The following is a 115343-nucleotide window of genomic DNA, read 5'->3' as shown; positions in this document are numbered from 1 at the left end:
ACGGCTTGACGCCCAACTCGCGAAGCATCGTCGCTTGACGAATTACATTGCCCCTTCCGGTTACGAGCTTGCCCTGTGCTGAATCGAATGCTGACTGCGCCTGCTTCAACCGTTTGCCCACGGTTTCGAAATCGTCGACAAATCCACAAAGCTTCTCATAAAGCTCCGCTCCCCGACGCGCGATGTCCTGCGCATTTCGATTTTGTGCTTCCTGCCTCCAAAGGTGCGCCACAGTGCGGACGACGAATAACAGAGTGGATGGACTCACCAGTAGAACGTTACGATTCAGGGCTTCCATGAAAATATCTTTGTCGTTCGTGATAGCCAACATGAATGCTGGCTCGATTGGCACGAACGCCAAGACAAAATCAAGCGATTTGCCGTAGAGCGCGTGGTATTTCTTGTCCGAAAGAGATTTAATATGGCCGCGTATCGACTCAACATGTTGCCGCAGGCTGATGGACCGTTGCGCTTCGGTATCCGCCGATGCATACGCCTCGTAGGCGACCAACGATACCTTCGAATCGACCACCAGCTTTCGTTCTTCCGGCAAAAGAATCACGACATCAGGCTGAGCGCGGCTGCCGTCTTCCCGAGTCTGACTATCCTGTACAAGGTATTCATGCCCCTTCCGCAAACCAGACGATTCAAGGACACGCTCGAGAATCAATTCTCCCCAGTTGCCTTGGGTCTTCGAGGACCCTTTCAGCGCCGAGGTTAAGTTCCTCGCATCGTCGCTCAGTGCCTGATTCAGCGCATGCAATTGCCTAACCTGTTCCGCAAGGGCGCTCCGGTCCTTGGTTTCCTGAACATAAACTTCCTCGACCTTACCCTGAAATTCCTTGAGTCGGACTTTCAGCGGTTCAAGCAATTGGCCCAGACTGGTCTGATTCTGTTCGGTGAATCGTTTGGACTTCTCTTCTAGAATCTCCGTCGCCAAAGCCTTGAACTGCGCGCTCAGTTCCTCCTTGGCCTGTGTCAGCAACTGGAGCTTCTCATCCGCATGCTTGCGTTCTGCGTCGTAGCTTGTACGGAGCTCAGTCAATTCGGAACTCAAGCGCGCTATCTCGCCTTCCGCTAGCACCCGCGCGTCAGCCTCGGCAGCACGCTGTTCGCGGGCTAATGCGTGCGCGCCCTGCTCAGCTGCAAGTTCTGCTGTCAACTTGCCGTTGGAGCGCCCGCTAGACTCTCTCAAGTCGCTGAGCTGCTTGCTCGTTTCCTCTAACTGGGTTTCTGTTGCTTCGAGCTTATCTTCAAGTGTCGGAATCAGTGCCGCTTGCTCTTCCAGTGCAGCCTTTCGCTCGTTAGCTTCATTCAACGCGCGCCTGCATTGAGATGCTTCTCTCCCCAGTCCTTCAACATCTTTAGCAAGTTCCGCGACTTTGGCTTCAAGGGAGGTTGCCAATTGCCGTTGCTGCGCCTCACTTGTAGCGAGAGCGCGGCTCTCGTCTTCGCCCTCTTGAATTTTTTCGAGTAATCGCTTCAAGTCTGCCTCAAGCTCAGGGACGCGAGATGACCTCTCGGATAAACGCGCCTGGTCATTTCGACTCTGGTCCAGTTCAGAGCGAAGCTCACTGAATTCCTTCGCTGCAAGGTCTCGCGCGACGCGTAGTTTCGCGATTTCTTCGAGCGTCGCCCTGAGCCGCTCCTCTTTTTGTGCGAAGTCTATTTGCGATGCACTTTGTGTCTGAGCCACTGCGGCTTGGACTTGAAGCTGAACGCGCCCACGCATCAGCAGCCATGAGACTACTGCGCCAGCCATAACCCCGATAACGAGGAAGCCGATATATACGAAAGAATCCATTCCATCCCCGCGAAACACGAAGCTTTCGAAGCTTGGTACAAGGGCGAGACATCTCGCGCCACCTCAAGGGGTCACTGGCTGACCGCCGGCGACTTAGCCATCGTTCCTATACCGGCCACGCAAATCAGAGACTCTCGCGTCAGAGGCGTTTGTCAGGCACGGCATATCCGAACAACCCTTCACGACCTGCTCAAGCCATTTCTCCTGTTCAATCCGCACACCGACGTCTTTCACTCCAATCCGGGCCTGCGCCGACTCATACTCCCTGACTTCGAGGTCATACGCGGCCGCCAGAGTACCGCTTCTGCAAACATTGGCACCAAAAAACGACCCATCATCTACACATCCCACGCTTGAACTACTCATTTGCAGTGCCGTGTCGCGGGACTGCGCGGAGGCCACGCTCTGAGGAGCACTCGCGACTATCGGCGTGTCGACCGAAGCCACCACACGTTCATTCGACCCGAGGGTCACGCCACTGTCGTTCTTTTGTGCCGCCGCAGGTGCGGGGTCCAATTGAACTAACTCGCTAGATGCGGGCAAAGCTTCGCTGGCGAGCGTCGGCCGGGACGGGGTGACTCCAACAGCGCTTGCTGACGACGCTGGTTGTTCGGACGGAGAAGACAAACTTAATACCGCTGACCCGACAATACAGATGCCAATGCCGTACAAGATGCGTTTCGCGGAGCGTCTGAAGTCACGGGTGTCACGCTCGTTGTTTCGGTATCCGGTCTTGAACCGACGGTCGACCTTTCTGGTGTCGAAGAATCCACCAAAACCCACCAAGCTCATCAAGATTCCAACCAGAAATAAGCCGCCCCCCAACATTCCCATATTTTTCGCAACGACAATTAAGTCGGCGCGCCCCGGTATTTGGTTATGATTGTTCGTATCGCCCGAGCTAGTTAGCCGAGGCCACGAATCGCTGTCCGCTTCGGCCGTTCGCGCTCGTCGCCGCAACATTCGGCTGCCTACACCTGACGACTCGTTTTGGCACTATCTTCCTTGACGTCACGAAGACAAGAAACTTTAGCCGTCCGGCGCAACTATTTCTCTTCGCCTACCGAAGGGATGACAGACGCGTCGCTGCGAAGCCTTCGAAACACTGAAAACGTTCTTGCGAAATCAATGGGTACTTTCCGCACTCGTCGCCTACAGATTGCTCGTAAGCCTGTTCCGAATTCGCAAGTTCAGGCGCAGCAGTTGGTCCGCCAGCAGCTTTAAGATGTTTCAGATAGAGGCCGTGCTCTGCCGCCTGCGCGCTTCCACGCTTGAATTCGCTCGAAGGGTTGAGCTTTGACAAAGAAGACACGATTTTTTGCGCCCCAGCGAGCGATTCGTCGTCGGTCGTCGCGCAGTAGAGCAGAGTCGTTGGACGGTTCGCCGCCAGAAGAAAGGCATACACACACGACCGCATTGTGGCCGACTGTGACTGAGATATCCCTGCCGCTGCGCCCCGGATAGCGAGTGCGCCGGAGAGCTGCATCGACGTGAGCAGCGCCGCGTTAGTGAATCCTGCTTTCGTGACCGAGTTGGCGTCGCCCCCTAATTGACGAATAACGTCGTCTGACTGCAACGCCCGGAGAGATTGAAGCGTGTTGTCAAACCACGACACCGGAACAAACCGGTCTCGTTGCGTAACGACGCGAATTTGCCACGCACTGTCGCCCTCAGCGACCGCAGATTGACAGATTCCGACTTCGTCATCGGCCGGCCCTGGCATCCTGCAAGACGCGCTGTCGCGCGCCAACGGAAGCATTGCTTTGAGATGCAACGGGCCGAAACCTAACGTTTGCGTCTTCCAAACCATCTCGGGTGTGGGTTTTGTCTCGGTCAATTGCGGTGCTGACGCGACTGGTGCGCTCGGACTCTCTAGAGACGAAGTTCCGCCTGACGGCGTGCTTCTGTTAGCCCCGGATATGAGAACGCCCGCCGCAACAGCGACCGCTAAGCTGAAATACGCTGGTGCTTTACTTGCGGACATGATTCTACGATTATTATCATCTTAAGATGAATACTAACGCGCGGTTCTGAGGTTAGCCAGCACCGCACAGCGAGAAGACCATGAGTGAACACAACGACTTCGCCGCCCAAGTGGCTTTTGGCACCGACAACTTCGCGGAGAACCCGGAACAAAGGTGTCCGTGCGTACTGGTACTCGACCGGTCCGGCTCGATGAGTGGCGAACCGATTTCTGCACTGAACGCAGGTCTCGTAACGTTCAAAGACGAGCTCGCGGCAGACTCGCTGGCGATGAAGCGCGTCGACACCGCAATCGTCACGTTCGGCCCGGCAACCCTCGAAATGCCGTTTCATACGGCCCCGAATTTTTATCCGCCGACGTTGACCCCTCAAGGTGACACGCCGATGGGCTCGGCCATCAACCTGGCACTCGACACTCTCGAAGCCCGCAAAGCCGAGTACAAAGCGAACGGCATCTCCTATTACCGGCCGTGGGTGTTCCTTATCACTGATGGAGGTCCGACGGACGCTTGGCAGTCCGCTGCCGCCCGCGTGCGTGAAGGTGAAGCGTCGAAGAAGTTCGCATTCTTCGCTGTCGGAGTAGAAGGTGCCAACATGGACACGTTGGCGCAAATTTCGACGAGACAGCCGCTCTCGTTGAAGGGCCTGAAATTTCGAGAACTCTTCCAGTGGCTCTCTGCGTCGATGGCTGCGGTCTCGCGCTCTACCCCTGGGACAGAGGTACCTCTCGCTGCTCCGACTGGCTGGGCGTCGGTGTGAGCTGGAAGTTCATTGGAGCGTCTGCAGTAGGCACCTCGCACACTTCGAACTCGTCGCCCTGCCAAGACAGCTGCTTCTATCACGTTGCGTCAGACGCGACGGGAGCGAGCCTTTTGGTTGCTCTTGTTTCTGATGGAGCGGGAAGCGCACAGTTCGGCGAGGTCGGTTCCGAGCTTGCGTGTGAGGCCGCCGGAAAAATGCTTCTCGAACTCGCCGAAACGACTGGAGAAGATGGGTTGAAAGCGCACGTCGCGAGCGAACTGCTCGAGGTCGTCAGAGCGCGGATAAGCGAGGCTGCGCAAGCGCGAAGTGTCACCATGCGCGCGCTTGCCTGTACCTTGCTCGGCGCGGTTATTGGGCCGACCCGGGCGTTCTACTTCCAAGTCGGCGACGGCGCAATCGTGGCGCGCGACGCAGGAGCACTTGCGCCAGTTTTTTGGCCTGAATCGGGCGAGTACGCCAACATGACGTATTTCGTCACAGATGCGAACGCCGCAGAACATCTGAGAGTCGAGATTCGCGACACGTCGGACGAAGTATCGCTTTTCAGCGATGGAATCCAGCGGTTGGCCTTAGTGTTTGCTACCGAGACCGCGTACGAGCCTTTCTTCGAACCAATGTTCAAGGCGTTACGTGCGTCGTCGGACGACCAGACGGACTCGCTTTGTGCAGCCCTTGAGCGCTTCCTAAATAGCGATGCAATCAATGAGCGAACCGACGACGACAAGACTTTGATTCTCGCAACGCGTTCGCTGGGGGAAAGCAGTGTCAGTAGCGTTTGATGAACTCGGAAATCGGCTCCAGCTGGGCAAGAAGCTAGGTGAAGGTGGTGAGGGTGCCGTATTCGATACAACGCACAACGGCGAAAACGTCGCCGCCAAAATTTACTCGCACGCTCTCCCACCTGAACGACAAGCGAAGCTACGGGCAATGGCGCAGGTAGGTGATACCTACCTCAAGCAAATAGCTGCATGGCCCATCAGTGTGTTACTGACAAAGCGACCAGGGCCCGTCGCCGGCTTCACCATGCCGAAGTTCTCTGGTTATCACGCGGTACACGAACTCTACGGTGTAGGCAGTCGTCGTCAGACTTTCCCGAAAGCGGATTTTGCCTTCTTGGTGGGAACCGCACGAAATATCGCAGCTGCATTTGATGCCATACATGCGCACGGCCACGCCATTGGTGACGTCAATGAGAACAACATCATTGTCAGTCATCAAGGAACGGTTAAGTTGCTTGACTGCGATTCATTCCATGTCAACACTTCGGCCGCCAGCTTTCCGTGCACGGTGGGTGTACCGCACTACACACCTCCCGAACTACAAGGACTGGGTTCTTTCCACGGCGTCACGCGGACGGCAAATCACGACAACTTTGGGCTGGCCGTTCTCGTCTTTCAATTGTTGTTCATGGCAAGGCACCCGTTCTCCGGAATCCCGAAGACCACCGGAGATTTGCCATTGGAGCGCTCTATCAAAGAGTTCCGATTCGCCTATGGAGCGGACCGCCTCGCGCGACTGATTGATATGCCGCCGAAGGCCTTGAGCCTGGATTATCTACCCGCCGGTTTCGGAGACCTGTTCTGGCGCGCGTTCACTGAAACGGGTGTAAAACACGGCCGCCCCAAGGCAAAGGAGTGGGTTGCCGCCCTAGACGGTCTCCTTCGTTCGTTGCGTTCGTGCAGCGCGGAACCACGACATAAATTTCCAGGTCAGCTACACACCTGTATTTGGTGCGAGCGCGACAAGCAAGGAACGCCCTACTTCACTCCAGCCTCCGCGACCGGACCAACCATAAACTTTCAGGCCGCGAGTGCGAATATCGCTGCGCTCTGGTCACAAATTCAGGCGCTCAGCGCAGTACCACAGTTGCCTGCGTTCGCGGCCCCGTCCTTAGCTTTGTCGGGACGCCCCGCCCCCGCGTCTACCGGCTTATCCGTAACCAAGATGCGCTTGATGTACGCCGGCATCTGCTTCGTCGCTTTCTTGTTGTCAATCAGTGAACCCAAACTCTGGTGGCTATGGCTAACTGTTGGGGGCTTTGCCACGCATGCCGTCAAGGCGGAATCGCCTGTCGAATTGAATACGCGCAAAAGCGCGGTTGCCGTCGCGCAGCGCGGCTACGATGCCGCACTGTCCGAATATGACAGGGTGCGCGGGGAGCGCCCAGTTTCCGATGCGTTCCGCAATCTTGGGCAAATCAAAGCCCAGCTGGACGACCTTCCTCAGGTCCTTGCGCTCGAGATGAAGCAACTGCAAGGCACGCTAGTCGCGCGTCAAATGCACGATTTCCTCGACCGGCACTTCATTCACGACGCGAAGATTTCTGGTGTCGGGGCGCAACGCAAACAGACCCTGGCGTCCTTCGGCGTCGAAACCGCCGCAGATATCACGTCCTCGGCCATCGGCGCCATCCCCGGTTTCGGTGAGGGTCTCACAAACAACCTTCTGGCTTGGAAGAGGTCTATCGAGCGAAAGTTCGTGCCGTCCGCCAACATTACCCCCTCCCCTCAAGACGTCAACTCGGTGAACGCGCTGGTCGCATCGATGCGAGCGAAACTTGAGCAGCAACTTCGGGATGGAGCGACATCTTTTCAGACCGTGAGAAACGAGTTTCTGCTCCGTCAGAACAATGCGAAGGGAGCACTGGAAGCTGCCCATCACCATCTGGCCCAAGCACAAGCCGACTTGGCCGCCATGCAGAGGAAGCCGTGACAAGACTTCCCCAAATTCTTTCAACAGCGGTCATCACGGGTTGCTTCGCTATTATCCTGGGCAGTCTCTCGATGTCAGGTCATGCGCAAGAAGCGCCGAATCCGGTGGGAGAATTTCTCAATGCCTTTCGAGGCAAACCTGTGGGGCCAGTAGCCCCCCCTCTGCCTAGCTCTATGCAAACTTCCGGCGGTCTATCTTCCGCCGCGACGGGTGCTCCGCTGACGCCAACGAAGGCTCCCCAAGCACCCGTGCCAGCGCGTGAGCCTTCGTGCCCTCCGGGTGTCGTCCGATTAGGTTGCCCACGGCCGCTTCGTCAGCAGTCGCAAAGCAATTGCCCAGCGGGCATGACCGCCGGTCCAACGGGCTGTGTTCCGATGGCGATGCCTCCAAATGCCCACCGAGTCTCCACAGACGGGCAATGGCAGTGCGACGATGGCTACATGAGGTTCGGTGCTGTCTGCATGGCACTTCAATCGACCCCCGCCAACGCACACCTAACTGGCACTGGTGGCGACTGGGAGTGTAATTCGGGATTCAGACGGGTTGGAAACACATGCGAAGCCGTAAGCCTTCCACCCAATGCTCATCTGGCCAATACGGGGGACGGGTGGGAATGCGACGCCGGATTCCGGATGGTCGGTAACTTCTGCGTAGGACACTGAAGAGAGTCTAGGGGACATGGGGCTGAGCTATAGGAAGTCGATTTCCGCAGGACCGTTTCGCTTCAATGTTTCAGGAAGCGGCATTGGAGTTTCAGTGGGTGTCCCGGGATTCCGTGTCGGAACCGGTCCACGCGGGAACTACGTCTCGATATCGAAAGCAGGGTTCACCTATCGTGCGACCTTACCGTCTCCCGGAAGCAAGCCACAGGCTTACTCGCAGCCTCGGTCCAATCCGCCGGCAGTTCGCCCTGTAATTACATCTTCCGGGAATGCCACGGTTGGCCCTATGACCAGCGTCGCATCAGCGACCGCTGCCCAGCTAGCCTCGTCCTCCGCCGACTCCCTGGTTGATGAAATCAATCGCAAGGCGGAGATGACTCCACTTTGGCCATGGTGCGCAACGCTCGCGCTCATTGGAGTCGTCTTCGCGGCACTCTTGTCAGATGGAGCGACACTAGTCGCCATCGTAAGTGGTGCCATCGCCGTGATTCTATCCACCGCCGCGCTGTGGGTGTACTACTGGGATACAGCTCGCCGGGCAACCGTGCTCCTCTATGACCTCGACCCGACGTCCGAACAAGCGTTCTCCTCGGTGGTCAACGGACTGACGCAACTTGCTGCTTCCGCTGGAAAGTGGAGAATTGATGCGACCGGCACAGTGCTGAACAGAAAATATCATGCTGGTGCTTCGAACGTCGTTCAACGCAAGCCATTACAGATGGGTGTCGGACGATTCTGGAAGGTGAGGTGCAATCTCGATGTTCCGTATATCGTCGCGGGGACGAGCGCTCTCTACTTCTGTCCTGACCGCCTTTTCGTTATCACTGGACGCAAGGTCGCGGCCGTGCGTTACGCCGACCTGCATATGAGCGATGGCTCGACCCAATTCATTGAAGAAGACTCCGTCCCGACTGATGCAGTCCGAATCGGCCGCACCTGGAAGTATGTCAACAAATCGGGCGGCCCTGACCGAAGATTCAAGGACAACCGAGAACTACCTATTGTGCGCTACGAGGAACTTTCGCTCACCTCTGCCTCTGGCTTGAATGAGTTCTTTCAGTTTTCCAAACCCGGCGCCGCAGCAGCGTTCCGCCAATCTGCCAAGAACCTAGTGACCTTTCGTCCTTCGGCAATGCCATAGCACCGCCACGAGCGTCGGGCTGGCATGCACCTACTCGACATCGAAAAAGCGGTCCCGACGAGCAAAGGTGGGCGTCAGCGACGGACCCTCGACGATTTCCCGTCGACTATCGGCAAATGCCTGACGGTGAGGCGAGACTCGAGTAGCGAAAGCCCGCCTTCGCGGGCGTCTAGAAGGGACAACAGTTAGGAGCAGTAGCCGCCATTGTGATGCGAACCGGTACCACCGTGGGGATGCTCACCCTTAGGACAAGCGTGGGCGACATTGACTATGCACAGCAGTGCAACGACGACAGCAGCGATTTTTTTCACGGAGTCCCCCAGTTTTCGTTCGCCGGCACCTTAGTTTCGACGGTCACGGTGTGACGAACCCGTTAACGGCAGACTCCGTTTTCGCTTGAATCGTGGCTGCGCTTGCGCGCCGCTCCACGCTTGTTGCGTCCGCCTCCATGCTCATATCGCGCGCAGGGCCATTTTTGCTCTTAATGAGATAGCAACTCCTCGGTTGCCCTTAAAGGAAGTCTTGCACTGACAAGCAACAAGGGAAATTCTCAACAGTTCCTGCGACCATGATGATGACGACCTGCGGATAGCTGGTTCGCCTCACCGCAGAGCGCTCTGCAGTCTAGGCTGAGACAACGCGGACATTCCCTCAAGTTTTCGAATTCGCTGCCGTTAGAGCCAACGTACGGGCTGCAGTGGGAAAACTGCTGGCATCGAGACACCGACTAAATAAAAGCAAAGCGAGGGCATTGATGAAGGTCATTCTGGCGTTGGTAGCAGTGGCGAGCTTGGCAGGTTGCTCTACGTACGCGGTTCCGCGATATTCCATTAACGCGGACAACGTGGTTGCGATGAAGACCACCGTCGTCAACGGGGTGGGGGTTGGCCAATTCACGCAGGCTCCAATCCCGAATGAAAGCCCCAATCAAATCATGTGCCGCGCGGTCGGTCCCATCAAGACTCCCGACGGTGAATCCTTCGCCGAATTTGTGAAAGCTGGTTTCATCTCCGAACTCAAAATCGCCGGTGTTTATGCACCAACTGCTCCCGTACAACTCACGGGTCAGCTTGAGAACATAGGTTTCTCGTCCATGAGCGGCACATGGAACCTCGGGCTCACCATCAAATCGTCGAACGGGCGTAGCATGAGTGTGGCCGAAGCTTACTCGTACACATCCAGCTATTTCGGTGAGACCGCTTGCAATCAGACCGCTCAAGCGCTGATGCCTGCAGTGCAGGACCTCATCGCGAAGGTCGTGCAGTCGCCTGAGTTTCCCACTTTGTTGAAGTGAGCGTCATCCTGTAGTCGCTCGTCAGTGTCATCGAATTTTGGCGGCGTGTCGCTGCCTGAAGCGACAACGAGGATTTCCGAACAACGACAAGAATGCGTCGTGGTCCATCATTTGGATGGACCCAGGTGCGCAGATTAAGCAGGTCACGCCGCCCAGTCTTTCACCTCCCAACCTGCTGCACGAAGAGCATTCATGCTCGCCACGTCAGCTCTGTCAGCGTGCATCGCAAATGCGAGCAGCCTTTTCGGCCGACTGGCGGCTACGAAGATATTCATAAGCGAACGGAGCTTATGCTCGTTCTTCTCGACTGCGGGATTGGAAGTGCCGCAGAGAAAAGGAAGCGTGCTCTTCAAGTCAAATACCTTTTGGCGGCAGCTTTCGAGCACCAAGGTTGCAAGATGGGTTTCTCCCTTGACGGAGGCTATCGTCGCCACCTGAACAGAGAACTCGGCCGTGTCGGTCGAAATGCTCACCGAGTTCACGCCTGCCGTGCGTGCAACATCTGACCCTGTATCGATGAGCCACTCCGGAGGGACGCCGTCTTCGTCGACGACAACATCGAGCATGTCACCAAGGCCCGCGAGCACCGACACCACAGAAGAGCGAGCGGTCGTCTCGGTGCAAACATCGCGTGGCACTGTGACAATCTGCAACGCCAAGCTCTTCACCCTGGACGCATGCTCAGGATTCGAAGCAGTCAACCGTGCGAACTCCTTCCAAGTTTTAGCGGTTTTATACGGATGAACACCATAGGTCTGCACCATGAGCAAAAGCACCGACCGCGCAGCACCAACCCTGTTGGGTGCTGTTGGATTCGATGCGAATCTCAAACATTGCCGGATGGACCGCCCTGAGTTCTGTGCCGTTACTGCTTCGTCGAAACTTGGGAAATAGTCGCTGATGTGGCGTCCGACCTTCTGGGCGGCATTCCCCTTCGTCTTGATAGCACAAACCGCCTTGACAGGATGCCGCGTCAGTTCTTCACTCGAGAACAGGCTGGCGACCCATTCGCCGAAGAGCTTAATTACCATCTGAACTGTCGCGTCCGAATACAGAATCATCGTGGGAGCAAACGCCGCCGCTGGACCCAGTCCATCGATTGCTCCTCCTACGGGCTTAACTGCATTCACGACCGCCGCAATCGCACTACCGAACCGCAGACTCGTGCGAACCTCAAAGTATTTAGGCCTTGGGAAGGAGTTGGGCGCCACCTTCGGCCCGCGACTGAGAATCGCTTGATTGACGTCGCCAAAGCGCTGAACGACCGCCGCCTCTCTAAACACTGCGTTCAGAACGCTGAGTTGAACGTCGCTGGTGTCTTGCATCTCATCGATAAACACGTTCGGAAAGCGATGTTCGACTGCGTCCGCCAGATTAGGTACCTTTACGAGCGCCTGCTCAGCGTATGCGAACATGTCTTCATGACGCAACCGCCCCTCGCGCGCCATCGCCGCCTTGACCCGACGGAGATGCTCGATAGTTACACCGCTAGCGGGAAGAGTGTGGCCATCGGTTGTTACGAGCGCTAGGTCCGCGCCTCGATATCGAACACCGCAGACCGCCCGCTTACGTTGTTGTTCACTTTGCGCTATCCAAGTCTTGGCGCCCGGATACGCGCGGCGATAGAACTCCCTCTCGAACCCCTGTTCATCAATCTCCCGCAGTTCAATTCCAAGCTCTCGTAGCCAAGGAATAGCAAGAAACTTATTTACGAAGCTCTGAATAGTCCCGATAAAGTGTGGATATCCGAGTAGGGACGCTCCATAGGGAACTGCCTTCAGACAACCTTCTATTTCCTGTCGCGCTACGTTTGTGTGAGTCAGTATGCAAATTCCTCTGTGCGCATATGGCCAGCGGGCAGCCATTAGAGACAGCTTTGCACCGAGCAGTGTGGTCTTTCCGCTGCCTGGTGCCGCCTGGAAGTCACCTGACGTTGCATGAAGCAGAGCGTCGATTTGTTCTTGACGAGAAAAATCCAACGCAGGAAACAGCGTTGCAATGTTTGCAAGGTCTGCTGGTGAGAGTGAGAACGTCTCATCCATCACACAAGCTCCGGCACAAGATGATTAAACGCCGCTCGAATGTATGACGGAAGCTTTTCGAGAAGCTCGGTTCCTGTGCCGAGGTAACCTTCTTTCGCGAGCTTTGCGAGGTATTGAGCAAGGATGGCCTTGGACACTTTTTTCTCGTGCAACAACTCATATACGTCCGCTGCGATAGCTGATTGCGTATGTGCCTTGGAAAGCTCTGCGTATTCTGCCTCGGCCTGCAAACGGGTAGCATCGAACTTCTCTTTGGTGAGAAATCCCTTGGTACCCTCTGCCTGTTCGAGCCTCACCGCGACGAACACCTGCTTGGCAATTCCTGACCGAAGTAGGTCGTACTCAAGCGTCCAATGGTCCGCGATGAATACTTCAGTGCTCCCGCCCTCGGCCCTGCTCTTCTTGCGCACCCGAAGTTCATCTATTTCCTCAGCCGTGTAATCCTTCGCTTTTCGCTTCTGATGCTCTTTCCCATTCTTCGTCTTAAGAATTCCTGCCTCTATCTTGTCTTGGCGCCCCTCGATATATTTGACATCGTCCGGGACGACGTCCAAGTCGCCGATGCAGGCGACGTTAATTGGCATCCTAGCTCCGTCCTTACGCTGCAGGATTCGAGCAAATCTGAAGAGGCCTACGCCGCCAACACTTACAATGGATACGCTATTCCGCTCGAACGACGACCCCGCTGCCTCCGCCAGAGCGGGCAACACGATAGCCTCCGCCGGCCCTTCCACTATCATCACACCGCGAGCGAAGAAAAGGTTGGCTTTGGTTGCATCTAGGAAGCGTTGGAGAAACTCATAGTCTGAGTCGTCTAGACAGGTCTGGTCGCGGTCAAGGCGGTAGGCTTTGCCGGCTACGACAATGGTGAGCGCGTCCACCGGAGCCGTCGAAGCGATGTTAGGACTGTGCGTAGTCACGACGACTTGCAGTCCGTTCGTATTTGCTTTTTCAGCCAACATCGATAGGACACGAGTCTGTAACTGTGGATGCAGATGAGCCTCTGGCTCTTCAATCAGCAGAAGCGCTAGCTCGTCTCCCCCACCATCGGCAAGGAGAAGAAGCTCGGCTGCCATGAAGAGGACGTTGTTGTATCCGAGGCCACGTTCACAAGCCATGTCTTGGCTAACGCCACCTGGTGGTCTCAGTGTGAGTTCGAGACGTTCCAGGATTTGAGCTAACGTAAGCTCGGCAGACACGCGAATCTCTGACGAGAGCGTCGCGTTCTCAAAGCTCAGATTCCTCAGGTAGTCGTCGTTAAGCCGGTCTCTGACCTCCTTAACAACCTGTTTATTCCCAATTCTGTGCTGTGCCTGCGCCATGATTTCAACGAGCGTAGACGGAGGGTCGTCTGGCTTTTGCTTATCGAAATTGTTTGTGCTTTCCTTCTTGACGTCTTTGTGCGCCCGGAGGACTTGAGAGAGCCGAGAACCCTTCTTGGGTCTTAGCTCTGCCACAGCATCTCTAAGCGGCTTCAGATAAGTAGCGCGAATCAGCTCTCGAGCGGTCGAGCCGATTTCGGGACCACCACCACCCTTGCCCGAGTTCACACTGATAACCGGGCTGCTTAAACGACTACCGGGATTACTCTCAATTCGACGCTTCGCCCGAAGATGTACGACGAGGTAGGGGTCGACCCCTTCTTCTAGCGTCAGCCAATCGAGTAATGCCGCTTGTTGCGCTTTGTTCAAGCCGCGCAGTTCGACTTCCAGCTGGAGCTCATCAGCTTGGGAATTGGCCAAGATGTGAAAGTCATCGTCTTCAATACGGAGCCAATCATTACTCGTCGTCAGAAGGACATACCGGATGACGTCGACAATACATGTCTTTCCAGCGTCGTTCTCGCCGACCAAAACATTCAGGCCTTTCCGAAGGTACATATCTAGGTGCTTGTCTCTACTTCTCGCACCGAACGCACGGAAGTTTTCCGCGAATACACGATGAACGTACATGGATGATTTTATCGTTTCTGTGTCGTCTGCAGACTTAAACTCGTTAATAGCTAACAAGGTGTCTTGTGTTTCCGGCCGGCCCGCCGCCGCGCGCTTCACGCGCGTAGGTATATTACGCGAAAATTCAGATGCTGAACGTAGTTGTGAAAGCCCAAGTCGCGACAAACTTATTCGTATCGCAGGCCAACACGTTGCGCGAAAGCCGAAATAGCAGCTCAGAGTAGCATTTTCAAAGGAGTTTCTGCTCGGGCCTGAGCAAGTTGCCCCCAAGACGAGAGCGAATGATTCGAAGACAACTCGACTAGCAGCATCTTAGACCATTTGATTACACATAAGTCATTCGCCGAGTTCTTGGGCGTACTTGAGGCCGGCGGCGAAATCCGTCACTCGCTGCAGGCCTTGCCAGATGGTTTTGACTCCGGGTTCGCCGTCGCCTTTGCGCGCCAGGAATCCGCCGAGCATGGCGACCAAGCGCACGACCTCATTCAGACGCGGTGAGTTCTTCGGCGGTTTCTTCTTGTTGAGAATGAATGCCGCGCGCCATTCATCTCGCTCGAACAAGAGCGCTGCATCCAGGTCCGGGCAAGTTCGACCGAGTCGCATCAACCGAGCAATGCGCCATGCCACCACCATGAACAGCGCCAAGGCACGTTCAAGCCGTGCCATCGATGCGAGTTGCAACGCCTCGACCCGACAGCCGTTCTTGAGCACATGAAAGAATAGTTCCACCTCCCAGCGCGCGCGGTACCAATCAATAAGCTGCGCTGCCGCCTCCAGGTCGTTCACATCGCGGTTACTCAGCAGGCGCCATTCGATCGGCTTGACGCCTGCCGGCGGGTCGACCTCGCGGGCGACGATGCAAGTAGCACTCACCACGCCGCCTGCAGCATCAGTCAACGCAACCCGCTGCGCCCACACCTGCTGCCGAACCGCGCGCGCAGGCTGAGCCTGACGGGCTGCCAGCGTAAAGTGAATCCTGCCCGCCGGCTCACCCGCAGTCACTTGGTCCCACAGCTTGCCGCCGTCAGGCAAGGTGCGATTGTGCTGCGAGCGCAGTAACCAATCCGCCGGGTGGCCCAACTCCTTTGCTTTGACCATCAGCGCCATGATGTCCGATTCCCGGTCAGCCACATAAACCAGTCGCGTGGCAGGCAGTGCGGCCGCTTGTTCGGCAACCCTCTCATATCCTTCGGTCCAACGGGTGCTTTCCTTGATGCCGGGGCGCACACCGTCCGCACCCTTCGGCTCGCGCGCCCACATGTACGCGTCAAGCACGCCCAGCGGTTCGCGCGATGGCGTCACCGCGTAAGTCGGGTGCAGATACAGCCCGCGTTGCGCCTCATACGACAGCGGTCCCAACCCTGTGATGGTCTGACCGTTAAAGTCCAACTGCGTGGTGTCCTGGATGCATAGCACTACTTCGCACGCCCGCATTCGTTCGGTCGAACTCTGCCAATGTGGCGCCATGATGTCGCGCCAGTCCAACTCATCTTGCGACAGGAAGCGGTACGCTGCTGCCGTTTCCGCCCAGCCGCCGCATGCGTTGGGTATGCTTGCCGTCGGCTTCTCCGCCAGCCGCTCAGCCAATAGCACGGCACGCTTGTTCAGGCGTTGGTCGCCCAAATCGATGCCCTTGAGTTCTGCCGCTGCCCAGCTCGATTTCTCTTGCGTCATGTGCCGCCCAAAATGCAAGAGTTAACGCCAGTCCGAAAGAGTTTACAACCCCACCCGCTATGTCATTGACCGTAAACGACTTTTCGCGGCGTGCCACCGTCGCGACTTATGTGTAATGAGGTGATCTTAGACTCGACCTTGCCAAGGCTTCGCGCCTATCATCAGCCATGGTCTGTAAGCGGCATACAGTGCTCAACATTCCGAGACGTCCTCCCTCAACCGACTTTTGCTTCTTCGAGTCACAGGTCAAGCCTGTGGGCTGCGCGACAAATGAGCAGCTGCCGGGTGCTCAAATCGAGCGAGAGCCTAGCCTCAGTACCTCGAGTCGCCGTGCCGACGGGCGCGACAGTTCTGTACAGACACGTTTCCGCCTGGACGTACTGCCTCGTTCAATGAATGGTAGCAGCGGCATTGGTGTGTGGCATCGCTACATGGTGGCTGGAAGCGGAGCTATTAAGGCGAATTGTCGAACAAGTCGCCCTAATCGCATATCAGTTCTTCGGAGAACTTCTCCGCAAGCGCGCTTCGGCAGAAGCCCGAGCCCGAGCACGGGCCCGCCCCAACTCAAGGGCCGCCCGAACATCCATCTCAATTGCCCCTTGGTCGTGTTCTGGTGATGCGAGATTGCCGAGTTCGCCGTCGCGCCGAATAAGCCATAGCGCGGTCGCTACGATACCAATGCCAACCGACGGGTCTCCGGACTCCAGCCGCTGCAACGTCGGGACGATAACCCCACGCGCTTTGCCCAGGTCTTCAGCGATTTCTTGCGCCATAGCCGTGCAACAGCCAAATCGGCGCCTAGCTTTTCGAGGGCGGCGGTCGCAGTAGGCAACTGGCGAAGGGCGCGACTAGTCTTTGGCATACAAACAGATATATGCGAACCTAGGGTAAAGTACAAATTTAATTGCTCTCCGACGGCGCAACGCAACATTACCTCGTCCGAGTCGGCGTGGATTGATGCGGCAGACGAACCTTGAAAGTTTCAGGTCGAAGGCAGGTGTAGACGGCCACATCAAAGGCGGTTCCGTGCGACGTCGTAGCGAGTAGTCGACGCCTCTCGTGCCATCGGTCGCGATGCCTCCAATTTCTTAACGGTTAGCGGCGTAGAATCGCGGAACGAGTCATGGACGTTCAGCAAAACGATTCTATTCGTCTGAACGAAAACGGTCTCAGAACGCACTCAAGATACGGATTGCAGAGCTTCGCGGCATATCGCAAAAAACTGCGTGGTCCGAACGGGACGAGCTTCGCGCGAAGTTGATTAGTGTTCGCAATTGCTTTCAAAGCAGTATCGAGCAGGAGAGAATCGTGGAAACCGATGAACAGACAATGGCATTGCTCGTAATTCTTGAACTCGGACGCGCGGAAATAGAATCCGGCCGTTTCCGAGACGTAGAGGATTTTCTCCGCGAGCTCGAGCAGGATAGCGGGCAAGCGGCAAACGAGTGAGGTGCAGAAAGCTCGACATACTGCGTCCTAGACTATCGTCCCTCAGCGCTGCGCGCTCATCATCGGCCACGGTTTGCGGTATGTAGACGGCGCTCACCATTCTGAGATATTTTCCTCGGCCGGCCTTCGCTCTTCAAGTCGCAGGTCGAGCCCGGGCACTGCGCACCAACTGAGAAGTTGCCGGACATTTATGTCCGTCGGATTTCTTTCCAGGTACGACTCTCGATTCTGACTCAAGCCGAGGCGATGTGCCAACTGCGTCTGTGTGAGCTTGAGGTGCTTTCGTTGGGTTACGAGGATGGGCCTCAGCTGAGGCGCGGTCAGGAGAAGACGAATGGCAACCAGCAGGCATGAACGTCCTCGATTTTCGGATATCGTCGATTCCGCCGAGACACGGATATTTTGAGGTTTATCTGCATAGCGCCTACATCATGTCCGACGATTCCGCAAAGACCGAGCTTTTTTGGACATGTGCCCCTTAGGAACGTCTTGCACGGTTCGCGTGGAAAGTTCACCGGAAACGTTGCCGTTGAATGCGTCCCGCAACTCATCGTCATAGAGGTTCATCCGTTCTGTGGCCGCAACCATCATATCCAGCCCGGCAGCCTGTAGCTTCTTCTTTAGCCTGCGCTTTGACTGAGTCATTTTGAAACTCCGTGTGAATAGTGACCGTCATCATCGCTCTATATCGCAACCCGGGTCGGGATTTACCACGCCGAATCGCGAGTATCGATACGACGCGCTATCGCGATTTGTGACCGAATGCACCGTTCGGGTCGATATAAGGGTTATCAGCCTTTCGCTCTACGCTCGTAGGTGTGGTTGACTGCCCCGTCTGCGCTTGCAGCGGCGCGGGCGCACCCTTCCTAGGCCTAGCATCTGGCTTGATGTCCTCAAGTCCTTGTGTCCAAATGTCAAGCATTCGCTGGCCGACGTCCCTGAACTCTGGGTAGCATTCCGTATATTCCCGGACCAAGGGAAGCACCTTCTGTACCGCGCTTACCACTTGCTCGATTGCCGCGTTCATGTCTGCTGCCGAGAGACTTAATCGCTCGCCACCGTACTCGAACAGCGCCTTACCGCAGCACCACACCTTTTTACCTTTCAGAGGCAACGCTGGTGTGTTATCCCGGTAGCGAGAGTAGGCAGTGACCGTGACGATGTCGTAGGTCGGGGAGAGTCGCGCATCCTGCCCATTCGTGTATGTCAGTGCGAAATTCTTCATGTGCGCGTCGGCGTTGCGCAGGGCATTGTTCAAGAGCAACAGCAGAAACAGCTTGCGCTTACTGTCGTCTCTGTTGTTAACGCCAACGTACCTGTGACAAAGTTTCGCGAGGTCCTCGACGCTACCATGATATTTCCGTGCTGGCTCAAGGCCATTCAAGGCGCAAAAATCTTCGACGCCAAGGCGCGTACCATTCGCCCTGACATCGAAACGCCGTATCGCGAGCACTTGTCCATCGGCAGAAAGTTGCGTCTCTGGAACCTCCAAGTCTGTGTTTCGCGCGACCTCTAGGCAGAGATATTCGTTGATGCTAAGCCCCGGCAAGTCAAGGGGACCGGTCTTCAAAATGTACTCGCCCGTCCCGACGGTTGAGTCTTCGGTCACGGATGCAAACCTCTTGGGCATCACGCCAGAAACCCCCTCGGAAATGCCGGCATCGAGATGTTTCAGCAGGTTGTCTCTCGAATTTGGAACGGCGAGAAGCGTCGCCAAGTCAACTTTATACCTTGAAGTGGTCGGCGGCGCTCCGCGAGAGATTGCTCGCACGCGCCCGATAGTGTTCGCGCCTGAAAGTGCGAGCAGTCCCATCTCACTTACATCCCCTTTGGGCCCAAGTTGTTCACGAATGAGGTCCTTCTTAAACCCTTCTGGTAGATTCATCTGAAACGATGGCATGATGCCTCGGGGCGAGATGTAAGAGTCGCCTCGTACCGGCATGCGAAGCGACACGGCGTCGGCCGCCCTCGTACCGGGGAGATACGTAAAGATGCCACTCTGCGCCCAGTACGCCAAGGTTCCAACTAAGGTGGTGTTGCAGTAGATGTCGAGTACGGTCATGAGGTGAAGGTTTTGGGAGACTAAGGTAATTGGCTTCGGATTGGACGGCGTTGGACCAAATGCACGGGTACGACAACGATGGTGACGCTAGCGAGGTCGCCCCTTGTCAATCCATTCCTGGGTGTTCTCCATCGAAAGCCGGTACCGAGCGCAGTTGTATATCTGAAGTTGCGTCAACTCTGACTGCAATAGACTCTTGAACAAATCGGCATCGACCTCTGGGAGCGCAACATGCTCGACAGCCTCGTTGAAAGTAAGACCAAACAAGACGACATCTCGAACCGCGTCGCCAAGGTGATAACGCAGCCTGAGCCGAGCTGAGATATTTGGCTGCGAGAATGCGTTCATCGCTTGCCTCTTTTGAGTTCAGCGAAAATCGTCGAGTCTCCTACCGGTCAACTTCAAAGCCTGACATTTCTGCACCGAAGAGTTTGCTGCCCCCCGTCATACTGTCCGCTGGTCATGCGGTCAACAATCCGGCAAAGCGTCGAGGTGTCGACTGTGCGCTCGTCCTTCACCACCACGATGACCGTTCTATCACGCATAGCCAAGTCTCTTCCTTCAAGACGGTCTTCAAGTCAGAACCAGAAAGCGATATTGCATACACAGGCACCACCTTCGTGGTGCGGGCCCGCCTCGTCTCAAGCCATTCAACGAATACCAAAAAAAAACTCGCGCAATATTCTCAAGACGATGTCCCACACACCATCCGATGTCTCCCAATGCACCAAGTCGATGAACGCGTATTGTTCTTCGGCCATGAATATCGACGCAGACCCACGTCCGTTGTGAAAATCGATGTGTAGCCGTGCTGCAAATTCTCTGTCTTCTCGTTCCGGGTGGACGAGCCGGTAGACGAACACCGTCATGACTGACTCCATACTCGCCCTAGGCTCGGCCGGGTAGTACCAACGAGCCAGAACGCTCATGTTTGTGAGCATTCCCGCAAGCAAGCAGCGACCTACCGACGGGTACACTCGATGCATGTCAGCGCTGAACATGCCGCGTGAGGTAGAGAGGGGTCCCGAAAGGTCGTCTAGGCTCCATCGCTTACCAGAGTACACGCTGGCTTCCCAGGCAATGTGCAAACCGTCGAAATTTCCTCGCATCGTGTCCTCTTGCGGCTTCCGTTCGATTCGACTGGCACCTAGACATTCACACAGCATCACTTGGCGCCCTTCTTCTCGCCCGCTGTGCCGAAGTGAGCAAGTCCGCCCGGTAAGGGCGACTTAACCCTCGCGGTAACGCTCTCGTCGTAGCTCACCGTCCACACCAGCGTCATGTCTTGCTGCAAGCGCAGTGCATGCCTGACCTTCTTGGGTACGGTTGTCGTGCGACCATTCGCATGTACTGTCGAGCGAGGCATTGCGGATTCCATGGAAAAATTCCTGAGACGTACTTCGACCCGTCGTCGGGGACTCGCCTCTTCCTTGCTGGGCTGGTACGTCACCGTGCACCTCGGTTCCATAACTCTCGAAATACGGCCCGCATCGAGTCCTCGATGGTTTCGGTGCCTGTAAGAGGAACTCGGAGGTATTGGCCTTCCTTAGACACAAATCGCTCGACGTTCACGCTCGCATAACTGCCGTCGATTGAGAGGCTCAACTTTGCCCCCTCGTCTGCTGTCGTCGAACCGCCCCTTGTCTGCGAAATGAAAATGGTCGCTTCGCGCAGTTGCTCGTATGGGGGGAATACGCCAGTGAACCCATGGTCCATTAAGGTCCGCAAGCCTCTTTTCCAGAATCCGACCCTCGGGTCAACGTCTGCGGCGACTGAGTACGACGGCGACGCATCGCTCGGCTCTGTGTCGTGCAAGCCAGCGTAGGCGCTAATAGACGTTCGGTACGAATCTACCGATTCTGCCCAGGCGGCCCCCCTGAGCATGCGATATCGTTTGTTATCTGCCAGACATTCCAACGGAGTCAGGCCGCCCAGATTTCCTCGCCTCGACGTCAGGAAATGCAGCCGAACGGTGGGATGCGCAGGCCAGATGATGCGGCAGATTGAGAAGAGCCTCTCTCTGTCGTAGCGTTCGTCAACTAGCAGCGAAGGAAAGTAAAATAGCCCGTCTACGTCAATAGCGAACACACTACCTTCGACAATCAGATGACGAAGCGCCTCACTCGAGGCCCCGAGGCGTCGCCGAAATTCGTCCATCGAGACAAGTTCGCCGCTTTGAATTCTTGCTCGCAAGTTCTCGAGTTCGCGTTGACGGAAGTCCTCGAAGAAGCTCTCATTGAGTAGAGAGTCGTCGGGTGCGGACGACGGCAAGGGCGGCAGCTCGACTTTTTTCACGAGTGGCGCCTGACGTTCGGGTTCTTCTTGCTTGCCCTCCAACCACTCTGTGCTCTCGGCGATTAACCCTATCATTCCTGGGTCCGGATAGTGCCGCAGCAAGCTTTGAGCTCGCGAGCGAAGCGTGGCGGCGTCGAACTTCGTGACAGTAGACAAAGTCAAAAGGAAGTCGCGCGCCTGCAGGAGCGCAGCTTTTCGTTCGGCTGGCGTCGTCATTGCTCGCTCACTAATCGGATTCAAGAATCGAGCGGGGTCTTCGTTACTTTCATCGTCACTGCTCGTCGCGAACAAAGCGCAAATTCGTGGGACCATTCGACAGTACGACAACCCGTTCGAATCGCTGCACGACATCCGTCCGTCCGGACTCAACCTCGCCTCGCTCCGATGCAGGAAGACGAATCTCATATCGGTCTCCGAAATAGGCGCCGGTTTCATGCACCCAAGGAGTCTGTGGAATCAGCACGTTGGAAATCTCATCGGACTCACCCATGTCTGCGTAGTTCTCAAGGAAAAGCACCACGCTTTCCGCGTCGGCGCCTCTCAACATCTCAATCAATTCTCGAACTCGCATCGATTACCCCTCGCGCATCAATGGATAAGACGGACGGACTCCTGGACCTATCGTCAAAGCCGTGATGCGCAGCCCGGGCCCGGGTGGTCTAAAGCATCAAGAATCGAACGCACAATGCTCTGCACGTTTTGTCCGTCGGCCAGTACAACGACGTCTTTTCCATGGAAGTGCACGATTCTCTCAGTGCGGACGTGGGCTTTGTTGTCCACAACTTCGACATAGACTTTCGCCTGCAATTCAGTACCATTGAAAATAGATGATTGACTGACGAAGAACGTAGCAGTCTGCGCGAGTTCGTTGGAGCCGTCCTCGTGTTCACCCCCCTCAATGTCGATGACCTTTCGTGCACGCGTCCAGACATGCTCCGATGGGTCGCAGTCGGACGCTGCACTCAGAACAGCAGAGCCGTCGTCGGGTTCGACGCTATGTAGGCCTTGATATCCCCGAACCGACGTCCGAAACTGACTCTCTATCCAAGCTTGTGCCAGTTCGGTTATACGGGAGTAACCGTCAGTGTCGGCAAGGCAATCCAGGGCGCGTCGGCCATTCAAGTCTTTTCGCGGCAACGTTAGGAATCGAAACCGGGCTTCAACTGGAGCCGGCGAGATGATTTGGCAGGTGTGGGCCAACGTAAGCGGCGACCCGAGCCGCTGTGCGAAGAAGACCGGATAAAACACTACGCCGTCAACGTCAATGGAGAAAATATTTTTGTGGTGCACGAAGCGGTAGAGCCGGGCCGGCCCGATGCGCAGTCGTTCGCATAGTGCTTCAGCCGAAATCAACTCGCCGGTCGCTACCATGGCCTTGCCATCTATTCGGTCGGCGCCGTCCAGCGTATCTCGAACTGTCATGCCTAAGACCTCTTTTTGATGCCCTTCTCGACGCCAAGGTCGACGTGACTCTCGTGGCAACTGATGCGCGACCTAACCCATTAACGGCTGTCGGTTAACCAACTTCGGACTTTGTCGATGCGTCGCCACCATGCATCTTCTGGTCCGCTCACTGCGAGAACTTCTCCGACCTCGACACCTTAGTTGGCGCTCTCAGTCAACGCCAACCCTTGAGTGCGCGCCCTTCCGTCAAAGGCATCGGTCGTCGAAACCCCACAGACGGGCGACACAAGCGTTCCTTCCTACAGAGTGTAGATGTATCGGCAGTAGAAGTAAACGCCTGAGATGTTTAAACGGTAGACGAATACATCGCCGTGAGCTTATCGTCGCGCATGGACGAAATTGATAACAAAATGGTGGAGCCGTGGCTTCGGCAGCGACTCGCAAAAAATCTGCGACGACAACGGCAAGAAAGAAAGATTTCGCAGGAAAAATTGAGTGACAGGTGCGGTTTTCATCGCAGCTACATATCGCAGGTAGAGCGTGGCGTAACAAACATCACAATCGACAACGTTCAACGCATTGCGGAGGCGCTCGAAACAGACCCGCAAAGCCTCTTTCAGGCCTAACCTGCCTTCGCGGAATCGCTCAACGATTGCGTCCGGCTTCTGGACGTTTGCGCTTCGGCATCCGGCACCAACTGCCAGCTCTACTGCCGAGTTTTTGACTCTAGAAGCTGCCGCATCGCCTGCTGTCGCTCGAAATCGAGATGGTAATGCACTGCTGTACTCTTTCTCTTTCAGCAGATAGCGCAGTAAGTACGACGGGTTTGGTGCGGATTACCTGCTGCTCCTGGCAGCGCATGGCGCAACGCGCCATCCCAAGGACACTCTTCCCGCCGAGACTGTCAGGCCTCTTTTCCTAAAGTGCTTGCTGCCACAAGCCTTCTCGACGGCTTGAAAGCTTTTCTAGAGGGTAGCGAACAGTTTTATCGCATCGCCGATTTAACTGATTTAACAATAGCGACAGCACCCTCACATTGGCCTCCTTGCGGAAAGCAGGCGCTGGATTCGTACATTGCATCGAGTCAAGCGGCCCGCTCCCAGTCGAGATGTAGGAACCGCTGCACGTCTGCGTTTGTGACTGGATATTGAGCGAGCCACGTGTCAACTTCCTTCTGCGTGGCGAGGGTGACGTTGTTGCGGCGGGCCTTTTCTCTGGCAGTCTCGTTAAAGAACTGATTCGTCGCCGCCCACTTCGAGAAGTTGACGCCCGGGTGCCGGAGCCGGTACTCGGCTTCAGCGGATACCACATCCTTGACTCCCTCGTCGTTCAGGCTGGCATTGATGACACCCGAGCTCTTGCACTGAATAAGGTCCCCGGCGTTGCCTGTAAATGCCACCACGTCGACGCCGCCGTCTCTCGCCGGCGTTCGGTAGACGGTCCGGAAGCCCTTCTTCTGCCAGACGGCGGCGACATAGGCCTCGAAATAGTCCCACTCCATGCGCAAGACGTCATCCAACGTGACCTCGTGGTTGAAGGTCTCGTCGTTCGCGCCGTCCGGAACGATATCTTGGATGTTCCAGTCGGTGGGCATTACCGTACCCGTCCCGTTGAGCATGTCGCCGGCGAGTTTGCGCTTCTCTTCCAACAGTTCGTCGAGCCGAACTTCGAAGGTCTTGAAATCTTCGGCGCTCACGATTGGCAAGTAGACGGATACCTCTCGTTTCTGACCAATGCGGTACGCGCGGTCGGTCGCCTGGTCTTCCTTCGCGGGATTCCAGTTTCGCGTGAAGTGGATGACGTGATTGGCTTCCTGCACGTTCACCCCGTAACCGACGGCGACCGGCGAAAGGATGATGACGCCAAATCCAGGCTTCTCCTGGAAAGCACGAATTTGCTTCTGTCGGCTCGCGACGTGTTTCGCGGAGGCGGTGACATCGCCATTGATGATGCGTGGCTCGAAGCCGAACGTTTCCTTGATGTAGTACGCGAGCATCTGCTGCGCTTCGCGAAACTCAGCAAAGACGATGACCTTCTCTTCCTTGCCTTGAATTTCGCGCAACGTGTCGAGAAGCCATCCGAGTTTCGGGGCTTCCGCGCGTGCCTGCGCAAGTGGTTGGGGCGAGAAACGACCGAGGCCGGGCGCGTGCGGCGCAGTGCAGATGGAGCGCAAATATTGCAGCACCCCGAGATGGTTCTTGAACGGGGACGCTGCTGCTTCTTTGTCGCTCTTCTTGAGGCCTTTGAACAGGTTGACTGCGCTCGTGTAGTAGGTGCGCTGCAGGTTCGACAAGGGGATACGCACTGGAATGATGTGCTTGGGGGGCAACTGTGCGACATCCGTCTTCATGCGGCGCAGTATCTGCGGTTCAATCAGGCCACGCAACTCCTTAACGCGCGCCTTCTCTTCATCCGTGTCGGCTTCAATCGGCTTGCGATAGCGCCGGCCGAACTCATTGAGTGCGCCAAGGAACCCGGCCTGGACCAGGTCGAAGAGGCACCACAGGTCAACGAGCGTATTTTCGACAGGCGTTCCTGTACAGGCCACCTTGAACATCACGTTCTGCTTCTTGGCCGCACGGGTGACCATCGAGTTCGGGTTCTTGATTTTCTGCGCTTCGTCGCAGGCCATAATCGACCACTTGACCGCAGCGAACGAGAACTCGAGGTCGCGAAGCGTCTCATAGGTCGTCAGCACGATGTTTGCGTCGCCGACCCATCCCGGTCGCAGGAACTTGACGAGGCCTTCCTGTTGCAGCTTCTCGTCAATAGCCGAGCGCGGCGCACGAAGCGACGCCAGATTGTCGCCGTATGCTACGAGAGGCCGGAACGTCCCTTCTTTAAAGAACTTGCCCATCTCCTCAGCCCAGTTTTCGAGCAGGGAGACCGGAGCCACGATGAGCGCCGGCGGAAGCGCCGGAGTGTCCTCAAATGCCCGCGCCATGAACGTTAGCAACTGGAGCGTCTTTCCCAGGCCCATGTCGTCCGCGATGATGCAGCCACGACAGTGGGCCGGCGCATGCTGAAAGAGGTGCTGGAGCCACGCGACGCCCTTTTCCTGGTGCTCCAGCAACTTCGTCTCTGGTCTGAAGCCTGAAGGCAGCGCGGGTACCGGCGCAAAGGTGGTTAGAATCTCTTTGCGCACCTCCTCGTAGTCCACCGCATCAACGTTGGGCTTCAACAGCAGTTGCTTCGCCTTCGGTCGAGCGGGCTTGTCCTTGCGGTCGCGGGTCTTCGGCGGCTTGTCGTAGCCCTCCCGAACATCCTTTCCAAAGTTGATGAACGCGTCGAGTATGTCGCGAGCTTCGGTGACGGGGATAGGTTGCGGGAACCCGGGCAATTCAACCGAGGGCTTGCCGGTGGCCTCCGCCTCCTTCAGTTTTGCGCCCAGCTCGTCCTTGACGTCATCCGTGATGGGCACCGCAACCGGCTCGTTGCTGCCGTCCGGCGTGTACACGATGACGTTGACCAGGTGTTCTGGCCACCATTCGTCGCCCTTCTTCGCGATGTACGGCGAGTAGTACGGCTGCTCGAGGCCGATGTCATTGACACGTGAGGTGTAGGCGCTCAGGTCATAGACGTCGGCGTGGCGAACCAGAATACGAGGAGCGTGTCGCTCTTCAAGAGCCGCCTTCAAGAGCGCAAGATGTTCCTCGCTGTCGCCGAGCAACTCGAAATCGTAGCCTTCCCACGCGTAAAGCTGACGTTCGGCAGCAATCGCTCGCTCGGCGCCCCGGATGAAGTGCTCCAGCTCGGCATCGTCTGAAAAGAGCCGCTCCTCCGCAGACACCCGGTCCGCGAGCGTCATCTCAATGGTCAGCCCGACCGCTTCCGGATATCCAAGCGCGTCGCGACGGATAATCGACGTGAAATGGTCGAAGAAGATTCCTGCCTCGACCTTGGCGCGCTCGAACTGCTCTTCATCGATGACCGCTTTCGCATCCTCGCCCAGTGCGGCGAAAGGATTCAGAAGGAACGCTTCGGCGCGACTGCCGGAAACAAGACGCCCTGGCATCTTCCGAATGCTGGAAAGCACGGTGTGCACTTCGGGCGTCACGATGACGTGAACCGAACCCTCGGGGGTGCTGATGTCGTAGTGACCTGGTACTGTCGGGTATGAATCGAACACCTCAAGCCAGTTGGCAGGCGCACCCTCGAAGGTCGGAACGATTTCAACCATCCGCGTGGTGTCCGCGCCCGTTTTCTTCGGGATGATGTCGATGGTGTCCGGTGTGACGACGATGCTCTTGTACAAGAACTGGTCCAAGCCCGCCTTCGCCGTGAGCGCGGAGCGTCGAATCTGGCCCCAGCGCATCCGATTCATGCCCTCGGTGCGCTCCGCATCTGGACGCACCTGAAACCGTGCGACCTGCTCTGCCGTCTCCCACGCCTGGCGCGAAAGCAGGTGTTGCTGCCCCTTGACCGTGACAAGCGCGCCATTGCGCGTCACTTCTTCAATAGAACGGCGATTGTCGTCGAGCCAACCCGCTACGCGGATGGAGAAATCCGGGTCAATGAGGGAATTGCGGCTTTGGAGTTCCGGTGCGAGGCCGGCAGCAGGCGGAAGCTCCAGTTGGTCCAGGCTACGAGAGAAAGCCGGCTCACCCAACAGGTTGTAAAGGTTCTCCCATGAGAGGTGAGCGGTCTCGTCCGTCCCAGTGGCGAAGCCCTCGTCGTGCAGTTGCATGATGAGCGCGGGGACGGTCGGCGTGGCAAGCGGCGCGGCACCCGCGCGGGAGCCCACGGTCTCAAACGTCCCGAGGTCGACCCCTTCTGGCCCGAATGCTCGCCACACTGGGGCGCTTTGCGACTGGCCTGCGCTGGTATCGGTCTTTCTCTTGAGCCACTTCAACATGCCTTGAATCCCTGTCTCTGTTTGTGCTTATTGGGCCATTAGGCCTGGCGCCACCAACCCTTGCCCGGGCGGTACTTGAAGCCGTATGCTTGCAGCAAAGGCGTCATTCGGTTGTCCTCGGGCTTGTCCAGGGCAACCCAAAGATAGCCCTCGCGCTCGCGCATGTCTCGGACGTAGATGTCGTACTTGCGACAGAGATTGAGCAGCTCTTTTTCCTGTTTCGCTCCGAAAGGCAGATGCACAATGGGAGCATCCGGGGCCGAGGTCGAGGCGGACATCGGCGCGGCTGCAGGGGCTGACCTGCTGTCTGTGCTGTTCGACGGCTTCAAAATCGACGGGTTGCGCCACGCGCTGGCGCCGGCGGTTTGCCCGGCGGTGGTCTGAGTCGCGGTGGACTGCGCGATTTGCTGGCGCGGCGTCACCTTCACCGTCGTCGAGCTACTCGCACCCGGCCTAGCGGGCGCCTGGTAGCTGGCTGCGGAATGCCCGGCAGCCCGCGACTGAACGGGTTGTTTGGCAGTTTGCGTCGAAACCTGGGGTTTCCACGTCGTCGCCGACGTTTTGCTGGCCCGTGTGACGACCGGCATCTTGGTGCCGCGATGGCTCAGCGCTTCTTCGAAGTGGTCTTCCCACGGATAGCCGCCCGTGTCGTGGTGCCGCAGTTTTGCCGGGCCGCTTCTTGTGTATTCGGTACTTGGAATGTGATGGCGAATCGCCTGTGCGGAAATCGTGGTGTCGCCATTCTCAAAGGGAACGTCCGATGCGCGGTAAATGAAGCACCGGTTGTTTTCATGCCCAAACTCTGCAACGACCCAATCGCCGAAGCGCATGATGAAGGCATTGTTCTGACCGTCTCCGGCCCCGTACAGGTCGAGGGTCATGCCGTCCATCAGCTTGATGACTTCAACCATGCGTGGTTCGCGGCTGTTCCGGGCGTTGGGCCCCAGGGCGAACTTCACATCGCCGACAACGTCGGCGTACTTTTCCCAGAAGTCTCGCCGCCGCTCACGCTTGAGACGAATGTCGTCGTCTTCGCGCTGGTCCTGCTTGGCGAGCACGTTGAAGAACTGCTGAATGACGTGCAGCTTGAACCACTTCTTGACCATATCGCGCGGCGCGCGTGGCACGGTGGCCCAGCCCGTGGTGCTTTCTCTGTGCAGGAGCAGCGGATTGCCCCAGAAGTGCAGGGAAAAGTCTCGCAGCGCCCCGTGCAGCGGCCCGCCACTGTGGCTGCAGTAGGCGCTTAGAACCTCCGAAAGCCCCTGATTGAACACAACCGGGTTTTGGTTGGCAAGCGATTCGAGCAGCGGTAACAGTTTCGGGATGTACGGCGTGATGCCCGCCGTTGCGGCCGCTCGCACTTGCGCGAGCACCACCTGCTCCATAAGCCACGACGTGCGGTCGATGCCGAGTGCTTGCTGGAAGTGCAGAAACGCCTCGTCCTTTCCTTCGAGCACTTGACGGGCAAATGCGTCAACCGGCGCGTCGGAGAAAAGCTCGCGGTGCGCCACGAGTTCAGGCACCCAGTTCTCGTCAAGACCCTCGGGGTCGCGCAGTCCGTTCGCACCAGAGTCAAGCCAGGCCCGAAGCATTTCCCAATTTGGGCGGCCGGCCTTCAATGCGCCCTTCATATCGGGGTGATAGCCGAGGTACGTGTCGAGCAGCCCCTTATAGCAGTCGCGGAAGATGGGCCGATGCTTACGGAATCGGTCCACGCCTGATAGGACGGCGGGAAACCGGGCGTTGTCCTCAATGAGCCGATAACGCATCTTCCCGATAGGCCGGTCGCAGCCGAGGCTCACGAGCAGCGCATCGTGGGAGTGCCTGAAACGCGGGTCTCTTTGGAAGCGCTCAACGGCGTTGACGATGGCGTCCGCCGGCGCCTTCGCCGAGTGGCCCTTAAGATTCTGCGTTAGAGCGTCGAACTGCGCTTCGAGAGCGTCCAGGGGAGATTGCAGGAAAACCGGCTGGTTTTGCGGCCGGTTGAGTCGGTTACGCAGGTCGTCGAGGAAGCTCATCAACTTGCTCCCAAGGCACAGGTGCCAAAGTTGCCGCGCGGCGCGCCGTTGGTCGACGGACGATGTTCAGCAATACCCAGAAACTCCAGTCGAAGCTCGACGCGCCGGCTGTCCTCATAGGACGCCTTGGCCGCGTTAAACGAATAGCCTCCGACGAGAAAGAGGTCGCGAATTTGCTCGAGCTCGTCGTTGCTCATGCCGGTCTCGCCGGCAGGCGGCTTTGCCAGCAGGACGCACAGCACGCGCTGACTGCGCTGGAGGCTCAAATTGAGGTTGTAGAGGTAGTCGCCCTCGGGGCTGGAGAACCCCTCCACTACAATCTGTTTAAGCCATTTCTGGCCGAGTGGGTCGCGCGCGATGGCGAGCACCTGAGGCACAAACGTGCGAAGCAGCCTTTGCTGTTCAGGCTTCAGTCCCGAGCTATTCTTGTCAAAGTGCGCCTTGTCTCCGAAGTCGATGACATTGCGGTCCATGTCGACTGAGATACCGGCGTTCTTCGCGGCGACCTGCACGCGGTGAAGTAGTTCCGCGATTTCCCGGTCGCGCTCGGCCTTTTGGCGCTCGGCCTCACTCACCTGCTTGGTGACCGCAAGCAGGGTCACCGACATTGTGACGAGGAACAGCACCATGAGCGCAGTCATCAGGTCCGCGTAGCTAATCCAGAACGGCTTTTCTGCCTCGCCCTTGCCGCCCCGTTTCAAAACGATGCGTGAGCTCAACATTTAAGCCTCCTCGTCCATCACAACCGGGCGCACCGCCATTGCCAGGTTCTCGATGGTGCGGCCAAGCAAGCCTGTCACCTTCCCAGTTGTGTCGACCAGTTTGCTGGCTGCGCGCTCCATAGCTTCGGTGAGGTTGGACTGGAATTTGTCGCTGGAGTCCTGGAGGACGTCGGTCACCCCATTCATGAACTCCTCGACTTGCAGCTGAGCGACCGTGAGGGCCTTGCTCGAGGCCTGAATCTGCTCGAGGACGTCATGGCTCAGGGAACCTTCCGCGAGCGACACGACCTTTTGGAGCTGCTCAAGCATCGACTGGAACTCGTCGCAGCGGGCGCGATAATCCGTGACGACAGATTGCATCGTCTGCGATGCCGTGCCCACATACCCCGCTGCGGCCGCGAGCTTATCGGTGAGACCGGTCGCTTGGTTAAGCGAGCCGGTCAGTGCGGTGCCGGCCTTCTCGAACTCGTGCGCCGCCGTGTAGAGCGTGTTCGCGCCCGCGTTCATCTGCGAAACGGTTTCGCCGGTCACCTTGCCCATTGCGTCGACACTCTCACGCATCTTGTCGACTGCAACCCCGGTCCCGGAGACAAGCCTGCGGACCTCCGTCGCGAGCGAGTCCACTGAAGACGACATTTGCGCGGCTGCCGCCCGCGCGTCGGCCGAAATTTGCGCAGCTGCGGCTTGCGCATCAGCGGCGAGTTGCTGCTGCCGCTTTTCCTGAGCAGCTTCCGCTTCTGTTGCTTGCTCCTTGAGACCGTCAACCATCGACATGACCGAGTCCTTCACGCTGGCCACCGATTGGGTCAGTTGCGCCCCGGTTTCCTTCTGCGTGTTGGCGACCGAGTCTGACAATCCATTGACCAGTTTTGCAACTGACGCGCTCACGTCATCAACGGTCTTCTGCAAGTGGGCGCTCGTCGTGGTCTGCGAGCTTTCGACATTGTTCGTCAACGACGCGACGAGACCACCAACGCGCTCTGTCACATCTGACAGTGCCTTCGTGAGCGCTTCACCTGTCGCAGTTTGCGAGGTTTCAACGTTAGTCGTCAACGACGCCACAAGGCTGCTCACACGTTCGGTCACCTCGGACAGGGCTTTCGCGAGTGCCTCGCCCGTTGCGGTTTGAGAAGTCTCGATTTTTTCGGTCAGTTGCTTAACGAGTGCGTCGACATTGGTGCTGACCTTTTCCAACGCGGCGAGCATCCCGTCGTTCGTCGCCGTCTGCGAACTGGTGACAATCCCCTTTATCGCGGTCGCAGCCTGCGTCATCTCGTTGGTCATGCGGGTCTGGCTGGCTTCCATGTTTTTGATAGCCTCGGCCAGCTGCTCACCCATCTTGCCCGTTGCATCTGTTCCGGCGCTCGTGAGCGTCGTGGACAGATGCTCCATCTTCGCCACAGCAGACTGCAACGCGGCGATGGTCTGCTGTTGCATCGTGTTGATACCCGCAATCTGGTCACCGAAAAGGTCGCGAAGGCTCTGATTGAGTTCTTTCACGACCTCCGAAAGCAGGTTGTGAACCGCTCCGGAGCGCTCCTTGGCAGCGTTTTCCACCGCTGCCTGCACTGCCTTCATCGGCTCCGCGAGCGCTTTTTCCAGACCGTCGCTGATGTGTTGCCCGATTTGCTTGCCGAGTTGCTCGGTGCTCTGCGTTTGAGCGTTAATCTGGGCGTCGATGATGCGTTTTTGCTCGGCAATCTGGGTTTCGGCGACCCGCTCCAGAATCCCCTTCAGGTCATTGACGAGCGCGTCCTTCAAGGTTTTGCTGTTAGACAGATAGTCCGACGAGGACTGAACCAGGTCTTGCAGCATCTCCTCGCCGGCGCCCGCCTTGTAGAGTTTGTCGATTTCAATGGCGAGCGCCTCACTCTTCTTGTAAAGGCTGGCGAGAAGCAATTTCTCGAACAAGGTGATGACCATCGCGCACAGGATGGCGCCGGCGGACACCGCAAACGCTTCGGACACGGAGCCCAGCAGCCCTTTCAGGCTGTCGCGAACCTGCGCGGCGTCTGCGCTTACGTTGAATGCGTCGAGGCCGTGCAGAATGCCAAAGAACGTTCCAATAATCCCGATACCTGTCAGGATGCCGGGAACGTGCTTAAAAAATTCAGCGCCGACATAAGAGTCCACGGTCGTCTGAGTGTTAAAAAACATCTCTGCTGGAACCGTTGAGCGGTTTTTGTCGAAGACATAACCGTGCTGCGCAGACTCAAAGCGCTCTTGCTTGAAGAGCGTCTCGTCGTATTCGCTCCAAAGGTGCGCCAAGTCTTCGTTCTTGGCGAAGAGCGGTGCGGGACTCTCGCCTTCTTTAAGGCGATTGAGACCGGCAATGACGCGCTTGAGCGCGAGACCGCGAATCACGGCTCGCGGAACAAACCAACAAAGAAAATAGCCGAAGAGCACAAGGATGGCGAACGCGCACAGCTTCGCAATGACCGGCGCGTGAACGAAGTTCTGGTACATGGCGGGTCTTCTTTTAGTCTTGTTGGTGAACTGGTTCTGCGGGCACCTCGATACCCTTTCGACGGCAGAACTCAAATATTTGAGTTTCTAGCAGGTTGGACTGGCTCCGATTCTCGTGCCCTGCGGCGAGCGTGAGCGCCGTCTCGAAGCGCGCCGAGGCCCGAAAGCTCATCGGCGTGTCCTTTCGTTCTCTCATGCAGCTTCCCCGATAGCCTCTTTATCTTTTTCGATGTTAGACGTACTGCGAAACGAAATGCAATGTCACCGGCCACCCAAGCATTGCGGTATGCGCGGTCGCCAACAAAGCCTGCTGCAGATTCCGCACGCCGCTGTCGGGCCCAATGGTGCTCACAAGGACACCTACCCGGAGCCATCTGGACGAGTCCGCTTAAGCATTGGCACATTCAGCGTTCCGTGCGCCCACAGGCCGGATATAGCGTATTCAGTAAATCATTTTGTCGTCCGGATATACGTAGTCGCGCAACTGCTCGACAGAGCTCTTCGCTACATCCTGGAATGAAAGCGCCTGTTCCTGGGCCACAAGGACCTGCTGAAGCGCGTCTCCCATTCTCCAGCACGTTTCTTTGAGGTCGGCCTGTTGCGCATGGATGCAGTTGACCAGCACTCGGAGCGATGAGAGGCCCGCTTCGGCCATCGCGTCGACCTGCCTAGAACATTCATCTGACGGCTTTGTGGCAGAGAGCGCCCGAATCTGGTCGAGCGCGTGAGCAACTGTAGAGAGAGCTCGCCCTAACTCCGTCTCATGGAAACCAAGAATTGACATTTTCTGAACCGCTAACCAGGCCAAGCCACCGACAACCCAGCGGAGCGTCCGACGCATTGAGCAGTCGAAGGTATCCGCCCTGCCGAGCTGCCTCCTGATTTTCTTAACGGCAGCGAAAGTGAAAAGTTGAGCAAGGTAAAACTCCACTTGCCCCTGTGATTTGTGCAACGACGCCCCATCGGCAGCGACGTTGGCAGTCTGCGCCGCTGGCACCGTCAGATTGCGTTCCGCAAATCATTAAATGGTGCTCAGCAGAGGAGTTGTTTGGTGTGCGTGTGGGGTTCGGACTGGATTGCCCGGCTATTCCATAAGGGAAGTAATCTCGTCCTGCAGGTTCTGCAAACCTACTGTTGCTGGATGAGCTTCCACGACGCCGCACATTTCCCGTCGAGTCGGCGACGGGTCTACAAGAAAGTTTCTAGGATGTATGTTCCAGCGGTTGGAAGGAAGCATGGTCTCTGGCGCTACGACTTCGAAGGCCGTGCCAACGCAGAGAAAGATGTCGCATGCCTGCATTTCCGCGCTCAGACGACGTAGATGGCGATATGCCGGTGCGCTTTCACCAAAAAATACGACACCTGGTTTGACTCCGTCATGGTTTCCGCATATCGGGCATGCGGCCGTGGGGTCCAAGTACAGCCCCTCCTTTGGCAGAACAAGGTCGCACGACGTACACAACAACGAGTTCAAGTCCCCGTGGAGGTGGACGACTGACGTTGCGCCTGCCTTCTCGAGCAAGTCGTCCACATTTTGCGTAAGCAGCCGCACGCGTTCGGCACCCCACCGCCGCTGCCACTGCGCGAGAAGCTTGTGAGCGACGTTGGGCGTGGCCTTGTCGTGCTCGCGAATGCGCTCGTTGTAGAACTTGAAGACAGTCGGCCTATTTTGCCGCCACGTGTGGATATTACAGACTTCGTCAACGCTATTTCGCGTCCAAATGCCATCTCCTGTCCGGAAGGTCGAAAGTCCGCTTTCTGCAGACAACCCTGCGCCGGAGAAGACATACAACCTAGCTTTGCTGGTTTTCATTTTGTTGAGCCAGTTAGTCTGGCCTAGTGACAGAAACAAAGTATAGGCGCACTGCAGTGTGCAGAGCGAGGCAGGACGAGTCACTTCTCGTCTCGATTATTCGTCATTGATTTGTAGCTTCGCCGTCCCGCGCCCATCGAACCGTGATTTATTTCAGGACACCGTCTGTTCATCTTGCTGGCAAGTTCCTGAAAACGGCCGAGCCTCGCTTTCCGCATACCACCTGCACTTTTTAGTCAATGGCGAACATATATCTCGATTGCCGCGATTGGTCTCGCTATACGGGATTTAACCTACTCCGGGTCGCCGTCGCCGCCAGCCACGAATAACGAATGCCAGAACACTGCCCTCATAAAGTAGCGTTCGGAGGGCACATGGGTTTTCTCAAAGGTTTCAAAGGCTTAGAGAATCTTCGTTATCGCGTAACGTACTCACATAACGTGACACAAGGCGGTTGGCAGCAGGGTCCGGAGCCTAGCGACGCCAACATGAACCTGACTGTCAAAGAACTGATAGAGCATCACAAGAACCGCCTATTCGAAAACATTCCGGCCTCCACGCCGATGCCACAGGCGCTCAAGAACCAGTTGTCCACGCTTCACTCTTTCTTGGCGTTCCAAGGAAAGACCGTGGAGTCTTGGGTCGGAACCGAGTTTTCCTCAGCGTTCCAAACACAGACCGAGCTGTATCTCGAATCCATCGTCGTGGCATCGAGAACCAAATCTGACCGGAGGAGTCACCTTAAGCTTTGGAAGCGTACGGCTGAATTGCTGAGGCTGTCCAAAAACCCGAAAACGCCCACAAAGGCTGGAAGCATTCCAGGCGACACGGAGTTCCATCGTGCCTTGCGTCAAGCAATAGCTTCGCGCGCAGAAAGTCCAACCGAAATCGCGCGGAAAGCCGGTGCGGATGTTCAAGCGGTCCGCAGATGGCTGAAAGGCGCCGTGCCGAACCGACGCGCCTTCCCGTCTCTGCGGCGCCTCGAAAGAGAACTTGGACTGGATAACGATTCCCTCAGAAACCTAGTACCGAATCAGCGGTCGGTTGAAATATCGGCGAATGTTCAGTCCTTGCCCCCTGCCATCGCCTACCGTTCTCGTCAGCGCAAACGTTCGGAGGAAGCGTATCGAATGAAAGAGCCAGAGCTTTCCGTCTCGTTCTCCGAGCAATGGCGAACCTTCTTCGACTACAAAACGACTCGGTTTCCAAAGCTCAAACGCTCAAAGAAGGGCGTGTGGAGGCTGCTGCATAAGAGCAAAATCGCCGTCAAAGTTTCGACTTTCGCAACGAAAGGCGAATTCGGATGCACGTCAGCTGACAAAATTCTTATGGAGATTCGGTGTTACTTCGGATACTTGATACGTCCGTCCGCAGAAGGCGGATTCGGTATTAACGTCGATGAAGCACAAACTCTGGCGTGGCTAGCCGTGCCGGATGCTGTCAACGGATACCTCGAATTTCTTACTCAGCGGTCAGACGGCATCATCCACGGAGGCCATGGTTCGTTCTGCAGCCTAGTAAAGAGCCTGACTCATCCACAGAGCGGCTATCTCGCGCTCCAACCGTCGATGCAAAGCACTCTCCCAGAACGGTTTATCGAGGGAGACTGGAGCGAGGCATGCGAAACTTCTCTCAAAATCGCCGGAGAATGGAAACAGCAAGTTGGAGACAAATCGAGAAACCCTTATGAGCCAATCCAACCTCTTCTAAACCTCTCTGAACCCTTGGCACCCATCATACGTGCGGTGCGCGACTTGGACAGGAGCGCGGCGGCCGCTCCGAACGGGAGCGTCACCGAGGCTTTGCACAAACGAGACGCGCTCTTGCTGTCTATGCTCATGGCGAATCCGCTGAGACGTCGCAATTACATTCAAATGACGTGGAACAACAGCAACACGGGCAATCTGTATCGTAGGGAAGATGGCCAATGGCGGCTGAGATTTGATAGGAATGATTTTAAGAATGTAACGCGTTCTCGCAAAACGCCGTACGATGCGCCCTTACCAACGGCACTCTGTGAACGGATTGATTCTTACGTGACCGAGTACCGCCCGAGACTCGTTCAAGAAAATCCAGAAAACTCACAAGTGTTTCCAAGTCGATTTGGCGAAAAATGGGAAGGGCTCAGTAGGCATGTCGAAAAATTAACTAAAAAACTTGTACCGGAGACGTTGGGGTTCGGCACCCACGCTTTCCGTCACCTGGTAGCAACCGATTATCTCCGAAAAAACCCAGGCGACTACCTCACCGTTGCCCTCTTACTGCACGATAAGTTGGAGACGGTTCTCGCTGAGTACGCGCACCTTAGGCAGGACGACTCGTTCGGACGATACGAGCAGCACCTCGCTGCAATTCAAAAATAATTGACGAGGCGTTACGAAAGGGGTACGCGCCTGATGAAAGGCGCGTACACACCGCAAGCCGTAATCCGGAGAGCATGAAGTAGAGTCTGCGCGGAGAGACACCAAAATGCCCCTTCGGAAATTCGAATCGATGGAGCTGCCTCTTATATTCTCCTTTAGAGAACTTCTCGATTATGAAGTATTTATATGCAGTTTTGGTGAGGAAGAGTGCTTGAAGAGCAAAGCACCCCCAACCCGCGTAAACGAGGTGAGTGTGCCGCTCTAGCGCTGCAGCTTCGGAGCCGTTGTCGCGCCATCAGAGCATGCGAGTCGAGATGATTCGCTCGCACATACCGAACTTAATACGCGAATCGTCTCGCGCCAGCCGCCCTTCGGTATAGCACCGGGCTGCACCCCTGGCTTCCCGCTCGGGTGCTTTGTCTGAACGGTCGCGGTGGTCTACCCCCCTCCTCCGTCGAGAATCGTATTTCGTAGGATTCGAGGAGTATTTGCACCGCGTTTTATCCAAATCCCCGCAGACGACGCGGGTATAAATCAAGCGAGACAGTCAAGAGCTCTGAAGCCGTCAAACAGACTGCGTTCACGTTCAAAGCCTCGGGCAGCCATACCGGTCAGCTTCATAAAGGCCGGCTACGCGGCTGACGGCTGCTCAATCACTCCTGCGGCTTTCAGAATGCCGGCAGAAACACTCTCGACTGCGACTCTGAATTCATCCTCTTCCACGCCGATATAATCGGTCGTCGTTCCCATCCTCAGGAAATCCGTCGCTTTCAGATTGTGCGTGAGAAGACGGCTGACCAGAAGAGTGTCTTTCGTAACACGTCGGGCGATAGTCGCGAAGGTGTCTCTAAAATCGTGGTCAGAAAGTGCGATGAAGATGTCGCGAGCGATGGCCGTAAACGCGCCGCGAGCATCTTTATATGGACGTCCCCGGCGTCGATACGACTCAATCACCCATTTGCCGAGCTTGCCGTCGTATTGGGAACGTTGCTCCTCAGCGCGTTTCTCGAACACGTTCTTTGCCAAATAGTCTGGAATCGGGAAATAGAAGGTCTCCTTCTTCTTATTCCCTTTGGCTTCCGCTCGAACCCGATATGTCTGTCTTTCGAAATCGTAGTCGTCCCAGTTCAATGAACCCGCAAGACTCTCCCGGAATCCGGTGAACAGCATCACGAGCATGTAGTCACGTGCACATGGGTGCAATCGAGTGTGGATGTATTGCCAGAACTTTGGCATATCGCGCTCTCTAATGAAGTGCGGGTCGGACCGGCTCTTCTCATATACTTTGTGCTCACCCGTTACAAAGGCGACAGCATTATGCTCCAAGCGGCGGGCGCGAACTTCGCGTTTTGAAATTGCATGCAATACAGCCACGAGCATTTTGGCCGTGCGGGGATGTTCCGCATGGACCTCCAAGTAGCGCTGAGTAAGCATATCTTCAGAGATATCTTTCAAGGGGATGTCGAGCCAATCTTCGACAAGCTCCATACGGGCTGCGTAACTCGTGACCGTATCGTCCGCGATGAGCCCTGCACGAACAGCCATGTACTCTTCGTATGCCTCTTTCAGGGTACGAGCGGTGGCTGGTAAAGACTTGCGCTTCTCCGACGCCGCGCCACGAAGTCTCAGAACTTCGTTCTTCGCGTCGTCGAACCCGGTCTTAGAGACGTCGCCGATGGGCTTCTTCGTGTCAGCTACAATGGTCTGGCCATCTTTATTCTTACGTTCCTTATATCGCGCTAGGTATGTCCGTCGTGTCTTGCCCGTCCTCTTATTGCGGCGCATTACCCGGACGCCGAACCCCTCGACTTCGTCGTGCCACACTTCGATGGACGGCTTGTCGGCAGGGCAGTCAGTTTTTAACACATCGTCTTTTGTATGAAACGTCACGCTCGCGCCCCTGGAAAATTTCCTTTTGTTTTCCACCTCAAAGGTGGTTGCAGCGAATATACCGGACATTTTCCACCTAAGCAAGTGTGGTCGGCGTATAAATAGTTACGCAAACACCGTTTAAAATCAATAAGTTAATCAATATGCGTAAACCCATATGAATGCGCCTGAACATACTCCGATGATGCAGCAGTATCTGCGCATCAAGGCGGAGCACCCTGGCACGCTCGTTTTCTACCGGATGGGCGATTTCTACGAGCTTTTCTTCGACGACGCCGAGAAGGCCGCGCGCCTGCTCGATCTCACGCTCACCCAGCGCGGCGCATCGGGCGGCAATCCGATCAGGATGGCGGGCGTGCCGCATCACGCATGCGAGCAATATCTCGCGAAGCTGGTGAAGCTCGGCGAGTCGGTTGCGATTTGCGAGCAGATCGGCGATCCGGCGACATCGAAGGGGCCGGTCGAGCGCAAGGTCGTGCGCGTCGTCACGCCGGGCACGCTGACCGACGCGGCCCTGCTCTCCGACAAAAGCGATGTCTATCTGCTCGCGCTCTGCCCCGCGCACAATCGTCGCGGCGTGGTGACGAGCGTCGGTCTCGCGTGGCTCAATCTCGCGAGCGGCGCTTTGCGCCTCGCGGAAGTCGCACCGGGACAAGTGAGCACCGCGCTCGAGCGCATTCGTCCGGCGGAAACGCTCATCGCGGATTCGATCATCGACGTCCCGTCATCGCTCGGCGTGACGAATCCCGGCGCGACCACGCGCGTTCCGGCATGGCATTTCGATGTCGGCTCGGGCACGCAGCGCCTGCGCGAGCAACTCGATGTCGCGAGCCTCGACGGCTTCGGCGCGCAAACCCTCACCTGCGCGTGCGGCGCGGCCGGCGCGCTGCTGCTCTACGCTGCCGCCACGCAGGGCCAGCAGTTGCGCCACGTGCGCAGCCTGAAGGTCGAATACGAATCGGAGTACATCGGGCTCGATCCCGCCACGCGGCGCAATCTCGAACTCACCGAGACGCTGCGCGGCACCGAATCGCCCACGCTCTTCTCGCTGCTCGACACCTGCTGCACGACGATGGGCAGCCGGCTTCTGCGCCACTGGCTGCATCATCCGCCGCGCGACGCAGCGATTGCGCAGGCGCGCCAGCAAGCGATCGGCGCATTGCTCGACGCGCCCGTCAGCGGCGGCCTCGACACCCTGCGCGGCGCGTTGCGCAAGATCTCCGACATCGAGCGCATCACGGGCCGCCTCGCGTTGCTGTCGGCGCGGCCGCGCGATTTGTCGAGCCTGCGCGACACGTTCGCCGCTCTGCCCGACCTGCGTACGCTCGTCGCGAACGTGGCCGCGCATACGCCGGCGCTGGAGCGCATCAGCGCCGCGCTGGAGCCGCCGCACGAGTGTCTCGATCTCCTGACGAACGCCATCGCGACCGAGCCCGCCGCGCTGATTCGCGACGGCGGCGTTATCGCGCGCGGCTACGATCCGGATCTAGACGAACTGCGCGATATTTCGGAGAACTGCGATCAGTTCCTGATCGATCTCGAAGCGCGCGAGCGCACGCGCACGGGCATCGCGAATCTGCGTGTCGAATACAACAAGGTGCACGGCTTCTATATCGAAGTCACGCGCGGGCAGACCGACAAGGTTCCCGACGACTATCGCCGCCGTCAGACGCTGAAGAACGCCGAGCGCTACATCACGCCAGAGCTGAAGACGTTCGAGGACAAGGCGCTGTCCGCACAGGAACGCGCCCTCGCCCGCGAACGCGCGCTCTACGATGCGCTGCTGCAGAATCTGCTGCCTTTCATCGCGGATTGCCAGCGCGTCGCAAGCGCGCTCGCGGAACTCGATCTCCTGTGCGGGTTCGCCGAACGCGCCCGCGCGCTCGACTGGGTCGCGCCGGAATTCACCCCCGACGCGGGCATCGATATCGAACAGGGACGGCATCCGGTCGTCGAGGCGCAGGTCGAGCAGTTCATCGCCAACGATTGCTGTCTGAGCCAGGACCGCAAGCTTCTGCTCATCACCGGCCCGAACATGGGCGGCAAGTCCACCTTCATGCGTCAGACCGCGCTGATCGCGCTGATGGCGTACGTCGGCAGTTACGTGCCCGCGAAACGCGCGCGTTTCGGCGCGCTCGACCGCATCTTCACGCGCATCGGCGCGGCCGACGATCTCGCGGGCGGCCGCTCGACCTTCATGGTCGAGATGACCGAAGCCGCGGCGATTCTCAACGACGCGAGCGCATCGAGCCTCGTGCTGATGGACGAGATCGGGCGCGGCACTTCGACCTTCGACGGCCTCGCGCTCGCGTGGGCCATCGCGCGGCATCTGCTCACGCACAACGGCTGCTACACGCTCTTCGCGACGCACTACTTCGAGCTCACGCAATTGCCCGCGGAGTTCGCGCAGGCGGCGAACGTGCACCTGTCGGCGGTCGAGCACGATCATGGCATCGTGTTCCTGCACGCGGTGAGCGAAGGTCCGGCGAATCAGAGCTACGGTCTGCAGGTCGCGCAACTCGCGGGCGTGCCGGCCGCGGTGATTCGCGCGGCGCGCAAGCATCTCGTGCATCTGGAGCAGCAGTCGGTCAGCCAGCCCGCCGCACAGTTCGATCTGTTCGCGAGCCAGCCGTATGCGCCCTATGAAGACGATCCGCCGCACGAAGATCAGGAGACCGCCGACGCGCCGGAACACCCGGTGATGGACAAGCTGCGCGCGCTCGATCCGAACGATCTGCGTCCGCGCGAAGCGCTCGATCTGCTCTACGAACTGCATGAACTGGCGAATCGTCCGCCGGATGCATCGCGTTGAGCGTGACGCGCCGCGCGTCGAGCGCGCTGTCGCCGCGCGCCTGACGAGCGCCGTGACGATCGCGGTCGCGCTCGTGTGCGGCGCGATCGCCCATGCGCGCGCCGAGGGCAACGCGCCGCTCACCTTCGCCGTGATCTCCGACGCCCTGACCCGCCCCGCCGACGAAGCGCCCGTGCGCCGCATGCTCGATGCGATCGCGCGCGACGGCAGCATCGCGTTCATTGTCTACGACGGCAATTTCAAGGGCGCCACCGAGCCGTGTCGCGACAGCATCTATCAGTCGCGTCACGACCTGCTCGACGCGTCGCGCACGCCGCTCGTGATGCTGCTCGGTCAGCACGACTGGGCCGATTGCACCCTCGCGCACGGGGGCACTTACGATCCCGTCGAACGGCTCGATTTCGTGCGTCAGCTCTTCTTCGCCGATGCCAGTTCGCTCGGACAAAATCCGCTCACACTCTCGCGCGAAAGCGACGTCGCGCGCTTTCGCACGTTCCGGGAAATCGTGCGCTGGCAGGCGCAAGGGATCGCGTTCATCGGGCTGAATGCGCCGAGCCCGAACAATCACTATCTGACCGCGGGCGGTCGCAACGGCGAGTTCGAAGACCGCGCCGTCGCGACCACCTTCTGGCTCGAACATGCGGCGGAATCGGCGCGACGCTCCGAGATGCGCGCGCTCGTGATCATGCTTCAGGCCGATCCCGACTTCTCTCGCTACGAGCGGCGCGATCGCTTCGCATGGCTGCATTTCTCGCGCTCGAACCAGCCGCGCGATGGCTTCCTCGAGTTGAAGAGCAGCCTCGTGAAGGCGGCGGAAATCTTTCGCGGTCCGGTCGTCGTGATTCACGGCACCGATGCGCCCGAGCCGAACGGCTTTCATATCGATCAGCCTTTGCGCAACGACAAGGGCTTGATCGTCACGAATCTCACGCGTGTGGCGATCGCGTTCAAAAAGCCGCAATCGCAATGGCTCGAAGTGCAAAGCGATGCACAATGGCATCCGCCGTTTCGACTGCGCGTGCGCGATGTGAAGGAATCCCATACGAAAGAATCGAGCGCGCCGCCGCCTGAAGCGCCTGCGCAGTCGAGCGAGCCTTATGCGCCTTATCCCGCACCGGCATCCACGCCGCCCGCGCTGCCGCGCAACGATCTGCCGGAGTCGCTGCCCCCGCCGCCTTCGATGCCCTCGCCCGCTTCCGAGCTGCCGCCTATCCTCACGCCGCCGCAGTCCTTGCCGCCGATCTATCCGGTGCCTGCATCGGGCGTGCAGAACGGCGTGAGCGGGCAATAAAAAAGCGCAGCCGAAGCTGCGCTTTCCTTATCTATCTGCCGACGCGTTCAATGCAGCGTCGGACCTGCGTCCTTGCGCGGTTCGTCGTCATCGTCTTCATCTTCGTCGACGACGTGCAGGCCGTCCGCGCCATGCGCGTGCTGATGCTGGATCTCGTCATCCGTGGCCGTGCGCACTTCCTGCACCGACAGCGCGAAACGCAGCGCCATGCCCGCGAGCGGATGATTGCCGTCGAGCACGACTTTGTCCTCGGCGACGTCGGTTACGGTGTAGATGAGCGAGTCGATGTCGTCATCGCCATCTTCGGGCGTGCCTTCGAACTGCATGCCGACTTCGAGCGGCTCGGGAAAACGGCTGCGCTCCTCGACCTTCACGAGTTCGGGATCGTATTCGCCGAACGCATCCTGCGGTTCGAGCTGAATGAGCGTTTCATAGCCCGCCTCCTGACCGTCGAGCGCTTCCTCGATCTTGGGGAACGTGCCATCATAGCCGCCGTGCAGATAGACCATCGGCTCGTCGCTCTCCTCGATCAGATTGCCTTGCGCATCCGATAGCTTGTAAGCGACCGAAACGACAGTGTCTTTCGCAATTTTCATTGGATCCTCCAAGATACAAGCCTCGATTATACGATGCCCAAGCGGCCCTCTGACGCAACCCCATCCCCGGTTTCCGGCCTTCTCGCGCATAGTGGCGCGCCTTTGCCGGACGAACCCACACCCTTGTTGGGCAACCGTACGCCGCGACAGTTCATGCGACGTTACTGGCAGAAAAAACCGCTGCTGATCCGGCAAGCCATTCCCGATATCGCGGCTCCGCTCTCGCGCGACGCGTTGTTCGAACTGGCCGATCTCGACGACGTCGAGTCGCGTCTCATCACACATTTTCGCAATACGTGGAATCTGGAGCACGGCCCGTTCGCGCCCGACGAATTGCCTTCGTCGAAGAAACGCGAATGGACGCTGCTCGTGCAGGGCGTGAATCTGCATGACGATCGCGCGCACGCGTTGATGAACCGGTTCCGCTTCATTCCGGACGCGCGTCTCGACGACCTGATGATCTCGTATGCGACCGATGGCGGCGGTGTCGGACCGCACTTCGACTCCTATGACGTGTTTCTGCTCCAGGTTCATGGAAAGCGCCGCTGGCGCTTTGGCGCACAGCGCGATCTTTCGCTAAAACCCGGACTGCCGTTGAAAGTTTTACAGCACTTCGAGCCCGCGGAAGAATGGGTGCTGGAGCCCGGCGACATGCTCTATCTGCCGCCGCATATCGCACACGACGGCATCGCGGAAGGCGAATGCATGACGGCGTCGATCGGCTTTCGCGCGCCCTCCGCGCACGAGCTCACGGCGCAGTTCCTCTATCATCTCGCCGAGCGCATGGGTGACGCATCCGATGGTCCCAAAGGCAACGCCCGCTATCGCGATCCGGCGCAGGAACCCGTGTCGAGTCCGGCGGCGCTGCCGCAGCTACTCATCGACCGTGTTGGCGCGATCCTTGCGAACGTCAACTGGAATGAAAAGGACATTGCGGCGTTTCTGGGCACGTATTTGAGCGAGCCGAAAGCGAACGTTGTATTCGACCCGCCCGAGCGCGTGTTGAATGAGCAAAAATTTGTAGAGCGAGCGAAAAAAACGGGCGTCAGGCTAGATAGAAAGACTATTTTGCTCTATGACGCGCGGTCATTTTTCGTAAATGGTGAAGCCGAACTGTTGTCGTCAAAGCTGAAAAAGTGGCTCCCTGAATTGGCGGATACTCGCTGTCTGGAGGCGAAACGCTTTGTAACACTTACAGACGAATCGTCAATGACAGCGCTGCTGCACGAATGGTATTGTGCGGGCTGGCTTCGGACGGGTGCTTTGCCTTGACAGGCTTGACTTTACGAGACTTCCTGACACGCGGCGGATGTTAGAATTTTGCTGTTCCGCAATATGAAAGTTTGTATGAGAAAGACAACGTATCGTCCCCCGATTTATCGACGGTCGTTACGAAAGTGCCTATAATTTCCGGCCAAGCCGTAGGAAGTCTCACACAAAAAAGAATTGTGAGTCTCCACAGCGGCCCAGGTCGGTGTTGGAGCACACATTACCGGTACTTTGCGCTGTTGCTTACCTTTAACCATAAAAGGACGTGATCATGAAGAAATCCCTCCTCGTAGCATCCCTGTTGGCTGCTGTTGCTCTGGCTGCATGCAACAAGTCTAGCGAAACGGCTGCTCCGAGCGCTGCAAGCGATACGTCGGCTGCTTCGGCTCCGGCTGCTGCTGCTTCGGACGCAAACGCTGCTGCATCGAGCGCTTCGGCCGCTGCAAGCGATGCAGCTTCGGCTGCTGGCGCAGCTTCGGACGCTGCCGCTTCGGCTGCTGCTCCGGCATCGGGCGCAAGCCAGTAAGGCTTTTAGCCTATCGGCGCTGCGTTGCAGGCCGCTCGATGCGGTCCTGCAAACGAAAAAACCGGCTCTTGAGCCGGTTTTTTTGTATCTGCATTCTGTGCTCGTTTTAGAGCGCGAGCCAGTCGAAACCTTCGGCCTGAGTCGCCACGACGACATCAACCGCCGACGCCCCCAGCACGGCCGCAAGCGCAGCCTGCGCGAGATGCGGAAGATTGTTTTGCTGGCTGAGATGAGCGGCCACGAGATGACGCAGCCTGGAGCGGTCGAGCGACGCGAGAATGGCCGCCGCCGCTTCGTTGTTCAGATGCCCGTGCGTCCCGCCGATACGCGCTTTCAGCGATGGCGGATAACGGCTCGCGGCGAGCATTTCGACATCGTGATTGGATTCGAGCACGAGCGCATCACAGCCGCTCAGCACGCTCGTGATATGCGGCGTGGACACGCCGACATCCGTCAGCACGCCGAGACGGCATGCGCCGTCCGAGAAGACGTATTGCAGCGGCTCGCGGGCGTCGTGAGGCACGGTGTACGGCATCACGCTGAGATCGCCGATGGCGACGCTCTCATCGCCCCACAGCACGTTCAATTCGACGTTGGCTTCATCGGCGCCGATCGCGCGCGCCGTGCCCCAGCTCATGTGCAACGGAATGGACCATCGGCGCGCGAGCGTCAATGCGCTGCCGATATGGTCCGTATGCTCGTGCGTGATGACAATGGCGTCCAGATCGTCGGCGCGGCAGTTCAGTCGCGCGAGACGGCGCTCGACTTCCTTCCCGGAGAATCCGCAATCGAGCAGCACGCGCGTCGTGGTCGTGCCGCTCGATGCCTCGACGAGCAACGCATTGCCCTCGCTGCCGCTGCCGAGACTGGCGAATCTCACAATGAACTCATCATCGGCTGACTAACGTGTTCGTCTAGTTCAACTGAGCATGCAGCAACGACACGATACGTTGCGCATCGGACGAATTATCCGGCTGGCCATTCGCATCGACGACGCCGACCTGCGTCACCGAGTCTGCCTTCGGCCGGACGTTCACGAGGAACTGGCGCGTGGGCTTCGGCGTGTTGCTCGAGAAGAGCTTGCCGAAGAGACCTTCCTTCTTCAGTTCCGCCATGGAGTCCGAAAAATGGACGTAGTAGATGCCCTTGTCGCGATCACGATTGTCGACCGTGAAGTTGGTGCGATCGAGCGCGAGGCCCACGCGCAGCCATGCACGATCGAATGGCTCGGCGAGATCGAGCGTCGAACCGCCCGCTGCCTGATCCACCGCCACCTTCGCGCCCGACGGACGCGCCTCGGCCATCAGCTTTTGCGATTGCGCTTCGGTCAGACCGAATTTCTGCATCAGCTTCGTGAGCACTGCCGCTTCGAGCTGCGGATTACGCGGACGCGCTTCCCAGCGCGACGAGGTCTTGTCCTGCCCCGTCAGCACTTCTTCCATCGCGCTATGCGTGACGGAGATGTCGGTCGAGCCGTCCGATGCGCGGTCCACCTGCGTGCGGAACATGTCGCGCGTGCCCGACGAGTACGCGAAGTCGAGCAGCTTGCCCACACTGTTTCTGAACCAGTCGTTCGGAATGTTCGCGCGGTTCTCGGCCCAGTCGGTCGCCATGATGCCGGTCTGCGGCGCATCGGTCTTGAGCGTGAAGCCGTTTTCTTCCCAGAACTCCTTGAGCGGCCCCCAGATCTGATCGGGCGAGCGGCCATCGACGACGAGCCAGCGGCGATCGCCGTCGCTTTCGATGTGCATGCCGAACGGATCCTGCGCGTTCGGCACGCCGAGCGTCGCGTTGCCGGCCGGCGTGACCGAGCGCTCCGCGGCGCCGCCGAGCGCGTTGATCTTCGGCGGCGCGGCATAGCGCTGGCTGATGTCGGCCGTGGTCAGATCGGACGGAACCGCGAGCGACGGCGCGGTTTCGGCAGCCTTGTAGTTGACGCGATCCGGCGCGAGCCAGTCGTTGAGCGTATCGCAACCCGCAAGCGAGATGAGCGCGCCGGCGCCGAGCGACACCACGCTCACGCGTTTGGCATGAGTAAGAAGAGCGGAAAGTTTCATGAGGTCCTTCTTTGCTGCTGATGACGCATTGCCTCGCGCCGAATCCGCTCTAGCCGAGCGGTTCAGCGAGGCCAATGTCGAAGCCAGTGAGCGGCGGTTGATGGCTGAAGGTGTGGTTCATTTCGATCACGTGCGGCGGCGCGGCCTTTCGATTCTTTGTGACTTGGCGCGCCGCCACGTGTGATCAGGCGAGAAGCCCGGAGTCGCGCAACGCGTCACGCACTACGTCGTGATAACGCGCGTCGAGCGGCGTGAGCGGCAGACGGATGCCGCCTTCCATGCGGCCGAGCGCCTGCAGCGCCCACTTGGCCGGAATCGGATTCGATTCGCAGAAGAGTTGCTTGTGCAGCGACAGCAGCTTCAGATGAATGCGGCGCGCGGTGATCGCATCGCCTTCGATCGCGGCGCGGCAGAGCTGGCTCATTTCCTTCGGCGCGACGTTGGCCGTCACCGAGATATTGCCGTGACCGCCCAGCAGCATCAACGCGATGGCCGTGGGATCGTCGCCGCTGAAGATCGCGAAGTTCGCCGGCGCGTGCTTGATGAGATGCGCCGCGCGATCGATATTGCCCGTTGCTTCCTTCACGCCGATGATGCCCGGCACGTCCGCCAGACGCAGGATCGTCTCGTTGCTCATGTCGGCAACGGTGCGGCCCGGCACGTTGTAAAGCAGCACCGGCAGATCGACCGCTTCCGCGATGGTGCGGAAATGGCGGTACATGCCTTCCTGCGTCGGCTTGTTGTAATACGGGACGACTTGCAGCGTGGCGTCGGCGCCGACTTTCTTCGCCTGCTTCGAGAGCTCGATGGCCTCTGCGGTCGAATTGCCGCCCGCGCCCGCGATGATCGGGAAGCGCTTGGCCGTGTGTTCGACGGCCGTCTGGATCATCAGGATGTGCTCTTCGACCGACAACGTGGCCGATTCGCCGCTGGTGCCGACAACGACGAGACCGTTCGAGCCTTGCTCGACATGCCAGTCGATCAGTTTTCGAAACGCCGGCAGATCAAGACTACCGTCCTCGTGCATCGGTGTGACGATGGCAGGGATGCTGCCGCGGATCTGGATGCCGCCGTGTGTTCCGTTTGTCATGAAACTCTATGAATTTAATCGTGAATTTAATCGCGAAAAGCGATATTACGCGATTGTAGCGGATTAGCCGGTCAGCGCGTAACGCGGCGGACCCGGGGGTATGTTACCAATGGTGAGCGCGTTTTCGGCTGACTGCGGTTCGCGAACGGCGCAAATCCGCTGCACATAGGCAGGACGCGGATCGTCGACGAATCCGTCCTCGTAAGCGATCACGCGCAGCCGCCCTCGCACCGCTTCGAGCAGTTCGCCGGGTTCGAGCAGAAACGCGGGATTCGACGGCTTGCCGATGCTGCCGTTGCCCGCGGCGAACGTCTCGTAGACCAGCACGCCGCCGGGCGCGAGCGCATCGATCAAGTGCCCGAACAGCGGTCGATGCAGATAGTTCGTGACCACGATTGCATCGAACGTTCGGTCGTCCGGCAGCGGCCAGGGCGCGTTTTCGATATCGGCGCTCAGCGTGTCGATGCCGGTTGTCGCGGACATCGATGCCAGCGCGTCTGCGTCGCGGTCGATGGCCAGAACCGGAAAACCGCGTGCCGCGAACCAGCGCGCGTGGCGCCCGCTACCCGCGGCGACGTCGAGCACCGCGCCGCCGGGCGCAACGAGATGCGCCCAGCGCGCGACCCACGGACTCGGCACCCCTTCCATCAGTTGTAGGACAGGCCCATGGCCTCGCGCACGTCGCGCATCGTTTCCGTGGCGAACTTGCGCGCCTTGTCGCAGCCATCCGCGACGATCGCGCGCAACAACGACGGGTCGTCCATGTACTTCTGGGCGCGCTCGAGCATCGGCTGCTGCTCGCGCAGGATGCCTTCGATCACCGGCTGCTTGCATTCCAGGCAACCGATGCCCGCGCTGCGGCAACCCTTCTGCACCCACTCATGCGTCTTTTCGTCCGTATAGACCTGATGCAGTTGCCAGACCGGGCATTTGTCGGGATCGCCCGGATCGTTGCGCCGCACGCGCGCCGGGTCGGTCGGCATCCTGCGGACCTTCTGTTCGATGGTCGCCGCGTCCTCGCGCAAGCCGATCGTATTGCCGTAGGACTTCGACATCTTTTGCCCGTCCAGCCCCGGCATGCGCGACGCTTCGGTCAAGAGCACCTGCGGCTCGACGAGGATGATCTTGCGCGAACCTTCCAGATAGCCGAAAAGCCGCTCGCGGTCGCTCATCGACAGGCTTTGCGACTCCTGCAGCATCGCGCGCGCTTGTTCAAGCGCTTCGTCGTCGCCTTCCTGCTGATACGCGACGCGCAACTCGTGATAGAGCTTCGCGCGCTTGCCGCCGAGCTTCTTCGCGGCTTCCATCGCCTTTTCCTCGAAGCCCGGCTCGCGGCCGTACAGGTAGTTGAAGCGGCGCGCGATCTCGCGCGTCATCTCGACGTGCGGCACCTGATCCTCGCCGACCGGCACGAGCGACGCGCGATACAGCAGAATGTCCGCCGCCATCAGCACCGGATAGCCAAGGAAGCCGTAAGTGGACAGATCCTTCTCGCGCAGCTTCTCGATCTGCTCCTTGTAGGTCGGCACGCGTTCGAGCCAGCCGAGCGGTGTGCCCATGCCGAGCAGCAGCGACAGCTCCGCGTGCTCGGGCACACGGCTCTGGATGAAGAGCGTCGCCTGCGCCGGATCGATGCCCGACGCCAGCCAGTCGATGAGCACCTCCCACACGTTTTTCTCGATGACCTCGGGCGTCTCGTAGTGCGTCGTGAGCGCGTGCCAGTCGACCACCGCGAAGAAGCACGGGTATTCGGACTGCAGCCGCACCCAGTTTTTCAGCACGCCGTGATAGTGGCCGAGGTGCAGCGACCCGGTGGGCCGCATGCCGGAGAAGATACGGTCAGGGAACATGATGTTATGGGAATAGTGAAGCGAGGGGATTCAGGATAGCCGACACCGCCGTATAGCCGACGTTCACGAGCGGCCCGAGCCAGTAGCGCGTCAGCACGCCGGTCACGACGAGCGCCATCACGATAAAGAAGCCGTACGGCTCGAGCTTCGAAAACGCGATCGACGCGCGCACCGGCAGGAGCGCCATGACGACGCGGCCGCCGTCGAGCGGCGGCAACGGGAAGAGATTCAGCACGCCGAGCACGAGATTCACGCCGACGCCCGCGGCCGCCATGCGCGTGAAGAACACTTCGTCGACGTGAAAGGCCGCGAGCAGCACCGCGATCACGCCCCAGACGATCGCCTGCACGAAGTTGCTGCCGGGGCCCGCCGCGGCGACCCACAGGCTGCCCCAGCGCGGATTGCGCAGATTGCCGAACGCCACCGGCACGGGCTTCGCGTAGCCGAACATGAACGCGCCGCTTGTCACGAAGTACAGGACGATCGGAATCACGATCGTGCCGATAGGATCGATATGGCGCATGGGGTTCATGGAAACGCGGCCGAGAACGTAGGCCGTGTTGTCGCCGAGCAGTCGCGCGGCATAGCCATGCGCGGCCTCGTGCAGCGTGATCGCGAAGATCACGGGGAGCGCGTAGACCGCGATGGTTTGTATCAGGGAAGAGTCCATGGGGCGGTATTGTAGCAAGCAGGCAGGTCGGATCAGACGCGCACGACGGCGCCGGGCGCGCACTATTTCGCCCATGATGTGCGATAACGCTCGATCGGGTCGTGTGCCCGTGTGCGCTACTGCGCGGCGCTTACGCCGTGAGCCCGAACGGTTCGAGACTGCCTCTCCCCGCGCGCACGAGCACTGGCTCCCCCGATGAAAGATCGATCACCGTCGACGGCTCCGCCGGGCACGCGCCCGAATCGATCACGAGCTCGACCTGCTTCTCCAGCCGCTCGCGAATCTCTTCGGGATCGTTGAGCGGCTCGGTGTCGGGCGGCAGGATCAGCGTCGACGCGAGCAGCGGCTCGCCGAGCGCCTCCAGCAGCGCGAGCGTGATCGCATGATCCGGCACGCGCAGCCCGATCGTCTTGCGCGACGGATGCGAGAGCCGGCGCGGCACTTCCTTGGTCGCCTGCAGCACGAATACGTAAGGCCCCGGCGTCACCGACTTGATCAGCCGGTACTGCTGGTTGTCGACCATCGCGAAGTTGGAAAGCTCGGAAAGATCGCGCACGAGCAGAGACAGCAGTTGCTTGTCGTCGATGCCGCGAATGCGCCGCAATCGCTCGACGGCGTCCTTGTCGTCGAGATGGCAGCCGAGCGCGTAGCTCGAATCCGTCGGCAACGCGACGACACCGCCGTCCTTGATGATCTGCACGGCCTGATTGATGAGCCGTGGCTGCGGATTGTCCGGATGAATGCGAAAAAATTGAGACATGGCGACGCCTTATTGTTTCGATCGTAATCGCGAAGGCGCGGCGCGTGCGAATCGCGCGCAGACGCCTCACGCGATGTGCGTGCGGAAAATCCCGGTGATGCAAAGACCGTGCGCGCATCGAAAGGGCGACGCGCGCCGAAAAGAACGCTAAAGCCAGCGCGCCCAGACGGGCGTGAGATCGTCGGGAAGCGGCGGAAGCCGGCCGAGATCGACCCGCCCTTCGCCCGCGCCGTGGAAGTCCGATCCGCGCGACGCCTCGAAGCCGTAGCGGCGCGCGACATCGGCGTATTCGCGGTATTGATCGGGCGTGTGACTGCCCGTCACGACCTCGATCGCACGGCCGCCGAGCTGGATGAATTCGTCGAAGAGCGCGGCGAATTCGACCGGCGTGTAATCGTAGCGTCCCGGATGCGCGATGATCGGCTCCCCGCCTGCATCCTTGATCCACTTGACGGCGTCCGCGAGCTTCGCCCAGCAATGCCCGACGAAACCCGGCTTGCCGTCGCCGAGATAGCGCGCGAACACGTCCGAGGTGGACTTCGCGTAACCCGCCTCCACCAGATACCGCGCGAAGTGCGTGCGCGAAATCATGTCGGGGTCGTCGGTGAAGCGCAGCGCGTTCTTGTAGCAATCCGGAATGCCGATCGCCGCGAGCGCCTCGCCGATCGCTTCGCCGCGCGCCGCGCGTCCATTGCGCGTGCACTCGAGGCCCTTGAGGAGCGCCGCGTTCTCCGGATCGACGTTCATGCCGACGATATGCACCGTGCGCGACGCCCACGTCACCGAAATCTCGACGCCCGGCAGATAATCCATCCCGAGCGCTTCGGCGGCCTTGCGCGCTTCGTGTTGCCCGCCGAGCTGATCGTGATCCGTGAGCGACCACAGCGTCACGCCGTTCGCATGCGCGCGCTCCGCGACTTCGGCGGGCGCGAACTGGCCGTCGGACACGGTGGAATGGCAATGCAGATCGGCGTTCATTTTCGACTCTGAGGTTTCACTTACATTCTAACTGTAATGGCATGACACGCCGATTATGTAGTTCCTTCGTACCGTGGCGCGCCGCTCACCGGCAGAACGATTCGATCAGCGCCGCGACACGCTCCGGCTGGTCGTGATGGATCATGTGCCCCGCGCCGTCGACGATTTCCTCGCGCCAGTCGGAGAAAGCGGCAAAGCGCGTCTTGAACTCGGCGATGGGCGTCTGTCCCGCGAAAGTGGCGAGCGTCGGCGAGTCCTTCGCCTCGACGTGCAGCACCGGCGCCGTGACGCGCGCCCAAGCCGCGCTCACTTCGTCCAGCCGATACAACGTCGGTCCACGCAACTTGTGCGCCGGATCGGCAAGCAGACGAAAGCGCCCGTCGCTTTCCTCGCGCGACCAGTGCTGCGCGAGATAGCGCGCGCGGGCGAGCGGCAGGCGCGGATTCGTGCGGATCAGCCGGTCGGCGACTTCATCGAGGCTCGCATAGCTGCGCAGCGTGGGCGGCGTGCGCAGATCGTCGAGCCATTGCGCGATGCGCCCCGGCGATTGCGATGCGCGCGCCGCCGGCAGCCCGAAGCCTTCGAGATCGACCACGCGGCGCACGCGCTCGGGCCGCACGCCCGCGTAAAGCAGCGCGACGTTCGCGCCCATGCTGTGGCCGACGAGATTCACCTGCGTGCCGCGCGAGAAGTGATCGAGCAGCACGTCGAGATCGGCGAGATAGTCGGGAAAGTAGTAATGCCCGCCGCCCTTTTCCGCGATCGGCCAGTCCGACAGCCCGAAGCCGCGCGCGTCGGGCGCGAGCACCTGCCAGTCTCCGGCGAGGGCATCGACGACGAACTGGAACGACGCGCTCATGTCCATCCAGCCGTGCAGCATGAAGAGCATCGGGGCGTCGGGCGAGCCCCAGCGGCGCACGTGCAGACGCACGCCGCGCGCATCGACGAATTCGGAGCGCGATTCTTTCATGATGTCGTTTCGGATGAAAAGGATGATCGTTCGATTATAGCGACGATGGCCGCGCGCTACTTCGCGTCGTCCAGCCCGGCGAGCGCGCGCAGTTCGGCTTCGTCGAAGCCGGCGTCGCGACGCGCCTCGAAGTTGAACGGGCCGCGCAGCTTCGGCGCGTGATACTGCGCGGCAAGGCGTTCGTAGGTCGTATGCGGATCGAGGCGCTGGCCGTCGCAGAAAAATCGGAACCAGCGATTGCCGATCAGCACGTGGCCGATTTCGTCGTGCAGGATGACGTCGAGAATCGCCGCGGACGCGTGATCGCCCGCCTGCGCGAGTCGCTTGCGAATCGGCGGCGATGCGTCGAGGCCCCGAGCCTCCAGCGTGCGCGGCACGAGCGCCATGCGCGCGAGCACGTCGCCGCGGGTGCGCTGCGCCATCTCCCAGAGGCCGTCGTGCGCGGGAAAATCGCCGTAGGCATGGCCGAATTCGGCGAGTCGCGCGCTCAGCAGCGAAAAATGATGCGCTTCCTCCGCCGCCACTTTCAACCAGTCGAGATAAAAATCATGCGGCATCGACGGGAATCGCCAGACGGCGTCGAGCGCGAGATTGATCGCATTGAATTCGATGTGCGCGAGCGCGTGCAGCAACACGGCGCGGCCCGCATCCGACTGCATGCCGCGACGCTTCAGCGACGACGGTTCCACGAGTTCCGGGCGTTCCGGCCGACCAGGCAGATCGCCGGGTTCATCGAGCGCGACGTTCGGATCGATGCGTGACGGCTCCGCGCGCGCCGACTCGAACAGCAGGCGGGCGCGCGTCGCCTTCGTCGCGGGCTCGCGCTCGCGCAGGATGGCGAGCGCCGCGCGGCGCGCGCAGGCGTTCGCTTCGGTGGTGGGAATGGCAGAGTCGTGCATCGAACTACCTCGAAAACAGGCGCGCAACGGAGCAGTCCAGCGGACGCTTACGGCAAACAGCTAAAATGGTAATCCCGGCGGACGCCGCACATCGCGTAACAATCGGCGCAACGACGGCATCGACCGTCAAGCCGCACCGGCAGGCGCGCATTTTAGCGCCCCCAGCGCCCCACTCTTACGACACCACGCCTCAGGAGACAATGTGGCCATCTACAAACTCGGCGACGACGCCCCGACCATCCACGAAAGCGTGTTCCTGGCGGACACCGCGACCATCATCGGCCGCGTGACGCTGGAGGAAAACACGAGCGTCTGGCCCGGCGCGTCGCTGCGCGGCGACAACGAGCCGATCGTCGTCGGACGCGGCAGCAACGTGCAGGAAGGCGCGGTGCTGCATGCGGACCCGGGCTTTCCTCTGACGATCGAGCAAGATGTCACCGTCGGCCATCAGGCGATGCTGCACGGCTGCACGGTCAAGGAAGGCTCGCTGATCGGGATTCAGGCCGTGGTCTTGAATGGTGCGGTGATCGGCCGCAATTGTCTGGTTGGCGCGGGCGCCGTCGTCACCGAAGGCAAGGTGTTTCCGGACAACACGCTGATTCTCGGCGCGCCCGCGAAAGCGGTCCGGGAAATCGGCGAGGCGGACATCGCCCGCATGCGCGCCGCCACGGCAAGCTACGCCGACCGGCGCGAATACTACAAGGCGCAGCTCGTGCGCATCGGCTGACCCGGCAGAACGGGCGAGCCTCAACACCCAAGGAAGAGTTGTGAACGACCAGTTGCAGAAATTCATGTTCAACGCGGCGCCCGTGCGCGGCGAGATCGTCTCATTGCGCCACACATGGCAGGAAGTGCTCGCGCGCCGCTCGTATCCCGCGGCCGTGCGCAACGTGCTCGGCGAGATGATGGCCGCATGCGCGCTCTTGTCCGCGAACCTCAAGTTCGACGGCACGCTCGTCATGCAGATCTACGGCGACGGCCCGGTGAAGATGCTGGTCGTGCAGTGCGATTCCCACCTCTCCCTGCGCGCCACCGCGAAGCTCGCCGAAGGGGCCGAGCGCGAGCTGGAAAACGAGATGTCGCTCGCCGAGCTGCTGAACCGTCACGGGCGCGGGCGCTGCGTCATCACGCTCGATCCGGCCGACAAGAAACCGGGACAGCAGCCGTATCAGGGCATCGTGCCGCTGTCGGGCGAGCACGGCCCGCTTGCGTCGATGGCCGAGGTGCTCGAGCACTACATGCATCACTCCGAGCAGCTCGACACGCGCCTGTGGCTCGCCGCCGATACGGATCGCGCCGTCGGCATGCTCCTGCAAAAGCTGCCGGGCGATGGCGGCATCGTTCCGCATCCGGGCGAGCACGATGCGGACACCTGGCAGCGCGTCTGCCATCTCGGCAGCACGCTTTCGAACGAAGAATTGCTGAAGGAAGAACCGGACACGGTCTTCAAGCGCCTCTTCTGGCAGGAAAACGTGCAGCATTTCGATCCCGCGCCGGCGCGCTTCCAGTGCACCTGCTCGCGCGAAAAAGTCGGCGGCATGCTCAAGATGCTGGGCCGCGAGGAAGTCGATGGCGTCATCGAGGAGCGCGGCAATGTCGAAGTGCATTGCGAGTTCTGCAATCAGCGTTACGACTTCGACGCCGTCGACGTGGCGCAACTTTTTGTCGCAAAAGAACTCTCACAAGGCGTGAGTCCGGCGTCGGACCGGCGGCACTGAAACGCCGCGAAAGCCTTGTCCAGCGGAGCCTGCGCCGCACGCGCCCGGGGTTTTTCAAGCCCGACGACCGTCCGGCGCGCCGCTTGCGAGCCAAGACTCACGACAGACTCCGCAAGCTATGATTGGGGCTCCTGTAAAGATGTCGGCCCGCTGGAGGTCGTAAATGAAAACCGCAACGCTCAACTGGAAATTGCTGCCGTGTCTTGCCGGCATCGTACTGTTCGCCGGCTGCATGATGGATCCGCCCGGCCCTTCACCGATCTATAGCCGTCTGCCCGACACGCCGCCCGCGCCCCAGCAGACGCTGACGTCGCAGCAGCAGATGGAACGCTACAACGCCATCGACAAGCAGGCGCTGAACGAATCGCAGCAGGCCGCCGCCGCCGGCAATGCGGCGAAGACGATGTCGCAGTTCTATTCGCCCGCGCCGGTCTCGGTCTACGGGGGCTATTCGAGTGGCGGCTGGGGCGGCCCGTACTGGGGCACCGGCGTCGGAGTCGGCACCTGGTGGTGATCGAAGCAGCGAGACGGTCAGCACAAACAAAAATAGCGCGGTCGATGACCGCGCTATTTTTTTGTTCCGATCGGCAGATCGGCAAGCCGCCGCGCTACTGCGCCGCGCCCTGCGGCTGTTTCTTTTTCGCTTCGGCCGCTTTTTCCTTCTGCGCCTTCTTGTCGAGATCGCGCAATTCCTGCTTCGAACGCGACACGGGATTCGGCACCACGCGCAGCGGCGCTGCCGAGACCTGACCGCGTGTCGAGCCGTTCATGCCCGGCACGTTCGCGGAATTGACGGGCGCATTCGAATTCGGCGCGACGAACTGCACGAACACCTCGCTGTCCTTCACCATGCCCATCTCGTAGCGCGCGCGCTCTTCCACGGCGGCAGTGCCGCTTTGCAGATCCTGCACTTCACCCTGCACGCGCTCGTTGCGCAATCTCAGGTTTGTGTTCTTCTCCGTCTGCTGCGCGAGCTGCTGCTGCAATTCATGCACGCGCAGCCAGCCGCCGTGGCCCCACCAGAGCGGGTATTGGATCAGCACCAGCAACAGAACCAGAACGACAGTTACGAGCCGCATTCACGTAGCCGAAATAAGCGCCGCCCTGCGGCGAAATGCCGTGGGCGGCGGGCTTCAAAAGATGACGCTTCAAAGACGATCAAACGTCTTATCGACTAAAGCGGCAAAAGCTTTAGCGCAAGTTGTAGAACGCCGACTTGCCCGGGTAGCTCGCGATATCGCCGAGGTCTTCCTCGATGCGCAGCAGCTGGTTGTACTTCGAGATGCGATCGCTGCGCGACAGCGAGCCGGTCTTGATCTGCCCGGCATTCAGGCCGACGGCGATATCGGCGATGGTCGAATCTTCCGTTTCGCCCGAGCGGTGCGAGATCACGGCCGTATAGCCCGCGCGCTTCGCCATTTCGATTGCCGCGAAGGTTTCCGTCAGCGTGCCGATCTGGTTGATCTTGATGAGGATCGAGTTGGCGATGCCCTTCTCGATGCCTTCCTTCAGGATGCGCGTGTTGGTGACGAAGAGATCGTCGCCGACGAGCTGGATCTTCTTGCCGAGCTTGTCGGTCAGGATCTTCCAGCCTTCCCAGTCGCTTTCGTGCATGCCGTCTTCGATCGACACGATCGGGAATTTATCCGCGAGCGTCGCCAGATAGTCCGCGAATTCGCTCGACGACAGTTGCAGGCCTTCGCCCGCGAGCTGGTACTTGCCGTCGTGGTAGAACTCGCTCGCCGCGCAATCGAGCGCGAGCAGCACGTCTTCACCGGCGCGATAACCGGCCTTCTCGATCGCCTGCAGAATCGTCGACAGGCATTCGTCGTTGCTGCCGAAGTTCGGCGCGAAGCCGCCTTCGTCGCCCACGGCGGTGCTCATGCCGCGATCGGCGAGAATCTTCTTGAGCGCGTGGAACACTTCCGCGCCGCAGCGAAGCGCTTCGCGGAAAGTCGGCTGGCTGACCGGGACGATCATGAATTCCTGGATGTCCAGGCTGTTGTTCGCGTGCGCGCCGCCGTTGACGATGTTCATCATCGGCACCGGCAGTTGCATCGCGCCCGAACCGCCGAAGTAACGGTACAGCGGCAGGCCGGCTTCTTCCGCAGCGGCCTTGGCAACGGCCATCGACACGGCGAGCATCGCGTTCGCGCCGAGGCGCGATTTATTCTCCGTACCGTCGAGCTCGAGCAGGGTCTTGTCGAGGAAAGCCTGTTCCGAGGCGTCGAGGCCCATGATGGCTTCGGAAATCTCGGTGTTGATGTGTTCGACGGCCTTCAGCACGCCCTTGCCGTTGTAGCGGCCGGCTTCGTCGTCACGCAGTTCGATGGCTTCGCGCGAACCGGTGGACGCGCCCGACGGAACCGCCGCGCGGCCCATCGTGCCCGATTCGAGCAACACGTCGCATTCGACGGTCGGATTGCCTCGCGAATCGAGAATCTCGCGGCCGATGATATCTACGATAGCACTCATGGTTTCCTCAAGAAATGACGATGAATTCTGTCAGTCACAACGAAGCGCGCCGCCTGTTTTTACACTTCGATACACGCGGCGGCACGCGCTTCACTGCTTCGCTCAGACCCTTTCGATGATCGCCGGTTCAGCGCCGGCGCAAAGAGCGGTCGTTTCGGGATAGCGATTCGATCCGCATCGCTTTCGTGGGGAGCGGGCGTGAGTCCCGCTGATCGGTGCGGGTACGCGCGTATCGCCCTGATGCGCGCCCTGATGCGTCGCACGCTCCTCCGTTGCTCCGGTCACTCCAGGTGACCTCTTATCGTGACACGGGCGCCGATGAAGACGCCCGCGCCGCACTTCTTTTTTGCCGCAGATGCTCAGTTGAAATCGTTCTCGAGGAACGAGCCGCTCTTCACCGCGCGATCGATGGTGATCAGCGTCTTGAGCAGCGCTTCCATGTGATGCAGCGGCACCGCATTCGGGCCGTCCGACTTCGCGCATGCCGGGTCTGGATGCGTCTCCATGAAGAGACCCGCGACGCCCGTCGCGACTGCTGCGCGCGCGAGCACCGGAACGAACTCGCGCTGACCGCCCGAACTCGTGCCCTGCCCGCCCGGCAACTGTACCGAATGCGTTGCGTCGAACACGACCGGCGCGTTGGTTTCGCGCATGATCGCGAGCGAGCGCATATCGGACACGAGGTTGTTATAGCCGAACGACACACCGCGCTCGCACGCCATGAAACGGTCTTCCGACAGACCCGCTTCACGCGCGGCGTCGCGCGCCTTGTCGATCACGTTCTTCATATCGTGCGGCGCGAGGAACTGGCCCTTCTTGATGTTCACCGGCTTGCCCGAGCGCGCGCACGCGTGGATGAAATCGGTCTGACGGCACAGGAACGCGGGCGTCTGCAGCACGTCCACGACCGATGCGACCGCTTCGATCTCGTGCTCCGCGTGCACGTCCGTGAGGACCGGCACGCCTAGTTGCTTCTTCACTTCGCCGAGAATGCGCAGCCCTTCGTCCATGCCGAGGCCGCGAAACGACTTGCCCGAGCTGCGGTTCGCCTTGTCGTAGGACGACTTGTAGATGAACGGCACGCCGAGCTTCTCGGTCATTTCCTTGAGGCGCCCGGCGACGTCGATCGTCATTTGCTCCGATTCGACGACACACGTGCCCGCGATCAGAAAAAACGGCTTATCGAGACCGGCTTCGAAGTGACACAGCTTCATGCTTGCGCTCCCGCGGTCGCCGCAGCCCTGGCCGGCGCCTTCGCATCGCCGGATTCGGCGTGCGCGCGCGCCGCTTCGACGAACGCCTTGAAGAGCGGATGCCCGTCGCGCGGTGTCGACGTGAATTCAGGGTGGAACTGCACGCCGACGAACCACGGGTGCAGCGACTGCGGCAACTCCATCATTTCGGGCAGATCCTCGCTCGGGGTACGGGCGCTGATGATAAGCCCGCCGGCCTCGAGCTGGGGCACGAAACGGTTATTGACTTCATAACGGTGACGATGACGCTCGTTCACATCGGTGCCATAGATGCGTCCGGCCATCGTGCCGGGCTTGATCGGGCACTTCTGCGAGCCGAGGCGCATGGTGCCGCCGAGATCCGACTCTTCGTTGCGCTTCTCGATACGGCCCGCGCGGTCGTACCACTCGGTGATGAGCGCGACGACCGGATTCTTCGTGTCCTGATCGAACTCGGTGCTGTTCGCATCGGCGAGACCGGCGACATCGCGAGCGAATTCGATCACCGCGAGCTGCATGCCGAGGCAGATGCCGAGATACGGCGTCTTCGATTCGCGTGCGTATTTGATCGCCTTGATCTTGCCTTCCGTGCCGCGCCGGCCGAAACCGCCCGGAACGAGCACGGCGTCGAGATGCTTGAGCGCATCGGTGCCTTCGGCGTCGATCTGCTCGGAATCGATGTACTCGATATTGACCTTAGTCGACGTGTGAATCGCGGCGTGACGCAGCGCTTCGATCAGCGACTTGTACGACTCGGTCAGCTCGACATACTTGCCGACCATGCCGATGGTCACTTCGCTCTTCGGGTTCTCGAGCTTCTCGACGAGGTTCGACCACATCGACAGATCGGCCGGCGGCGGCGAGAGCTTGAGCGCTTCGCAGATGATGTCGTCGAGGTGCTGGTCGTTCAGCATCTGCGGAATCTTGTAGATGCTGTCCGCGTCCCACACGGAAATGACCGCGTCTTCGGGCACGTTCGAGAACATCGAGATCTTGGCGCGCTCGTCGTCCGGAATCGGGCGGTCCGCGCGGCACAGCAGCACGTTCGGATAGATACCGATTTCGCGCAGCTTCTGCACGCTGTGCTGCGTGGGCTTGGTCTTCAGCTCGCCCGCGGTCGCGATGAAAGGCACGAGCGTGAGATGCACGAAACACGCGCTGTTGCGACCCATGCGCAGGCTCATCTGACGCGCGGCTTCGAGGAACGGCAGCGACTCGATGTCACCCACCGTGCCGCCGACTTCCACGATCGCGACATCCGGCTGACCGCATGTCGCCGCTGCGGCGCCACGCTCGACGAAAGCCTGGATTTCGTTGGTGATGTGCGGAATGACCTGCACCGTCTTGCCCAGATATTCGCCGCGGCGTTCCTTGCGGATCACCGATTCGTAAATCTGGCCCGTGGTGAAGTTATTGGCCTTGCGCATCTTCGTGCTGATGAAGCGCTCGTAGTGGCCGAGGTCGAGGTCGGTCTCCGCTCCGTCTTCCGTCACGAACACTTCGCCGTGCTGAAACGGGCTCATCGTGCCAGGGTCGACGTTGATGTAGGGATCGAGCTTGAGGAGAGTGACTTTCAGACCGCGCGATTCGAGGATCGCGGCGAGGGAGGCGGCGGCAATACCCTTGCCAAGGGACGAAACTACGCCGCCGGTGACGAATACATATTTGGTCATCGCTAGATGCTCGCGGGAAAAACGGATTATACCGTAAAGGCAGGTTCCCACGAAGCGCACCAGACGCGGAGATTGACTACAAAACCGCGCTTTTCCACGTCATTTTTGTGGAACGTCGCGCCGGCCGTTCGTCAAGGCCCGCATGCGTGCTCGTGCCCTTTTGAGCGCTTCGTCATGGCGATGGCTGCATCGCTTTAAGCAGGCGCTGCACTGCGCGCGCGGTGTCGATCGGGCGCTCCATCGGAAAGAGATGGCTGCCTTCCATCCATTCGATGCGCGCCCCCGCGATGCGCCGCGTCATGCCGAGCCCGACCTGCCGCACTTCGCGCGAACGCGTCCCCGCGATGAAGCCCACCGGCACCGGCACGCCGTGCGCGACGCGCGCGCCGAGCGTGTGCGGCAGCGTGCGATAGATCAGATATTCGATGTGACGATCGAACGCGAGCGAGCGCGCGCCGTTCGCATGCGTCTGCGGAATGCCGAAATCGATGTAGTCCGACAACATTCGCTCGTCCCAGCGCGCGAATGCGGGCTTCGACAGAAAGTGCCGCCATGCGGCGTCGCGGCTTTCCCACTGCGTGCGGCGTTTTCTGGTTGCGGCGGCGGGCGACAGGCGCTCGTCGAGTCCCGTCCATTGCGTGACGCGCAGGAGACTGCTCCGCCAGCCCGCGATCACGGGCGAATCGAGCATCACGACGCCCTTCACCCATTGCGGACGTTTCAGCGCGGCCATCAGCGACACATAGCCGCCCAGCGAATGCCCGACGAGCCATACCTTCGGATGCGCGTCGTCGGCTTCGCGTCGATAGCGGCTCATGTCATCGATGAGTTGATCGACGAGATACGGCCAGTCGCGTGTCACCGGAAAGCGCGCGTCATGCCCGATGCGCTCGATGCTGCGAACTTCGTAATCGTCGGAAAGCTCCGCGAAAATCGTGCGATAGACCGATGCCGGAAAACCGTTCGCGTGCGAGAAATGGATGATGTCTTTCAAGCGTGTCTCTGTTTTTTCAGCGCGCCATCCAGTAGCGCGCGTGGCTTTGCCGGTAGCGCTCGAACGTGATCTGCGAACCGATTTCGCTGCGTGCCGCGCCGTCTTCATCACTGCGCGAAAGCACGATATCGCGCATCTGGTAACGCGCGAACACGGTCGGATGCGGATGGTGAAAGCGGTTGCGATAGCCTACCTGAAATATCGCCACGAACGGCCCGACAGAATCGAGGAAAGGCTCGGTCGATGAAGTGCGGCTGCCGTGATGCGGAACGATCAGCACGTCGGCACGCAAGGCGTCGCGCTCGCGAGCAATCAGCGCGCGCTCGACATCCGCTTCGATATCGGCCGCGAACAGCGCCGCGCGCCCCGCCGCGTTCGTCACTCGAAGCACGCACGACTGATAGTTCGGCTTGCCCGAAAGCGGCCTCGGTTCGGGCCACAGCACGCGGAATTCGACGCCGTCCCAGGTCCAGCGCTGCCCCGCCGCACAGCGCAGCGTTTGCGCGCCGCGTGCGCGCGCGTTCGGCCACAACGCGTCCTTCGCGGGCAACGACGCCAGAAACTGGCGCACGGCGATCGACTGCAATACGGCGGGCGCGCCGCCTGCGTGATCCGAATCCGAATGGCTGATGACGAGCGCATCGAGCGCGCGAATGCCCGCGGCCTGCAGATAAGGCACGACGATGCGCTCGCCCGCGTGCGTCGATTCGGGGCCGGGACCGGCATCGAAGAGCAAGGTGTGCCGCGCCGTCTCGACGACGAGCGCCGAGCCCTGCCCGATATCGAGCGCGGTGACCCGAAATGCGCCTGCGGGCGTGGGATGCGCGGCGGGCGCGAGGAGCGGCAGCCAGGTCAGCGGCGCAGCGAAGCGCAGCGGCCAGCCGCGCGGCGCGAGCGCCCATGCGACGCCGATGCACGCCGCCGCGAGCGCGAACGCATCCGGCCGCGGCAGAACCCAGAGCGGCGACGGCACGGCATCGGCGAGGCGCGAGAGTCCATCGCAGAGCAGCGACAGCGCGGCATGCGCGGCTTGGAGCATCGGCGCATCGAGCGGCGCGGGCAGCACGAGGCCCGCGAGCGTCGCGGGCGTCACGAGCACGCTGATCCACGGTATCGCGAACGCGTTCGCGAGCGGGCCGAGCAACGGAATCTGCGAGAACCAGTAGACCGTGAGCGGCGCGATCGCGATCGTCACCGCGTACTGCACGCGCACGCTCGATGTGACGTGACGCCGGGCGCGGCGGCAAAATCGCGCGAAGGCCGGAAGCACTGTGCGTGTCGCCGAGTGCGCCGGGCGCTGCCCGACTTCGCTCGGATCGACGCGATCCCACTGATCGATGTCGTCGCGATCTTCTGGTTGCGCGCGCGACTCGACTCGTCCCGCCGACGCGATCGCGTGCAGAATCGCCGCCACGGCGCAGAACGACAGCCAGAATCCCGGCGATGTCACCGCCCACGGATCGGCGACGAGCACTATCGCGAGCGCCCACAAAAGCACCAGCGACGACGCGGGGCGCCGTCCGCAGAGAAACGCGACGGCGAGGATCAGCAGCATGCATAGCGTGCGTTGCGCCGGCACGTTGAATCCTGCGAGCGCGGCATAGCAGGCGGCGAAGACGGCCGCACCGGTCACGGCCACCTTGGGCGCGGCCGCGATCAATGGCGCCGGCACGCCCCGCAGCCTCAGGCGCTTCCACACGAAGCCGACGATCAACGCCGCCAGTCCCGCGACGAACCCGATGTGCAGCCCCGATATCGCGACGAGATGACTCGTGCCGGTCGCGCGCATGATGGCCCAGTCGGCATCGCTGACCGCGTCCTGCGCGCCCACCGCGAGCGCGACGATGATCCCGCGATGCGGCGCACGCCCGAGCACGGTTTCGATGCGATCGCGCATGCGCGCACGCAGCCGGTCGATCATCAGACGCGGACCGGTCGCATCGGGACTGAGGCGCCGCGGCACGTGCGCAGCCGACACATTGCCCGTCGCGCGAATGCCGCGTTCGAGCAGGCTCGCTTCGGCATCGCGCAGGCCGAAGTTCGCGGTGGCGTGCGCGCGTTTCAGACGCGCGGTCAGTGTCCATCGCTCGCCAGCGCGAAAAGTCGCGCGATCCGGCGACGGCCAGAGCAATCGCACGATGCTCGGAAAGTTGCGCAGACCCGCGCCGTTCGCCTCGACTTCGAAAAGAAAGCGCGTGCCGTCCGCCTGTTGCTCGGGAAGCCCGCGCACGAAACCCGTCAGCTCGATGTCGCGCTGCTCGTACGCGACGGGCAATTGCTCGCGCAGCCGGACTTCGGCACGCATCGCGGCGTACGCGAAGCCGAGCGCACAAGCGCCGATGACGAAGCTCGCGATTCGCACACGCGGCTTCATCGCGCCGAGCGTCATCGCGACGACGAACGTTGCGCAGACTGCGAACCACGCGATGCCATCCGGCAAGCGAGCCTGCTGCTGCAGGCCCCAGACGCCCAACGCAAATCCCAGCAGAATCGCCCGCACTTCTTCCTCTTCGTTTTCGTTGCCGCAGACGCACGCGCTTAGAGACGAACGTCGATCGGAACGATTATGAAGAGGCGGGCGCGAGCCGTGGGAGCGCGGCGTGCGCGTTAGCCGTTGTGCCTAGGGCGAGCGCGTTTTCGTCGATGCCTCGCAACTGCGCGAGCACCTTCGCGATTTGCGCGACCTGATCCGGCGTGTTGCGCTGCTTGTAGCGCCACGAAGGCGCGATGTCGGGCGCATCGGTTTCGAGCACGATCGCGTCGAGCGGAAGCTCCGTCGCGAGACGGCGAATCTGCCGCGCGCGTTCGAACGTGAGATTGCCGCCGAAGCCGAGACGCATGCCCTGCGCGATGAACGCCTCGGCCTGCTGGAAACTGCCGTTGAACGCGTGCGCGATGCCGCGATGAATGTCGTGCACGCGCAAGCCTTTCAGCACCTTGTCCTGCGACTTGCGCACGTGGCAAATCACGGGCAGATCGAACTCGCGCGCGAGCTTCAATTGTTCGTTGTAGAAGAATTGCTGGCGCGCGTCGTCGAGCGTCGGCACGAAATAATCCAGCCCGATCTCGCCGATGCCGACGAACAGCGGATCGTCGAGACTCGCTGCGATCTCGTCGCGCAGCACGCGCAGATCGTCTTCCCGCGCGCCCGGCGTGAAAAGCGGATGAATGCCGAGCGCATACGCGCCGCCCGCGATGCGATGCGCGAGCGCGCGCACCGTCGCGATGTTGCCGCGATCGACGCCCGGAATCACGATGCGCGTCACGCCCGCATCGAGCGCCGCGCCGGCGACGGCATCGCGGTCGGCATCGAACTCTCCGGCATCGAGATGACAGTGCGTATCGATCCACATGACGCCTCCCGCACAGGAAACGCGTTATACCGGCACGGGCGGCTCTTCGTGCAGCACGCCGTCGCGCAGGCGCATGATGCGGTCGCAGCGCGCGGCGAGATCGGGATCGTGCGTGACGATCACGAAGCTCGTTTCGAGCGTCTGCGACAGCTCCAGCATCAGGTTGAAGACGGTGTCGGCCGTGCCGCCGTCGAGATTGCCGGTGGGTTCATCGGCGAGCACACAGGCCGGACGCGTGACGAGCGCGCGCGCGATCGCCACACGCTGCCGCTCGCCGCCCGACAATTCGCCCGGCCGATGCTTCGCGCGGTGCCCGATGCCCACGCGTTCCAGCATCTCCTGCGCCTGCCGGCGCGCGTCGTCTTCGGCCATGCGGCGGATGCGCAACGGCATCGCGACGTTATCGAGCGCCGTGAATTCCGGCAGCAGATGATGGAACTGATACACGAAGCCGAGCGCACGGTTGCGCAGCTCGTTGCGCTCCTTCTCCTTCAGCTCGGTGAACGGCTTGCCGAGCAGCGAAACCTTGCCCGCGCTCGGCTCGTCGAGCCCGCCGAGCACGTGCAGCAGCGTGCTCTTGCCCGAGCCCGACGCGCCGACGATCGCGAGCTTCTCGCCCTTCATCACGTCGAGTTGCGCGTTGTTGAGCACGGGCACGTTGAAGCCGCCCTGCACGAACGTCTTCGAAATGGCCGATGCCTGCAGAACGAGATTGTTGGCCGGAATCAGGTCACTCATAGCGCAGCGCCTCCGCCGGACGAACCTTCGCGCCGCGCCAGCTCGGATAGAGCGTCGCGAGCGACGACAACACGAAAGCGATGACACCGATCTTGGCGACATCCCCCGGCACGAGCTCCGACGGCAGTTCGCTGATGAAGTACACCGAAGACGGCAGGAACTGGACGTTGAATAGATGCTCGATCATCGGCACGAGCCACGGAATGCTCCACGCGACGAGACAGCCGAAAGTCACGCCGAGCGCCGTGCCGATGAAGCCGATCGTCACGCCCTGCACGACGAAGATCTTCATGATCGAGCCGGGCTGCGCGCCGAGCGTGCGCAGGATGGCGATATCGGCCTGCTTGTCGGTGACGGTCATCACGAGCGAGGACACAAGATTGAACGCCGCCACCGCGATGATCAGCGTGAGAATGATGAACATCATGCGTTTTTCGATCTGCACGGCGGAGAACCACGTCTTGTTCTGCTGCGTCCAGTCGCGGATGTAGAGATCGCCCGACAGCGTGCGCGCGAGCTGACGCGCGACTTCGGGCGCGCGCTGCATGTCCTTCAGGCGCAGGCGCACGCCGGTGGGCGCGGGCAGGCGAAAGAGCGCTTCGGCGTCGTGGATTTCGATGAGCGCGAGCGTCGAGTCGTATTCATAGTGACCGGACTCGAAGACGCCGACCACGGTGAACTGCTTGAGCCGCGGCATCATCCCCGCCGGGGTGATGGTGCCTTCGGGCGCGACGAGCGTGATCTTGTCGCCGTCCGTCACGCCGAGATTCGCTGCGAGATCCTTGCCGAGCACGATGCCGAATTCGCCCGGCTTGAGGTCCGTGAGCTTGCCCGCGCGCATCTCCTTGCCGATGTCCGACACTTCCGGCTCGAGCGACGGCTCCACGCCGCGCAGCGCGACGCCGCTCACCGCCCCCTGGCGCGTGAGCAATGCCTGCGCTTCGACATAGGGCGCCGCGCCGACCACTTCCGGATTGCGGCGCGCTTCCTGCGCGGTCAGTTGCCAGTTGGGCATGGAGCCGGTCGGCGAGAAGATTTCGACGTGCGCGAGCACCGAAAGCATCCGGTCGCGCACTTCCTTCTGGAAGCCGTTCATGACCGACAGCACGACGATCAGCGCGGCGACGCCGAGCGCGATGCCCGCCATCGACACGAGCGCTATGAAGGAGATGAAGCCGTTGCCTGTGGTGCGTTTGCTGGCGCGCGTGTAACGCCAGCCGATCTGCCATTCGTACGGAAGTTTCAAGCGATTCCTTTCTGCTGCTGTCCAGCGTTGTCATGCCCCGATGGCGCGAATTTGCGAAAGTTTGCCATACATGACGCGAACGGTACGGCAGCGAACGCCGAACGCCGCGTGGCGTGCACGGCCGTGGTCATGTCAGCGCAGGCTCACGCGGCACCACTGATAGACGGTGACGCCCTTCCCGATTCCGGCGCGGTAGCGCGCGCACGACGCCGTGTCGAGCACGAAGCCGTAGCGCCCGAATGCCGACGCCGCGCGATCGGCGAGCGAGCGGTTCTCGGCGTCGCTGTCGCGGACATCGTCGGCGCGCAGGCCGAGGTGACAGCGCTTCGGGCCGGCCGGATCGTCGCGGTAGCTCGCGCGCAGGCGCAGACGATCCACCGTCCAGCGCAGTGCGCCGCAACCGCCCGCGCCCGACGTCAGGCCGACGCTGTCGAGAATGGCGTTCGTGCGCACCATGCTGTCGGCTCGCCAGTTGTAGCTTCCATCGATCAGGGCGAAGGCGGAGCCGCCGCGCGAGCGGACCATGTCGCGCACGCGTTCGTCGAAGGCCGGACCGCGCGGGAAACTGCTGTCGATCTGCGTGAACGCGACGTCGACCGGAAAGCGGGTCGCGAGCCAGGCCCACGCGGTGGTCTCGCTGTAGATGATCGCGGTCGTGCGCGCGGGTTCGGCAAGCGCCGGCAGTTCGGCGTGATAAAGCGGGTCCGCCCAGCCTTCATGCCCCCAGGTCCGCACGCCGCCCAGAACGGTCACCGCCACCGCCCCGCCGATGATCCATGCCGCCACGCGCCGCGCCAGCCGATCGTCGAGCAGCCGTTGCAGCAACACGAAGGTGACGATGGGCGTCAGCACTTCGACGGCGACGACGTATCGGTAGATGCTGAAGCCCTTCATCCACAGCACATACCCGAGCGCGACGAACACGATGACGAAGCGCGAGCGCGCATCGAGCCGCGCCATCCGGCGTCCGCGAAACCGCGCGATCGCGCATGCCGCGACCCAGATCCAGAACAGGGCATAGACGAGCGGCCAGACGATCTGACGGACCGGCGATTCGCCGACGCGCCTCGGATCGGCGGCGATCACGAACGGCCACAGCACGGTTTCGAGCAGGTCGCGCGGCAGCCAGCGCAGGTCGCCGTTGAGCGGCACCGTCAGCGAATTGGGAAACCACTTCGCGAAGAGCGGAAAAAACGGGTTGCCGAACAAGCGCCACATGTGGAAGAGCCAGTAACCGCCCGTCACCGCGAATCCGGCCAGCGAGCCGACGCCGAAAACGAACGCGAGCCGCACGCGCACCCCAGCCGACGCGGGATAAGCGAGCAGCGCCACGCACAGCGCCATGGCGAAGATTGCGTTGGTGAGCTTGAGGCCCACGCCGAGTCCGCACACGAAGCCGCAAGCCGCGACGACGAGCCAGCCGCGCAGCCGCACCGACGACAGCGATTCCCAGTTGGCGAGCAGGAGGAGCAGGCTCGCGAGGATGAGGAGCGCGGTCGTATCGTCGCCCATCGAGTTGCCGATGCCCGTCAGGAAACTCGGACTCAGCGCGCCCGCGAGCGCGAGCAGCAGCGGCACGCGATTCGCGTCTTCCGGCGCTCGTTGCGGCACCGCGAAGCGCGCGATATGGAACAGGAGCACGAACACGAGGCCGTGCAGCGCGCCCATTGAGAAGCCCACGACGCGCGACGGCAGATGCGTATTCAGCCAGTACACCCCGGTGTCGAGCATCGGGTTGAAGAACGATTGCATGCCCGCGGGCGCGAAATCGATCGACAGCTTGCCGTTGATCCACGCGAACGGGTTGTAGAGGTGATAGTTGAAAAGATCCCAGTTGGCGTCCGCGCCGAGCAAGAGCGAATACAGGCCGAAGAGCACGGGCGCCAGAACCAGCGTGCGGGCCCGCACGCGCGACGAATTCAGATCGAGCGCCTTCAGTTGCGCCCAACGCGAGGACGAAGCGGGACTATTGGTTGGCTGCATTGGACTGCTTGTTTCGATGTTTGAAGACCCACCATTTGACGGTGGCGAAATTGACGACCATGCCGGCCAGCGAGCCCACCCCAACCGCGACGGTCGGCAGCCACGCGGCCGGGCGGCAGTTGATCACGACCGCCGTGTAGGCGAGATAGTTGACGCTCCCGCCGACGGAAGCCGCGGCGAGATAGCGCCACCATTCCGCCCAGGTCGAACGCTTCACAACGCCAGGGAAGCTGAAGCGCCGGTTGATCCGCCAGGTGGCGAACACGGCGCATAGAAACGACACGGCGCGGCCCGCGAAATAACCGAGGCCGAGCGTGAGCCCGAGCATCAGCACGCCTGCATCGACGATGAAACCTACCGCGCCCGCGATCGCGAAGCGAATGAATTGACCGCCCACGTCAGGAGGCATCCGGATAGTCGGCGGGGCCGGGCTGATTGAGATAGGCGAAGCGTTTCGTCTCGCGGCGCCCGTGCGTCACGGTATCGAGGACGATTCCGCACGTGAGCAGCAACGCGCCGAGCAACATGAGCGCCGCGCACAACACCGCGGTGGGCAGCCGCGGCACCATGCCGGTCTTGAAAAAGTCTTCGAGGACGGGCAACGCGAGCAGCAGCGAGGTCAACGCGCATGCGGCGAAACCGATCGAGAAAAACATCAGCGGACGCTCGGTCTTGAAGAGCTTGAAGATCGTGAGCAGGATCCGCCAGCCATCGCGATAGGTGTTGAGCTTGCTTTCCGAACCGGCTGGCCGCGAACGGTAGCGCGTATCCATCTCCGCAACGGGCATGCGCAATTCGAGCGCGTGGACCGTCAACTCGGTTTCCGTTTCGAATCCGGCCGCATGTGCCGGAAACGATTTCACATATCTGCGCGAGAACACGCGATATCCCGAGAGCATGTCGGTGAAGGTCCGCCCGAAAAGCGTCGCCACGAAGCGCGTCAGCAGTTGATTGCCGAAGCGATGGCCCAGCCGGTACGCCTCGCGCTCCTCTGAACGGCGCGCCCCGACGATCATGTCCAGTCCATTCGCCAGCAATTTCTCGACGAGCGCCGGCGCGGCGCTCGCATCGTAGGTGTCGTCGCCATCGACGAGCACGTAGACGTCCGCTTCCACGTCGGCGAACATGCGGCGGATCACGTTGCCCTTGCCCTGATCGGCGACTTGCCGCACCACGGCGCCCGCGCGTCGCGCGGCCCCGGCGGTGTCATCCGAAGAGCAATTGTCGAAGACATACACCTTCGCGTCGGGCAGCGCCGCGAGAAAACCCTGCACCACCGACCCGACCGTGACGGCTTCGTTATAGCAAGGCACCAGTACGGCAATGCGCACGTGACCGAAACGCGCGGCGCGCGGCGCCGTGGCGTTGCGGTGCGAAGGATCGGCCAACGTCTGCTCCATATCGGGTGTTCGAATATAAAAGGGGACTGCGCAAACATGTGATTTTACCTATCCCCATGCGCCCGGCGCACCGCGCCACATTTTGCGACGCGACCCGACGCGCGCATCGCGAGGCGTCTTCGCACACTTCGAGGCGGTCCGTCGCCCTGCCCGCTTTGCCCTACAATGCCGAGCATCATGCCCGTTCACGACCTTCATCTCCTGCTGCCGTTCGCGCTGCCGTCGGCCGCGGATGCCGCCATCGCCCTGCACGGACTGGAGAGCGCGGCGCTCGACAAGCTGCTCGCCCGCGCGACGCTCGAAGAACGCGTCATCGGCGAAGACTTCCAGCGAACGCTGCCGCACGAACGTTGGATCGCGCGGCGCTTCAACGCCGTCACGCCCGCCGATCAACGCTATGCCGACGACGCCCCGCTCGCGCCCTTCATGCTGCTCGCCGACGGCGGCACGCCCGGCGATGCTTCCTGGGCCTGCATCGAGCCGGTTCACGTACGCATCGCGCACGATCATCTCGTCCTGATCGATCCCGACACGCTCGGCGTGCATACGGAAGAAGCGCGCGCGCTCTTTCAGACCGCGCGGCCGGTGATCGAAGACCTGGGCGTCACGCTGCAAGCGCCCACGCCGTTGCGCTGGTATGTGTCGGGCGAAGCGCTCGGCTCGCTCGCGGGCGCATCGCCGCTGCGCGCGACGGGCCGCAACATCGAAATCTGGCTGCCGCACGAAGCGCGCACCGGCGAGCGCTCGCGCGCGTGGATGAAGCTGCAGAACGAAGTGCAGATGGCGTGGTTCGAGCATCCGCTGAACGTGGAGCGCGAAGCGCGCGGCCTGCCCGCGATCAACTCGATCTGGCTTCACGGACAAGGCGCGATGCGGCCCGTGGCGACGCCTTTCGCCCGCGTGATGTCCGACGCCGCCGCAACGCGCGGTCTCGCGCTCGCGTCGGGCGTGAAGCCGTCGATGCCGCCGGAGTCGTTTGCATCGCTGTCGAAAGACGGCTCGCAAGGCGCGACGCTCGTCGAGCTGAATCCGTTCTCCGCGCCGTTCATCGAACAGGACTGGGCGCGCTGGAACGCGTCGCTCAAGGAACTCGAAGCCGCGTGGTTCGCGCCCGCGCTGCAAGCGCTCACCGATGGCTCGCTCGGCCGCCTGAGCCTCACGCTGTGCGGCGACACCGGCTCGGTCACGCTCTCCGTCACGCGCTCCGATCTGCGCAAGTTCTGGCGGCGCCGTCCGGTCGCGGCGCTCTTCATCGAATAAGGCACACCCTGCAATGACGCGAATCGTTACGCGCGCCTCCTCTCCCGCCGATGCCGAAGCGCTGATGCGCCACGGCCTGCATCCCGTCATCGCGCGTCTGTACGCGTCGCGCGGCGTGAGTTCGCCCGATGAAGTCGAAACCGAATTCAAGCGCCTGCACGCGCCCGCCGGCCTGAAAGGCTGCGACGACGCCGCCGTCGTGCTCGCCGATGCGCTCGCGCAAGGCAAACGCATGCTCGTCGTCGCGGATTACGACTGCGACGGCGCCACCGCCTGCGCGGTCGCCGTGCGCGGCCTGCGCATGTTCGGCGCGACCATCGACTATCTGGTGCCGAACCGCTTCGAGTACGGCTACGGGCTCACGCCGGAAATCGTCGAGCTGGCCTCGCGTTCGAAGAACGGCCTGCCCGATCTGCTGATCACGGTCGATAACGGTATCGCGAGCGTGGACGGCGTCGCCGCCGCGAACGCGCTCGGCATCGACGTGCTCGTCACCGATCACCACCTGCCCGGCGACGAACTGCCCGCCGCGCGCGCGATCGTCAATCCGAACCAGCCGGGCTGCGAGTTTCCGAGCAAGTGCATCGCGGGCGTGGGCGTGATGTTCTATGTGCTGCTTGCGTTGCGCGCCGAGTTGCGCCGTCGCGGCGCATATGAAAGCGCGCCCGAGCCGCGCCTCGACGGCCTGCTCGATCTCGTCGCGCTCGGCACCGTCGCCGATGTCGTGAAGCTCGATTGCAACAACCGGATTCTCGTCGCACAAGGTCTGAAGCGGATTCGCTCGGGCCGCATGCAGCCGGGCATCGCGGCTCTGTTCCGCGCCGCCGGCCGCGATGCGCGCGCGGCGTCGGGCTTCGATCTCGGCTTCGCGCTCGGCCCGCGTCTGAACGCGGCGGGACGGCTGTCGGACATGTCGCTCGGCATCGAATGCCTGACGACCGACGATATCGGCCGCGCGTGGGAGCTCGCGCAGCAACTCGATTCGATGAACCGCGAGCGTCGCGAAATCGAGGCGGGCATGCAGCAGCAGGCGCTCGCCGAACTGCAGACGATCGATCCCGGCGAGCGCGCGACGCTCACGCTCTACGATGCGAGCTGGCATCAGGGCGTGATCGGCATCGTCGCGGGGCGGCTGAAGGAGCGCTTCCACCGGCCGTCGTTCACTTTCGCCCACGCCGACGACAGCGGCACGCTCTGCAAGGGCTCCGGCCGCTCGATTCCGGGTTTTCATCTGCGCGACGCCGTCGATCTGATCAGCAAGCGCGAGCCCGGCCTGATCCACAAGTTCGGCGGCCACGCGATGGCCGCGGGCCTGACGATGTCCACCGCCGACATTCCGCGCTTCACCGAAGCCTTCGAAGCGATCGGGCGCGAATGGCTGACGGTCGAGGCGCTTTCGCGCACCGTCGAAACCGATGGCGAACTGGAGGACGCGTACTTCACGCCGCAATTCGTCGACATGCTCGATGCCGCGGTCTGGGGACAGGGCTTTCCCGCGCCTACTTTTTCCGGCGAATTCGAAGTCGCGTCGCAGGCGCTCGTGAAGGAGAAGCATCTGAAGCTGTCGCTGTTGCGCGGGCGGCAGCGTTTCAACGCGATCTGGTTCAATCACGTCGATCCGCTGCCGCCGCGCGCGACCGTCGCGTACCGGCTCGTCAGCGATTCGTGGAACGGCGTCGCGCGGGTGCAACTGATCGTCGAGCACGCGGGCTGAGAAGGCGGGCGAGGTGCCGGCCGAGCCGGGGAAACCCTGTCAATCGGCTATAATTTCATCTTTTTACGAAGCCGAAGATCGACAATGGAAGCGGAACGTCTCAACGCGATCGAAAGCCTTCTGGCCGACCTGCGCCGCCGCGCGGGCGAGCTACGGGGGTATCTTTGACTACGACGCCAAGTCCGCGCGTCTAGTCGAAGTCAACAAGGAACTCGAAGACCCGAACGTCTGGAACGACTCGAAGAACGCCCAGGCGCTCGGTCGTGAAAAGAAGCTGCTCGACGGCGTGGTCTCGACAATCAGCGCGCTCGACAACGACCTGCGCGACGCCAGCGACCTGTTCGAGATGGCGCACGAGGAAAACGACGAGGACACGCTCGTCGCGTGCGAATCCGACGCCGATGCGCTGCGCGTTCGCGTCGAAGACATGGAATTCCGCCGGATGTTCTCGAACCCGGCCGATCCGAACAACTGCTTCATCGACATTCAGGCGGGCGCGGGCGGCACCGAAGCGTGCGACTGGGCGTCCATGCTGCTGCGCCAGTATCTGCGCTACTGCGAGCGCAAGGGCTTCAAGACCGAAGTCCTCGAAGAATCCGAAGGCGATGTCGCCGGCATCAAGAGCGCGACGATCAAGGTCGAAGGCGAATACGCGTACGGCTATCTGCGCACCGAAACAGGCATTCACCGCCTCGTGCGCAAGTCGCCGTTCGATTCGTCGGGCGGCCGGCATACGTCGTTCTCGTCGGTGTTCGTGTATCCGGAAATCGACGATTCGATCGAGATCGAAATCAATCCCGCCGATATCCGCACGGACACGTATCGCGCATCGGGCGCGGGCGGCCAGCACATCAACAAGACCGATTCGGCGGTGCGTCTCACGCACGCGCCCACCGGCATCGTCGTGCAGTGCCAGAACGACCGCTCGCAGCACCGCAATCGCGCGGAAGCCATGCAGATGCTCAAGGCGCGTCTCTACGAATTCGAGATGCGCAAGCGCCAGGCCGAACAGGACAAGCTCGAATCGAGCAAGACCGATGTGGGCTGGGGCCATCAGATCCGCTCTTACGTGCTAGACCAGAGCCGCGTGAAGGATCTGCGCACCAACGTCGAAATGAGCAACACGCGCGCCGTGCTCGACGGCGACCTCGACGACTTCATCGGCGCGAGCCTGAAACAGGGCGTTTGATGCCTTGCAGCGGCGTGGCCTTCCGGTCGCGCCGCTTTCGTTTCATCCCGTCGCGCATTTGCCGCATTAAAAGCCAAGAATCATCATGACCGAACCGACTCAACCGGGCGCCGCTCCCGAACTGGAAGAGAACCAGATCATCGCCGAGCGACGCGACAAGCTGCGCTCGCTGCGCGAGCAAGGCGTCGCCTATCCGAACGATTTCCGCCCGACGCATCAGGCCGCGGCGCTCCAGAGCGAGTACGCCGAATCGGACAAAGACGCGCTCGAAGCAAATCCCCTGCCCGTCGCGATCGCCGGGCGCATGATGCTCAAGCGCGTGATGGGCAAGGCCAGCTTCGCGACGGTTCAGGACGGCAGCGGCCAGATCCAGTTCTTCGTGACGCCCGCCGATGTCGGCGCCGAAACCTACGATGCCTTCAAGAAGTGGGATCTGGGCGACATCGTCGCCGCGCAAGGCGTGCTGTTCCGCACGAACAAGGGCGAGCTGTCGGTGCGCTGCACGGAATTGCGACTGCTCTCGAAGGCGCTGCGCCCGCTGCCGGACAAATTCCACGGTCTCGCCGATCAGGAAATGCGCTATCGCCAGCGTTATGTCGATCTGATCGTCACGCCGGAGTCGCGCAAGACGTTCATGGCGCGCACGAAAGCCGTCACGTCGATCCGCAATTTCATGTCGCAGGCGAACTTCATGGAAGTCGAAACGCCGATGCTGCACCCGATTCCGGGCGGCGCGGCGGCCAAGCCTTTCACAACGCATCACAACGCGCTCGACATGCAGATGTTCCTGCGCATCGCGCCCGAGCTGTATCTGAAGCGGCTGATCGTCGGCGGCTTCGAGCGCGTGTTCGAGATCAACCGCAATTTCCGGAACGAAGGCGTGTCGCCGCGTCACAATCCGGAATTCACGATGATGGAGTTCTACGCCGCGTACACCGATTACCGCTGGCTGATGGACTTCACCGAGCAGCTGATCCGCCAGGCCGCGGTCGATGCGCTCGGCACCGCGACCATTACGTATCAAGGCCGTGAGCTCGATCTGAGCAAGCCGTTCCATCGCCTGACGATCAATCAGGCGATCCAGAAGTACGCGCCCCAGTACACCGACGCGCAGTTGACGGACGCCGCGTTCCTGCGCACGGAACTGAAGAAGTTCGGCGTCGATACGAACCAGCCCGCTTTCCTCAACGCCGGCGTCGGTTCGCTGCAACTCGCGCTGTTCGAAGAGACGGCGGAATCGCAATTGTGGGAACCGACGTATATCGTCGATTACCCGATCGAGGTGTCGCCGCTCGCGCGCGCATCGGATTCGGTGCCGGGCATCACCGAGCGCTTCGAGCTGTTCATCACGGGGCGCGAGATCGCCAACGGCTTCTCGGAGCTGAACGATCCGGAAGATCAGGCTGCGCGCTTCCAGAAGCAGGTCGATCAGAAAGACGCGGGCGACGAAGAAGCGATGTACTTCGACGCCGACTACATTCGCGCGCTCGAATACGGCATGCCGCCGACGGGCGGCTGCGGCATCGGCGTCGATCGTCTGGTGATGCTGCTGACCGACAGCCCGAGCATCCGAGATGTGATTCTGTTCCCGCATCTGCGTCGCGAAGATTGAGTTTCTGGCTCGATCGAATCGGCATAGGGGACGGCCACAAGGCCGTACCCCTGCCACACCACCCGGCATGCGGGTCCGCACCGGGCGGTTCGGGAAGTTGAGGTCAGCAGAGCCGGGGGACGCCAAGCCGGTCGAAGTAAGCGATGGTCATCACGCTCTTGAGCAGCCGGTCGCTGTTGCGCCACCAGCGACGACTGTTAGCCGCCACCTGTCGCGCCACATCGGCCGGCGCAGCCAGCGCGCGCAGTTTCCCGGTAGATGGTTGAGCCACGGCGCCAGTGCTTGAGCTGGATGGAGCGCAATCGATGGCGCAGCCACTCGTCCAATGAACGCCAGACCTTCGGTGTCTGCGCCAGCCGGAAGTAAGCCTTCCACCCCCGCACATAAACCCGCAGCCGTTCCACCACGTCCTTCATGCTGCGCCCGCCATTACGACGGGTCAGTTCACGAATGCGGTGCCTGAACGTCAGCAGCGCTTTGAGCGCCACCTTGCGTTTCACGACCCCGCCGGGCGCTACCCACAGGCTGTAGCCCAGAAACTTGCGACCAAATACACTCGCCACCGCGCTTTTGGGCTCGTTGACCTTCAGGCGCAGTCGACCATACAGGCGTCGCAGCAACGCCATCACCCGCTCGCCTGCGCGACGACTGCGAACATAGACGTTCGCATCGTCGGCATAACGTGCAAAGCAATGACCCCGCCGCTCCAGTTCCTTATCCACCTCGTCAAGCAGCACGTTGGCCAGCAACGGCGATAGCGGCCCGCCCTGCGGCGTGCCCTGATCCCGCTGCTGGAACATCCCGTCATCCATGATGCCGCTGTTCAGATACGCACGGATCAGCCGGATCACGCCCGCATCATCGATTCGTTTCTGTAGACGGTCGATCAGAATGTCGTGGTTGACCCGGTCGAAGAATTTCTCCAGATCAACGTCCACCACGACTCGCCGGCCCGACTGCACGTACGATTGCGCGGCTAACACCGCGTCGTGCGCACGCTTTCCAGGACGAAAGCCGTAGCTGTGCTCGCTGAAGGTGGGGTCCAGAATCGGTTGCAGTACTTGCAGCAGCGCCTGCTGGATCAACCGATCCATCACCGTCGGGATGCCAAGCTCGCGCTCGCCTCCGTCCGGTTTCGGTATCGTTACCCGTCGCACCGGACTGGGCCGGTACGTCCCCTTGAGCAACTGTTCGCGGATCGCAGGCCACGCGCTCACCAGATGACGCGACGTCTGATCAATGTCCAGACCATCCACGCCAGCGGCTCCCTTGTTGGCCCGCACCCGTTTGAACGCCTGCTTCAGGTTCTCTCTCGTCAGCGCCGCTTCCAGCAGCGCTGAGCCTATGTCCCCGGATTCATGTCGCGGGCAGCAGGCTTCGTCGCTCACGGGCATAGGCGCAGCTTCACCGCGCGTGGCTCCCGTTCGCCCCGCTTGCGCGGGCATCTGACGCAATACCTGTCGCATCGACATGACGCTGGACACTCCCTCCCGTTTGGCCCTTCGTCACTAGCTTCGGCCTCATCGACCTGTCCTGTGACTACTATGGCCGCTGCTGACTTCTCACTCCGGCTCGACGCCGTTGCCCTTTCAGGCATGAGGTGAGATCTCCCCAGGTAAGAGCGCACTCCTTCATCGCACAACCGCCGCATCTACGCCGCTTCGCCTTGGTCACGAGAGCTTCACGGTCCTTGGCCCGCTCGCCCTGCTCAGCAGCGCCTTCTATACGGTTCTTGTTCATCGGCTCGCGATTTATGCTCCACGCTTCCTCCCCACACTCGGTCGCCCTCATGCAGTTGCGCTTCGCTTCGTTCGCTGTGACCAGCTTACGGCGGGACTTACACCCACAGGAGTGCGCCCATGCTGGGCGCACAAAGCAAGAAAAGCGCGCCCACTGAGGCGCGCTTTTTTTCGCCTGGCAGATTCTGATGTAACCGATGGTAAATATTTCAAGGCCGACGCGGGAGCGGGTGGCGTGTCGGCATGTGCTGCCGGGGCTGGCATCGGACGTGCTTTTTTCGATGCACGTCACATCCGCGAAATTGTTACAAGCCGAAAAAGCGAAAAATTCGGGTTTCCCCCAGAATTAGCTGTAACGGCCGGCATCGGAAGCCGCAACTTGCCTCGAATCGGAGGTTCGACAATGGATAACGGAACCAACAAACTCAGTACGTCGCCCTCTTCCGGCGGCGCTCAGCCGCAGCAGCGGCGTCTGCATCCGCTCGTCGCGACGGCAGCGGGCGCGGTCATCGTCGCGAGCCTCGTGGCGACTGCCGCGATGACGGGATTGTTCCCGAAGGCATCGAGCAATTCGGCGCAGAATCCGCAGACGCAGACGGCACCGGTCGCGCAACAGCCAGTGGTCGATTCCGCCGCGCCGAGTCCGGCGCAGCAGGCCACGGCCGCGCAACAACAGGCGGCACAGCAACAGGCAGCGCAACAACAGGCAGCGCAGCAGCAAGCAGCTCAGCAACAGGCTGCTCAGCAGGCAGCCGCGCAACAAGCGGCCCAGCAGCAGGCGCAACAAGCACCGGCACAGCCGCAACCCGCACAGCCTTCGTATGCGCAGCAACAGCCGCAGCACCACGCGTATTGCTCGACGTGCGGCACCGTCGAGGCAATCTCCGCCGTCAAGCAGGAAGGCCACGGAACGGGTATCGGCGCGGTCGGTGGCGCGGTCGCGGGCGGCGTCGTCGGCAACCAGTTCGGCGGCGGCGGCGGCCGTACCGCGATGACGCTCCTCGGCGCGCTCGGCGGCGGTCTGGCGGGCAACTCCGTCGAAAAGCATCTGCGTAGCGAGACCGACTATTCGGTGCGCGTGCGGATGGAAAACGGCCATACGCGCACTTTCACGTACAAGAACCCGCCGCCGTTCCAGCAAGGCGAACGCGTGCATATTCAGAACGGGACGCTGGTCGCCGGTTGATCGACGACGCGCGTTGAAAAGCAAAAAGGCGGCAAACCTCTCGGTTGCCGCCTTTTTTCCGTCGTCTCGACTGATTCCGCTCAATGCTCCCGCTGCGAACTGCGCGCCGGATTCTGCCTGCCGCGTATCGCGAGATATCCCCACCAGATGTAGCCCGAAAAGCCGTACAGCACGAACAGGCAGAACAACATGACCGGCGGATCGGATGACACCAGCACGAACGCCACCACGATCAGCAGCACGCCCGCGAACGGCACGCGATAACGCACGTCGAGCGCCTTGCCGCTGTAGAACGGCGCGTTCGACACCATCGTCACGCCCGCGTACACGGTCAGCGCGAACGCGACCCACGGCAACCACACGAGCTTGAGCGGCACGCGATTATCCGTCGCGAGCCAGACGAAGCCGGCGATGAGCGCCGCCGCGGCCGGCGAAGGCAAACCCTGGAAATAACGCTTGTCGACCACGCCGATGTTCGAATTGAAGCGCGCGAGCCGGAGCGCCGCGCCCGAGCAATACACGAACGCCGCGAGCCAGCCCCAGCGCCCAAGGTCTTTCAAGACCCATTCGTACATCACGAGCGCGGGCGCGACGCCGAACGACACCATGTCCGACAGGCTGTCGAACTGCTCGCCGAACGCACTCTGCGTGTGCGTCATGCGCGCGACGCGCCCGTCCATCCCGTCGAGCACCATCGCGACGAAAATGGCGATGGCCGCGATCTCGAAACGGACGTTCATCGCCTGAACGACAGCGAAGAAGCCGCAGAACAAAGCCGCCGTGGTGAACGCGTTGGGCAGCAGATAAATGCCGCGCTTCCTCAGAAACTGCTGCCGCTTCGCGCGACGCGTCTCCACGGCGCCCACGTCCTGAGCGGCCTTGTTGCGGCGGAACGCGCGCGGAGTCGTCGCGTTCGCGCGGTTACGGCGCGGTTTGAATGCCGCCATCGAATCCCCCGCGTTATTCCGCGAACTCGGCGAGGATCGTCGACGAAGCCGAAACCTTCTCGCCGATCGACACGCGCGGGCGGCTGCCCACCGGCAGATACACGTCGACGCGCGAGCCGAAGCGGATGAAGCCGTAGCGCTGTCCGCGCGTGAGCGGCTCGCCGACGTGCACGTAGCACAGAATGCGTCGCGCGATCAGACCCGCGATCTGCACCGACGTGACGGTATGCCCGCTCGCCGTCTGCAGCACGACCGCGTTGCGCTCGTTCTCGGTCGAGGCTTTATCGACGGCCGCATTCAGATACGCGCCCGGAAAGTACTGAACCTTCGTGATCGCGCCGTCCACCGGCGAGCGCTGCGAGTGCACGTTGAACACGTTCATGAACACGCTGATCTTGAGCGCCTCGCGGCCCACGTACGGATCGTGCGCGGTTTCGACCGCGACGATCCGCCCGTCGGCCGGACACAGCACCGCGTTGGGCTGGGTCGGAATCGGGCGGGCCGGATCGCGGAAGAACTGGACGACGAAAATCACGATCAGCCAGAAGATCCAGGCGAAGCCGAAGCCGCCCATCGCTTGCACGAGGATGGCAACGACAGCCGCGATGGCGATGAACGGCCAGCCTTCGCGGGCAATGATCGGATGAGGATAGTTCATGAACGGGTTCTGTGTTTTATAAAAACCGTAGGATAGCAAAAGCCGCCCGGCGCACTGGGCTGCCGGACGGCTTTCGATAGAGCAAAAAACGTGACGCTTAGTTCTTCGACTGGTCGACGAGCTTGTTCTTCGCGATCCACGGCATCATCGCGCGCAGCTTTTCGCCGACTTGCTCGATCTGATGCTCGGAGGTCAGGCGGCGGCGCGATTGCAGCGTCGGCGCGCCGGCGCGGTTCTCGATGATGAAGCTCTTCGCGTATTCGCCGGTCTGGATGTCCTTCAGCACGGCCTTCATCGCCTTCTTCGTCTCTTCCGTGACGATGCGCGGACCCGTCACGTACTCGCCGTATTCGGCGTTGTTCGAGATCGAGTAGTTCATGTTGGCGATGCCGCCTTCATAGATCAGGTCGACGATCAGCTTCAGTTCGTGCAGGCACTCGAAGTACGCCATTTCCGGCGCGTAGCCCGCTTCCACCAGCGTTTCGAAGCCGGCCTTGATCAGGTCGACGGTGCCGCCGCACAGAACCGCTTGCTCGCCAAACAGGTCAGTTTCCGTTTCTTCACGGAAGTTCGTCTCGATGATGCCGGCACGGCCGCCGCCGTTCGCCACAGCGTACGACAATGCGACATCGCGTGCCGAACCCGACTTGTCTTGTGCAACGGCGACCAGGTGCGGCACGCCGCCGCCCTGGCTGTACGTGTTGCGCACGGTGTGGCCCGGCGCTTTCGGCGCGATCATGATGACGTCCAGATCCGCACGCGGGATCACCTGGCCGTAATGGATGTTGAAGCCGTGCGCGAAGGCCAGCGCCGCGCCCTGCTTGGCGTTGTCGTGCACTTCGTTCTTGTAGACTTCGGCGATCTGCTCGTCGGGCAGAAGCATCATGACGACGTCGGCGCCCTTCACGGCTTCGGCCACTTCCTTCACCTTGAGGCCCGCGTTCTCGGCCTTGCTCCACGATGCGCCGCCACGGCGCAGACCCACCGTCACGTTCACGCCGCTGTCCTTCAGGTTGAGCGCGTGCGCATGGCCTTGCGAGCCATAACCGATGATGGTGACTTGCTTGCCCTTGATAAGGGAGAGGTCGGCGTCCTTGTCGTAGAAAACTTTCATGGTGGTTCCTTGAGTCCTGATGCGTTGAATGGTTGCGCTACTTTGCTGCAAATGAATGGGTGAGACGCCGTTACACCTTGAGAATCCGCTCGCCCCGGCCGATGCCGGAGCTGCCCGTGCGAACCGTTTCGAGGATCGCGGTGGCGTCGAGCGCCTGAATGAACGCGTCGAGCTTGTCGGACGCGCCGGTCAGTTCCATCGTGTAGGTTTTCTCGGTCACGTCGATGATGCGGCCGCGGAAAATGTCCGCCATGCGCTTCATCTCTTCGCGTTCCTTGCCGACCGCCCTTACCTTGATGAGCATCAGCTCGCGCTCGATGTGGGCGCCCTCTGTCAGGTCGACCACTTTCACCACCTCGATCAGGCGGTTCAGGTGCTTCGTGATCTGTTCGATCACGTCGTCCGAGCCAATCGAGACGATGGTCAGCCGCGACAGCGAACTGTCTTCGGTCGGCGCCACCGTCAGCGTTTCGATGTTATAGCCGCGCGCCGAAAAGAGCCCGACGACGCGCGATAACGCGCCCGGTTCGTTTTCCAGCAAAACGGAGATGATGTGTTTCATGTGCGTGATTCCCGAATATGTCCAGAAGTGGCGTTCGTTCGAAAAACCCGCGCGCAGCGCATGTCCTTTGTGAAGACAGGCGCGCGCGAGCCTCGCGAGACAAAGCCGCGTTATAGATCCTCAGAGCCGAGCAGCATTTCCGTGATGCCTTTGCCTGCCTGCACCATCGGGAATACGTTTTCGGTCGGATCGGTCTGGAAGTCGAGAAATACGGTGCGATCCTTCAAACGCAGCGCTTCCTTCAGCGCCGGTTCGACGTCCGCGGTCTTTTCGACACGAATGCCGACATGGCCATACGCTTCGGCCAGCTTCACGAAGTCCGGCAGCGCGTCCATGTACGAACTGGAATAGCGCTTCTTGTACTCGATCTGCTGCCACTGGCGCACCATGCCCAGATAGCGGTTGTTCAGCGAAATGATCTTGACGGGCGTGTTGTACTGCTTGCACGTCGAAAGCTCCTGAATGCACATCTGGATGGAGCCTTCGCCCGTGATGCAGACCACTTCGTCGTCCGGAAAGGCCATCTTCACGCCCATCGCCGCCGGCAGGCCGAAGCCCATCGTGCCGAGGCCGCCCGAATTGATCCAGCGGCGCGGCTTGTTGAACGGATAGAACTGCGCCGCCCACATCTGGTGCTGGCCGACGTCCGAGCACACGAACGCGTTGCCGTCGGTCAGCTCCCAGAGCTTTTCGACGACGTACTGCGGCTTGATGATCTCGCTCTTGCGGTCGTAAGCGAGGCAGTCCTTCGAGCGCCAGCCTTCGATCTCGTCCCACCACGTGTTGAGCGCCTGCGTGTCCGGGCCGTGCTCGGCGTGCTGAAGCTGCTCGATGAGCTCCTTCAGCACTTCCTTCACGTCGCCGACGATGGGGATATCCACCTTCACGCGCTTGGAGATGGACGACGGATCGACGTCGATATGAATGATCTTGCGCGGCGACGACGCGAAGTGCTTCGGATCGCCGATCACGCGGTCGTCGAAGCGCGCGCCGATCGCGATCAGCACGTCGCAGTTCTGCATCGCCATGTTGGCTTCGTACGTGCCGTGCATGCCGAGCATGCCGAGGAACTTCTTGTCCGACGCGCGATAGCCGCCGAGGCCCATCAGCGTGTTGGTGACGGGATAGCCGAGCAGATCGGCGAACTGGTTCAGCTCGCGCGACGCATCCGCGAGGATGATGCCGCCGCCCGTGTAGATATACGGACGCTTCGCCGACAGGAGCAGTTGCACCGCCTTGCGGATCTGGCCCGAATGGCCTTTCGTGACTGGGTTGTACGAACGCAGCGACACGCTCTTGATCGGCTCGTACTTGCACGGGGCCTTCGACACGTCCTTCGGAATGTCGATCAGCACCGGGCCGGGACGGCCGGTACGCGCGATGTAGAACGCCTTCTTGACGGTCGCGGCGAGGTCGCGCACGTCCTTCACGAGGAAGTTGTGCTTCACGCACGGCCGCGTGATGCCGACGGTGTCGCATTCCTGGAATGCGTCGAGGCCGATGGCCGCGGTGGGCACCTGGCCGCTGATGACGACGAGCGGAATCGAATCCATGTAAGCCGTGGCGATGCCGGTGACGGCATTGGTGACGCCCGGTCCCGAGGTCACGAGGCACACGCCTACGTTGCCTGTCGAGCGCGCGTAGGCGTCGGCGGCATGCACGGCGGCCTGTTCGTGGCGCACGAGGATATGCTGGATCTGGTCCTGCTTGTACAGCTCGTCGTAGATGTAGAGTACCGAGCCGCCGGGATAGCCCCAGATGAATTCGACGTTCTCGTCAGCGAGCGCGCGCATGAGCACGGTGCCGCCGATGGAGTCAGCTTCGTGAGGGGGTGTGGTATCCGACGTGGAGAATTCCGCGCTAGGCATGTTCATTCATCACCTTTCGAATTTTCGGCAAAAAATTGATCGGGTGCTCTCTGCCGGGCTTGTGGCTCGGGTTCAAGCGGCGCGTCTAGGTTTGACAGGCGAACTTCTTGGGCTCGCCTCAAAGCAGACATTTCACTGATGATGCGAGTCAGAAAATGTAACAGCGCCGCGCGAGGCGGGTCAAGTAAAAAGTTTCCGAATGCGCCGATGGCGGCGTTTGCGCGCGGTTTCCGTGGCAAAAGCGGCATGCAGGCGCAGCTTGTCGAATTCATGGCCAATCGTCTGATGCATGTCGCAAGTGGCAATAAAACCTCTCAATTTCTCCGGATGCGGCGAAACTTTGCTAGGATTCGCAGGTTTTCCTAGAACTCCACGATCCTTTCGACGCAAGCTCTTGCGCCGGGTCCCCAACGGATGGCATCAGACAAGGAACTCGCCGACTTCCTGGCGGGCGTCGAAAGACGCGCGTTCAAGCAGACCGTGTATACCGTTCGCGACGACGACGCGGCGCTCGACATCGTGCAGGACGCGATGATCAAGCTGGCGGAGAAATACGGCGACCGTCCATCATCCGAGCTTCCGCTTTTATTCCAGCGTATCCTTCAGAACGCGACGCACGATTATTTCCGTCGCCAGAAGGTGCGCAACACCTGGGTCAGCCTCTTCTCGTCCTTCGGCAACGCCGACGACGACGAATTCGACCCGCTCGAAACCTTCGAATCCGAGGACAGCGCGGTCGGCAGCGAGAGCAGCGAGAACCGTCTGGAGCGCGAACAGGTGCTGAATCTGATCGACGCCGAAATCCAGAAACTGCCGGCACGTCAACGGGAAGCGTTTCTCATGCGTTACTGGGAAGACATGGATGTCGCTGAGACGGCCGCCGCGATGGGGTGCTCCGAGGGCAGCGTGAAGACGCATTGCTCACGCGCCACGCACACTCTCGCACAAGCCCTGAAAGCCAAAGGGATCACGCTATGAGTTCCGCTCTTGAAACGAAGGAAAACGAGTTCGCGCTGAAGGTCGTGCGCGCACTGGACGAAAGCACGTCGAATATTCCGGCTGCCGCCGTCGACCGGCTGCGCGAGGCGCGCCGAGCGGCGATCGCGCGCAAGAAGCCGGAGAAAGTCGCCGTCACGATGACAGCGCCCGCGTTCACGCCGGCGCTGGCCGGCGCGGGCGCCACGCTCACGACCGGCGATGCTGGAGACGATCATCGTCCGAAGGGACTGCTCGCGCGGCTCGGCGGGCTCGGCCTCGCGTGGCCGCTCGCGGCGCTCATCATCGGGCTGGCGGGCATCGCGTATTGGGAAGATCAGCAGCGCAAGGCGGAACTCGCCGACATCGACGCAGCCATGATGAGCGACAGCCTGCCGATCGACGCTTATCTGGATCACGGTTTCAACGCGTACCTGACGCGCAATCATTAAACACTGAATACAGCGGGGGAATTTTCGGGTGAGTTACAAGCGCGGTCTCGCGATTGTCTTTGGTTGCGCGATTGCGGGTCTGGTTGCGTTCGCCGCGACTTATCCGCGCTTTTATTCCACCGCCGGCGCTCCGTCTTCACCGCGCGCGAATCCGGGCGGCGGCTCGGGCACGAGCGCGGATTCGAACGCTTCCACGCTCTCCGCGCTGGGCGCCGAAGGACCGCTCTCCTGGAGCCGTCTCACCGAAGCGCAGCATGCCGCGCTCGCGCCCTTCGCCACGCAATGGGATACGTTTTCCGACGAGCGAAAGCAAAAGTGGCTCAAGATCGCGTCCCGGTTTCATCGGATGTCGCCTGAGGCGCAGAAGCATCTGCATCAGCGCATGGAGGAATGGGTGCGCCTCACGCCCGACCAGCGCAAGGTCGCGCGCGAGAACTATCAGGTTTCCAAATCGGTGCCGCTCGACAAGCGCGAAAAGGCGTGGGACGCCTATCAGAAGCTTTCCGAAGAGCAGAAGAAGAAGCTCGCCGCGAGCGAGCACGTGCGTCGTCCGACGATCGTCTCCGCCCCGCCCACGGGCAAGACCGAAGTGAAGGACATCAACCGCCTCGTCACCGCGCGCGAACAGGGGCACGTTCCCGGCCACGCGGAAGGCGGATCGGGCGCGGCGGCCGCTCCGGCTGCCCCCATCTCCGGCACGCCGATGCAACCGGCCATTCCGAACGCCGCGAGCATCGTGCCGGCCACGCCGATTCCGGTCTCGCCGCAGCAGGCGCCTTCGATGTACAACGGCTCGTGAGCGCTCAGCCCGCCGCACTCGCCATCGATCCGATGCGCGCGCCCACGCTGCGCCGCCGCCTCGCGACGATGCTCTACGAAAGCGTGATCCTCTTCGGCGTGGTGTTCCTGGCGGGCTATCTCTTCAGCACGCTCACGCAGCAACGCAACGGCCTCACGCATCACAACTGGCTGATGTCGTGGATCGGCATCGTGCTCGCGGCGTACTTCGTGTATTTCTGGACACACGGCGGCCAGACCCTGCCGATGAAAACGTGGCGCCTCAAGGTCGTCGACGCGCAAGGCCAGCCCGTCAAACCTGCGCGCGCGTTTGCACGCTATGTGTTCGCGTGGCTGTGGTTTCTTCCGCCGCTCGCGCTTCATCGTCTCTTCTCCCTCGCCGTGCCGCAGACGCTCGCCGTCTTCGCGGCGTGGGTCGCGCTGTGGGCCGCCGCCGTGTGGCTCGATCCGGCACGTCAATTTCTTCACGATCGCCTCGCGGGCACCCGCATCGTTACGGCTCAGCGCACTGCCAAGTAATAAGAACTTCTCGTGACTGTCACGGCTCGGTCACAGCCGCATGGCGCAATGCGCATACCGAAACCCGATGCGCGAGCCAATGGCCTTCAACTCGTCAGTTCACCCGGCGATCGACCCGCCCTCTCCGTTCAGCTTCAACAATAGCGAGCTGCGTACCGGTCCCTTCGCACTGCGATCGGAGTCCACCGAATCATCCGAGTCCGCTTCGGCGGGTGCGCCAGGCTTGTCCGATTCGCGCGCCGCCGCGCCCGTCCATCACGACGAACTCCCCGATCCGGCCGACGAGCCGCATCGGTATCGCACGATCTGGCTCTCGGACATCCATCTCGGTTCGGGTGGCTGCCAGGCGCAATATCTCCTCGATTTCCTGCGGCATCACGAGTCGGAATATCTGTATCTTGTCGGCGACATCATCGACGGATGGCAGTTGCGCAAAGGCTGGTTCTGGCCGCAGGCGCACAACGACGTCGTGCAGAAAATCCTGCGCAAGGCGCGCAAGGGCACGCAGGTCGTCTTCATCCCCGGCAATCACGATGAAGCCGCGCGGCAGTTCTGCGATCTCGCGTTCGGCGATATCCACGTGCGCGGCGAAGCGTTCCACACGACGCTCGCGGGCAAGCGCCTGTGGATCGTGCACGGCGATCTCTTCGACGGCGTGATCCAGCACGCGAAGTGGCTCGCCTATCTCGGCGACACCGCCTACACGATGATCCTGCTGCTCAACCGCTGGTTCAATCGCGTGCGCTCGAAGCTCGGCTTCAATTACTGGTCGCTCTCGCAGTACCTGAAGCATCAGGTGAAGAACGCGGTGAACTTCATCTCGCAGTTCGAGCGCGTGATGACCGACGAAGCGCGCCGCCGCGGCTGCGACGGCGTCGTGTGCGGGCACATCCACAAGGCGGAGATCCGCGACATCGACGGCGTTCTGTACTGCAACGACGGCGACTGGGTCGAAAGTCTCTCGGCGCTCGTCGAGACCTACGAAGGTGAACTGAAGATCGTCTACTGGACCGTGATGCGCTCGCCGGAAGCGCGCACGACGCGCGCACGCGCGACCGTCTAGCCATCGCACCAAGCCATAACAAGCAACACCAACTCTGGGCCGAATCGATGAAAATCATGATCGTTACCGATGCATGGGAGCCGCAGGTCAACGGCGTCGTGCGCACACTCACGCAAACGACGAAGGAACTCACCGCGCTCGGTCATCGCGTCGAGTTGCTCACGCCGCTCGAATTCAGAACGATCCCCTGCCCGACCTATCCCGAGATTCGCCTGTCGCTCCTGCCGGGACAGCGCGTCGCCCAGCGCATCGACGCGTTCGCGCCGGACGCGCTGCATATCGCCACCGAAGGACCGCTCGGGCTCGCCGCGCGCTCGTATGCGCTGCGTCACAAGCTGCCGTTCACGACCGCCTATCACACGCGCTTCCCTGAGTACGTGAACGCGCGCTTCGGCATTCCGGTCACGCTGACATATCGCTTCCTGCACTGGTTCCACAAGAACTCGCAGGCGGTGATGGCGCCGACGCCCGTCGTCAAGGCCGATCTCGAGCGCTTCGGCTTCACCAATGTCGTGCTATGGACGCGCGGCGTCGATCTCGATATTTTTCGTCCGATGGAGTCGAAGGTGCTCAACACCGCGCGGCCGATCTTTCTGTATGTCGGACGCGTCGCGGTCGAGAAGAACGTCGAGGCATTTCTGAAGCTCGATCTGCCCGGTTCGAAGTGGGTCGCGGGCGAAGGCCCGGCGCTCGCGGAGCTCAAGTCGCGCTACACGAACGTCAACTATCTCGGAGTGCTGTCGCAGCCGGAACTGGCGAAGGTCTACGCGGCGGCGGACGTATTCGTGTTTCCGAGCCGCACCGATACCTTCGGCCTGGTGCTGCTCGAAGCGATGGCCTGCGGCACGCCGGTCGCGGCGTATCCGGTGACGGGCCCGATCGACGTGCTCGGCGAACACGGCCCCGGCGCGCTCCACGACGATCTTCACGAAGCCTGCCTGCAAGCACTGAAGATCGAGCGCGCCGATGCGCGTGCGTGGGCCGAGCGCTTCTCGTGGCGCGCGGCGTCGGAGCAGTTCGCATCGCATCTGCGGAAGTTTGGGCCGCGCAACGCCAGCTCGGACCGGGCGGCCGCATGACGCGACGCGCCGTGGCGCAGGAGAAGGCCGAAGCGAACGCGCGGGCCGGGACCTTCGCGGCGGCCCGCGCGCGCGATCCGTTCGACGACGACATCGACGACATCGACGGTAAGCCGGCTCCACCGGCCGAGCCGCTCGGCCCCGACGATCTGCCCTTCAATCCGTATAAGGGCAATCGCGGCTTCACGCGCGCGTGGCACGCGATGAAGAATTCGCTTTACGGCTTTCGCGTCGCGATCCGCGAGGAAAGCGCGTTCCGCCAGGAACTGACGCTCGCCGCGATCCTGTTGCCGTGCAGCCTCTTCGTGCCCGTCTCGCCCGTCGAGCGCGCGGCGCTGATCGTGTCGGTGCTGCTCGTGCTCATCGTCGAATTGCTCAATTCGAGCGTCGAGGCGGCGATCGACCGCATTTCGCTCGAACGTCACGAACTGTCGAAGCGGGCGAAGGATTTCGGCAGTGCGGCGGTGATGGTGGCGCTCGGCGTCTGCGTCATCACGTGGGGCCTGATTCTATGGCCGTTTGCATCCGCGTGGCTCGGGCGTATCTTATAAAAGAGAACACCCGCGCGCGAAGCCAGCATCCGTGCGGCCGAACGACCGGTTTATAATCGTCCGATATTCTCAAAAATAGCAACGGAAGCGGCCGCGCGAACGCTCATCCCGAGCCGACGCGGCCCGATCCCAAGGTCGGACGACATGGAAGCCAAACCACCCCGCCGCACCCGCGAACGGATACTCGAGCTGTCGCTGAAGTTGTTCAACGATATCGGCGAGCCGAACGTCACCACGACGACGATCGCCGAAGAGATGGAAATCAGTCCAGGGAACCTGTACTACCATTTCCGCAACAAAGACGACATCATCAACAGCATCTTCGCGCAGTTCGAGCAGCAGATTCAGAAGCGTCTGCGCTTTCCTGACGATCATCGCCCGACGATCGACGAGATGTGGTCGTATCTGCAATACATGGCGGATTTCCTCTGGGCCTACCGCTTCCTGTATCGCGACCTGAACGACCTGCTCGCGCGCAACCGCACGCTCGAGACGCACTTCAAGCAGATCATCACGCACAAGGTGCATTTCGCGAGCCAGTTGTGCGAGGCGCTCGTCGCCGATCAGGAAATGGTCGCGACGCCCGAAGAGATCAAGGTGATCGCAACCAACATCGGCGTGATCGCCACGTACTGGCTTTCGTATCAGTACGTGATGAATCCGCGCAAGTACAACGATCAGGAAGCGATCCGCGCCGAGCTGCATCAGGCGAGCCTGCATATCATCTCGATCATGGCGCCGTATCTGCGCGGACGCTCGCGCCAGTTATTCGACGACCTCGTATCCGGTAAGCTGCCGAAGCGCGAGTACGCGGACTTCCTGCCGCCCCGCGACGATGCAAAGACCGAAACAAAGGATTCCAGATAAATGAAGGCAGTGTGTGTTTATTGCGGCTCCTCGAACGGAGCCCGCCCCGTCTATGCGGAAGCGGCCAAGGCGTTCGGCCGCGCGCTGGTTCAGAACGATCTTTCGCTCGTGTACGGCGGCGGCCGCGTCGGCCTGATGGGTCTCATCGCCGATGAAGTGCTCGCCGCGGGCGGGCGCGCGGTCGGCGTGATTCCCGAATTGCTGCTCGCGAAGGAAGTCGGCCATACCGATCTCACCGAACTGCACGTCGTGCCCGACATGCACGAGCGCAAGAAAAAAATGGCCGATCTCTCCGATGCGTTCGTCGCGATGCCCGGCGGCGTCGGCACGTTCGAGGAGTTTTTCGAGGTCTACACGTGGGCGCAGCTCGGCTATCACCAGAAGCCGGTCGGCCTGCTCGACGTGAACGGCTACTTCGATCCGCTCCTCGCGATGCTGCGGCATACCGTCGAGGAAGGTTTCATGCGCGCGCCGTATCTGGACATCATCCAGGTCGCCGCCGAGCCCGCCGAAATGATCGACAAGCTCGCGCGCTACATTCCGCCTGCGAACGACAAGTGGTCCGAAAAACGTAACGCCGTCTGAGGAACAGCGCATGTCCAAAGTCATCCTGATTACGGGCGGGAGCCGCGGCATCGGCCGTTCGGCTGCGGTGCTCGCGGGCGCGCGCGGCTGGTCTGTCGGCGTGAACTATGCGTCGAACGCGGCCGCCGCCGATGAAACTGTCGCGGCCGTGCAGGCGGCGGGCGGCAAAGCGATCGCCATCCACGGCGACGTGAGTGACGAAGCCGCGATCATCGCGATGTTCGATGCGACCGAGAAAGCCTTCGGCAAGATCGACGGCGTCGTGAACAACGCGGGCATCGTCGCGCCCGGATCGGCGCTCGCGGACATGGATATCGCGCGCATGAAGCGGATCTTCGACATCAACGTGCTCGGCGCGTATCTCGTCGCGCGCGAGGCGGCGCGCCGGATGTCGAGCTCGCGCGGCGGCAACGGCGGATCGCTCGTGAACGTGTCGTCGGCGGCGGCGCGGCTGGGCGGTCCCGGCGAGTATGTCGACTACGCGGGGTCCAAGGGCGCGATCGACACGCTGACCATCGGTTTGTCGAAGGAACTCGGGCGCGAGGGCGTGCGCGTGAACGCGATCCGCCCCGGCCTCATCGATACCGACATTCACGCGAGCGGCGGCAAGCCCGACCGCGCGCATGTGCTCGGCGTGCAGACGCCGATCGGGCGCGCCGGCACGGCCGATGAAGTTGGCGAATCGATCGTGTGGCTGCTTTCGGATGCGTCGTCGTATGTGACGGGGGCGATTCTGGATGTGACGGGCGGACGGTGAGGCTCGGACGGCGAATTCAAAACCCGCCGTGCCTCGCGAGCCACGCTTCTTCATCGGCCGACATCTCACGCCCGAGAATCCGGTTGCGATGCGGAAAGCGTCCGAAGCGTCCAATCACCTCCGCATGCTCGATCGCCGATTCGTGGAAGCTCGAAACGCCCGTCTCGTCTTTTAGTTTTCCGAAGAGCCGCAGCGACTCGCGCTGGCTTTCGGGCGTTTCGTCGTGTTCGAACGGCATATAGGCGAACGCGCGGTGATACGCGCTCGGCAGGAGCAGATCGTCGCCACGCGCGACCAGCGTCCTCGCCAGCGCAAGCGCGCGGCGATCGCCCGCAAACGCGCGCGGCGTGTTCCGATAGCAATTGCGCGACAGTTGATCGAGCAGAACGATCAGCGCAAGCATGCCGCCTGGTGTGCGCTCCCACTCCTGCAAACCACCCGTCTGGGCCTCTTCGACGAGCGCGCCGAAACGTTCGGTGAGCATCGAATCGAAAGCGCGCTTCTTTTTCCACCAGAGCTTGCGATCCTGGCCGAAATCCGGCGAGCCGGGCTCACCGAACCAGAGATCGAGCACGGCCTGCGCACTCGGGTCCACGCTCACACGAGTTCCAGCACGAGCCGCCGCGTGCGCGCGCTCTTCTTCTCCAGCTTCGCGATGCGCAGCGCGCCGATCTCCCCGGTATTGCGCACGTGCGTCCCGCCGCACGGTTGCAGATCCACGTTCTCGATGCGCAGCAGACGCACGCGGCCGAGGCCCATCGGCGGCTTCACGCTCATCGTGCGCACGAGTTCGGGACGCGCGGCCATCTCGTCGTCGGTGATCCATTCGGTATGCACGCCGTGCGCGCCGCCAATCAGCGCGTTCAGCTTCGCTTCGACGGCCTCGCGCTCGATCGGCTCGACCGTCGCCAGATCGAGGCGCGCGTAATCGGTCGTGATGCTGCAGCCATCGACCGGAAACGGCAGCACCGCGCAGATCAGATGGCTCGCCGTATGCAGCCGCATCCGCCGATAACGCTGCTCCCAGTCAATCTCCGCGCTCACCTTGCCGCCGACCGCGATTTTTGCCAGCGCGTCTTCCTGACCCGGCGCGGGCACATGCACGGCGTCATCGGGTGTCGCGCCTTCGAACTTCGCCTTGCGTGTCTCGGCGATCGCGATGACCGTGCCGTCCGCGAGCGTCAGCGTGCCCGCATCGCCGGCCTGACCGCCGCCGAGCGGATAGAACACGGTCTGATCGAGGTGGATGCCCTGCTCGTCGATGGCGGTGACGGTCGCGTCGCAACGCGTCAGATAGGCGTCCTCGCGAAAGAGTGCGCGTGTGCTCATGTCTTCCATTCCTTGTCTTGCGGGAAAGTTGAAACCATTCGCATTCGATGATGCACCACGCGCGCCACGCCTGAACCGATACAAAACGGCGCGAATCAACCGGGACGGTTGCGCATCCAGTCGGCGGTGTCGAAAAACGACGTGAGCAGGCGCTCGCGCAAGGTTTCGTCGACGCCGATGTCCTCCATCGCCCACGCCATGCAGCGCAGCCACTGATCGCGCTCGTCCGATGCAATCGCGAACGGCAGATGCCGCGCCCGCAGACGCGGATGCCCGAAGCGGTCGATGTAGTGATCCGGCCCGCCCATCCAGCCGCACAGGAACCAGAAGGTCTTGTTGCGCGAATTGTCGAGCGTCGGCGGATGCAGCGCGCGAATGCCCGCGAATTCGGGCTCCAGATCCATCAGGTCATAGAAACGGTCGACGAGCGCGCGCACGCGCTCCTCGCCGCCGATCAGCTCGAAAGCGGTCGGCTTTTGTACTTCGTCTTGAGGATTTACGTCGGTCATTGCTTTGATTCAGAAAACTAGGCATCGCGCAGGGATTGCAGTGCCGGGCGCGCCAGCACGCGCCGCAGGCTCAGCCAGCCGCCGAGCCCCGCGCACGCGACGCCCGCGACGATGCCCGTCGGCACGAGCCACGGATTGAAATCGATATGAAACTCGAACACGCGCGCCGCGAGCACATAGCCGATCGCCTGCGCGCCGATCGCGGCCATCAGCCCAGAAAGCGCGCCGACGGCCACGAACTCGGCCACCTGCACCGAGCGCACCTGCTTGTGCGATGCGCCGAGCGCGCGCAGGAGCGCCGACTCGCGCACGCGTTCGTCGCGCGTGCCGGCGAGCGCCGCGTACAGCACGAGCACGCCCGCAGCGAGCGTGAAGATGAACAGGAACTGCACCGCGCCGATCACCTGCGCGAGCGTGCGATGGATCTGCGCGAGAATCGGCGCGATGTCGATGGCCGTCACGTTCGGATAGCGCGCGACGAGGCCGTCGATCACGCGCTGTTCCTCCGCCGGCAGATGGAAGCTCGTGATGAAGGTTGCCGGAAGGTCGGCGAGCGCATCGGGCGGCATCAGCACGAAGAAATTGACCTTGAACGAGTTCCAGTCGACCTTGCGCACGCTCGTCACGGGCGCTTCGACCGGCAGGCCGGCGACGTCGAAACGCAGCGTGTCGCCCATCTTCACGCGGATCGTCTTCGCGATGCCCTCTTCGATCGACACCTGCGGCTTGCCGTCCCTGCCGAACCACGCGCCTTGCGTCACGCGGTTGTCGCCGGGCAGATCGGTCGTGTAAGAGAGGTTGAATTCACGATCGACGAGGCGCTTCGCATCGGCCTTGTCGTAATTGTCCGGATTCACCGGCTTGCCGTTGATCGCGACGAGGCGCGCGCGGACCATCGGCGAGAGCGTGGCATCGGCCTGGCCGTGCGTGTGCAGGTAGTCGAGCACGCCCGGGCGCTGGTCGGGCTGAATGTCGATGAGAAACTGGTTCGGCGCGTCGGGGGGCGTCGCGTCGCGCCAGCCCTTGATGAGATCGTTGCGCGTCATGCCGATGAGCAGCAGACACATCAAGCCGATGCCGAGCGCGGTAATCTGCAGCGCGCTCGATCCGCTGCGCCGCTCCAGCGACGCGAGCGCATAACGCCAGCCGACGCCCGCGCTGCTCTTCTCGCGGCGTACGAAGCGCGCCGCCGCCCAGAGCGCCGCGCGCGCGATCGCGCCGAACACGAGCAGACCGGCCGCGAAACCGCCCGCGACGATGCCGCCCAGCTTCAGCTCGCCCGCCGCGACGATCAGGAGCGCCGCGAACAGCAGTACGCCGACGCCATACGCGGCATGGGCGACGCGTTGCGCATCGCCGAGCTCGCGGCGGATCACATGCACCGGCGGCACCCGCGTGATCGGCAGGAGCGGCGGCAGCGCGAAGCCGAGCAGAAGCACGAGGCCCATCGCGATGCCTTGCAGCGCCGGCCACACGCTGGGCTGCGGCAACTCGACATCGACGAGCGAACCGAGCCAGTTCAGCAGCACGAGATGGCCGCCGAAACCCAGCACGACGCCGAGCACGCTGCCGATCAGGCCGATCGCGAGGAACTCGTTCAGAAAGAGCGCGCGCAGCGTGCGCTGGCTGACGCCGAGACAGCGCATCGCGGCGCAACCGTCGAGATGCCGCCGCGCGAAACGATGCGCCGCCATCGCGATCGCGACCGCCGCGAGCAGCGCCGTCAGAAGCGAGACGAGCGTGAGAAAGTGGCTCGCGCGATCGATCGTCTGGCGCACCTGCGGCTGGCCGTCGGACAACGATTCCAGGCCGACGCCGCGCAGCTTGCCGCCATCGACCTGCTCGCGCGCGAACTTCGCGAAGCGCTCGACTTGCGGGTCTGAACCGGCGACGAGCAATCGATACGTCACGCGACTGCCATAGCCGACGAGCCCCGTGCCCGCAATCTCGTCGGCGCGCATCATGAGGCGCGGCGAGAAGTTGACGAATGAGAAGCCGCGATCCAGCTCGCGGGTGATGACGCCCGCGACCGTGAACGTGCGCGTGCCGACCTTGACTGTGCCACCGACCCGGGTCTTGAGCGCATCGAGCATGGCGGCATCGACCCAGACGGTGCCGGGCGCGGGAATGCCGTGCGCGGGGGCATCGGGGGCATCGGTGCCGGGCGCGATGCGCAGCGCTCCGCGCAACGGGTAGCCTTGCGTCACGCCCTTGATCGCCGCGAGCCTGGAAAGCGGCTCCGCGGCCGTCGAACTGATCATGCTCGGGAAGATCGTCGTGCCGGCGGTCTCAAGTCCGAGCGACTTCGCTTCTGTCGCGAACATCGGATCGACGGGATGATCCGCGCGCACGACGAAATCGGCGGCGATCATCTGACGCCCGTCGCGAGCGAGCCCCTGACGCATGCGATCCGCGAGAAACCCGACGCTCGACAGCGCCGCCACCGCGAGCACCAGCGCGAGCAGGAGCATCGTGAGCTCGCCCGCGCGCCAGTCGCGCCCGGTCATGCGCCATGCCTGGCGCACCGTCTGCGTGAAGCCGAGTTTGATGGCCGGATGCGAATGCCCTGCCTTGCGTGCAGCCTGATCGTTCGGGAATGCGGCGCTCAATCGTGCTTGCTCCGCAGCCGGTTCATGCGATCCGAGCTCGGCAACATGTGCTTGGCCATACGTGACACGCCGCCGTGTACGCCTCGCGCGAGCCGCGGCAGCGCCCAGCCTGCGAGCACCAGAAATGCGATCAGGAGCACGAGAAACAGGAACGGCACGAAGAGCGCGAGCGTGATGCCCGCGAGCGCGCCGACGTCCTCGGTCGTCGATGCCGCCCAGTTCGATACGGGCTCCGGCGACAGATTGATGAGCGCGCGTGTGCCCGCCTTCGCGAAATGCGATGCCCCGGCGAGCGTGCCGCCCGCGAGCGCCGCGATCGTGAGCATGGCGGGATCGGCGTGGCCGAGCGAACCGGCCGCGAGCACGGCGCCCGCCGGAATGCGGATGAACGTGTGGACGGCGTCCCACAGGGAATCGACGGCGGGAATCTTGTCGGCGAGAAATTCGACGAGCGCGAGCACCGCCGCGACGCCGATCACCCACGGCGAGCCGAGCACCGCGAGCGTATCCGGCAGATGAACGAGCCCCATGCGCTGGAACATGCCGGCGATGAAAACGGTGAGGTACAGGCGCAACCCGCTCGCCCATGACAGACCCGCTGCGAGCGAAAGTGACTCAAGCATTGCCGCCTCCCTAGTGCTGCCTGCTGCCGGCGTTCGCCGCCACGGGACGATCAGCCGGCTGAAAAATGCGGTCTGCCCGGTAAATATCGAAAGAAGCCGCCTACATCCAGGAAGATACAACGAAAAAGCAGGACATAGGAATCGGACGAAAACCGGATGACTCAGACCATTATATCCACGCCGATAAGCGCGGTGCAGCAACGGTTCGAGCGAATGGCGTTCCAGGTGCGCCAGCGCACTGCGGGGTGGCGCGGGCGCAACGGATGAGCGCTCAGTGCCCCGACGAGAGCTTGAGTCCGACCAGCCCCGCGACGATGAGCATCGCGCTCACGATACGCGCCGCCGACAAGGCCTCGCCCATGTACACGATGCCGAACACGAACGCGCCGACCGCGCCGATGCCCGTCCAGACGGCGTAGGCCGTGCCGAGCGGCAACTGGCGCATGGCCATGGCGAGCAGCACGAAACTGCCGATTGCGGTGATGAGCGTAAAGATCGACGGTCCGAGCCGGGTAAAGCCTTCGGACGATTTGAGACCCGCGGCCCACGCGACTTCGAGCAGACCGGCGATGAAGAGAAGAATCCAGGACATCGGGCGACTCCCTTGAAAAATGGGGCCGTCCCCGATGAAACGAGGCGCATGCGGTCGTCCACATGGCCTAAGACCAAAGCTAGATTGTATCAAATTGGTGCATTCGCGGCCCGGCGTATGCGGTATCTCGTCGTGCGGTGCGTGGCCGCGTTCATGAAAACCGTGTATTAAGTAAAACGCGTGCGCGCTGCGCGCGTCCTCGACATAGCCGCTGCAAAAGCCTGAACAAAGGAGCGTTCATGGATGTCGATTCCGTCCTGCTCTCCCGCTTCCAGTTCGCGTGGGTCGTCGCGTTTCATATTCTGCTGCCGGCGTTCACGGTCGGCCTGTCGTGCTACATCGCGACGCTCGAATTCAACTGGTGGATCACGAAACGCGACGTCTACCGGCGGCTCTCGGCGTTCTGGCTGAAGATCTTCGCGGTGTCGTTCGGCATGGGTGTGGTGTCGGGCATCGTGATGCCGTTTCAGTTCGGCACCAACTGGAGCCGCTTTTCGGACGCGACCGCCAACGTCGTCGGCCCGCTGATGGGCTACGAAGTGCTGACGGCGTTCTTCCTCGAATCGGCGTTTCTCGGCGTGCTGCTGTTCGGGCGCAAGCTCGTGCCGCAATGGGCACATGTGATGTCCGCGATTTTCGTCGCCGCCGGCACGGTGATCTCGTCGTTCTGGATACTCGCGGTCAATAGCTGGATGCAGACGCCGCAGGGCCATCGCATGCTGCCCGATGGCCGCTTCGAAGTGGTGAGCTTCTTCGACGTGATCTTCACTCCGTCGTTTCCGTACCGGCTCGGACATACGGTGAGCGCGTTTCTCGTGACGGCGGGCTTCGTCATTCTCGGCATCGGCGCAATGTATCTGCGCCAGGGACGCGCGCTCGAGGAAAGCCGCGTGATGGTGAAGATGTCGCTGATCTTTCTGATCATCATGGTGCCGATCCAGATGGTGATCGGCGACGCACACGGCCTCAACACACTCAAACATCAGCCCGCCAAGCTCGCGGCGATGGAAGGTCTGTGGGAATCCGGCACGCGCGTCCCGGCCAATCTCTTTTCGATCCCGGATCAGGAAGAAGAACGCAATCGCTTCGAGATCTCGATTCCGGTGCTCGGCAGCCTGTATCTGACGCACGATCCGAACGGCTTCGTGCGCGGGCTGAAGGACTTTCCGCGCGAGGACCGGCCGCCCGTGGCCGTCGTGTTCTTCGCCTTTCACATCATGGTGGGCGTCGCGCTTCTGATGTTCGCGCTGGTGCTGTGGGGCATCGTGCAGTTCGCGCGCGGCCGGATCGAGACCAGCTCGCGCTGGCTGCGCGCGGCCACCTGGGCGATGCCGCTCGGCTTCATCGCGGTGATCGCCGGCTGGACGACGACCGAGGCGGGCCGCCAGCCGTGGACCGTGTACGGCATTTTGCGCACGAAGGATTCGGTGACGCCATCGCTCACCGCGGCCGATGTCGGCCTCTCGTGGCTGCTCTACGTGGTGGCTTACGTCGTCATCTTCGGCGCGGGATTCTTCCTGCTGCGGCGGCTCGTGCGCGTCGGGCCGGCGGAAGTCGCGCATGCGCACGAGAAGGACGAACTGGATGCGAAAACACGTGCGGCGCGTCCGCTCTCCGCGGTATCGGCGAGTGCGGGCGGCACGGCGCGGCCCGTCAGCGACGACGATATCGTGCCGCCGGGCCGCGGGCGCATTTAACGTCGATAACGGAGAACGCGATGCTCGATCTCGTGCCACTGTGGGCCGCCATTCTCGCGCTGGCGGTATTCATGTATGTGCTGCTCGACGGCTTCGATCTCGGCGTCGGCATGATGTTTCTGCTGCGTCGCGATTCCGAATCGCGCAACCTCATGATCAACTCCGTCGCGCCTGTCTGGGACTTCAACGAGACCTGGCTGGTCCTCGGCGGCGGCGGGCTGTTCGCGGTGTTTCCGCTTGCGTTCGCGATCATCGTGCCGGCGGTTTATTTTCCGATTCTCTTCATGCTGCTCGGGCTGATTTTCCGCGGCGTCGCGTTCGAGTTCCGCGAGGTGATCGGTGCGCGCAAGTGGCTGTGGGACGGCGCGTTTGGCTGCGGCTCGCTGGTCGCGACGTTTTCGCAGGGCATCGTGCTCGGCATGTTCATTCAGGGCTTTCCGATCGAAGGGCGCGTCTATGTGGGTACGAGCTGGAACTGGGTCGCGCCGTTTCCGCTGCTGGTCGGTGTGGGGCTGATCTTTGGTTATGCGCTGCAAGGCACGACCTGGCTCGTCCTCAAGACCGAAGGCGAGCTTCAGCACTGGAGCCGCAACATGGCGCGCTATGCGCTCTTCGGCGTGATCGTGTTCATTCTGCTCATCAGCATCTGGACTCCGCTCAAGGATGCGCGCATCGCGGCGCGCTGGTTTGGCTTTCCTCAGAGCTTCGTGTTCGCGCCGGTGCCGGTGCTCACCGTGCTGCTCGCGTGGACGCTGTGGTCGAGTCTTGCCAAGGGCCGCGAAGTGATGCCGTTCCTGTGCTCGATCGGGCTCTTCTTTCTCGCTTTCACGGGGCTCGTGATCAGCTTGTGGCCGTTCATCGCGCCGCCTTCCGTCACGCTCTGGGATGCGTCCGCCGCGCCGTTATCGCATCAGTTTCTGCTGATCGGCACGATGTTTTTGCTGCCTGTGCTCATGATCTATGTGATCTGGTCGTATTGGGTGTTTCGCGGGAAGGTGCGGGGGGATTTGGGTTACCACGCGTGAGGGACTTTGGGCTTTCGCCGGATCCCGGTTTCTTTTTGGTCTATTAGCTCTGCCCCTGTGCGGGGCGGCAGTCACTTTCTTTGCTGCTGCAAAGAAAGTAACCAAAGAAAGCAGCTTCTCACCGCCCGCGGTCACACGCACGTTGGCCATGCTTGCCAGCCGGAAGTGGCACTCGCCTAAGTGTCACCCTCACAGGCCCATTCGGGCTTGGCTCGCGCACGGTCTGCCGCACCAAATGTTTTGGCGTGCTGGTTCAGCACCAAATAGCTTCGGCACAGCGCTACGCGCTGCCGTTGGGTATGCAAAGGAAACCATCGGAGAAGAAGCACACGCAAACCCGATTGACCCGTCGGCCGCGAAGCGGGCCGGAGCCATTTGGTGCTGAACCAATAACGCAAGCGGAGCGATGTGGCAGACCGTGCGCGAGCCAAGCCCGATTGGGCCTGTGAGGACGACACTTAGGCGAGTGCCACCGCGGGCTGGCAAGCATGGCCAAACTGCGTGTGACCGCGGGCCTGAACGAGCTGCTTTCTTTGGTTACTTTCTTTGCAGCAGCAAAGAAAGTGACCCCCGCCCCGCACAGGGGCAGTGCTAATAAACCAATAAGAAACCGGGATCCGGCGAATCAAAGCCTCTGCTGCGTCGCAAGCGACAAAATACGCGCCCACTTGCGCGCCTCTTCGCGATCACGCATCGGCAGATTCCACGCACCGTGCTTCGCATCCTGCACATCGAGCACGACGTGCCAAACACCGCTCCCACCACCCGGCTCCTGCATCCGCGCCCCGCGCAAGTCCGCGAAGATATAACTACCGCGCTCGTCACCGACGCGCACATCGCACAGACGCTTGCCCGCCGCGACCCGCACGCCGCCCCAGTCGGTCCTGAGCTCGTGCGTCCAGTCGCCGCTCTCGCCTTTGCGAAGGTTCGGCGCGATCTCGCGGCGGCTCGCGAGCCAGCGCATCACGCCCGCGGCGATCGCGAGCAACACGACGATCGCCACAGCAACGGCCACGCCCAGCCCGAAATGCGCATGAAGCGCGTTGAACGACCATATCGCGCCGTAAATCAGCAACCCTAAGGCGATCAATCCGACAACGATGGGCATGGCGTCTCCCGCGCGCTCAACCGCTAAAACCGAAACCTATCACTGCGCCTTGTGCTTCGCGTTCCAGTCACGCAGCGCCTGCAGCGTGTTCGCGACATGCTGGTCCGGCGACAGGCTCGTGTACTCGTAGATGACCTTGCCGTCCGGCGCGATCACGTAGGACACGCGATTGGCCATCGTGCTTTTCATCGGCATGGAGGCGTCGTAGGAGCGGATGATCTTCGAGTCCGCGTCCGCCGCGACCGGGAACTTGCTGCGGCATTCGCTCACGGAGAACTTCTTCAACGTATCGATGTTGTCATGCGACACGCCGATCACCGTCGCGCCCTCGGCCTTGTACTGATCGACCGCTTCGGCGAATTCATGCGCCTCGATCGTGCAGCCCTTCGTGAATGCCGCCGGGTAGAAGTACAGCACGACCGGGCCCTTCCTGAGCGCGTCGGCGAGCGAGTAGTCGTAGACGTTGCCGCCGAGCGATGCCTGCGCGGTGAAGTCGGGCGCGGCATCGCCGGGCTTGAGCGTCGCGCCCGCCGTGAGCGAATGCATCGCCGCCACGATCACCAGGGCGCTACCCGCCGTAAAGCTGAGAATCCTGCTCTTCATGCCCGCTCCTTTAGATGATCTCGTTCTACGCGTCGTCCGCGCCCTGATCCATGCGATGTCCGGCGAACCACGCCGCCGCGTCGAACTGCAATTTCGCGAGCACGGCGGGCGTGAGCACGTCGAGCGATGGCTGCGCGTGCCGGCTCGCGTCGATGGCGGAACCGTCGCCCTGCTCCGCCGCCCGCGCAATGCCGAGCAGCGCGCCGAGCGGCCCGTCGCCCGCCAGAATCGCGGTGCGGATTTCCGCCGCCAGATGCAGCTTATCGAGAATTTCCGCCGGCTGCATGTCGAGCACGACATGCACGAGCGAGAAGATGCCCGTCATGAACGCGGCATCGGAGAAGGCTTCGTCGGCGGGACGCAGCGTTTCGGCTGCGAGCTCCAGAAAGCGCGCACGCGTGCCGACGAGTTGCAGAAGCGGATCCGAGCGCCACGGCAGGCCGCTGCCGTCCGCGTACAAAAGCAACTGCGTCCAGCGCATCAGCTGGCGCGTGCCGGTCGCCGCGATCGCCTCGCGCAACGACGACACGCGCCGCCCGCGCGTCTGCGCACTCGAATTGGCGAGGCGCATCAACTGCACGACGATGTCCGGATTGCGCTTCAACTCCGCTTCCAGTTCGCGCAGGCCCGGCTCGCCGGCGAGCACGGCCATGAGCCGCAGCAGCGAGCCGCGCGCGGGACTGGCGCGACGTGCCGAGAGCACCTGAGGCCGCGCGAAGAAATAGCCCTGGAAGAAGTCGAAGCCGAGCTTCCTCGCCTGCGTGAAATCGTCGGGCGTCTCGACCTTTTCCGCCACCAGCAGCTTGCCGCGCCGTTTCACCGCCGCCGCGAGTTCCGGCAGATGTTCATGATCCGCCGCCAGAAAATCGACCTTGACGATATCCACCGAGGGCAGCGCGGCGAGCAGCGCATCGTCGAGCCGCACGACGTCGTCGAGGGCGAAGCGAAAGCCCGCGTTGCGCAGTTGCGCGCAGCGCTTGAAGAGCGAGTCGTCGAAGGTGATGTTTTCCAGCAGCTCCAGCACGAAGCGCTCGGGCTGCATGATGTGGACGATGTCGTCGAAAAGCAGCTCGCGGCTCATGTTCACGTAGCCCGGATGCGGCCCGAGCACGGCCGGCACGCCGATCTCGCCGATAGTGCGCGCGACGACATGCGCGGTCGCCTGCACGTCGTCGTGAACGCGCGCGCGATTGTCGGGGCTGTCGCGAAAGAGCAGTTCGTAAGCGACGAGCACGCCGTCGCCGTCGAGGATCGGCTGACGTCCGACATAGACGCTCTGTCCGCGCCGCGCCGGCGCCGTGCGCTTCAGGGATGAATCGGGCATGACGAAGACCGCTCAAGGACGCGCCGCGGCGCTGTGAAGCTCTGCATGAAGGCCGGCTCGGAGGTTCGGGCCATGACGCAGGCCGGCAGCATAGTGGATTCGATCATGGGGCGAACGAGTCGAACGGAATTCTGGTGGTCAACAGCGCGCCGAAGACCCGGCATCGATCGCAACTCGCGGGAAACCGTTGTTGCAGGAAACGCGCCACTGTACCCGAATTCGCCTGACGAGATAATATGAAACCTCATATCGACAATCCCTGGACAATCTTGATCCCGAAACGGAATTGTTGCACCTGCGTGGCCCGTTAAAGAAATCCCCTGCAAGGCCGATAACTCGCCTGATAGAGCGTGGCGCGCGCGTCGCGGCACGTCCCGGCCGGAAGCCGCGAGACGCGGCGTTTCGCGCGCCGCCGTTCGCCCGACGCGGGCGAGCGCAGCCGCCAGAACCCTACGAGACCATGCAAGCGAACCGGATCAACGTCTCCCGCCGCACACCGTGGCGCATCGCGCTCGATGTGCTCGCGCGCGCATGGGGAAGCGCCGCGCGCGAGCGGCACGACAGCGCGCCCGACTCGCATCCCGAGGCGAGCCCGCCGTCATTGCACGGCGATGCCATCGACAACACGGCATCAACCGCAACCGTCGCGCCCGCCTTGGCCGGCGCGAGCGAAGCCATGCTCGGCGCGGTCGATTTCCTCGCGCAGCTCGACGACGCGCTGCGCTTTCAGTATGTATCGGATGCGAGCATCGAGTTCATCGGCTATCACCGTGACTATCTGCTCATGCTGACGCTGCACGATCTCGTCGCGTCCGAAGAGGCCGACGAGCTGCACGCGCTCGTCGCACGGGCGCGCGCGAGCGGCAAGCTCGAATCGGCGACGCTGACCGTCGTGAAGTCGCTCACCTATCCGATCTGCGTCGAGCTGCGGCTCGTATCGACGGCCGCGCGCGGCACGCCCGGCTTCGCGCTCGCCGCGTTCGACGTGACGCACTGGCAAGAACGCGAGGCGTCGCTCACGCACACGCTCAACCACGACGCGCTCACGGGCCTCGACAACCTCGTCGCGCTCAAGACGGCCATCAGCGCGGCGCAGGACGAAGCCGAGCTGATGCGCACGCACGCCGGGCTCGTGCTGCTCGACATCGACGATTATCAGCGCATCAACCGCGCGCTCGGCTACGACGCCGGCGACGAACTCCTGCGCGAGACCGCGCGGCGCATCCAGCACACGGCCGGGCATGGTGAACGCGTTGCCCGCGTGGCCGGCGACGAATTCGCCGTGCTCCTGCCGGCGGGCACCACGGCGGAACTCGCCGAAAGTCTCGGCCGACGCCTGCTCACCGCGATCGCGCAGCCGTATCGGCATCGCGGGCAGCACACGCATTTGTCGGCGAGCGTGGGCGTCGCGCTGTATCCGGATCAGAGCGGCAAGAGCGCGAAGAACGGCGCGCAGACGAGTCTCTTGCGCATGGCCGATAACGCGCTCGCGCAGGCGAAGGAATCGGGCGGCAACGCGCTCGTCTTCCACACGATCGACGACAACCCCGCCGACGCCGAGCGCCTGAAGCTCGAAGCGGATCTGTACGAAGCCGTGCGCAACGGCGAGTTCTCGCTCTACTTCCAGCCGATCACGAAGATCCGCACCGGCGCGGTGGTCGGCGTGGAGGCGCTGATGCGCTGGAATCATCCGGTGCACGGGCTCGTGCCGCCGTCGACATTCATTCCGCTCGCGGAATCGATCGGCCTCATCAACTATCTGGGCAACTGGGTGCTGAAGGCCGCGTGCATGCAGATCACGCAGTGGGATGCAATCGGCATCCGGCTCGATTACGTGTCGGTGAACGTGTCGCCGCAGCAGTTCCGCGACAAGCGCTTCACCGCGGCAGTGAAGGAAGCGCTCGCGCTCACCGGCATCGACGCGCGCCGGCTCGTCTTCGAGATCACCGAGAGCCTCCTGATGCACGATCCGGAAGAAGCGACGCGCCTTCTGGAAGCGCTGACGTCGATCGGCATTCGTTTCGCCGTCGACGATTTCGGCACCGGCTATTCGAGCCTCGCCTATTTACAACGTTTTCCGCTCTCGAAGCTCAAGATCGACCGCAGCTTTGTCGAGAACCTGATTACGTCCCGCAACAACCGCGCGATCGTGAGCGCGGTCGTCGGGCTCGCGCAGTCGCTCGGGCTGGAACTGGTTGCCGAAGGGGTCGAAACGGAGGCGCAGCGCGACTTGCTCGCGGACCTCGGCTGCGATCATATTCAGGGCTGGCTCATCAGCCACGCGTTGCCGTCGGACGAGCTGGCGCGCTCGTTCCAGTCGAATTCGCTCGTGTTGCACGAGTCGTGACGAGCGGGCGATGTTCGCGTTCTGATCGAAGGACGCGCCGTAACTCCCTAATAACGTGTACATTTCGTTGTCAGGGCGGATTGAACTTGCAGGGCCGCCTCGGGTTAGCCGTCGCGTAACGAACAGGCTTTTAACTTTTAGCAATGGCACGCACCAAGGCCGAACTACTGGACAAGCTGTGGGCGCGCATGAGCGAGCGCGGGGACTTCCCCATGCTGTCTCAGGCGCTGCGCACCACTGTGTCCGCGATGAACGACAACGACCTCGACTTCACGTCGCTCGTGCATGTCGTGCTGTCGGACGTCGGCCTCACGCAGAAGGTGCTGCGCCTCGCCAATTCGGCGATGTACATCGCGTTCGGTGGCAACATCACCACCGTCACGCGCGCGCTGATGGTGCTCGGCATGGACGCGGTCGGCCATCTCGTCGTGGGACTGAAGCTCGTCGATCACTTCCATCAGAGCGCGCCGCGCCGTATCGACGCGAAGCTCGAACTGAACCGCACCCTGCTCTCGGGCGCGGTCGCGCGGCAACTCACCGAGCACAAGGATCTGCGCTCCGCCGAGGAAGCGGTCGTCTGTACGCTGATGCGGCAGATCGGCAAGCTGCTCGTCGCGTTCTATCTCGAACACGAGTGGGATCAGTTGCGGCGCAAGGCGGCGTCGGAAAACATCCCGGACAGCGACGCGTGCGCCGCGCTTCTGGGCGTCACCTTCGACGAAATCGGTCTTGAAGCCGCGGATCGCTGGCGGCTGCCGGAAACGATCCGCGAAGGCATGCGCGCGACCGATCCGAACGCGCCCGTCGATGAAACCGTGCCGAAGCACGTGCGCTGGCTGCGCGCCATCTCCAACTATTCGACCGAAGTCGCCGACGCGCTCACCGCGCAGAACACCGCCGTGGAAGGCCGCGAATCGGTGCTGCTCGATATCGCCAGCCGCTACAGCGGCCCGCTCAAGACCGACGCGGACACCCTCACCGCGATGAGCCTTGCGCTCGCGAACGAGGAAGCGAGCGACGGCGTGATCCGCGAAATCTCCGAACTGCAGGCGAACGCCGATGCAATGGCGCGCGCGAAGGTATCGGCGGAGGCGCGCATCGGCGCGAGCGTGGAGGACTTGCGCTCGTTGCCGACGAAAAATGCGCTCGCGCCGGCGCTCGCGCTGGCATCGGAATCGATTCTCGGGAGTCTGCATCTGTCGCGCACCGTGGTGTTCGTGCGCCAGGCCAACAACGAGTTCCAGGCGCGTCTCGCGCTCGGTGGCGGTGTCGAGCCGATGCTGCCGCAACTGCACTTTTCCGCGGAGTTCCGGCCCGACGTGTTCCATCTCGCGATCACGAATCCGGTCGGCATCTTCATCGAGAACGCACACGATGCGCGTATCGACGCACGCCTGCCGCGCTGGTACAAGGACACGCTCGGCGAGGCGCAGGCTTTCGTGCTGCTGCCGGTGAAATCGAACGATTCGACCGTCGCGCTCATCTACGGCGACTGGACGTCCCCGCAGCACGTGCGCAAGATCTCGGCGCCCGAGATGAGCGCGCTGAACGAGCTCACGAAGGAGCTCAGCCGTTTTTTCCTTAGCGCGAACTGGAAGGAAGTCGAGCTGATCTGACCGGCCTCCCTCCTGCGCGCATCAGCCTTTCTGCCTTATTCCCGCTTCAGGATCGCCACAGCCTGCTCGCCGTATCGCACGATATAGCCGCCGTGCGCGCGCTGCCATTCGAGCGCGTCCGCCTCGTTCGCAAACCAGTTCTTTTCGTAGTCGTTGAACGCACCCGCGTCGAGCCGATAACGGTCGATCGCCGCGCCGGGCTGCCCGTCGATATCGAGCTTGCAGGCGTCCCAGCTCGCGTAGCCGAGTTCGGCGGCGAGCATCGCAAGAAGATGCTTCAGTTGCAGATCGTCGCGGATCGCGTGCAGGTCGGCGAGACGTTCCGCGCGCGTGACGCTTGCCGCGAGCAGGCGTCGCAAGACGGGCATGGATGCGCTCGTGTCGCCGTCGCGCGCATGACGAAGCAGACGCCGCGCGTGTTCGCGCAGAAAGTCGCTATTGGAAACGGAAGAAGAGATCGGACAGGATGTTGACCACATGACGTTGTTCCTTTGTTGCGCCGTTCTCGCTGCGGCTATAAAGGTTCGACGTTGCGGTTCGATCCAGAATTGATGTGTTGCGTGGCAAGTGCCCAAGACTTTCGCGAGACCGGGCGCCCTGCCGCGCCCGTCCGCGATTCTATATCGATGTCTCGCGTCAGGCCAACTGGAATTTGCCGACCAGCGACTTCAGCGCGCGCGCCTGATCGTCGAGCGATTGCGCCGCCGCGGCCGCTTCTTCGACGAGCGCGGCGTTCTGCTGCGTGTTCGCGTCCATCTTCGTGACCGCTTCGCCGATCGACTCGATGCCCGTCTTCTGCTCCGCCGATGCCGCCGAAATCTCGCCCATGATGTCGGTGACGCGGCGCACCGCCTTCACGACTTCCTCCATCGTGGCACCGGCTTCCTGCGCGTAGGTCGAGCCGTCCGACACGCGCGACACCGATGTACCGATCAGCCCTTTGATCTCCTTCGCCGCCGACGACGAGCGCTGCGCGAGACTGCGCACCTCGCCCGCGACGACCGCGAAGCCGCGTCCCTGCTCGCCCGCGCGCGCGGCTTCCACCGCCGCATTCAACGCGAGGATGTTGGTCTGAAACGCGATGCCCTCGATCACGCCGATGATGTCGCCGATGCTCTTCGCGCTCGCATCGATACGCTGCATCGTCTCGACGACGCGGCCGACGACCGCGCCGCCTTTCTCCGCGATCGCCGATGCGTTCGCGGCGAGCGTGCTCGCCTGCTTCGCGTTGTCCGCGTTCTGACGAACCGTCGACGTGAGCTGCTCCATGCTGGCCGCGGTCTTTTCCAGCGCGACCGCCTGCTCTTCGGTACGGCGCGACAAGTCGACGTTGCCCGTGGAAATTTCGCTCGACGCCGATGCGATCGCCTCCGCGCTCGCGGCGATATCGCCGACGGTCGACGAAAGGCCCGCCTGCATTTCCGCGAGCGCGTGCAGCATCGAGGCATCGTCGCGGCGCTTGAGCCTGACCGGATACGCGAGATCGCCCGACGCGATGCGCCGCGCGATGTCCTTCGCATAACCAGGCTCGCCGCCGAGCTGTCCGGCGAGACGCCGCACGACCCATTCGGAGACGACGATCGCGAGCACGAACAACGCGAGCGTCAGCCCGAGCACCATCACGAACGACGAGTGGAAGATGAACGCGGCGGAATCGATCGTCGCCTTGGCAGCAGCGCCGCGGCGCGCGACGAGATCGTCGACCATCTTTTCGAGCTTGCCCGTTTCGACGAGCAGCGACACGTCCTGCGTGCCGACTTGCCAGTTCATCTGCGAGAGATCGAGCGGCTGCTCTTTCACGAGCTTGACGAAGGTGCGCAGGTTCTCGCTCCATTTCGAAAGCGCGCTGGAGAAGCTCTTTTGCTGCGCGAGCGCGTCCTTGTCGGCGTGATCGATATATTGCGCGAGCTGCGCCTGCTCACGGCCGATGTCCGCGAGCGACTGTTCGATCTGCGCGCCGAGATCGTCGCGCTCTTTCGCCGTCGATGCGGTCAACAGCATCTTCTGCGAGCGGCTCGCGCGCAGCAGATAGCCGCGCGTTTCCTCGGCCGCGCGGCTCGCGACATAGCCTTGCGTGTAGATGGATTCGGTCGCGCCGTTCAGACGGCTGATCTGCGTGAGCGAAATCGCGCCGATGGCGAGCGTCCCCGCGAGCACGAGCCCGAAAGCGAGCCTGAGCGATGCCTTGACGGACAGCGCGCGCTTGGTCGTGCGCTCGCGCGTGTGTTCTTCGGTTGCCGCGGCGTCGGTGTGCGCCACGAAGCCCGCGTCTTTTGCGGCGCGTAGCGAAAGCAGTTTCATCGATCGTTTCCCCGATTTGATCTGCGGACTGAGCCGTCGTGCGGCAAGCCCTGGCCTGGTCTGGTCTCCCCACCGGAGTACGGCAGGTTTGTCGGCTTTCTTGAGCCTTTTTAATCGGAAAGCGAACATGCGTTCGCCCGCCGTGCTTGTTATAACCGGCCAAAAATGGTTGCGTAAGACGAAACATCGGGGATGCCAGCGGTTATCCTGTCCGATTCGCGACAAAGCTTGGCAGGACAACGTAACGGGGACATCCTAAACTTGTCAGAAATTCAGCCTGCGCATAAATGCCGCACTGAAATGGACCAAAAACCGGGACTTTTTCGCTTTCATCAGCCATTCACCATGCAAACGAGCATCGACAAGGGCGCTTTGTCGCCTTCCGGCGCATCGGCCGGCGCAACGGCCGCGGGTTCCGCGACCACGGGCACGCAACGCACCGTTTATTCCGTTCTGGGCGCGATCAGCTTCTCGCACCTTCTGAACGACATGATCCAGTCGCTGATTCTGGCGATCTATCCGATGTTCAAGGCCGAGTTCGCGCTCTCGTTCGGCCAGATCGGCCTCATCACGCTGGTGTATCAGGTCACGGCTTCGCTGCTGCAACCGCTCGTCGGCTTGTACACGGACAAGCACCCGAAGCCCTATTCGCTGCCTGTCGGCATGGGCTTCACGCTGTCGGGTCTCTTGCTGATGTCGATCGCGGGCAGTTTCGGCACGCTCCTGATTGCGGCGGCGCTGGTCGGCTGCGGATCGTCGGTGTTTCATCCGGAGTCGTCGCGGGTTGCGCGCATGGCGTCGGGCGGCAGACATGGTCTCGCGCAGTCGCTGTTTCAGGTCGGCGGCAATGCGGGCTCGTCGCTCGGGCCGCTGCTCGCCGCGCTGATCGTCATTCCGCACGGACAGAAGAGCATCGCGTGGTTCTCGGCGGCGGCGCTCGTCGCGATGTTCGTGCTGGCGAATATCGGCCGCTGGTACAAGCGTCATCCGGCGACGAAGAAGGGCCGCGCGCAGGTCGCGCACGCGACGCTGCCGCGCAACAAGGTCATCATGGCAATGAGCGTGCTCGTGCTGCTCGTGTTCTCCAAGTATTTCTATCTCGCGAGCATCACCAGTTACTTCACGTTCTATCTGATCAGCAAGTTCGGGTTGTCGGTGCAGGCCGCGCAGATCCACCTGTTCGTGTTCCTCGCGGCGGTGGCGGCGGGCACGATCATCGGCGGGCCGGTCGGCGACAAGGTCGGGCGCAAGGTGGTGATCTGGGTGTCGATTCTCGGAGTTGCGCCGTTCACGCTGTTGATGCCTTATGCGAATCTGTTCTGGACGGGCGTGTTGTCGGTGATCATCGGGCTCGTGCTGGCTTCGGCGTTCTCGGCGATTCTCGTCTATGCGCAGGAGCTGATTCCGGGCAAGGTCGGGATGGTCGCGGGCCTGTTCTTCGGCTTCGCGTTCGGGATGGGAGGCGTCGGCGCGGCGGTGCTCGGGCATCTCGCCGACGCCACCAGCATCGACTATGTGTACAAGGTCTGTGCGTTCTTGCCGTTGCTCGGTGTGCTGACGGTGTTGCTGCCGAAGACGCACGAGGTACACGCGAAGGGCTGATCGCGATACGTTGTGATGCGTCGCGGCGGGCGCGCCGGTCCTTGAGCGGACCGCGCGCCCGTCGCGTTTTCGGCGCTCAGTTTCCCAGCGCTTCCCTCACCTGCATCAGCGCGCCCGGATCCTCGATCGTCGGCAGTTCGCCCGGATCGCGCCCTTCGGCCAGCGCGGCAATCGCTCTTCGCAGCAACTTCCCCGAGCGCGTCTTCGGCAGCATCGTCACGAAATGCACTCTGGCCGGACGCGCGATCGCGCCGAGTTGCGAATCTACCGCGTGGCAAAGCTCCGCCTCCATGCCCTCGCGCGCGCCCGGCGCATTGATGCGATCCGCATCGCGCAGCACGACGAACGCCGCGGCAGCCTGTCCCTTCACCGAATCCGCGATACCGACGACCGCCACTTCGGCCACCGCCGGATGCGCCGACAACGCCTCCTCGATCTCGCGCGTCCCGAGCCGATGCCCCGCGACATTGATCACGTCATCGGTGCGCCCGAGAATCGACACGTAGCCGTCTTCGTCCTGCACGCCCCAGTCGAAGGTCGAATAGACGATCTGGTTCGGCACGCTCTCCCAGTAGGTATCGATGAAACGCTTGTCGTCGCCCCAGACGGTCTGCATGCAGCCCGGCGGCAACGGATACGACAGCGTGACGACGCCCTTCTCGCCCGGCGCGCACTCATCGCCCGTCGCTTCGTTGCGCAGCTTGAGGTTGAAGCCCATCGACGGCACGCCCGGCGAGCCGAGCTTGGTCGGCAGTTCCTCGATACCGCGCGGAATCGCGATCATCGGCCAGCCGGTTTCCGTCTGCCAGTAATTGTCGATGACGGGCTTCTTCAACGCGCTCTGGATCCATTGCGCGGTCGGTTCGTCGAGCGGTTCGCCCGCGAGAAACAGCGCGCGCAGACTCGACAGATCGTATTTCTCCATCAACGCCGGGTCCTGCTTCTTGAGCACGCGGATCGCGGTCGGCGCGGTGAACATCAGGTTGATTTTGTACTGCTCGACGAGGCGCCACCAGATGCCGCCGTCGGGGCGGATCGGCGTGCCTTCGTACATCACGGTCGTCAAGCCGGCGATGAGCGGCGCATAGATGATGTAGCTGTGCCCGACGACCCAGCCGACATCCGATGCGGTGAACATCGTGTCGCCCGGCGCGCCCCGAAAGATGTGCTCCATCGATGCGGCGAGCGCCACCGCATAACCGCCGACATCGCGCTGAACGCCTTTCGGCCTGCCTGTCGTGCCGGACGTGTAGAGCACGTATGAAGGCTCGTTGGATTCGAGCCATTCGCAGGGCACGTGGGCATCGAAGAACTGTTCGCGCAGCGGCTCGTAGGAGACGAGATAGCTCGCCTGCAAACGCTCGGGCGCGAGCTGCCGGTCGATCAGCAGCACCTGCGGCACCTTGTATTCGGCGCGCGACAGGGCTTCGTCGACGAGCGGCGTGTAGTCGATCACCTTGCCTGCGCGCGCGCCGGCATCGGCGGTGACGATGAGCGCGGGCTCGGCGTCATCGATGCGCGCCGCGAGATTCGGCGCCGCGAAGCCGCCGAACACGACCGAATGAACCGCGCCGATACGCGCGCACGCGAGCATCGCGAAGAGCGCTTCGGGGATCATCGGCAGATAGATGAGCACGCGGTCGCCCTTCTTCACATGCAGCGAACGCATGACGGCGGCCATGCGGTTCACTTCGGCATGGAGTTCGGCGTAGGTGTAGCGGCGCTCGATGCCCGTTTCCGTCGACACATAGACGAGCGCGTCCTGTTGCGCGCGCGACGCCAGATGCCGATCCACCGCGTTGTGACAAAGATTGGTCTTGCCGCCGACGAACCAGCGCGCGAACGGCGGCTTGCTGCGGTCGAGCACCTGATCGAACGGAGTCTGCCAATGAATGCGTCGGGCCTGTTCGGCCCAGAACGCTTCGGGCTCGTCGATGGACCGTCGATACGCTTCCTGGTAAGTCGGCATGCGCGTCCTCTGCAAAACGGCGTTGGCTGGCCTCACAGAATAGAGCAGCCAACAAACCCGTGCTAGACAGGGCGCGCCCTGATCGATCGGATCGTTCAGATCGCCCGGCTTCGCGTAGCGGGAACGGGCGCGGCCTCGGACGCCGAATGCTTCAGCAGCACCGGCGCAAGCTCGCCCGCGACCCGGATGCTCGACACGACGACCGTGCGCACGCCGCAGCCTTCGGTGAGCGCGCGCAACGCCTCACGCGTGGTGGCGCGCGCCGCGATGCGCGGCTCGATCACGATCAGGCCACGGCAGTACGCGGCGAGCATCGCGCGATGCGTGCGCATCCAGGCGGCGCGCAGGCGCGCGTCGTCGGCGGTTTCGTTTTCGTCGTGCTCGGCCACCAGCACGAAGGGCGTCGAGAGCGCCACGAGGCGCCGCATCTGCGTGCTCCACGCGAACGCGTAACCCGGTTTCACGGCGCGCGGACGCAGGCGCACGAGTGGGAAACGGCTCGCGTCGAAAAAGCGCGCGTCGAGCGCGAGCGAGGAAGGCGTCATGGATTTCGAAGTGGAATCGGCGGCGTTCACAGCGGTTTCGGGCTCCAGTAGTTCAGCGCGGCGACGAGCGACGACCAGCGCGAACGCCGCGCACCACGCGTTTCTT

At 61.7% G+C, this 115343-nt stretch carries 100 protein-coding genes and 2 pseudogenes (2 of these 102 running past the window's edge); 37 read left to right on the top strand and 65 right to left on the bottom strand.

What is annotated here, in order from left to right:
• The 3 genes from rmuC to ACEN42_RS05885 all read right to left on the bottom strand — a co-directional run.
• Positions 1-1804: the 5' portion of a DNA recombination protein RmuC gene (gene rmuC, locus ACEN42_RS05895; RefSeq protein ID WP_371880879.1), read on the bottom strand. 128 nt of this gene lie to the left of the window's left edge; the window shows 1804 of its 1932 coding nt (coding positions 1-1804); the start codon lies at positions 1802-1804; its stop codon lies beyond the left edge, outside the window.
• A gap of 93 nt (positions 1805-1897) precedes the next feature.
• Positions 1898-2596 carry a hypothetical protein gene (locus tag ACEN42_RS05890; RefSeq protein WP_371880878.1) on the bottom strand — a complete coding sequence of 233 codons (699 nt, stop codon included), beginning with the start codon at positions 2594-2596 and terminating at the stop codon, positions 1898-1900.
• 268 nt (positions 2597-2864) lie between these two features.
• Positions 2865-3641, bottom strand: coding sequence for a hypothetical protein (locus ACEN42_RS05885; protein ID WP_371880877.1), 777 nt, complete (start codon positions 3639-3641; stop codon positions 2865-2867).
• Positions 3642-3868: 227 nt separating this feature from the next.
• On the opposite strand from ACEN42_RS05885, the gene ACEN42_RS05880 reads away from it, so the two are divergent.
• The 6 genes and pseudogenes from ACEN42_RS05880 (at position 3869) to ACEN42_RS05855 (ending at position 10358) form a co-directional block, all read left to right on the top strand.
• On the top strand, positions 3869-4546 hold the full coding sequence (locus ACEN42_RS05880; protein WP_371880876.1) for a VWA domain-containing protein: 678 nt from the start codon (positions 3869-3871) through the stop codon (positions 4544-4546).
• Positions 4543-5328, top strand: coding sequence for a PP2C family serine/threonine-protein phosphatase (locus ACEN42_RS05875; RefSeq protein ID WP_371880875.1), 786 nt, complete (start codon positions 4543-4545; stop codon positions 5326-5328). Before ACEN42_RS05880 ends, ACEN42_RS05875 begins: the two co-directional genes overlap by 4 nt.
• Positions 5312-7261: a helix-hairpin-helix domain-containing protein gene (locus tag ACEN42_RS05870; protein ID WP_371880874.1), complete on the top strand. Its 1950-nt coding sequence runs from the start codon at positions 5312-5314 to the stop codon at positions 7259-7261. Before ACEN42_RS05875 ends, ACEN42_RS05870 begins: the two co-directional genes overlap by 17 nt.
• A gap of 678 nt (positions 7262-7939) precedes the next feature.
• A pseudogene (locus ACEN42_RS05865) lies at positions 7940-8038 on the top strand (DUF4236 domain-containing protein); the annotation flags it as partial.
• Between the two features lie 171 nt (positions 8039-8209).
• On the top strand, positions 8210-9064 hold the full coding sequence (locus ACEN42_RS05860; RefSeq protein ID WP_371881141.1) for a hypothetical protein: 855 nt from the start codon (positions 8210-8212) through the stop codon (positions 9062-9064).
• A 754-nt stretch (positions 9065-9818) separates the two neighbouring features.
• Entirely contained in the window at positions 9819-10358 is a 540-nt protein-coding gene (locus ACEN42_RS05855) for a hypothetical protein (protein ID WP_371880873.1), read from the top strand.
• Positions 10359-10501: 143 nt separating this feature from the next.
• On the opposite strand, the gene ACEN42_RS05850 is transcribed toward ACEN42_RS05855, so the two are convergent.
• The 3 genes from ACEN42_RS05850 to ACEN42_RS05840 form a co-directional block, all read right to left on the bottom strand.
• Positions 10502-12400, bottom strand: a complete 1899-nt coding sequence (locus tag ACEN42_RS05850; RefSeq protein WP_371880872.1) for a UvrD-helicase domain-containing protein — start codon at positions 12398-12400, stop codon at positions 10502-10504.
• Entirely contained in the window at positions 12400-14352 is a 1953-nt protein-coding gene (locus ACEN42_RS05845; protein WP_371880871.1) for an ATP-dependent endonuclease, read from the bottom strand. The genes ACEN42_RS05850 and ACEN42_RS05845 overlap by 1 nt, the downstream gene beginning before the upstream one ends.
• A 336-nt stretch (positions 14353-14688) precedes the next feature.
• On the bottom strand, positions 14689-16026 hold the full coding sequence (locus tag ACEN42_RS05840) for an IS4 family transposase (protein WP_371880870.1): 1338 nt from the start codon (positions 16024-16026) through the stop codon (positions 14689-14691).
• A gap of 1308 nt (positions 16027-17334) precedes the next feature.
• Between ACEN42_RS05840 and ACEN42_RS05835 the strand changes: the two genes are divergently transcribed.
• Complete coding sequence (locus ACEN42_RS05835) at positions 17335-17475, top strand: hypothetical protein (RefSeq protein ID WP_371880869.1); 141 nt, start codon at positions 17335-17337, stop codon at positions 17473-17475.
• 93 nt (positions 17476-17568) lie between these two features.
• On the opposite strand, the gene ACEN42_RS05830 is transcribed toward ACEN42_RS05835, so the two are convergent.
• The 8 genes from ACEN42_RS05830 to ACEN42_RS05795 form a co-directional block, all read right to left on the bottom strand.
• Positions 17569-17712: a hypothetical protein gene (locus ACEN42_RS05830; RefSeq protein ID WP_371881071.1), complete on the bottom strand. Its 144-nt coding sequence runs from the start codon at positions 17710-17712 to the stop codon at positions 17569-17571.
• 192 nt (positions 17713-17904) lie between these two features.
• Positions 17905-18120: a hypothetical protein gene (locus tag ACEN42_RS05825; RefSeq protein WP_371880868.1), complete on the bottom strand. Its 216-nt coding sequence runs from the start codon at positions 18118-18120 to the stop codon at positions 17905-17907.
• 97 nt (positions 18121-18217) lie between these two features.
• Positions 18218-19537 (bottom strand): type II toxin-antitoxin system HipA family toxin, encoded by a 1320-nt coding sequence (locus ACEN42_RS05820; RefSeq protein WP_371880867.1) that lies wholly within the window; start codon positions 19535-19537, stop codon positions 18218-18220.
• 650 nt (positions 19538-20187) lie between these two features.
• Complete coding sequence (locus tag ACEN42_RS05815) at positions 20188-20406, bottom strand: hypothetical protein (RefSeq protein ID WP_371880866.1); 219 nt, start codon at positions 20404-20406, stop codon at positions 20188-20190.
• Between the two features lie 296 nt (positions 20407-20702).
• Positions 20703-20915 carry a hypothetical protein gene (locus ACEN42_RS05810; RefSeq protein ID WP_371880865.1) on the bottom strand — a complete coding sequence of 71 codons (213 nt, stop codon included), beginning with the start codon at positions 20913-20915 and terminating at the stop codon, positions 20703-20705.
• Positions 20916-20983: 68 nt separating this feature from the next.
• A complete protein-coding gene (locus ACEN42_RS05805; protein ID WP_371880864.1) occupies positions 20984-22048 on the bottom strand; it encodes a BPSL0761 family protein in 1065 nt (354 codons plus the stop codon).
• Between the two features lie 55 nt (positions 22049-22103).
• Positions 22104-22403, bottom strand: a complete 300-nt coding sequence (locus tag ACEN42_RS05800; protein WP_371880863.1) for a hypothetical protein — start codon at positions 22401-22403, stop codon at positions 22104-22106.
• A 53-nt stretch (positions 22404-22456) separates the two neighbouring features.
• A complete protein-coding gene (locus ACEN42_RS05795) occupies positions 22457-23254 on the bottom strand; it encodes a hypothetical protein (RefSeq protein WP_371880862.1) in 798 nt (265 codons plus the stop codon).
• A 371-nt stretch (positions 23255-23625) separates the two neighbouring features.
• Between ACEN42_RS05795 and ACEN42_RS05790 the strand changes: the two genes are divergently transcribed.
• On the top strand, positions 23626-23862 hold the full coding sequence (locus ACEN42_RS05790; RefSeq protein WP_106351674.1) for a helix-turn-helix transcriptional regulator: 237 nt from the start codon (positions 23626-23628) through the stop codon (positions 23860-23862).
• Between the two features lie 458 nt (positions 23863-24320).
• Here the strand turns inward: ACEN42_RS05790 and ACEN42_RS05785 are convergent, their stop codons facing one another.
• The 6 genes from ACEN42_RS05785 to ACEN42_RS05760 form a co-directional block, all read right to left on the bottom strand.
• Positions 24321-28091 carry an SNF2-related protein gene (locus ACEN42_RS05785; RefSeq protein WP_371880861.1) on the bottom strand — a complete coding sequence of 1257 codons (3771 nt, stop codon included), beginning with the start codon at positions 28089-28091 and terminating at the stop codon, positions 24321-24323.
• 38 nt (positions 28092-28129) lie between these two features.
• Entirely contained in the window at positions 28130-30109 is a 1980-nt protein-coding gene (locus ACEN42_RS05780) for an EH signature domain-containing protein (protein ID WP_371880860.1), read from the bottom strand.
• Positions 30109-30831 carry a flagellar motor protein MotB gene (locus tag ACEN42_RS05775; RefSeq protein ID WP_371880859.1) on the bottom strand — a complete coding sequence of 241 codons (723 nt, stop codon included), beginning with the start codon at positions 30829-30831 and terminating at the stop codon, positions 30109-30111. Before ACEN42_RS05775 ends, ACEN42_RS05780 begins: the two co-directional genes overlap by 1 nt.
• Positions 30832-33297 (bottom strand): anti-phage ZorAB system protein ZorA, encoded by a 2466-nt coding sequence (gene zorA, locus ACEN42_RS05770; protein WP_371880858.1) that lies wholly within the window; start codon positions 33295-33297, stop codon positions 30832-30834.
• Between the two features lie 442 nt (positions 33298-33739).
• Positions 33740-34249 (bottom strand): hypothetical protein, encoded by a 510-nt coding sequence (locus tag ACEN42_RS05765; RefSeq protein WP_371880857.1) that lies wholly within the window; start codon positions 34247-34249, stop codon positions 33740-33742.
• 132 nt (positions 34250-34381) lie between these two features.
• On the bottom strand, positions 34382-35110 hold the full coding sequence (locus ACEN42_RS05760) for an NAD-dependent deacetylase (protein ID WP_371880856.1): 729 nt from the start codon (positions 35108-35110) through the stop codon (positions 34382-34384).
• Between the two features lie 374 nt (positions 35111-35484).
• Here ACEN42_RS05760 and ACEN42_RS05755 point away from each other — a divergent pair, with 374 nt between their 5' ends.
• Positions 35485-37473 (top strand): tyrosine-type recombinase/integrase, encoded by a 1989-nt coding sequence (locus ACEN42_RS05755; protein WP_371880855.1) that lies wholly within the window; start codon positions 35485-35487, stop codon positions 37471-37473.
• Positions 37474-38103: 630 nt separating this feature from the next.
• Here the strand turns inward: ACEN42_RS05755 and ACEN42_RS05750 are convergent.
• Positions 38104-39432, bottom strand: coding sequence for a tyrosine-type recombinase/integrase (locus ACEN42_RS05750; protein WP_371880854.1), 1329 nt, complete (start codon positions 39430-39432; stop codon positions 38104-38106).
• A gap of 112 nt (positions 39433-39544) precedes the next feature.
• Here ACEN42_RS05750 and mutS point away from each other — a divergent pair, with 112 nt between their 5' ends.
• Complete coding sequence (gene mutS, locus ACEN42_RS05745; protein WP_371880853.1) at positions 39545-42175, top strand: DNA mismatch repair protein MutS; 2631 nt, start codon at positions 39545-39547, stop codon at positions 42173-42175.
• Positions 42138-43466 (top strand): hypothetical protein, encoded by a 1329-nt coding sequence (locus ACEN42_RS05740; RefSeq protein WP_371880852.1) that lies wholly within the window; start codon positions 42138-42140, stop codon positions 43464-43466. The genes mutS and ACEN42_RS05740 overlap by 38 nt, the downstream gene beginning before the upstream one ends.
• A gap of 47 nt (positions 43467-43513) precedes the next feature.
• Here ACEN42_RS05740 and ACEN42_RS05735 read toward each other — a convergent pair whose 3' ends face one another.
• Positions 43514-44062: a peptidylprolyl isomerase gene (locus tag ACEN42_RS05735; RefSeq protein ID WP_371880851.1), complete on the bottom strand. Its 549-nt coding sequence runs from the start codon at positions 44060-44062 to the stop codon at positions 43514-43516.
• A gap of 33 nt (positions 44063-44095) precedes the next feature.
• On the opposite strand from ACEN42_RS05735, the gene ACEN42_RS05730 reads away from it, so the two are divergent.
• Positions 44096-45334, top strand: a complete 1239-nt coding sequence (locus ACEN42_RS05730; protein WP_371880850.1) for a JmjC domain-containing protein — start codon at positions 44096-44098, stop codon at positions 45332-45334.
• Between the two features lie 268 nt (positions 45335-45602).
• Positions 45603-45857 (top strand): hypothetical protein, encoded by a 255-nt coding sequence (locus tag ACEN42_RS05725; protein WP_074168913.1) that lies wholly within the window; start codon positions 45603-45605, stop codon positions 45855-45857.
• Between the two features lie 106 nt (positions 45858-45963).
• Here the strand turns inward: ACEN42_RS05725 and ACEN42_RS05720 are convergent, their stop codons facing one another.
• Positions 45964-46737: an MBL fold metallo-hydrolase gene (locus ACEN42_RS05720; protein WP_371880849.1), complete on the bottom strand. Its 774-nt coding sequence runs from the start codon at positions 46735-46737 to the stop codon at positions 45964-45966.
• A 34-nt stretch (positions 46738-46771) separates the two neighbouring features.
• The gene (bamC, locus tag ACEN42_RS05715) at positions 46772-47914 is read right to left on the bottom strand and encodes an outer membrane protein assembly factor BamC (protein WP_187608825.1); all 1143 of its coding nucleotides are present in this window, start codon (positions 47912-47914) and stop codon (positions 46772-46774) included.
• On the opposite strand from bamC, the gene ACEN42_RS05710 reads away from it, so the two are divergent.
• Complete coding sequence (locus tag ACEN42_RS05710; protein WP_187608824.1) at positions 47913-48098, top strand: hypothetical protein; 186 nt, start codon at positions 47913-47915, stop codon at positions 48096-48098. The two genes, bamC and ACEN42_RS05710, sit on opposite strands and share 2 nt — an antisense overlap.
• Here ACEN42_RS05710 and dapA read toward each other — a convergent pair whose 3' ends face one another.
• From dapA to ACEN42_RS05670, 8 genes are all read right to left on the bottom strand, one after another.
• Positions 48099-49004 (bottom strand): 4-hydroxy-tetrahydrodipicolinate synthase, encoded by a 906-nt coding sequence (dapA, locus tag ACEN42_RS05705; protein WP_371880848.1) that lies wholly within the window; start codon positions 49002-49004, stop codon positions 48099-48101.
• 63 nt (positions 49005-49067) lie between these two features.
• Entirely contained in the window at positions 49068-49652 is a 585-nt protein-coding gene (locus ACEN42_RS05700) for a bifunctional 2-polyprenyl-6-hydroxyphenol methylase/3-demethylubiquinol 3-O-methyltransferase UbiG (protein ID WP_238214992.1), read from the bottom strand.
• The gene (locus ACEN42_RS05695; RefSeq protein WP_035503065.1) at positions 49652-50854 is read right to left on the bottom strand and encodes a tryptophan--tRNA ligase; all 1203 of its coding nucleotides are present in this window, start codon (positions 50852-50854) and stop codon (positions 49652-49654) included. Before ACEN42_RS05695 ends, ACEN42_RS05700 begins: the two co-directional genes overlap by 1 nt.
• A 4-nt stretch (positions 50855-50858) precedes the next feature.
• A complete protein-coding gene (locus ACEN42_RS05690; RefSeq protein WP_035503067.1) occupies positions 50859-51524 on the bottom strand; it encodes a site-2 protease family protein in 666 nt (221 codons plus the stop codon).
• Positions 51525-51654: 130 nt separating this feature from the next.
• A complete protein-coding gene (locus tag ACEN42_RS05685; RefSeq protein WP_187608821.1) occupies positions 51655-52284 on the bottom strand; it encodes an L-threonylcarbamoyladenylate synthase in 630 nt (209 codons plus the stop codon).
• 147 nt (positions 52285-52431) lie between these two features.
• The gene (locus tag ACEN42_RS05680; protein ID WP_238214993.1) at positions 52432-53262 is read right to left on the bottom strand and encodes a 3',5'-nucleoside bisphosphate phosphatase; all 831 of its coding nucleotides are present in this window, start codon (positions 53260-53262) and stop codon (positions 52432-52434) included.
• A gap of 85 nt (positions 53263-53347) precedes the next feature.
• Positions 53348-54232, bottom strand: a complete 885-nt coding sequence (locus ACEN42_RS05675) for an alpha/beta fold hydrolase (protein ID WP_371880847.1) — start codon at positions 54230-54232, stop codon at positions 53348-53350.
• Positions 54233-54288: 56 nt separating this feature from the next.
• Positions 54289-55131, bottom strand: coding sequence for a ferritin-like domain-containing protein (locus ACEN42_RS05670; RefSeq protein ID WP_371880846.1), 843 nt, complete (start codon positions 55129-55131; stop codon positions 54289-54291).
• A gap of 202 nt (positions 55132-55333) precedes the next feature.
• Here ACEN42_RS05670 and ACEN42_RS05665 point away from each other — a divergent pair, with 202 nt between their 5' ends.
• The 3 genes from ACEN42_RS05665 to ACEN42_RS05655 all read left to right on the top strand — a co-directional run bounded on the left by ACEN42_RS05665 (position 55334) and on the right by ACEN42_RS05655 (position 57363).
• Positions 55334-55858: a gamma carbonic anhydrase family protein gene (locus tag ACEN42_RS05665; RefSeq protein WP_035503076.1), complete on the top strand. Its 525-nt coding sequence runs from the start codon at positions 55334-55336 to the stop codon at positions 55856-55858.
• Positions 55859-55898: 40 nt separating this feature from the next.
• The gene (gene hslO, locus ACEN42_RS05660) at positions 55899-56849 is read left to right on the top strand and encodes an Hsp33 family molecular chaperone HslO (protein WP_187608816.1); all 951 of its coding nucleotides are present in this window, start codon (positions 55899-55901) and stop codon (positions 56847-56849) included.
• A gap of 163 nt (positions 56850-57012) precedes the next feature.
• A complete protein-coding gene (locus ACEN42_RS05655; protein WP_371880845.1) occupies positions 57013-57363 on the top strand; it encodes a hypothetical protein in 351 nt (116 codons plus the stop codon).
• A gap of 94 nt (positions 57364-57457) precedes the next feature.
• Here ACEN42_RS05655 and ftsB read toward each other — a convergent pair whose 3' ends face one another.
• From ftsB to ACEN42_RS05595, 12 genes are all read right to left on the bottom strand, one after another.
• Positions 57458-57928: a cell division protein FtsB gene (ftsB, locus tag ACEN42_RS05650; protein WP_035503081.1), complete on the bottom strand. Its 471-nt coding sequence runs from the start codon at positions 57926-57928 to the stop codon at positions 57458-57460.
• A 112-nt stretch (positions 57929-58040) separates the two neighbouring features.
• Positions 58041-59324 carry a phosphopyruvate hydratase gene (eno, locus tag ACEN42_RS05645; protein WP_187608813.1) on the bottom strand — a complete coding sequence of 428 codons (1284 nt, stop codon included), beginning with the start codon at positions 59322-59324 and terminating at the stop codon, positions 58041-58043.
• Positions 59325-59683: 359 nt separating this feature from the next.
• Complete coding sequence (gene kdsA / locus ACEN42_RS05640) at positions 59684-60538, bottom strand: 3-deoxy-8-phosphooctulonate synthase (protein ID WP_035503085.1); 855 nt, start codon at positions 60536-60538, stop codon at positions 59684-59686.
• A complete protein-coding gene (locus ACEN42_RS05635) occupies positions 60535-62229 on the bottom strand; it encodes a CTP synthase (RefSeq protein WP_187608811.1) in 1695 nt (564 codons plus the stop codon). Before ACEN42_RS05635 ends, kdsA begins: the two co-directional genes overlap by 4 nt.
• A gap of 172 nt (positions 62230-62401) precedes the next feature.
• Positions 62402-63223 carry an alpha/beta fold hydrolase gene (locus ACEN42_RS05630; RefSeq protein ID WP_371880844.1) on the bottom strand — a complete coding sequence of 274 codons (822 nt, stop codon included), beginning with the start codon at positions 63221-63223 and terminating at the stop codon, positions 62402-62404.
• 16 nt (positions 63224-63239) lie between these two features.
• On the bottom strand, positions 63240-65723 hold the full coding sequence (locus tag ACEN42_RS05625) for a DNA internalization-related competence protein ComEC/Rec2 (RefSeq protein ID WP_371880843.1): 2484 nt from the start codon (positions 65721-65723) through the stop codon (positions 63240-63242).
• Between the two features lie 64 nt (positions 65724-65787).
• Positions 65788-66576, bottom strand: a complete 789-nt coding sequence (locus tag ACEN42_RS05620; protein WP_371880842.1) for a TatD family hydrolase — start codon at positions 66574-66576, stop codon at positions 65788-65790.
• Positions 66577-66600: 24 nt separating this feature from the next.
• Positions 66601-67314: a lipoprotein-releasing ABC transporter ATP-binding protein LolD gene (gene lolD / locus ACEN42_RS05615; protein WP_035510050.1), complete on the bottom strand. Its 714-nt coding sequence runs from the start codon at positions 67312-67314 to the stop codon at positions 66601-66603.
• Positions 67307-68560, bottom strand: a complete 1254-nt coding sequence (locus ACEN42_RS05610; RefSeq protein ID WP_250483804.1) for a lipoprotein-releasing ABC transporter permease subunit — start codon at positions 68558-68560, stop codon at positions 67307-67309. The genes lolD and ACEN42_RS05610 overlap by 8 nt, the downstream gene beginning before the upstream one ends.
• A gap of 132 nt (positions 68561-68692) precedes the next feature.
• Entirely contained in the window at positions 68693-70543 is a 1851-nt protein-coding gene (locus ACEN42_RS05605) for a hypothetical protein (protein WP_371880841.1), read from the bottom strand.
• Positions 70527-70940 carry a GtrA family protein gene (locus tag ACEN42_RS05600; RefSeq protein ID WP_187608876.1) on the bottom strand — a complete coding sequence of 138 codons (414 nt, stop codon included), beginning with the start codon at positions 70938-70940 and terminating at the stop codon, positions 70527-70529. The genes ACEN42_RS05605 and ACEN42_RS05600 overlap by 17 nt, the downstream gene beginning before the upstream one ends.
• A 1-nt stretch (position 70941) precedes the next feature.
• Entirely contained in the window at positions 70942-71943 is a 1002-nt protein-coding gene (locus ACEN42_RS05595) for a glycosyltransferase family 2 protein (RefSeq protein ID WP_371880840.1), read from the bottom strand.
• A 165-nt stretch (positions 71944-72108) separates the two neighbouring features.
• On the opposite strand from ACEN42_RS05595, the gene ACEN42_RS05590 reads away from it, so the two are divergent.
• From ACEN42_RS05590 to lysS, 4 genes are all read left to right on the top strand, one after another.
• A complete protein-coding gene (locus ACEN42_RS05590) occupies positions 72109-73203 on the top strand; it encodes a regulator (protein ID WP_250483806.1) in 1095 nt (364 codons plus the stop codon).
• A 13-nt stretch (positions 73204-73216) separates the two neighbouring features.
• Positions 73217-74917, top strand: a complete 1701-nt coding sequence (recJ, locus tag ACEN42_RS05585; RefSeq protein ID WP_371880839.1) for a single-stranded-DNA-specific exonuclease RecJ — start codon at positions 73217-73219, stop codon at positions 74915-74917.
• A gap of 84 nt (positions 74918-75001) precedes the next feature.
• Positions 75002-76106 (top strand): peptide chain release factor 2 gene (prfB, locus tag ACEN42_RS05580; RefSeq protein WP_187608802.1). Its coding sequence is split into 2 segments (ribosomal slippage): positions 75002-75082 and positions 75084-76106, totalling 1104 coding nucleotides; the frame shifts between segments, so codons are not numbered across the junction.
• Between the two features lie 85 nt (positions 76107-76191).
• A complete protein-coding gene (gene lysS / locus ACEN42_RS05575; RefSeq protein WP_187608801.1) occupies positions 76192-77718 on the top strand; it encodes a lysine--tRNA ligase in 1527 nt (508 codons plus the stop codon).
• Between the two features lie 103 nt (positions 77719-77821).
• Here the strand turns inward: lysS and ltrA are convergent.
• Positions 77822-79190, bottom strand: a pseudogene (gene ltrA, locus ACEN42_RS05570) (group II intron reverse transcriptase/maturase).
• A gap of 670 nt (positions 79191-79860) precedes the next feature.
• Here ltrA and ACEN42_RS05565 point away from each other — a divergent pair.
• Positions 79861-80643, top strand: a complete 783-nt coding sequence (locus ACEN42_RS05565) for a glycine zipper 2TM domain-containing protein (RefSeq protein WP_250483810.1) — start codon at positions 79861-79863, stop codon at positions 80641-80643.
• 80 nt (positions 80644-80723) lie between these two features.
• Here the strand turns inward: ACEN42_RS05565 and pssA are convergent, their stop codons facing one another.
• The 6 genes from pssA to ACEN42_RS05535 form a co-directional block, all read right to left on the bottom strand.
• Positions 80724-81590: a CDP-diacylglycerol--serine O-phosphatidyltransferase gene (gene pssA / locus ACEN42_RS05560; RefSeq protein WP_187608799.1), complete on the bottom strand. Its 867-nt coding sequence runs from the start codon at positions 81588-81590 to the stop codon at positions 80724-80726.
• Positions 81591-81603: 13 nt separating this feature from the next.
• On the bottom strand, positions 81604-82248 hold the full coding sequence (locus ACEN42_RS05555; RefSeq protein WP_035510022.1) for a phosphatidylserine decarboxylase: 645 nt from the start codon (positions 82246-82248) through the stop codon (positions 81604-81606).
• 97 nt (positions 82249-82345) lie between these two features.
• Positions 82346-83362 carry a ketol-acid reductoisomerase gene (ilvC, locus tag ACEN42_RS05550; RefSeq protein WP_086973543.1) on the bottom strand — a complete coding sequence of 339 codons (1017 nt, stop codon included), beginning with the start codon at positions 83360-83362 and terminating at the stop codon, positions 82346-82348.
• A 70-nt stretch (positions 83363-83432) separates the two neighbouring features.
• Complete coding sequence (gene ilvN / locus ACEN42_RS05545; RefSeq protein ID WP_008341906.1) at positions 83433-83924, bottom strand: acetolactate synthase small subunit; 492 nt, start codon at positions 83922-83924, stop codon at positions 83433-83435.
• A 110-nt stretch (positions 83925-84034) separates the two neighbouring features.
• Positions 84035-85798 (bottom strand): acetolactate synthase 3 catalytic subunit, encoded by a 1764-nt coding sequence (locus ACEN42_RS05540; protein ID WP_371880838.1) that lies wholly within the window; start codon positions 85796-85798, stop codon positions 84035-84037.
• Positions 85795-86064 carry a hypothetical protein gene (locus tag ACEN42_RS05535; RefSeq protein ID WP_371880837.1) on the bottom strand — a complete coding sequence of 90 codons (270 nt, stop codon included), beginning with the start codon at positions 86062-86064 and terminating at the stop codon, positions 85795-85797. Before ACEN42_RS05535 ends, ACEN42_RS05540 begins: the two co-directional genes overlap by 4 nt.
• A gap of 142 nt (positions 86065-86206) precedes the next feature.
• On the opposite strand from ACEN42_RS05535, the gene ACEN42_RS05530 reads away from it, so the two are divergent.
• The 10 genes from ACEN42_RS05530 to ACEN42_RS05485 all read left to right on the top strand — a co-directional run bounded on the left by ACEN42_RS05530 (position 86207) and on the right by ACEN42_RS05485 (position 93438).
• Complete coding sequence (locus ACEN42_RS05530) at positions 86207-86770, top strand: RNA polymerase sigma factor (protein ID WP_035510010.1); 564 nt, start codon at positions 86207-86209, stop codon at positions 86768-86770.
• The gene (locus tag ACEN42_RS05525; RefSeq protein ID WP_238293948.1) at positions 86767-87219 is read left to right on the top strand and encodes a DUF3619 family protein; all 453 of its coding nucleotides are present in this window, start codon (positions 86767-86769) and stop codon (positions 87217-87219) included. The genes ACEN42_RS05530 and ACEN42_RS05525 overlap by 4 nt, the downstream gene beginning before the upstream one ends.
• 28 nt (positions 87220-87247) lie before the next feature.
• Entirely contained in the window at positions 87248-88018 is a 771-nt protein-coding gene (locus tag ACEN42_RS05520) for a DUF3106 domain-containing protein (protein ID WP_371880836.1), read from the top strand.
• Positions 88015-88536, top strand: coding sequence for an RDD family protein (locus tag ACEN42_RS05515; RefSeq protein ID WP_371880835.1), 522 nt, complete (start codon positions 88015-88017; stop codon positions 88534-88536). The genes ACEN42_RS05520 and ACEN42_RS05515 overlap by 4 nt, the downstream gene beginning before the upstream one ends.
• A gap of 79 nt (positions 88537-88615) precedes the next feature.
• The gene (locus ACEN42_RS05510) at positions 88616-89599 is read left to right on the top strand and encodes a UDP-2,3-diacylglucosamine diphosphatase (protein ID WP_374191184.1); all 984 of its coding nucleotides are present in this window, start codon (positions 88616-88618) and stop codon (positions 89597-89599) included.
• A 47-nt stretch (positions 89600-89646) separates the two neighbouring features.
• Entirely contained in the window at positions 89647-90678 is a 1032-nt protein-coding gene (locus ACEN42_RS05505) for a glycosyltransferase family 4 protein (RefSeq protein WP_371880833.1), read from the top strand.
• Complete coding sequence (locus tag ACEN42_RS05500) at positions 90675-91229, top strand: diacylglycerol kinase (RefSeq protein ID WP_371880832.1); 555 nt, start codon at positions 90675-90677, stop codon at positions 91227-91229. Before ACEN42_RS05505 ends, ACEN42_RS05500 begins: the two co-directional genes overlap by 4 nt.
• A gap of 144 nt (positions 91230-91373) precedes the next feature.
• Positions 91374-92096 (top strand): TetR/AcrR family transcriptional regulator, encoded by a 723-nt coding sequence (locus tag ACEN42_RS05495; RefSeq protein WP_035509992.1) that lies wholly within the window; start codon positions 91374-91376, stop codon positions 92094-92096.
• Complete coding sequence (locus ACEN42_RS05490; protein ID WP_238215029.1) at positions 92097-92681, top strand: TIGR00730 family Rossman fold protein; 585 nt, start codon at positions 92097-92099, stop codon at positions 92679-92681.
• A 10-nt stretch (positions 92682-92691) separates the two neighbouring features.
• On the top strand, positions 92692-93438 hold the full coding sequence (locus ACEN42_RS05485) for an SDR family oxidoreductase (protein ID WP_371880831.1): 747 nt from the start codon (positions 92692-92694) through the stop codon (positions 93436-93438).
• 16 nt (positions 93439-93454) lie between these two features.
• Here the strand turns inward: ACEN42_RS05485 and ACEN42_RS05480 are convergent, their stop codons facing one another.
• The 6 genes from ACEN42_RS05480 to sugE form a co-directional block, all read right to left on the bottom strand.
• Positions 93455-94033 carry a DUF924 family protein gene (locus ACEN42_RS05480; protein WP_371881070.1) on the bottom strand — a complete coding sequence of 193 codons (579 nt, stop codon included), beginning with the start codon at positions 94031-94033 and terminating at the stop codon, positions 93455-93457.
• Positions 94034-94035: 2 nt separating this feature from the next.
• Positions 94036-94767 (bottom strand): alanyl-tRNA editing protein, encoded by a 732-nt coding sequence (locus ACEN42_RS05475; RefSeq protein ID WP_238293954.1) that lies wholly within the window; start codon positions 94765-94767, stop codon positions 94036-94038.
• Positions 94768-94862: 95 nt separating this feature from the next.
• On the bottom strand, positions 94863-95276 hold the full coding sequence (locus tag ACEN42_RS05470) for a group II truncated hemoglobin (protein WP_035509974.1): 414 nt from the start codon (positions 95274-95276) through the stop codon (positions 94863-94865).
• Positions 95277-95293: 17 nt separating this feature from the next.
• Positions 95294-97783, bottom strand: coding sequence for an ABC transporter permease (locus tag ACEN42_RS05465; protein ID WP_371881069.1), 2490 nt, complete (start codon positions 97781-97783; stop codon positions 95294-95296).
• Positions 97784-97881: 98 nt separating this feature from the next.
• On the bottom strand, positions 97882-98508 hold the full coding sequence (locus tag ACEN42_RS05460) for a DUF4126 domain-containing protein (RefSeq protein ID WP_187608788.1): 627 nt from the start codon (positions 98506-98508) through the stop codon (positions 97882-97884).
• A gap of 271 nt (positions 98509-98779) precedes the next feature.
• Complete coding sequence (gene sugE / locus ACEN42_RS05455) at positions 98780-99100, bottom strand: quaternary ammonium compound efflux SMR transporter SugE (protein WP_238215037.1); 321 nt, start codon at positions 99098-99100, stop codon at positions 98780-98782.
• 239 nt (positions 99101-99339) lie between these two features.
• Between sugE and ACEN42_RS05450 the strand changes: the two genes are divergently transcribed.
• The gene (locus tag ACEN42_RS05450; protein ID WP_371880830.1) at positions 99340-100797 is read left to right on the top strand and encodes a cytochrome ubiquinol oxidase subunit I; all 1458 of its coding nucleotides are present in this window, start codon (positions 99340-99342) and stop codon (positions 100795-100797) included.
• A gap of 20 nt (positions 100798-100817) precedes the next feature.
• Positions 100818-101822 (top strand): cytochrome d ubiquinol oxidase subunit II, encoded by a 1005-nt coding sequence (gene cydB / locus ACEN42_RS05445; RefSeq protein ID WP_187608786.1) that lies wholly within the window; start codon positions 100818-100820, stop codon positions 101820-101822.
• 625 nt (positions 101823-102447) lie between these two features.
• Here cydB and ACEN42_RS05440 read toward each other — a convergent pair.
• From ACEN42_RS05440 to ACEN42_RS05430, 3 genes are read right to left on the bottom strand one after another with little or no spacing between them, the layout of a single operon-like run.
• The gene (locus ACEN42_RS05440; RefSeq protein ID WP_238215042.1) at positions 102448-102930 is read right to left on the bottom strand and encodes a hypothetical protein; all 483 of its coding nucleotides are present in this window, start codon (positions 102928-102930) and stop codon (positions 102448-102450) included.
• 39 nt (positions 102931-102969) lie between these two features.
• Positions 102970-103533: a peroxiredoxin gene (locus ACEN42_RS05435; RefSeq protein ID WP_238293959.1), complete on the bottom strand. Its 564-nt coding sequence runs from the start codon at positions 103531-103533 to the stop codon at positions 102970-102972.
• 25 nt (positions 103534-103558) lie between these two features.
• Complete coding sequence (locus tag ACEN42_RS05430; RefSeq protein ID WP_371880829.1) at positions 103559-104857, bottom strand: EAL and HDOD domain-containing protein; 1299 nt, start codon at positions 104855-104857, stop codon at positions 103559-103561.
• A gap of 460 nt (positions 104858-105317) precedes the next feature.
• On the opposite strand from ACEN42_RS05430, the gene ACEN42_RS05425 reads away from it, so the two are divergent.
• Positions 105318-107204, top strand: coding sequence for a putative bifunctional diguanylate cyclase/phosphodiesterase (locus ACEN42_RS05425; RefSeq protein ID WP_371880828.1), 1887 nt, complete (start codon positions 105318-105320; stop codon positions 107202-107204).
• A gap of 143 nt (positions 107205-107347) precedes the next feature.
• Positions 107348-108820, top strand: coding sequence for an HDOD domain-containing protein (locus tag ACEN42_RS05420; RefSeq protein ID WP_371880827.1), 1473 nt, complete (start codon positions 107348-107350; stop codon positions 108818-108820).
• 35 nt (positions 108821-108855) lie between these two features.
• Here ACEN42_RS05420 and ACEN42_RS05415 read toward each other — a convergent pair whose 3' ends face one another.
• Both ACEN42_RS05415 and ACEN42_RS05410 read right to left on the bottom strand, forming a co-directional pair.
• The gene (locus tag ACEN42_RS05415) at positions 108856-109299 is read right to left on the bottom strand and encodes a hypothetical protein (RefSeq protein WP_371880826.1); all 444 of its coding nucleotides are present in this window, start codon (positions 109297-109299) and stop codon (positions 108856-108858) included.
• Between the two features lie 157 nt (positions 109300-109456).
• Positions 109457-111121 carry a methyl-accepting chemotaxis protein gene (locus ACEN42_RS05410; protein WP_371880825.1) on the bottom strand — a complete coding sequence of 555 codons (1665 nt, stop codon included), beginning with the start codon at positions 111119-111121 and terminating at the stop codon, positions 109457-109459.
• Between the two features lie 345 nt (positions 111122-111466).
• On the opposite strand from ACEN42_RS05410, the gene ACEN42_RS05405 reads away from it, so the two are divergent.
• Positions 111467-112723 carry an MFS transporter gene (locus ACEN42_RS05405; protein ID WP_371880824.1) on the top strand — a complete coding sequence of 419 codons (1257 nt, stop codon included), beginning with the start codon at positions 111467-111469 and terminating at the stop codon, positions 112721-112723.
• Between the two features lie 76 nt (positions 112724-112799).
• On the opposite strand, the gene ACEN42_RS05400 is transcribed toward ACEN42_RS05405, so the two are convergent.
• From ACEN42_RS05400 to ACEN42_RS05390, 3 genes are all read right to left on the bottom strand, one after another.
• Positions 112800-114692, bottom strand: a complete 1893-nt coding sequence (locus tag ACEN42_RS05400) for a propionate--CoA ligase (protein ID WP_371880823.1) — start codon at positions 114690-114692, stop codon at positions 112800-112802.
• A 95-nt stretch (positions 114693-114787) separates the two neighbouring features.
• Positions 114788-115237 (bottom strand): hypothetical protein, encoded by a 450-nt coding sequence (locus ACEN42_RS05395; RefSeq protein WP_222946526.1) that lies wholly within the window; start codon positions 115235-115237, stop codon positions 114788-114790.
• Between the two features lie 52 nt (positions 115238-115289).
• A protein-coding gene (locus ACEN42_RS05390; RefSeq protein ID WP_371880822.1) for a hypothetical protein crosses the window boundary here: on the bottom strand, positions 115290-115343 show its final stretch. The gene runs 141 nt beyond the window's last position; only the last 54 of its 195 coding nucleotides appear in the window; the start codon falls outside the window, past its right edge; its stop codon occupies positions 115290-115292.

The sequence above is a fragment of the Caballeronia sp. S22 genome (assembly GCF_964261745.1).
Classification (GTDB): domain Bacteria; phylum Pseudomonadota; class Gammaproteobacteria; order Burkholderiales; family Burkholderiaceae; genus Caballeronia; species Caballeronia jiangsuensis.
The sequence above is the reverse complement of the archived record's forward strand: the minus strand, read 5'-3'. Positions and strand labels throughout refer to the sequence as shown.

Coding starts and splice junctions, on each gene's coding strand:
- ACEN42_RS05890 (WP_371880878.1), bottom strand. CDS start 2,596: ATGAGCTTGGTGGGTTTTGGTGGATTCTTCGACACCAGAAAGGTCGAC.
- ACEN42_RS05880 (WP_371880876.1), top strand. CDS start 3,869: ATGAGTGAACACAACGACTTCGCCGCCCAAGTGGCTTTTGGCACCGAC.
- ACEN42_RS05860 (WP_371881141.1), top strand. CDS start 8,210: ATGACCAGCGTCGCATCAGCGACCGCTGCCCAGCTAGCCTCGTCCTCC.
- ACEN42_RS05855 (WP_371880873.1), top strand. CDS start 9,819: ATGAAGGTCATTCTGGCGTTGGTAGCAGTGGCGAGCTTGGCAGGTTGC.
- ACEN42_RS05850 (WP_371880872.1), bottom strand. CDS start 12,400: ATGGATGAGACGTTCTCACTCTCACCAGCAGACCTTGCAAACATTGCA.
- ACEN42_RS05845 (WP_371880871.1), bottom strand. CDS start 14,352: ATGTACGTTCATCGTGTATTCGCGGAAAACTTCCGTGCGTTCGGTGCG.
- ACEN42_RS05840 (WP_371880870.1), bottom strand. CDS start 16,026: ATGACGCAAGAGAAATCGAGCTGGGCAGCGGCAGAACTCAAGGGCATC.
- ACEN42_RS05825 (WP_371880868.1), bottom strand. CDS start 18,120: ATGACTCAGTCAAAGCGCAGGCTAAAGAAGAAGCTACAGGCTGCCGGG.
- ACEN42_RS05820 (WP_371880867.1), bottom strand. CDS start 19,537: ATGACCGTACTCGACATCTACTGCAACACCACCTTAGTTGGAACCTTG.
- ACEN42_RS05815 (WP_371880866.1), bottom strand. CDS start 20,406: ATGACGGTGTTCGTCTACCGGCTCGTCCACCCGGAACGAGAAGACAGA.
- ACEN42_RS05810 (WP_371880865.1), bottom strand. CDS start 20,915: ATGGAATCCGCAATGCCTCGCTCGACAGTACATGCGAATGGTCGCACG.
- ACEN42_RS05805 (WP_371880864.1), bottom strand. CDS start 22,048: ATGACGACGCCAGCCGAACGAAAAGCTGCGCTCCTGCAGGCGCGCGAC.
- ACEN42_RS05800 (WP_371880863.1), bottom strand. CDS start 22,403: ATGCGAGTTCGAGAATTGATTGAGATGTTGAGAGGCGCCGACGCGGAA.
- ACEN42_RS05795 (WP_371880862.1), bottom strand. CDS start 23,254: ATGACAGTTCGAGATACGCTGGACGGCGCCGACCGAATAGATGGCAAG.
- ACEN42_RS05790 (WP_106351674.1), top strand. CDS start 23,626: ATGGACGAAATTGATAACAAAATGGTGGAGCCGTGGCTTCGGCAGCGA.
- ACEN42_RS05785 (WP_371880861.1), bottom strand. CDS start 28,091: ATGTTGAAGTGGCTCAAGAGAAAGACCGATACCAGCGCAGGCCAGTCG.
- ACEN42_RS05780 (WP_371880860.1), bottom strand. CDS start 30,109: ATGAGCTTCCTCGACGACCTGCGTAACCGACTCAACCGGCCGCAAAAC.
- ACEN42_RS05775 (WP_371880859.1), bottom strand. CDS start 30,831: ATGTTGAGCTCACGCATCGTTTTGAAACGGGGCGGCAAGGGCGAGGCA.
- zorA (WP_371880858.1), bottom strand. CDS start 33,297: ATGTACCAGAACTTCGTTCACGCGCCGGTCATTGCGAAGCTGTGCGCG.
- ACEN42_RS05760 (WP_371880856.1), bottom strand. CDS start 35,110: ATGAAAACCAGCAAAGCTAGGTTGTATGTCTTCTCCGGCGCAGGGTTG.
- ACEN42_RS05755 (WP_371880855.1), top strand. CDS start 35,485: ATGGGTTTTCTCAAAGGTTTCAAAGGCTTAGAGAATCTTCGTTATCGC.
- ACEN42_RS05750 (WP_371880854.1), bottom strand. CDS start 39,432: ATGTCCGGTATATTCGCTGCAACCACCTTTGAGGTGGAAAACAAAAGG.
- mutS (WP_371880853.1), top strand. CDS start 39,545: ATGATGCAGCAGTATCTGCGCATCAAGGCGGAGCACCCTGGCACGCTC.
- ACEN42_RS05740 (WP_371880852.1), top strand. CDS start 42,138: ATGAACTGGCGAATCGTCCGCCGGATGCATCGCGTTGAGCGTGACGCG.
- ACEN42_RS05735 (WP_371880851.1), bottom strand. CDS start 44,062: ATGAAAATTGCGAAAGACACTGTCGTTTCGGTCGCTTACAAGCTATCG.
- ACEN42_RS05730 (WP_371880850.1), top strand. CDS start 44,096: ATGCCCAAGCGGCCCTCTGACGCAACCCCATCCCCGGTTTCCGGCCTT.
- ACEN42_RS05725 (WP_074168913.1), top strand. CDS start 45,603: ATGAAGAAATCCCTCCTCGTAGCATCCCTGTTGGCTGCTGTTGCTCTG.
- ACEN42_RS05710 (WP_187608824.1), top strand. CDS start 47,913: ATGAGGTCCTTCTTTGCTGCTGATGACGCATTGCCTCGCGCCGAATCC.
- bamC (WP_187608825.1), bottom strand. CDS start 47,914: ATGAAACTTTCCGCTCTTCTTACTCATGCCAAACGCGTGAGCGTGGTG.
- dapA (WP_371880848.1), bottom strand. CDS start 49,004: ATGACAAACGGAACACACGGCGGCATCCAGATCCGCGGCAGCATCCCT.
- ACEN42_RS05700 (WP_238214992.1), bottom strand. CDS start 49,652: ATGGAAGGGGTGCCGAGTCCGTGGGTCGCGCGCTGGGCGCATCTCGTT.
- ACEN42_RS05695 (WP_035503065.1), bottom strand. CDS start 50,854: ATGTTCCCTGACCGTATCTTCTCCGGCATGCGGCCCACCGGGTCGCTG.
- ACEN42_RS05690 (WP_035503067.1), bottom strand. CDS start 51,524: ATGGACTCTTCCCTGATACAAACCATCGCGGTCTACGCGCTCCCCGTG.
- ACEN42_RS05685 (WP_187608821.1), bottom strand. CDS start 52,284: ATGTCTCAATTTTTTCGCATTCATCCGGACAATCCGCAGCCACGGCTC.
- ACEN42_RS05680 (WP_238214993.1), bottom strand. CDS start 53,262: ATGAACGCCGATCTGCATTGCCATTCCACCGTGTCCGACGGCCAGTTC.
- ACEN42_RS05675 (WP_371880847.1), bottom strand. CDS start 54,232: ATGAAAGAATCGCGCTCCGAATTCGTCGATGCGCGCGGCGTGCGTCTG.
- ACEN42_RS05670 (WP_371880846.1), bottom strand. CDS start 55,131: ATGCACGACTCTGCCATTCCCACCACCGAAGCGAACGCCTGCGCGCGC.
- ACEN42_RS05655 (WP_371880845.1), top strand. CDS start 57,013: ATGAAAACCGCAACGCTCAACTGGAAATTGCTGCCGTGTCTTGCCGGC.
- ftsB (WP_035503081.1), bottom strand. CDS start 57,928: ATGCGGCTCGTAACTGTCGTTCTGGTTCTGTTGCTGGTGCTGATCCAA.
- eno (WP_187608813.1), bottom strand. CDS start 59,324: ATGAGTGCTATCGTAGATATCATCGGCCGCGAGATTCTCGATTCGCGA.
- kdsA (WP_035503085.1), bottom strand. CDS start 60,538: ATGAAGCTGTGTCACTTCGAAGCCGGTCTCGATAAGCCGTTTTTTCTG.
- ACEN42_RS05635 (WP_187608811.1), bottom strand. CDS start 62,229: ATGACCAAATATGTATTCGTCACCGGCGGCGTAGTTTCGTCCCTTGGC.
- ACEN42_RS05620 (WP_371880842.1), bottom strand. CDS start 66,576: ATGTGGATCGATACGCACTGTCATCTCGATGCCGGAGAGTTCGATGCC.
- lolD (WP_035510050.1), bottom strand. CDS start 67,314: ATGAGTGACCTGATTCCGGCCAACAATCTCGTTCTGCAGGCATCGGCC.
- ACEN42_RS05605 (WP_371880841.1), bottom strand. CDS start 70,543: ATGCAGCCAACCAATAGTCCCGCTTCGTCCTCGCGTTGGGCGCAACTG.
- ACEN42_RS05595 (WP_371880840.1), bottom strand. CDS start 71,943: ATGGAGCAGACGTTGGCCGATCCTTCGCACCGCAACGCCACGGCGCCG.
- ACEN42_RS05590 (WP_250483806.1), top strand. CDS start 72,109: ATGCCGAGCATCATGCCCGTTCACGACCTTCATCTCCTGCTGCCGTTC.
- recJ (WP_371880839.1), top strand. CDS start 73,217: ATGACGCGAATCGTTACGCGCGCCTCCTCTCCCGCCGATGCCGAAGCG.
- lysS (WP_187608801.1), top strand. CDS start 76,192: ATGACCGAACCGACTCAACCGGGCGCCGCTCCCGAACTGGAAGAGAAC.
- ACEN42_RS05565 (WP_250483810.1), top strand. CDS start 79,861: ATGGATAACGGAACCAACAAACTCAGTACGTCGCCCTCTTCCGGCGGC.
- pssA (WP_187608799.1), bottom strand. CDS start 81,590: ATGGCGGCATTCAAACCGCGCCGTAACCGCGCGAACGCGACGACTCCG.
- ACEN42_RS05555 (WP_035510022.1), bottom strand. CDS start 82,248: ATGAACTATCCTCATCCGATCATTGCCCGCGAAGGCTGGCCGTTCATC.
- ilvC (WP_086973543.1), bottom strand. CDS start 83,362: ATGAAAGTTTTCTACGACAAGGACGCCGACCTCTCCCTTATCAAGGGC.
- ilvN (WP_008341906.1), bottom strand. CDS start 83,924: ATGAAACACATCATCTCCGTTTTGCTGGAAAACGAACCGGGCGCGTTA.
- ACEN42_RS05540 (WP_371880838.1), bottom strand. CDS start 85,798: ATGAACATGCCTAGCGCGGAATTCTCCACGTCGGATACCACACCCCCT.
- ACEN42_RS05535 (WP_371880837.1), bottom strand. CDS start 86,064: ATGAATTCGACAAGCTGCGCCTGCATGCCGCTTTTGCCACGGAAACCG.
- ACEN42_RS05530 (WP_035510010.1), top strand. CDS start 86,207: ATGGCATCAGACAAGGAACTCGCCGACTTCCTGGCGGGCGTCGAAAGA.
- ACEN42_RS05525 (WP_238293948.1), top strand. CDS start 86,767: ATGAGTTCCGCTCTTGAAACGAAGGAAAACGAGTTCGCGCTGAAGGTC.
- ACEN42_RS05510 (WP_374191184.1), top strand. CDS start 88,616: ATGGCCTTCAACTCGTCAGTTCACCCGGCGATCGACCCGCCCTCTCCG.
- ACEN42_RS05505 (WP_371880833.1), top strand. CDS start 89,647: ATGAAAATCATGATCGTTACCGATGCATGGGAGCCGCAGGTCAACGGC.
- ACEN42_RS05500 (WP_371880832.1), top strand. CDS start 90,675: ATGACGCGACGCGCCGTGGCGCAGGAGAAGGCCGAAGCGAACGCGCGG.
- ACEN42_RS05495 (WP_035509992.1), top strand. CDS start 91,374: ATGGAAGCCAAACCACCCCGCCGCACCCGCGAACGGATACTCGAGCTG.
- ACEN42_RS05490 (WP_238215029.1), top strand. CDS start 92,097: ATGAAGGCAGTGTGTGTTTATTGCGGCTCCTCGAACGGAGCCCGCCCC.
- ACEN42_RS05485 (WP_371880831.1), top strand. CDS start 92,692: ATGTCCAAAGTCATCCTGATTACGGGCGGGAGCCGCGGCATCGGCCGT.
- ACEN42_RS05475 (WP_238293954.1), bottom strand. CDS start 94,767: ATGAGCACACGCGCACTCTTTCGCGAGGACGCCTATCTGACGCGTTGC.
- ACEN42_RS05470 (WP_035509974.1), bottom strand. CDS start 95,276: ATGACCGACGTAAATCCTCAAGACGAAGTACAAAAGCCGACCGCTTTC.
- ACEN42_RS05465 (WP_371881069.1), bottom strand. CDS start 97,783: ATGACCGGGCGCGACTGGCGCGCGGGCGAGCTCACGATGCTCCTGCTC.
- ACEN42_RS05460 (WP_187608788.1), bottom strand. CDS start 98,508: ATGCTTGAGTCACTTTCGCTCGCAGCGGGTCTGTCATGGGCGAGCGGG.
- sugE (WP_238215037.1), bottom strand. CDS start 99,100: ATGTCCTGGATTCTTCTCTTCATCGCCGGTCTGCTCGAAGTCGCGTGG.
- ACEN42_RS05450 (WP_371880830.1), top strand. CDS start 99,340: ATGGATGTCGATTCCGTCCTGCTCTCCCGCTTCCAGTTCGCGTGGGTC.
- cydB (WP_187608786.1), top strand. CDS start 100,818: ATGCTCGATCTCGTGCCACTGTGGGCCGCCATTCTCGCGCTGGCGGTA.
- ACEN42_RS05440 (WP_238215042.1), bottom strand. CDS start 102,930: ATGCCCATCGTTGTCGGATTGATCGCCTTAGGGTTGCTGATTTACGGC.
- ACEN42_RS05435 (WP_238293959.1), bottom strand. CDS start 103,533: ATGAAGAGCAGGATTCTCAGCTTTACGGCGGGTAGCGCCCTGGTGATC.
- ACEN42_RS05430 (WP_371880829.1), bottom strand. CDS start 104,857: ATGCCCGATTCATCCCTGAAGCGCACGGCGCCGGCGCGGCGCGGACAG.
- ACEN42_RS05425 (WP_371880828.1), top strand. CDS start 105,318: ATGCAAGCGAACCGGATCAACGTCTCCCGCCGCACACCGTGGCGCATC.
- ACEN42_RS05420 (WP_371880827.1), top strand. CDS start 107,348: ATGGCACGCACCAAGGCCGAACTACTGGACAAGCTGTGGGCGCGCATG.
- ACEN42_RS05415 (WP_371880826.1), bottom strand. CDS start 109,299: ATGTGGTCAACATCCTGTCCGATCTCTTCTTCCGTTTCCAATAGCGAC.
- ACEN42_RS05410 (WP_371880825.1), bottom strand. CDS start 111,121: ATGAAACTGCTTTCGCTACGCGCCGCAAAAGACGCGGGCTTCGTGGCG.
- ACEN42_RS05405 (WP_371880824.1), top strand. CDS start 111,467: ATGCAAACGAGCATCGACAAGGGCGCTTTGTCGCCTTCCGGCGCATCG.
- ACEN42_RS05400 (WP_371880823.1), bottom strand. CDS start 114,692: ATGCCGACTTACCAGGAAGCGTATCGACGGTCCATCGACGAGCCCGAA.
- ACEN42_RS05395 (WP_222946526.1), bottom strand. CDS start 115,237: ATGACGCCTTCCTCGCTCGCGCTCGACGCGCGCTTTTTCGACGCGAGC.